Genomic DNA, 115,343 nt, shown 5'->3' on the forward strand with positions numbered 1-115,343 from the left:
ATGAAATTGATGCAAGCTGGTGCGCGTCGATTTGTTATTATGGGGCTGCCTCATATAGGTGATACTCCCCGTATGGTACAAACCACAGATCGAGAAGTTTTGAATAACGCTATCGATATGCACAATGAGCGACTTCGAAATCGCATGGAAGAATGGGCAAAAATTTATCCTGATGCAAACTTCCTCTATATCGACATGGGAGATTATTTGTCACGCGCTTTAAAAAATCCAGAAACTTATGGATTCACCAACACTACTGACGCGTGTATTGATGTGAAGCTTCCTATGTATGATGCATTCCGTAGTTCACCTTTTGCTAATAACTTCGTACTACGTTATGCGCAAGTACTACAATATAGAGATGCAAGCTTCGCTGCAGGAGATAAAAACTACCAAGTATGTGATACTCCTGAAAGCTATTTATTCTGGGATGAAATTCATCCAAGTACACGTGCTCATGGGTTGTTGGCCTTTGAGGTATGCAAGGCCATGAAAGACCATGGATATGATGTAACGTGTCAAAATCCTATAGAGTAAGGGAGTCGTTAAGTATTTATTCTAGTGTGGCCTGGGTGAAGGCGCAGCCATTAACCCGGGTTTTCTTTTTGTAGAATTCCCGGATGCAACTGTGTCTTCCCTGAGGCAAGAATTTTTATCTTTAATCTAAAGAGGATAAATTTTGCAGCATCATCCTCTGGAGAGGTTTTTACTACACCGAACATGTTAGTGATTTATAAATGTTTATGGCATAATTGCCCTTTTTTTATTGATAAGTCGTTCATGTGCGGTTGTTGAAACGAGGAGCAGGTTATGTGTGGGATTATTGGAGCTGTATCTGAAAGGGACATCAGTAAAATTTTACTGGAAGGGTTACGGCGTTTAGAGTATCGAGGCTATGATTCTGCTGGTATCGCAGTAATTGATAATAATGGGCATTTAAATCGCGTACGCATCCAAGGTAAAGTGCAAAATTTAGCGGATGCCATGCAAGAAACAGCAGTCACTGGTAATACAGGTATTGCTCATACGCGATGGGCCACCCACGGTAAGCCTTCAGAACAAAATGCACATCCCCATTTATCCCATGGTGAAATTGCCTTAGTCCATAATGGGATTATTGAAAATCATGAACACTTACGTCGTGAATTAGCAGCGAGAGGGTATCAGTTTACTTCTGAAACAGATACAGAGGTGGCGGCCCATTTAATTCATTACTATTATCTACAAAGTGAAAATTTGCTCCAAGCAGTACAAACCGCCGCCGCAGAAATGGAAGGTGCATTCGCCTTAGGTGTTATACATCAACAAAAGCCTAGGGAACTTGTTGCCATTCGTAAAGGTAGTCCTTTAGTGGTCGGCATAGGAATTGGTGAAAATTTTATTGCCTCGGATGGGTTAGCATTAAAATCCTTTGCACAATCGGTAACTTATTTGGAAGAAGGCGACAGTGCATTGATTACCTCAAAAAGCATTGCAATCTATGACGCCTCTAAATCATTAGTCGAGCGCCCGCGCCATCCTTTAACCAGTGATGCTGAGACTGTAAGTAAAGGCCCTTATCGACATTTTATGCTCAAGGAGATCTTTGAACAATCTAAGGTGCTAACAGATACTTTGGAAGGTCGTGTAAATAGTCTGGAAGTACTCAGATCCAGTTTTGGAGAGCGGGCCTCCCATATATTTCCTATGGTGAAGCAGATTCATATTGTTGCTTGCGGTACCAGTTACCATGCCGGAATGGTTGCCAAATACTGGTTAGAGTCATTGGCTGGGCTTCCCACCCAAGTGGAAATTGCCAGTGAGTATCGATATCGTGACGTGGTAGTTCCTAAAGACACTTTATTTATTACTGTTTCCCAGTCAGGCGAAACAGCAGATACTCTGGCGGCGTTACAAAAAGCAAAAGAAATGGGATATTTGGCTAGTTTGGCAATTTGTAATGTTGCAACAAGTACCTTGGTCCGAGAAGCTGATTGTGTGTTCCTAACACGTGCCGGAGTTGAGATTGGTGTGGCATCTACTAAGGCCTTTACAACGCAGTTGGCTGCTTTTCTAATGTTAGCAGCAGCGCTTTGTCATGATAATCGAGCGAACGAAGTATTGAAGCAATTGCAAGAGCTGCCTGCATGTTGTGAACGTGCAATAAAGATGAGTGAAGAAATTGAAGGCCTCGCCTCACTGTTTGTCCATAAAGCACATGCTTTATTTTTAGGACGGGGTGTGCAATACCCAGTAGCTTTGGAGGGTGCATTGAAATTAAAAGAAATTTCTTATATTCATGCTGAGGCATACCCCTCCGGAGAGTTAAAACATGGTCCTTTGGCTTTAGTTGATGAAAACATGCCAGTTGTTGCTGTAGCTCCTAATGATGAGTTATTGGATAAATTAAAATCCAATTTACATGAGGTGAGTGCCCGGGGTGGTCAGTTGTTTGTTTTTGTTGATGACTCCCAGAGTTGGCGAGCAAATGGGGCTCGCTTGATTAAGGTTCCTAGCTGTGGTTTATGGGTGGCTCCAATTATTTATACGATTCCTTTGCAATTGTTGGCTTATCATGTTGCTGTTGTTAAAGGGACTGATGTGGATCAGCCACGTAACCTTGCCAAATCTGTGACTGTTGAGTAATAATGTGGCGAATTTTTAACTCGTCACCCTTGATCTCCTTCTCTAGACATAGAGAGAGCTTAAGAAAGTTGATAGTAGGTAAATGGAGCACGTAACCCAAGAATCGAATTGCCGAACTTTGGGTACGTTCGCGAAGCGTAATCCAGGTTACTAACTCCTTAATGTCTAAGGTGAAGTAATCTATTGTTATATTTTTTATGTTTTACGGGGATGTAAATGACTCAAGAGATGTTGAGATTAGCTGCGATTATTGCGCAAGAACTCAAAGTTAAACCAGCGCAGGCAGAAGCAGCCATTCGTCTGCTCAATGAAGGGGCTACCGTTCCTTTCATTGCTCGTTATCGTAAGGAAGCTACCGAAGGACTAGATGATGTGCAATTACGCTATATAGATGAGCGCGTACTTTATCTGCGTGAATTAGATGAACGTCGTGCCGTAGTTTTACAGTCTATCCGCGAACAAGAGAAACTAACTCCGGAACTAGAACAAAGTATTTTGGCAGCAGATACTAAAACTCGTCTTGAAGATTTATATTTGCCATTCAGACCAAAGCGTCGTACAAAAGCACAGATAGCCATTGAAGCAGGTTTAGAGCCGCTTGCGCAGGCACTTTGGAAAAATCCTACTTTGGATCCCGAAACAGAAGCTACTCAATTTATCAATCCTGAGGCAGGAGTTGAGGATGCAAAAGCAGCATTAGAGGGTGCTCGTCATATATTAATGGAACATTTTGCTGAAGATGCTGATTTGATTAATGAATTACGTGAATATTTGTGGCAACACTGTATTGTCAAATCGGTAGGTAGCTCTAAGAAAAAAGAAACAATCAATAAGTTTTCAGATTATTTTGACTATTCCGAAGCGATTAAAAAAATTCCGTCACATCGTGCATTAGCATTATTCCGTGGACGTCGAGAAAGTGTTTTGCAAGTCGCTCTTACTTTACCTGAACACGATTTAGCATATGGTGAAAATAAATTAGCAACGCATTTCAACATTGTTGATCAACAGAGAAAAGCAGACCAGTGGTTACTTGAAACAGTGCGTCTGACTTGGAAGGTAAAATTATTTACCAAGTTAGAGTTGGAATTGCTGACTCGCTTACGAGAAATTGCAGATGAAGAAGCAATAAAAGTATTTTCCAGAAATTTACGTGACTTATTACTGGCCGCACCGGCAGGTCCACAAATTACAATTGGACTTGATCCTGGAATCCGAACAGGCGTTAAAGTGGTTGTGGTCGATTCAACGGGTAAGTTACTGGACTACACCGTTATTTTCCCATTCGCACCACAAAATGAATGGCATCCGGCAATTACTGATTTAGCTAAGTTGGCAGCAAAATACCAGGTTAATCTTATAAGTATTGGTAATGGCACAGGTTCTCGTGAAACAGAACGCTTAGTTTCTGATTTAATAAAAATGTATCCTGATTTAAAACTAACTAAAGTTATTGTCAGTGAGGCTGGCGCGTCTGTTTACTCAGCTTCAGAAATTGCTTCTGAAGAATTCCCTGATTTGGATGTTACATTAAGAGGAGCTGTTTCAATTGCGCGACGTCTCCAAGATCCGCTTGCAGAATTGGTGAAAATCGAAGCCAAATCGATTGGAGTAGGACAGTACCAACATGATGTGAACCAAACTCGCCTAGCTCGCAGTCTTGATGGTGTTGTAGAAGATTGCGTGAATGCCGTAGGCGTTGATGTAAATACTGCCTCGGCTGCTCTGTTATCTCATATTTCAGGTCTTAATGAAGCTCTTGCTAAAAACATTGTACTTTATCGTGATGAACACGGAGCATTTAAAAATCGAGCTGAATTAAAAAATGTACATCGTATGGGTGAAAAAGCATTTCAACAAGCGGCTGGCTTCTTACGTATTATGAATGGAGATAACCCGCTGGATGCTTCTTGTGTCCATCCAGAAGCTTATCCTTTAGTAGAAAAAATAATTGAAAATAAGAACATTGATATTAAGAAGCTGATCGGCAATAAAGAAATATTACACAGCGTTAATGCGGAACAATTTGTTGATGAACAATATGGCTTGCCTACTATAAGAGATGTGTTGCGTGAACTGGAAAAGCCAGGTCGTGATCCACGTCCAGAGTTTAAAACCGCGCAATTCAAGGAAGGTGTTGAAGACATCGAACATTTGCATGAAGGGATGATTCTGGAAGGTGTGGTGAGTAATGTGACTAATTTTGGGGCCTTTGTGGATATTGGAGTACACCAAGATGGGTTGGTGCATATTTCTGCGATGACCAATAAATTTATTTCTGATCCACGTACTATAGTGAAAGCCGGTGATATCGTCACGGTCAAGGTTATTGAGGTGGATAAAGAACGGAAAAGAATTGGTCTGAGTATGAAATTGGAAGACGAGCCTGCAAGTCCTTCGGTTAAAAAAATTGCCAAGGCTTCGGAAGTGAAAAGACCCCCCCAAGTTAAAAGAACGGAGCACAAGAAAAAACCAGAGGCTAAAAAAATTGAGCCTGCTAAAAAAACGGTATTTAATACAGCAATGGCGGATGCCTTAGCAAAATTAAAACGTAATTAAACACTTGATGCGTTGGTCGGGGTGAATGCGAAATGGAACTGATTTTCCGTTTAAAAAATGCGTAATCCTGGGGTTTGTCGACCAACGCTATATAGAGGCCGCATCTTGCATAACATAGGTGAATCATGACCAACATCCCCAAGGGAGAGCTTGCTATCCAGACTTTGGCAATGCCAGCAGATACTAATGCTAATGGCGATATCTTTGGTGGTTGGATTGTGTCCCAAATGGATTTAGCTGCCGGAATATTGGCAAAAAGATTAGCATTGGGACGTGTTGCGACTGTTTCCATTCATTCCATGAATTTTTTAAAACCAGTTCATGTCGGTGATCTTGTGAGTTGTTACGTCAGTCTAATAAAACAAGGTAATACTTCTATGACGTTGCGGGTTGAAGTATGGGCGCATCCTGCCACCCAAAATGAAGCCTATCAAGTCACCGAAGGAGTTTTTGTTTTTGTTGCCATAGATGAAAAAGGTAAAGCGAGACAGGTACCTAAAAAATATGACCAGTAATTCCCCAGAGCTGTATCATTTACTTACTGAAATGGCAACCCTAATTGCACAAAACGCGGAGCCAGATCCTCAATTATATATTTTATTCTTCCAACAACCCGAACTCGCTTTTAAATTGGTGGATATTATTAATAATTTGGAAGAAAAATTGGATGAAGGACTTTCAGTTTATTCAGCCTGCGTTTTTGCTTTGGATATTTGTGTCGCCCAATTACAAGGCGCAGCGGAGTCCAATAATAAGATCACTGCAAAAATCTTAATCCAGTTAATGGATCACTTAGCCGAAATGATCAATTCTCGCAAACATACATTGAGTTTTTGGTTGCCGGTCTTAAATTCTTTTTATGAATCACACGTCGAGTTGACCGAGGATTTAAAAAATGCCTACTACGAACTTGCTAGTGATGAGGAAGAAGTGATCCAAGAAGGTGAACCTATATCCCATCTAGAGGCAATTCGAGATTTAATTCACGAATTAGCAGATCTTAATGTTTTTGAAATCGCTGAAAATTTTTTCGCTCAAAGTTATGCAATGCCGGCTGATTTTTTTATCGATCTCATGGTGGATTTATATAATATTGAAGAAGGTGGGGATATTGCCTTACTTATTTTATTACATCCTAAAGCTGAGGTTCGCGAAGTTGCTTTGAACACGCTGAGTCAAATTATAGGCATGGTTACTTTTTCATCGATATCCCTTTCGCGTTTACAGACAATCAAATATTGGTATCCAGAGCGGTATCATGCCCTCTTCGACTCTTGGATTAAAATTCAACGCAAGCAAGGGGTGGTTTTCGCACCAGAACCTGAAGTAGCCAATGTGAATATCCGAGCAACTGAAATCGATGGTTCCGGTTCACAGGGCGTTTTTCTACATGTTCGTAAAAAAAGGAAAAATAGACTGTGTGGTTTGTTATTAAAGTATGAATTAGGTCTTAAAGATGCGTGGATAACACCTTCGCTGTCCTCGAAAGATGTGAAAGATTATTACAATCAGGCATTTGATGAAAATGTAACTTTGCGTGAGGTGGATTTAGTTTATTTCACAATGATGGTTGAGCATTTCTTAGCGATAACCATCGACAAAGGTGAAATTCCAAACGTGCAATTTTTAGAAATTCAAGAAGAACTGGGGATACGCTTACGTCCTAGAAAGTTGGATTTAGAGTATCTTTTCGAGCAATTAAGCATACAAATTACTCCTTTTACTCAAGAGGTGATTTCCGGTTCCTTACGACGTTCAAAATCCTGGCTAAAAACTAAATCGTTTACTGAATCTTGGTATTTAGAAAGTCATTTGGTTGATAAAATCGTTAATCATAACAGCACTTTTGTTGATGGGATTAGAGTGTGCCGGATGGAAGAAGCTATAGAAGCTGTCTTTGCTGAGGAGATGGAACTGCATCGCGATAAATGGCAATTTCACTTTTTATGGATAGCCTTATGGATGAAGTCCAAAGAAAAGCGAAATGAAAAAATATGGCGAGATAGTTTTTTGATTGCCTATACCATCCATGAAGGTAAGCCTCTGAAAGAAATCCCGGTGATGCAAGAAATTTGCCGTCAGACAGTGATTAATAGTGCAGAAACAATGCAAGAACGACGAACACATTTGAGTCAGGAATGAGATAAATCTATGTTTACCGGAATTATTGAAAGCAAAGGTATCGTAATTAGCAATACTGGGCATGATGGCGCAAACCGATTATGTATTTCGTCTGGTTTGAAGCAATTACAAACAGGTGAAAGCATCGCTGTAAATGGCGTTTGTTTAACATTATTGCCTATGGGAGACGCCGACTTAAGTTTTGATGTTTCTCCCGAAACATTGCAGCGAACTACCTTAGGACGGCTTAAAATAGGTAATGAAGTCAACTTAGAACGGGCAATGCTCGCCTCAACTCGTTTTGGGGGACATTACGTAAGCGGACATGTAGATGCGCTTGCTCATATTCATTCCATTAAGCACCTTAATGAATTTGTTGAAGTAGAGTTAAGTGGGTTTGATGCAAATGCAATGTTGTTTTTAGTACCTAAAGGTAGTATTACTGTTGAAGGGGTAAGTTTAACAATTAACTCGGTGTCGAACCAAGGCGTTAAATTGATGCTTGTCCCGCACACATTACTGAATACAACCCTTAGCTTTTTAGAAAAAGGCCAAGAGGTTAATATTGAATTTGACTACCTGGCACGTATTGTTGCTCATCAATTGCAGGTTGCAGGAGCGTTAAGCGATCAGATCCCGTTATGAATTAAGGAGTAGTTCATGACTAAACATTTAACATCCCGATGGCATCATCTTTTTTTCGCCACAATTGTTATCGGGGTTGTTTCAGGTTTGGGTGGGATGTTTCTAGCCTTATTATTACATTTTATCCAACACTTAGCCTATCAGCACACGGTCTTTCCTATTATTGAAAATGAGCGTTTTCTCGATGTGGTTACTGGTTCAACAGCGTCGAGAAGGGTGATTGCTCTGCTATTGTGTGGTCTCATTGCTGGATGGGGTTGGTGGGCTGTTTTTCGTTATGGTCGACCTTTAGTGAGTATTGCAAATGCAATTAAATCACCTAGACCCTATATGCCTATAAAGACGACTATCGTACATGTGTTACTGCAGATAATTACGGTTGCTTTGGGGTCACCTATGGGACGAGAAGTGGCTCCGCGAGAACTAGGGGCCACGTTTGCCTGTTGGTTGACCAATAAAATGAAGCTACATCCTAAAGAAAGTCAAGTACTGGTGGCCTGCGCTGCAGGCGCAGGACTGGCTGCTGTCTATAATGTTCCTTTTGGTGGCGCGCTCTTTACTTTAGAGGTACTCATCGGTACTTTTCATTGGTTCGCAGTGATACCTGCCATTACTACCTCTGCGATTGCAGTGGTTATAGCCTGGATAGGTTTGGGTAATCAGGCGATGTATCAAATACCAGTTTTAATACTGGATTCTTCAATAGTTGTTTGGGCTATTGTTGCGGGTCCTCTTTTTGGTTTTGCTGCTTATTGGTTTAAACAGATAACAAACAGAGCCCAAAGTCGAGCGCCACGAAATTGGAAAATCATTATATTCTGCCTATTTAATTTTTTTATTATCGGACTCTTGGCGATTTATTTTCCGGAAATATTAGGGAATGGTCGATCTGCTGCTCAATTAGGGTTTGATGGAGATATGTTGGGACTTAGTCTTGCGACAGTCATATTAATACTTAGATTATTAATTGTTTGTACTAGCATACAAGCGGGTGCTTCCGGTGGAATATTAACACCTTCTCTTGCAAATGGCGCGTTAATGGCCGTCATTTTGGGTATTCTTTGGAGCCACTTGTGGCCAGGTATTTCAATATCTGCATTTGCGGTTATCGGCAGCGCAGCATTTCTTGCTGCGGCTCAAAAAATGCCGATAACTGCAATTGTCCTAGTCATCGAATTTACAGGAATCAATTTTAGTTTTTTTATTCCTATGCTTTTATCAGTTGCAGGGGCAATTAGCATGTTTAATTATTGTGCTACCAGGCGTTTGGTTGTTGCGACAAACTGACGAGAGCAAAGAAGTAGTACTGTAAATTCTAAAATAGATTAACTAACTGTCTTTATCACAATTTGGATCTCGAGTTAAGTATGTTAGAGGTCGCATCATATAAATTAATCACCTTGGGAAAAACTTCATTCATACTGAAGGCGCTAATTTTATCAAACATATTGGCACGAAATGTATTATATTCTTCATTTGAAAACATTTTGTACGATTCAAAAAATATCTGATCATAATTCATGCTATCATTGGGATCCGGAATATCAAAAAGTTTGCTGAACTCGCTGGCTAATTCATATGATTTTAAGTTGGTAAGCAGTGGAATGGCCCCACAAGAAGCCCCTTCTAGAATTGAGCTTGATAATTGATCTGTTTCTGGTACTGAAATTGAAAAATCTGCTGCAGATAAATAATGTGACATTTCTTGTTGCGATAAAAAGCCTTTTATCAAATGGATAGAGTTATTGTTTGCACAATTTTGTTCCACTTTCTCGAGATAACCTGGTTCAGAATCTCCTTCAAGAAGTATGAGAAAACCACGATTCATCTTCTCCCTAAAACGAGAAAAAGCATCAATTAATTCAAGAGTATGATATTGGCTACGAATGCGCCGATTAACAATCCATATTGGTGAACTTACTAATCTTAATTCTTTCCTAATCTTATCGCGCTTTTCTTGTGAAAAACAAAATGAATCCGCAACCCCTAGACTGAATTCATGAATTTTTGACCGCTCGATACCGAAATAATTAACCAAATAATCAGTCATGCTTGGGGAGGCAGAAGAAATGCTTACAGCCTTTTTTAATATCTTGCCGAGAAGTATAGAATAAACTTTACTTCTACTCGATGCGCTAAAAATTTCGGTTCCATAGGTAGTAAGAATATAAGGTTTACCAGATAAAAAGGCGATCAAACCATAACCCGATGTATTGTGTGCATGAAAGAATGTATCTTGGTTTTTAGAAAGAGTTAATCTAAGCAATAATCCAGATATTAAATATTTAATTGGCATAGGAATGCGATGAAACAATGATGGTAAGATTTTTTTGACAGGTGAGTTTACAATCATTGTTTGATTCAAATGATGCACAGTGTGGATACAGGCTTGGTATTCACCAGAATTTAACAGCTCCTCCCAATGTCGAACATGAGGACTATGAGGGTTAGCCAAAAAGTTAATACATCTTCGCTTCATAGGAAATACCATAAAAATAACGTCTATTCTTGTACCAATACAAAATCTGCAAGATTAAGTAACCTAGTAAAACACCGATAACAGAACCGAGAACTGAGTTTTGATATTGCCAGTTCACAATAACTACAATGAGTGCCCACAGGACACTACCAGCGAGCAAAAATAGGAACTGACTGCGAGCTACCAGGAACTGATTTTGAATTGCTCCCACCGCAGCTACTACTCCTGCCACCTGCCAAAGAATCACTATTAAAATTGATTGATAGGAACTTTTTATGCCATAAAGATTAAATAAAAAGGGTAAAAATAAGCCGATGGCTATCGTCCAAAATAAACCAATAGCAAGGTAAAAGGCACTCAGTCGAGTTATCATTTGCTGTTGGGTATTATTGACCGCCTGACTTAATCGAGGAACGAAAACGCCTCCAAGTATTCCAGGAATAAATATCATGATATTAAATAGTTGATATCCTAAAAAAAATGCTGTTTTATCAACTTCATTAGAATTAAACTCAACCTGTTGGCCTAATATGAAAAAAATTACAAGGAAGGGTAAACCGAATGCCCCGCTATGGAATGATTTGTAAATTATACTGAATACATTACTATTAAGAATGATTTGTTTATTAAACTGAAAATGACCATCCTTCATTACTTTTAACCAAGAACAAAAACCTGTAAGTAACCACCCGCTAGAGAGCAAGATCAAAAAGAGATTGTAATCCTTTAAAAGAATAGGAATACTTACTAAAGCCACTACGACAAGGTTAACTAAAATCCATAAATAACCCGCGCTTTCATGAGAACCTGAACGGTTTAACACTGCTGCGGCCAATGATAAGAAAAAATAGCCAATGCAATAGATTAAAACACTTATAAAGAATACCAAGGAATATTGATCAGGGTTAAATAAAATACCCATATAACCTAATACACCAACAATTAGGAATGAGAAAACAAGAGTCATGGCGCCACTGTACTGCAATACGATTGCATTTTCTTTTGCATCCAGAGGTAGCGATAAAATACGAGGCAAAACCCCCATTAATGAAAAATTACTAAGTGTATTGGCTGCAGTCAGGAATAATACAAACAATCCATAACTATCTGATCCCAGCCTATTTGCCAGAATGGCTCCTAAGGCAATTTGGGTGAATCGGGCACATCCCACTCCAACCACGTAAATCGATTCGCGTATCAACTGACACTCCATTCTGCGACCATTTTTTTATGCTGATGTAACTCTTCTTTAGAGAATCGTTGCTTTATCACTTTGGCAGGAATTCCTGCCACGATGGAATAATCTGGTATTGATTTGGTCACAATGCTCCCAGCTGCAATAACTACTCCTTCACCAACGGTGACTCCTTTGAGAATCGTTGCATTGGCTCCAATCCAAACATCATCTTTAATAATGACTTTGCCGGATCGCGTAGATTGTTTATCCTTATTCATAAAATACATAGGTTTCCCAATTTGATTCATTTCATGATCACCACAGTAAATGGAAACATTTGGCCCTAGCATCACATAGGAGCCAATTTCGATGGGATACTCCTTGGATGAGGACATTGTCGCTCCATGACCAATAAAAACAAAACTACCGATTTCGATACTGTCATAAGATAGCGTGGATGTTAGTGGGTCAAAAATAACTTGGGCACCACAACGGCGAAATCTTGTTTTGAATAAATGCATGACGAATCTCGAGAAGGCTAGTTGGCCTTTTTGGATGCATAATGTAATAAATTTGATAATTTCTTTCATTTATTGTGTCCTGACCATAATCCTCTTGTATCAACAACGATGGTATCTTTTTTAATTAAATTCTCTGCAGCTGCAAATGATTTATGGTCGACTAATAGTAATACGATATCAGCTTCGAGTAATGCACTCTCTATACTCTGCAATTCTACTTTTCCATTTAACCCATTAGGAAGAGTATCAATATAAGGTTCAACAACAACTATATATCCAGCATGAAATTCTGCAATATTTTTCACAATAGCAAGGGCAGGGCTTTCTCTCAAATCATCAATATCCGCTTTGAATGTGAGGCCAAAACAAGCAATAACCACGTCTTTAACTGTCTTATTAGGATGTGCTTGTAAATAATTAGAGATGGCAAGTTTTACCTTTTCCAAAACCCATGATGGTTTACTATCGTTAACTTCTCTTGCGGCTCTGATAAGAGTAGCTTCTTTCGGAGCACTACTCACTATGAACCAGGGATCAACTGCTATGCAATGTCCTCCAACTCCAGGTCCTGGTTGCAGAATATTGACTCGAGGATGACGATTTGCCAAGGAAATAAGTTCCCATACATCAATATTTAATTTATCACAAATAATGGATAATTCATTGGCAAAGGCAATGTTAACATCACGGAAACTGTTTTCAGTTAACTTACATAACTCTGCGGTGCGTACATCGGTAATTATACACTCGCCTTCGACAAAAGTTTGATAAAACTTTTGTGCTTTAGCCGAACAAGCCTCAGTCATGCCGCCAATGACTCGATCATTTTGCACAAGTTCACGTAGGATATGTCCTGGTAATACGCGTTCAGGACAATGAGCAATTTTAATGTCTGCTTCCTCACCATATTGTTGGGGAAAGGTTAAATCGGTTCGAATACAAGCTAACCACTCGGCCATTTGTTCTGTAGTACCTACAGGAGATGTGGACTCTAAAATAATTAAATCTCCTTGCTTTAATACGGGTGCAATCAATGTTGCTGCTGACTTTATATAGCTCAAGTCGGGTTGATTTCCTTCCATAAAAGGCGTGGGAACAGCAATTAAAAATGCAGAAGCAGGTTGGGCCACTGTTGTAGCGTGTAGATAACCCTCAATAATACATGCATGAACCAAAATATCTAAGTCCGGTTCAACAATATGACTCATCCCCTTGTTAATAGTTTCAACGGTAGATGCATTAATATCTACACCTATTACGTGAATCTTTCTTGATGCAATAACTGCAGCAGTGGGTAGTCCGATATAACCCAAGCCAATAACTGAAACTGTTTCAAAGTCCTGGTGAACAGTATGATTTATCATAATTTATTCCTAGTTTTAAGCCCAACGTTCTAACCACATTACAAAATTTTTTGATAATAAGTCCCTATCGAATTGTGATTTGGCAAGCATCAGCGCCGATTCACCCATTTGAGAAAGTTGTTGTCGATTTTTTGCTAGATTAATAAGCGCATCACAAAATGCTTCAGCGTTGTCGGGTTCCACTACCACCCCACAACCTGTATTGGAAATTTTCTCAGCTAACCAGCCGGGATAATTGATCAATACCGGTAGCCCAGCAGCAATATAATCAAAAAATTTGTTCGGAGATGTGCCATCATAAAAAGCGGGCACATTTGCTAAAATTTGCATGCCTATATCTGCACACGCCAGTAGTTGTGATAGTTGATCTTTATCCACTGGGTCAAGAAAAATGATATTGTCTAATCCTAACTCATTTGCCTGTTGAATTAATCGATCTTTCAATTTTCCTTGACCAATGAGTACAAATCGAACATCGTCGCATTGTCTTTCTTTTAATATTTTAGCGGAATTAATAATGGATTGAAGGCCATTTGCTATGCCATGAGTCCCGGCAAAAATAGCCATTAAGTGATGCTCCTCAACACCTTTAGGTCGTACTGATTTATGTGAGCCTGCAAATAAATCGATATCGCTACCATTTGGAATTATCGTGACTCGTTTTTCGTCTTTTTGAAATCTTAAAATACCCTTTTGAATACCTGGGGATAATGCAATTAACGCATCAGCACTTTTATAGGCCATCCACTCCACTAAACCCATTAATTTTAAAATGATGGGATTAGTAATGACACCCATTTCACGAGGCAACTCCGGCCATAAGTCTCTGACTTCAAAAATAAATGGTTTTCTACGACACCATTTACCTACTAAACCGGGTAACGCTATGGTAAGTGGGGTTGATGTTGCGAAAATTAGATCATACTTTGCGCTTAACGCATACTTCATACTTAAATAAGCGAACCGTAAGAAAATTGCAGTTCGTTTTAAAAAAGAATCTTGATTTGCATAAGCTAAATTAAATTCCACAACATGGATCCCATCAACGTTGCCTTCACGAACATTATTTTTAAAAGAATGGACTAATCCAGTATTTGCTCCTTTATAGCTACCACAAACTACGGTCACCGTATGTCCATACTCAATCAGCTTTTTGGCCATTTTGTAGGATCGAATCCCTGTTGATCCAGCTGGCGTAGAAAAATGTTGATGAAAATATAGAACATGCATATCAATTCACCTCTAAATCAATGGTAAAGCTTTGAATTTCTAAAGTTTGCAATATCTTTAGTATTCTTATTCACTAACAATCCTTTTGTCCCTAGGTTAAATAACCAAACTTAGAGCATCTTTAAATACATTATTATTTTTTTTAATATTAGAATACGCGGGCCTCTCTGTAAAAAGGAATGAAGGATAGTTTTAATCATTGAAAGAAAGATACAAATTACTAATTTCTGTGTACGGAGATGATTCAATTCTAAAATCCTTTTACAATATCAAATCTTTTGCATCAAGAAGGGGGATTTCCCATCAAGTATGACAAAAAAGGTTCGTTATACATTGAACGTGATTAAGCTTACATATATTGAACATAACTTTCAATACCAGTTATATTCCATTTCTACAACCCCTGGTTGATCTACTTCGATCTCCAAAACGGGAAGTTTAGCTTTTTGTTGATAGTAACGAGATTCCCAACCTTCAACTAATTCAAAACGCTTTATGGGGATGGAGGTATTTATTTTGATAAAATGAGTTTGGTTTGATAATGAGTGATCTTGAAGCTTCCAATCTCCAGGTATTAATCGCCAGCGTATTACTGCGGATTTTTTAAATCCGTTAATGGTATCATTTACTTTTAAATAATTATTATAGAGTTCCACGGCACGTTGATGGGTTACCCCAAAACTGTCGCAATAACTGACTTTAAAGGTACTGCACAGCTCGGTTTCTGTTATTTGAGTGAAGGAGCTTGTTTTTAACCAATTACCAAATAAAAAGCGACTTAGTCGAGGCATCTGATCACGCTGATCAAATTGAATGGTATTATGACTTGCTGTTCCAGGAAAATAATTAAGCCATTTATCACTAGTATTGTAGCTATAAGTCCCCGCATCACGAAGTAAATTGACACTGTTGACCCATAAATCTATATGCAAGGCATCCGCGTGACTTGGACGAAAACGAAATCGGGGATAACGCATTAAAAGAAATACAGAACGGCGTTTAAGTATCGCAAAGCCTCCATCATTAAATAGTTTACTTTTTAAGGGTTCTGCTTTGTTATCGGGAATTGCAATTTGCAACCATTGAAGGGGATAATTCCAATTTCCATCCTTCGTATAGGCTTGTTGATGATTAAACAAGATCATGGCCAATTGCACAGAGGGCCTGTAATCTCGATAGTCACTATCTGTTAATTGTAATAACCTTGCCCCATCATTTGCGCCAATATTTGGTGCATCTCCGGTTTGGTCATCTACCATATGAAACAACCAATATGTAGCTGCCGAGCATTTCCTCCTCCATTCGTCAGAAAAGGCCGATAAGGAGAGTTTTCGTCGCCACACCTCAACCATGCAAAGGGTGTCTATAAGTACTCGATGGTAATTAACAGAATATTGACTGAAGCTTCCATCTTCTTCTATTAAATATGATATCCGATTTTCTAACCATTTCCGGCCTAATCGGCTCCATTTCTTACCCTTGCTAATACCCAGCATCTCAAGCCAACTACCTCCTATAAAAAGAGCTGCGGCCTCGGAGGTGCCATGATTATTGTCCTGTGCTATTGCATATTTCAAGGTTGATGCAATCCGCTGAAGGTGCAGATGGATTAGGGCTATTAATGATTTGGAAGCCTGTTGGATTTGATCAACAATCAAGGTGGCAATTGCCAAATGCATTACTCGAATTGCAGCTTCTTGACCACATTTCCAGTTAACACCGAAAAAGGGTGGGTTATTGAGACACCAATTATTTAACCATTCATTTAATTTCTTTAATGAGTTTCTGTCGCCTAATTTTGCTTGTTGTGAGAATGACAATACCCAATCAAAACGCGAAGCCTCCCAGATTACTTTAATATCACCACAGTGTGTTGCAAAATCTGAGATTTTCCACCATGGTTTTGTTTCATCCATACGGGCACCAGTAAAAGGGTTTAAATGCCAATCTGGTGCATTATCTGAAATCGGAACCAATTGATTACCAAAATAGGCAGCCTCTTGTAGCCAATTTTTATTAGGAACAAGCGGGCTCTCGGAAGCACGAACTTCGAAGAAAAATGTACCACTAGGTACTTTAATTTGTGGGTTGTGACGACTAAATTTTTTTAGAAGTCGGTAATGCACCACCCGTAACAAATTGGTAGCGCCTAACGCATAAAGTGTTTTCGCTTTGGTTTCTATCGTTCTCATTTTTTAGATAGCAAATCGGCGATGTTGATAGTTATTCGTGACACTTCAAAAATTTCCTCTATGGGTAAAGGTGTTGGAAGACCTTTTTCTACGGCCGTTAGAAATGCTTGGGCGCATTGTGTTTGTCCTTTATCTTGTCTCCAAAGGTTTTGTTTTTTAAAGTTTGGCCACCCATAGCCTGTCAATTTGCGAAAATTATCTAATTGCAAAATTTTTCCTGCCGTGAAAACTTCTATCCTCTCTTTGGGAAAACTGGGAGATCCATTAGCTAAATAATGAATTGTACCAAAAGATCCATCAGCAAAGCCCAATATAATTGCTGCCTTGTCTTCTGTGATTTTCACAGAGGGGTTCTCTCCCATGCATCGAGCTTGTACGGAAGTAATTTCACAATCCGCTAAAAATCGCATTAAATCAACTAAATGACAGGCTTCACCGAGAATACGACCCCCACCAATTTTTTTATCTTGTGTCCAATGTTCAGCAGGAATAGTGCCGGCATTCATAGTCATGATAAAAGTTTTTGGTTCCTTTATGGGATGCAACAATGTTTTAATTTTTTGTATCTGGGGTGCGAAACGTCGATTAAATCCCACCATTAAATGTGGTTTTTTACCCGATAAATGTGCTGTATGATAGCTTGCTTCAATTTCAGCAAGTTCAGATAAATTAAGTGCTAATGGTTTTTCAACAAAAACATGCTTGCCAGCGGCTAAGCCCTTGGTTACCAATTCTGCATGGGTATCATGGCGAGTGGCAATAACCACCGTATTGATTTCCTCATTATGAAATACATTTTCTATCTCACTAGAGGCATAAGAAAAGCCGGCTTTTTCACCGTGAATTGCACTATTTACTCCTCCTGCTGTAACCAATGTATGTAGTTGGGCCTCTGCCGATTTAAAAGCCGGAATTAACACTCGAGACGCATAATTCCCTGCGCCAATAAAACCTACTATGGGTTTACTGGAGTGGAAAACAGGATTTGCTTTTAATTGAACTTGTTTTTCAATTGGCTGATTATTATCTGATGGATAGTGCATTAGGATACCTAATGCTGATTTATTCTCTGTTAAAACTTGATACGCTTGTAATGCCTCTTCAAAGGTATATCGGTGGGTAATTAAAGGCTTAACATTTAATTGACTGCTCGCCATCATATCAAGGACTGCTTGAAAATTACGTTGCTCTGTCCAACGTACAAAACCAATTGGATAATCAACCCCCTTTTCTTCATATAGAGGATCATATCGACCAGGTCCATAAGAACATGAAACTTGAAAACTTAATTCTTTTTCATAAAAATCTGCTCTATTTAACTCCAGACCAACCACACCAACTAAAACAATACGTCCCCGCTTCCTACTCATGTGTGCAGCTTGTTGGAGTGGATCATTTGATTTGGTAGAAGCGGTAATAATCACTCCGTCAACACCATACCCCCGGCTGAAAGTCATTCCTGCATTAACTACGTTCTCACCTTTATTCGGATTACAAATTTCGGCACCAAATTTTTGGGCAAGAAGCAATTTTTCTTCGTCAAAATCGACTGCTAATACACGGCAACCATGAGCTTTAAGTAATTGAATCGTTAGCATGCCAATAAGCCCAGCACCGATAACTACAAATGCTTCGCCCAATGTCGGTTGTGCTAAACGTATGCCTTGGAGACCGATACTTGCCAAAACTGTAAAAGCAGCCGTCTCATCATCAACATTATCCGGAATTTTTGCACATAAATTTGAAGGTACTTTGACTAAATCTGCATGAGAGCCATTAGAAGCTACACGGTCACCAACATTAAATCCTTTGCAGTTTTTACCTACTTCTATAATGACACCTACATTACAATAACCGGGTAATATAGGCTGTGACAGTTTAGAGCGCACAGCATCTAAAGTTGTAAGAATACCCTCTGATTTTGCTTTATCCAAAACCATTTTTACTTTTTCAGGCTGTTGACGTGCTTTACCAAAATAGGATGCTTTACCAAAATCAAGAAGCATGCGTTCTGTTCCGGCAGAAATTAATGTGGTTGATGTGGAAATTAATATACTATTATCATCCATCATGGGGGCAGGTGCCTCTATTATGGATGACTTACCATGACTCATATCCTGGATTAACTGTTTCATGTTGATACCTCAATTAAATTATGCTGTGAGCGACTTTTCTTTACAAAGCAATATAAGCCATAAGCAAAAAAGACTGGCATCACTGAATAAAAAAATGATTTGGAAAAAGAAGCCAGATCACTTCGTAAAAAGAAGAAAAACCAAGGCACCATAATCGCATAGACTATTACTTGCACGACATTTGATTTTTCTATCGCTTGATTTTCAAGATACTTAATTAACATTCCAACAAAGAAAAACTCTAAAAATACGCCTACAGCGCCAAAATTTAAATAGCCTTCTGCAACGGGGAAGAACCCCATATTACCACCAATTGCGATATATTCGGGGGAAAAGAACTCGTGAGTGTATTTTACACTAAGGCTTTCGCTAAATTTTCCTAGGGATGAGGGAAGTAAATTGACAAGCGCATCAAGGTAACTGCTACCCCATAAAAAACTGTTAGAAAACCATGGGTTGACATCGAGCATTGATCTGAATGGCGCCCCCAATTCGCTGGCTGAAAGGTCTAACCATGCCAGATTAAAATTCTCTAAAACATACGATAAAGCTGATGAAGCTCCATGATCAGATAAAACTTGTCTGAAACTGGCAAATATTCCAAATAAAAAAGCACAAAAAAGGGATGTTAGTATTACAAGCATAGGTACTTTACCTTTGACTTTTAGAAAATAAATAAATAGAAAGGAAATCACCATGAAGAAACTGGGTCTTCGAATACCTAAAAAACTAACATAAGCAACGAAACATAATAAAAAGGATAACAAAAAAAAGCCTACTATTAGCCTTTTTCTGGAAGGCTGATAAAGCCAGCTATGAACCATAAACAGATAACCAATAATTGAATAATATAAGCCTAACTCCAGGGGCCCTGCTTCGCGTTTTAAAAGAGCTCTACCCGCATAACCAGCATTAAAATAGGCAGAAAATCCTACTGTACCCGCAATTGCAGCAATCAAAATTATTATGCCCAGAAGGAGTATTGAGAAGCCAAAAAATGATTCCCGGTTACCATTATTCATTAGTTTAAAGCGTGGTTTTCCAATAGCATAATAGCCAAAAATTTGGCCTAAAAGACCCACTACACACATGGTTGTGACGAAGGTAACACCGTTCTCATTGTAATCATTATAAAAATAATGATGTATAGGAACCGCCATTGAATAAAAGAAGAAAGCAAGAATACAAACAACTGAAGCAGAGAAGAAACCACAACCCGACAGATGACTTGTTAGGAAGGTAGCTATAATAAAACACCAAAACGAAGATAGTATGAGCTCTGAATTTAGCTCGAAACTATATGAGATAAAAACAGAGGAAATGCCTACTAACAGAAAGATCCATAAAATAAATTCTAAATATTTCGCAGAATAGTCAACATTGTATTTCATCATAATCACCAGGTACCTGATTTAAGAGCAACCTAATAAAGATTCTGTTCATTACAATGAACAGAATCTCGTATTGGCTAGGATGCTAGTTTCATGTTATTGCTTCTGGTAATTGCATCCTGGAAAAGTACAATTATGCATGACAATAAGAATCCCATCATTAATCCTAGAGCAATGATTAATCCTTTTTTAGGCTTAATCGGTTTTGAATCAACAAGAGGCTGCCCATCCATAGCATATAGATTTACGCCACTGACATCGAAATTTAAGGAATTTAGATGTTTAAGTTCCGCTTGGAGCTTTTCGATTGTATTGGTGTAGGGTGTGTCATCTTTTCGTTCCCGTAATGCAGTGATCGTCGCGTTATTTTTTAGAATGTCGATTTTTTCTTGGAGAATAGAAAGTTTTTTCTCATATTTTAAGGTGTGTGTATTTTCTTTCAGATGAGCGATTTCCTTTTTAAGGTAGGTAGTTCCTTTTAAATAAAGATCTTTACGATTGGAACCGACATCAACCACCACATTTGGATTTTTAATTTCCTGAAATTGGTTGGGGTAGGTAATACCAAGAAGTTGAGCAGTTTGTAGGGCTTGATTTAACTCTTGTAAGCGAATTTGCCTATCGCGTTGGTCACGTTTGGTAAGTGCATTAATATTGTTGTTCAATTGTGCAATGGATAAATTCTGCTGCTCGATGAGTCTTTTTATCTCATTATTTCGACTTGCTGTCACATTGCCAATACGTGTATGTATAGTTTCAGTTAATTTGATTACCTTACTTTGAATGATTTCTTTTTGGGTAGAAATGATATTTTCCAACACTTTTTGGTTAGTGTAGGCCAGATACGCTTTATTATCCCTTGCCTGTAAATCCAGCTTGCGAGAAAGGGTGACCAACTCAGCCTCCTGGCTGTTATCTTTAAAATTATCTTTTAAATCTCCTTTGAAATGATTAATGACAAAGACTTTATAATTTTCCGCAGCTTTGTTTAACAAATGAACACGTTTTTCTTTAGATATCTGGGTCTCTTGGTCTTTAGGGATTACTAAATTATTTTCTTTTAAAAAAGAAATTATATTGCTTTTTTTGGATAAACGTTTGACAAATTTTTTAAATAATAAACGTCCTGGAATATCCAAATCTGTATTTATTATTAGTTTCTGAAATTGATACGGATAAGGCTCAACTATATTAGATTTAACTTCATAGGTTTTGGGAAGCAAAAAAGCAGCCAAAATAGCACATAAAGTACATAGAGCAGTAACACCAGCTATAAAGACTCTTTTTTTGATTAAAGCGGATAATAAACTAAAGAAATCAATATAAGACCTGTCATCCGTTTGTTGATGCATTAGCAAGTATTGTTGATTAAAGGGCTGAAGTTTATTAGTGTTTTCATCCAGCATAATTTATTTCCTTACTATTTAAATATGGGTTTGTGGAATTATCGTAAATTTGAGTAATAATATCGACGATTCGGGTAGAAGCATTTCCATCCCCATATGGGTTTTGCGCCTGGCTCATCTGTTTATACAGCGCTTCATCTAAAAGAAGTTGTTCTACACCATTAATAATTTCATTTACATCCGAGCCTACTAGTTTAACTGTCCCAGCAGTAAGCGCTTCCGGTCGTTCAGTAGTTTTTCTCATGACCAGTACCGGTTTCCCGAGAGACGGTGCTTCTTCCTGGATCCCGCCTGAGTCTGTTAGGATTAAATAGGCATTACGCATCAAATAAACAAAGGGTAAATAATCTACAGGGGGTATTAAATAAATGTTTTCAATTCCTGTTAATAATGAATTTACTGGTGTTTGTACATGGGGGTTTAAGTGAACTGGATAAACAATATCAACATCCGGAAATCGTTTCGCTATTGCTACCAAGGCCTGACAAATACTTTTAAAACCTGAGCCAAAATTTTCTCGCCTATGGCCAGTGACAAGTATGATTCTTCTCGAAGGGTCCAAAAATGGATATTCTTCTTTAAGTAGTAAACTGAGAACGGGCTCTGCGTCTAATTGATTTGTAATTTGATAAAGAGCATCAATTACTGTATTTCCTGTAACAAAAATATTTTCGTCAGGAACTCCCTCATCTAAAAGGTTCTTACGGGAGAGTTTTGTTGGGGCAAAATGCAAATGAGTTAGGCAACTTGCTAATTTTCTATTGGCCTCTTCTGGCCATGGTGAATAAATATTCTTGGTTCGCAATCCTGCTTCGACATGGGCTACCGGAATACGTTGATAATAGGCTGCTAATGAGGCAGCCAACGCTGAAGTAGTGTCGCCATGAACAATGACTAGCTGCGGTTGATATTCTTTGAACACATCACTAAGACCAGTTAGTATTCTGGATGTTAGATTACTCAAATCCTGATTCGCAGTCATAACATGCAAATCAAAATCTGGCTTTAGACGAAATAGGGCTAACAAAGGATCCAAAAGCTGACGATGTTGTCCCGTGATGCATATTTTATTTTGAATAACTTTTGATGCTTCTAATTTTTGAACTAAAGGGGCCATTTTTATGGCTTCAGGGCGAGTTCCAAAAACACAAAGAGTATTTACAGTCATGAAAAATCCATTTAAATATTATCCAAAGCACTACTGGCAGAGCACGCATTTTGAGCGCATGTAATTGGGTAGCTGTCTGCTCATTAGATTCGTTAAGGTAACATACTCCATTGAATTTGAATAGTAATTTTTTATCGAAAACATATACTGGAGCACGCTGAAAAACTTGCTGCTATTGAAGTATATTGTTCTTGAACGGGCTCGATATTAAGCAAAAAAAAGGCATCTTCCCAGAGCTATTTTATGGTTTCTAATTACTAAATACTAATAGACAATATCACTTAAGTCTGATGACTAAGGTATGTTTGATTCTTAAAGTTCTTTACATAAATGAGGCTAATCATTAATAATTGCTTTTTTCTAATGTTCAGTAAAGAAATAAAGGTATGTTTTAGTATGGTTCCACTAAAAATTTGCTATGTGCTCTCGACCACGGAAGGAGGAACATGGGCTTTTGAACAATTACGAGAGCTTCGGAATACTTATCAGTATGAAGTATCTGTAATATTAAGCGGGAATTCAGGTACCTTAGTCGATCGTTTTAAATCGGAAAATATTCCTGTGTATACCGCAGATTTTGATTTTATGCGTCCTACCGATATTTTCTTTTTACCTGGAAAGATCTTAAGTTTAGTTAGATTATTGAGACAAAAGCGGTTTGATGTAATTCAAACTCATCTTTTTCCTTCCATGATTATTGGTCGTATTGCGAGTTGGATAGCAGATGTACCGATTCGACTTTCAATGATTGCGGGTCCATTTCACCTTGAAGCAGATACCCCTCGATGGATTGATAAAACAACCTCCTGGATGGATGTGGCAATAATTCCTTCATGTAATTATTCAAAACAACTTTATCTAAAAATGAATGTTCCGGAAGATCGACTTCATGTCATTTATTACAGTCCTGATGAACGACGTTTTGATGCAGAAAATACCCTCCCTGCAGGCTTGAGAGAAGAATTTGGCTGGCCAGCAGATACGCCTTTGATCGGAATGATTGCTTATTTTTATCCAAAATTAGGAAAAAATCGATGGACTCCACCTTTTTTACATGGGAAAGCAATTAAAGGCCATGAGGATGTGATTCGCGCAGCTCCAATGATTCTTAAGGAGTTTCCAAATGCAAAATTGCTTTTGATTGGAAGTGGCTGGGGTGAAGCAGGAAAGGAAGTCATGCAATCCATGCAAACATTAGTTACAGAACTGGGATTGCAAGATAGCGTGATTTTTACAGGACATCGTCAGGATATTCCTCGTATATATCGGGATTTAGATGTGTCCATACAAGCTTCATTAAATGAGAACCTGGGTGGAACCATAGAAGCTTTATTGATGGAGTGTCCTACAGTGGTCACCCGAGTAGGTGGGTTGGTCGATACCGTGATTGATGGAAAAACAGGTGTCCAGGTCCATGTAGCCGATCCTGTTGATCTGGCAAAAGGGGTTTTAAGCTTATTGCGTGATCCTAAAACAGCAAAGAAATTTGGAGAAGCAGGGCGAGCTTATATGCTTGAGAAGTTTACACTTAACTCTACAGTGAGTGATTTAAATAATCTTTATCAATACTATAGAGAGAGAAGACCAACGGGTTATCAGTTCCATAAAACCATTTATCGTTTCCTCTTGCTAAGCATTTTAGGTTCTTTTGTTTCCTTACGTTTTTTTATTCTAGATATCTGGCTTCTTCCTCGCTGGGATCTTGGATGGCGCCCTTGGAAACAAGTAATTGTTCGGGCAAAGATGTTGCTCTATCGAGTTTATGCAATGGTGGGTCGAGCCAGCAAGAAGTTTAAAGATAAAACCTCTAGTGAGTAAATATAGATTGTAACCTTGGTGAGCGCCGAAGCTTCTGTTTTCAGGCGCCCAACCCAGGCTACACGTCTTGTTACAAAAAAATGCCAAGCGTATTAAGCCGGTTGCACTTTCCCTTCATAAACATCCATCACTGAATTGACGTCGCCAAACATTTTTACACTTCCATGTTCTAGCCACAGTACGCAATTGCAAAATTGTTTGATGATTTCATTTGAATGAGATGCAAGCACCATTATATTGGATTGATTAACATATTCATTCATGCGATTTTTGGCTTTTTCAATAAAACTTGCATCGCCCACTCCAATTACTTCATCTACTAGAAGAATATCGGGTACTAAAGCAGTTGATAAACCAAATGCTAAGCGGATCATCATGCCGCTGGAGTAGGTTTTAACTGGCATTGAAAGAAAATCACCAAGTTCTGTAAATTCTTCAACGTTTTTGATAATGCTTTTTATCTGATCGTTAGATAACCCAAGAATTAATCCCCGCATACGGATGTTTTCATACCCCGTAAGAGTAGGTTGCATGCCTACGCTGATATTGATTAACGAAACGATATTTCCCTTAATGTGTATCGTTCCTTGAAGTGGTTCATAAACACCGGAGAGAACTCGAAGTAACGTGGATTTTCCTGCCCCATTATGGCCTATTAATCCTAGACGGTCTCCTTTTTTTAAATGCAGCGAAATATTATTTAAAGCCTGTACTTGGAGTTTGCCACTTGTCCCATTACTTAAAAGACCACCGGTTGCAATATTGGCGATTCCTCTTTTCAAAGAACGTGCATCAATATCATAAACAGGATAGGTAAGTGAAAGATTTTTACAGACAATGAAAGACACAACGTACTCCGTAATTAAATCCAAAAAGGAATATTTCTTCTGAATCGAGCAAACAGAACAAATGAGATGCAGGATAAAATAATAGTTATTAAAAGACAGGTATTCCATGTCACCCAATTCGGAGCTTGCCCTAGCAAAGGCATTCTAATTAAATCAATAAAATAATTTAATGGATTGAATACGATAATGGCGGAGTTTGGAAGTAAGTTTGCATTCCAAGAAATAGGAGTAATAAAAAACATTACTTGAATCAAGCTATTAATAATAGGAGGAATATCCCGATATTTTGTACCTAATATAGATAAGATTAAACCTGCAGAAATTAAATTTAAAATAATTAGAAATAAACCTGGAATCACATACAGGATCGCCCAATTGACGGGTATTTGAAAATAAAGTGCAACAACACAATAGACTAAGGCATTATGAAAAAATATGATGACATGACGCCAAGTTAACCTTAATACATATAAAATGTAGGGTAACTTGATTTCATTAATCAGCAGAGATGCCTCAACAAAGGTATTACAACTTTCCGCGAGTCCTGCTGAAATTAAAACCCATACTAGATATCCGGTTGTAAAAAAAGGAACATACTCTGCTATTGATTGATGAAACAGCTGACTGTATACCACAGAAAAAGCGACAATAATAACCAGCATACTGGCGGTGATCCAAAATGGACCTAATACTGACCCCCGATAACGGATTTTTATGTCATTCCAGCCTAAATAGGTCCATAGCTTCCACTTTTTTAAGGCATCGAATAAGTCAATAACAGCAAGCTTAAATTGGCTGTTTCTTATTTCATGAGTGGGAATATTAATATCAATGGTTTCAGTTAATTCTTTCATACACCTTACACCTGGGTTGCTTGTTCCATCACTTCTATAAGAACTTGGCAGGTTTTATCAATCTCTGATTTTAATAGACTTGGATGAACTAAAAACATCAAACTGGTTTCACCTAACTTGGATGCTACAGGGAGCCTATTATGCGGACGCCACCCTGTATTATCAAATGCTTTTTCTAAATAAACTTCGGAACAGGAGCCTTGATAACAGGGAACCCCGCGTTCATTAATCTCTTTTAAAATGCGGTTACGATCCCAGCCTACAGCTAATTGGCTTTCTTCTATAAACACATAACATTTGTAAGCTGCATGTACAATTTCATCAGGAATCCGGGGAACTCTTAGACCTTTTAAAGTGGAAGCTACTTCTTGGATTTGTTTTAAATTTCCCAGGCGTTGTTGATGCCAGGTGGGCATTTTTTTAAGTTGTAAGCGCCCGATCACCGCTTGAATTTCAATCATTCGTCCATTTATACCAAAGCTTCGATGAACCCAACGAAAACCAGGCTCAATAGGTTCCTTGTATATGGCATCCCAAGATTTTCCGTGATCTTTATAAGACCACATGGAAGACCATAGTTGTTCATCATTGGTTGTGACCATGCCCCCCTCGCCTCCAGTAGTCATAATTTTATCTTGGCAAAATGACCAGGCTCCGATGTGGCCTATTGAACCAACCGCACGACCTTTATATCGAGCTCCATGAGCTTGGGCACAATCTTCAATGACATATAAATTTAATTCTTCTGCTAACTCAAGAATCGGGTCCATATCACAAGGCCAACCCGCAAGATGAACGCAGATTATTGCTTTAGTCTTTGGAGTTACTACCGCACGAATGGTCTCAACGGTAATATTTTGACTGTTTTCATCGACATCGGCAAATACCGGAGTGCCTCCGCAAGTCACTATAGAGGAAGCCGAGGCGAGAAAGGTTCGAGAAGTCACAATGACTTCGTCACCTTCACCTATTCCTATTGCTTTTAAGGCTACATCAAGTGCGATAGTTCCATTTGCCAGTGCAACAGCATATTTAGTACCTGCCCAGGCTGCAAATTCTTTTTCAAATTCTCTGCATTCGTTGCCAGTCCAATAATTTACCTTATTTGATAGAAGCACTTGATGTATTCGTTCTGCCTCTTCTTCAGAGTAACTAGGCCAGGGTGAAAATGCTGTATTTAACATATTTTATCCTATGAATTTTTTTTATAAATTTTTGCGGGTACGCCAAATGCGGTACAATAGTCTGGTAGATCTTGAACAACCACCGAGCCTGCTCCAACCATCACTTCTGAGCCAATTTTAATACCTTGGCGGACACAAGAGCCGATACCAATCCAACTTAAATTACCCACACTCACATTTCCAGCTAAACTGACGCCTGGCGAAATATGCACTGCCTGCCCCAAGGTACAGTCATGTTCAATAATTGCACCTGTGTTAATAATCGTGCCCGCCCCAATGGTGCAATCAGGGTTTAATACGGCTCTGGCAAAAACTACGGATCCTTCGGCTATCTTGGCAGAAGGACTTATTATTGCTGAAGGATGAATGATGCTGACTAATGGGATTCCTTCATTTAAAAAATGGGTTATTTTTTCCATGCGAATGGAATTATTCCCAATTGCAACAATGAGTCCATCAAATTCAGAAGCTTGTGATAGAAAGGATTGGGTATTTCCATTAACTACCCATGCCCCTACGCGATCGGTGCTCGGCCATCGGTCATCAAAAAAAACAATATTCTGCCAACCTGCACAGAGTGCTGCATCAGCAACAACTTTAGCATGTCCACCAGCACCAAGAACAGCAAGAGATTTCATGGGTTATTACCTGTAAATTTTTCGTTGGTGACACTCCCTTGACCTGTAATTCCTTCTCGCATCAATACTTTTTTAATGGTTAACATTAAAATTTTAATATCCAAATAAAAAGACTGATGATCAACATACCATAAGTCTAATGCAAACTTCCCTTCCCAATTCAGGGCATTTCTGCCATTAACTTGAGCTAAGCCAGTAATCCCAGGTTTGACATCATGGCGCCTTTTTTGCTCGCTATTATAAAGGGAGAGGTATTCGATTAATAGAGGTCTAGGACCTACAAAGCTCATTTCGCCTTTAAAAACATTCCATAATTGGGGTAATTCATCCAAACTGCACGCTCTTAAAACATGGCCAAGGCGAGTGACGCGATCTTTGTCGGGTAATAATTCACCTTGTTTATTAAATGAATCCTTCATTGTTCTGAATTTGATCAGACGGAAGGTTTTTCCATGTAATCCTGGACGATTCTGATAAAAAAAGATTGGTGAGCCTAAATGATAACGGATTAATAATGCAACAATAACCAATATCGGCATGAACATTATTAATAATGCACCTGATAAGATAATATCAAAAATACGCTTAAGCACAATAATCTCTCCAGTAGTCCCATTACTTAGAAGGTCAATAGATCATAAATTTTTGAACTAGTTCTTACAAGGCTTAAGGAGTAAAAGATTTTTTGTTGAAATTCAGTCGGAGATCTTATAGTTGGCCTGAAGGGATTTGTTTGACAAAAGAAAAGGTGCCCGCTAAAGTAGCGCTTTTTTAAAGTCTAATTAGTCAATAATGCAAGCACTCAATATAAGTAAAATAAAAAAAGTAATGTTTTTGATCACTCAAGCCATGATATTGAACCTTGTTGTCATTAAAGGGGCCTATGCTTATTTTGATTATGGAACCGGAAGTCTATTGATTCAGTCACTTATTGCATTTTTTGGTATGGTTGCAATGTTTTTTCATCGAATTAAAGAATTGGTTTTATCGTTTTTTCGCAAATTATTCTCAAAAAAACAACCAGCCCCTAAAAAGGAAATTGAAAACCCTTAATTTTTGGATGTAAATCAATGGAAATGCCACAAACAGCCACACAGCTTCCTTCTTCATTTCGAGATCCCAGTGGTTTTGTGTTATTTAATAACGAATTAAAAAAAATCCAGCGAATTATTTTTCCTGCCTATTTTCGACAATACTCACACTTAATGGAAAGTGGTTTATATGCTGAGCTTTGTGAAAGTAATAAGCTCATCAGCCATCAACTCGTAGAAAACTCAGAACAGCGGATTATTATTAATCCTCAAGAAATACCGTTTATTACGTATTCTTATGAGTGGCCATTTCATTTATTAAAAGATGCTGCTTTGTTAACTTTGGATATTGCAAAACGTGCTTTAGCGTATGACATGTGCTTAAAGGATGCTTCCATTTTTAACATTCAATTATTGAATGGAAAACCTATTTTTATTGATACGTTGTCTTTTGAGTTTTATAAAGAAAATCAACCTTGGGGAGCATATGGCCAATTCTGTCGTCATTTCTTAGGCCCCTTACTCTTAATGAAATATAAATCGCTTAATTTTTCTAAGGCATTAAGCAGTTACATCGATGGATTTCCTTTGGATTTGGTGAGTGGCATGCTTCCTATAAGTACTCATTTCTCACCATTTATTAAATTAAATGTTCATTTGCATGCTAAAAATCTTAAGCGCTTTAATAATACCTCCGCAGCATCGGAACCAGTTAGATCCTTGAGCAAATCCAGGCTAATGGGTTTGTTAAACTACATGGAGCGCTTTATTAAGTCTCTAACTTATTTAGAAAAAAAGACTGAATGGAGCAATTATTATCAAATCACTAATTATTCTGAAGATGCATTTAAAGAAAAAAATGAAATTATATCTCAATGGATATCACTTATTGAGGCGAAAACAATCTGGGATGTAGGAGGAAATAATGGTCATTTTTCAAGGTTGATTGCTGAAGGAAAGGATTTAGTTATTAGTACCGATATTGATCCTATCGCTGTAGATCAAAATTATTTAATCAATAGGGCAACGGATGTCGCTTCTATAATTCCTTTAGTGATTGATATTACTAATCCCACTCCGAGTATTGGCTTTGATAATCAAGAGCGAGATTCTTTTTCCAGTCGCATCATCAATAAAAAGATTAATTGCATTATGGCATTGGCATTGATTCATCATTTATGCATATCGAATAATTGTACGTTCTCAATGGTGTTAAATTATTTCAAGAAAATGTCTAATTATTTAATTATTGAATTTATTGCTCCTGAGGATTCCTGGGTGAAGCAGTTATTGGCTCGGAAAAGAGGCTTTGAACATTTATTTGCATTTTATAATCAACACGCTTTTGAAGAAGAATGTGCGAAACATTTTGATATTTTAAATAAAGTTCAGATCAAAAATTCGTACAGAACGCTGTATCTACTCAAACCAGTGAACTCCTAAGATCATGAGTAATTTTTTGAAAAAAACCTCGAACTTATATGCATTAATGTTCCTTGTGCTTCTGTACCCTTTGTTGTTCTATGCATCAAATAATTTTAATAGTTTTTCTCTATTTGAGATATTTATCTCATTTTTAATTTTATTATGTGTAAATGGAAGTGGACTATTATTCTCAAAGTTTTTTTTAACAAAGGTCTTAAGAATTAATGAGTCCCTGAGCCTGAAAATTACCTATGGTATCTTACTGGTATTGTTCTTAATAATGATGAGACATTCTGTCTTTAATAATCCAGAATTACCTTATTTGGTTTATTTGCAAAATAATTCGGTTTATTCAAAATGGTTGCTTTTTACTTTTTTTGGCGCAGCATTTTTCTGCCTGGGCTTTTTTCTATTCGAAAAGCAAAGCAAAATGTTTGTTTTGATTTTTTTAGTGCTTAATCTTTTTAATTTGGGGAAAACCATTACTCCGAAATTAAATTTCGATGCTCCTCAAATACCAAATAAACATCAGCCACAAATTGTCTTAAAAAATAAAAAAAACGTATATTTTATCCTCGCAGACAGCTTAACTAATATTAATGGCTTAAATCGGTTGGGCATACAAAATGATCATCATCAATTTCTTAATGAATTAGAACAAAAGGGGTTTGTTAATTACCCGGATTTTTATACTTCCTTACAAGCAACGCAATATGCGTTATTTACTTATTTTAACTTAAGTTATAAATACCAGGATTTAAATGCGTATCAAGTGGATCCTATTTTACGATTAAGACACATATTAAATGAGGGAAAACTGTACGATATTTTTAGAGATAATGGTTATAAGATAAATATCATGCATGAACTGGATGTATTTTTATTAGATAATTGTTCAGCAGATCTTTGCTATTTTAACGTGACCAATAAATTAAGACCTTCTCTTAACAGCATAAAAGAAAAAGTCTTATCCATTCTTAGTTTCTTATCTCCCGTAAACGTGAGTGTTTTATTCAAAGAAGAAAAAAAGGTTTTATTTTTTGATCCAAACGAACTTGCCCATAATGATAGGAATGCGTTTATTACTGAAACCCTCCAAAAATTAAAGAAATTGAATTTAGACCATCCTAATTTTACTTATATCCATGCATTTACTTTCCCTGCTCATTCAGACACCAATTCCAAGACAATTAATCACTGTAATGAAGCAGAGGAAATACAAAAATACAGCCAACGAATAAATTCTACGTCGCAATTTGTAGTGTCAATGGTGGATACGATTCGAGCAAGGGATAAAAATTCGATCATTATTATTGCCGGCGATCATGGTCCGTATATTTTTAAACATTGTACTCGGGAAGGGATCCGAAATCCTGAAGAGGTTATCGAACGACAAGGGGCTTTTTTATCGATTCTGTGGGGTGACGAATACGATGGAAAATACAACAGCCGCATAAAATCGTCGCATAATCTGTTTCGTTATGTTTTATCTTATCTCGCTGAAAATGAAGCATTACTCAATAACATGGATAAGGACCATGCGTTTACTTTATATAGTAATCAACAAATTGGTCAGACCATTACCGATGGTAGGATTAATAAAAAAATAGTTCTAGTGGCAAACCAAGATAAAGCTGCATAACCAAAAAGGAATTATTCCCCTCTAAAGTATATCCGTTTTGAATGGCGGATTTAGCTGTACCTTAGAACAATTTAATACGTTCCATCGAGCCTCTTTTAACTGTAAAATCGAATCATTACTTTAAAAGGAAATTGGTTCACTCATGGAAAACAGTAAAAAGATCTTAGTCACTGGGGGTAGCGGGTTTATTGGTTCGGCGCTCATCAGACACCTCATCCATCATACGGAACACTTCGTCACGAATATTGATGCCTTGACCTATGCTGCGAATCCCGCCTCTCTTTATTCAGTAAAGAATCACCCTCGTTACCGATTTGAACAAGAAAATATATGTGATGAAGTCGCAATAAGTCGAGTTTTAACTCAATTTAAACCAGACATCATCCTGCATTTAGCTGCTGAATCGCATGTGGATCGGTCTATAAAAACTCCAATTCAGTTTATCCAAACCAATATAGTGGGTACTTATAATTTACTGGAACAAGCCAGGCAATATTGGGACACTTTGACGGCAGATAAAAAAAATAGTTTTCGTTTTCATCATGTTTCTACGGATGAAGTTTATGGGGATTTGCCTCATCCCGAGGATCAAAACGATCCCAATATAGAGTTACCTTTATTTCACGAGAATTCAAAATATGCACCCAGTTCCCCTTACTCTGCTAGTAAAGCGAGTTCTGATCATCTGGTTCGTGCCTGGCATAAAACTTATGGTTTACCTGTTCTGGTTACGAATTGTTCGAATAACTACGGTCCGTTTCAGCATCCAGAAAAACTAATCCCCCAAACTATTCAAAATGCGCTTATGGGGAAACCTATCCCTGTCTATGGAAAAGGAACTCAAATACGAGATTGGTTGTATGTTGAGGATCATGTTAAAGCGTTATTAGAAGTGGCCCTGCATGGGATAGTAGGAGAGACTTACAATATTGGTGGATATAATGAATTGCAAAATATTCAGGTTGTACATGCTATTTGCGATACGTTAGAAGAATTGAAAGCATCTAATAATTCTCGATTAAAAGATCTGATAATCTTTACAGGAGATAGGCCTGGTCACGACAAGCGCTATGCAATTGACGCAACCAAGATAAGCAGACAATTGAACTGGAAACCCCAAGAATCATTCGAAACAGGGATAAGAAAAACCGTACAATGGTATCTGGAACACTTAAAACTTAATTGCTTATAGCATTGCTAAGATGTTCAACAATCATTTCCTGTTGTGCGGATGTTAAGCCAACCCACAAGGGTAATCTAAGTATTCTTTCTGAAAGTGACTCAGTCAGAGCTAAACTACCATGGCTTGTACCGAAACGCTGACCTGCTTCTGAGGAATGCAATGGCACATAATGAGAGGTCGCAAAGATACCTTTTTCTTTGAGTTTGCTGAGAATAACATGGCGATTTATTTCTGGAGCGAGCAGCACATAGTAGATATGAGCATTGTGATTACAGTGAGCGGGTACTATGGGACGACGAAGAACCCCTTTAGTTTCTAAAGATTCAAGAAGTTGGTGATAATAGTTCCAGATCAATAAACGTTGTTGGGTAATGTTTTCGGCATCTTCAAGTTGAGCCCAAAGAAATGCAGCAATCATGTCACTTGGTAGAAAAGATGAGCCCACATCTTGCCAAGTGTATTTATCCACTTCTCCCCGGAGAAATCTACTGCGATTAGTTCCTTTTTCTCGGATTATTTCTGCTCGCATCACCATATCAGGGTTATTTACTAAAAGTGCACCGCCTTCTCCAGAGATGATATTTTTAGTCTCATGAAAACTATAGGCACCCAGATCACCAATACCTCCTAAAGTATTACCTTTGTAGCTTGCCATGACTCCTTGAGCAGCATCCTCGACTACCCTCAAATCATGCCGCTTCGCTATATCCATAATCGCATCCATTTCACAGGCAACCCCAGCATAATGTACAGGGACTATAGCTTTAGTTTTTGATGTAATGGCAGCTTCAATGAGTTGCTCATTAAGGTTCAGGGTATCCTCACGTATATCAACAAAAACGGGTTTACCCCCTTGAAGCACAAATGCATTGGCAGTAGATACAAAAGTATACGAGGGCATAATGATTTCATCCCCCGGATTTATATCCAGTAATATAGCAGCCATCTCTAAGGCTGCGGTACAGGAGTGGGTTAACAGCGCTTTCTGGCTCTTTGTTTGCTCTTGAAGCCAGGCATGGCAACGTTTGGTAAATCGGCCGTCGCCAGAAAGTTGATTATTAAGATGAGAGTCTGCAATATAATGCAGCTCTTTACCTGTTTTGTAGGGTCGATTAAATAATATAATGTCCATGTTACCTCTGTAGCTGAATATGCGGTCCAAAAATTTCACTTTGCAGAAAATACTAAATCGCCAACAAGTAATTTGCACTGCTTAATAATTTTCTAAACAACTGTTCCTATTTTGTTTTTAATACATCGTTGTTGTCTTAACTTAATGCCCCCGTACGAGGATGATTTAATTTCTTCTAATTTCCCAGAAAAATGTTCATTACAATAAATTGAAAGAATTTTTAAGTAACTATTAGGAGCTAATATGGCAATCCCATCTTTTTGGAATAGCTCTCCTATGAGGCCATTACCTTCTTTTTGTTTTGCATAAGCCAGAGTGAATGGTGCTAAGGTTGAAGTACCTAAACCGTAATGTTTATATAACATTGCGGATGGAGGTACTCCTATGACTGGATAAATTAATTCGTATGGGAAAGCTGCTCCCCATACTATCATGGGGCCATCAGGGAAGTGCACATAAGCCGCACGAGTTTTTGCTGCAACTATTTGTTGCAATTTAGCTTCCGAGAAAACCTTACTCGTATTAAAAAGAGCGGCAAAAAGCAATAATGCGATACTTAAATAATTTCGCCATTGAGGCACAGTTCCATTCAGAAAAGGCACAATTAAAAGCAATGAAACTACAGGTACATATACATGTAAAACCCCGGGACGACCTAAAAGACCAAGAGTAAATATTGCTGCGACACAGAGTCCCCAACTAACAGCTATTTTCCAGCTCGGATGCAATAATCCCAATAATAACGCCGTTATTAGAGTGATTAACAGTGGACGACTCCACAATGCTTTTACACCGAGCCATGCCTTATCCAAGGCTCTTTCTTGACGAGGTAAGGGACCTAATTGTTTCAGCATAATTTTAAGTGTTTTAGGATTTGCAATATGTGGATCAACAAAAAACCAGTTGCTGATTAAATCAATATCATTATTAGTATAACCATGCTGTGCTAATATCTCTTTATGTTGTTTCAAGTATGTACCTGCACCATAATCTGTAAAAGAGGCACGTGCTGGATTAAGGGTATTATAAGCGTTCCAATCCTCACTTTGATAGGCTTGATAATTTATAGTAGCAGAAACAAGAATTGCTAACGCTAGAATAAAGAAAGCAATTTTGACCGTTCGAAGAAATAATATTCGCCAGGGTAAAATAGGTAAGGAGATAATTAGAACTAACCAAAATTCTTGACTACGAATTAGATAGCTGAAATACGCAAGTAAACAACCTCCCACTAACACTAGTAAATTTCTTTGTTTTGCATAAAGACACCAGCAAATAATAGCACTAATTTGGAGTAAGCCCGCATTAATAGTAAATTGTGGCCAAAGAATAGCAGGGACGACTATCAACAATAGAATTGAAAAAGCGACTCCATACCCGGCCAACTGAGATAGCCCGTAAAATATGATTACTCCAACAATTGTAAGGACGCATAAAGTCATAATAGAGTACCCTAATACTCCATTAATCGAGGGAGTAATTCCCACCAAATATCCCCACAATACATTTGAGAAAAGAATATTTGGGGAAGCTAATTTAGCTATACCATAACCATGAGCGATCATCGACATTCCGACGTCATCATTAGTTCTCCAATGGAGCTCAAAAAAATGACAGATGAGGAACATGAGGGATACTAATAAAATGAAAGAGTAAAAAAGTAATGTGGCTCTAGATGTTTGAGGTTTCCTAACTATAGTCGAAAGTATATGTTGCACAATTTCATCCTTTTTAGTATTACTTTTAATTAAGATACAGACTCAAAATCTTGAGGCCTCACATTTTGTATAATGTGCGTGCGGAAAAACAAAATATCGAAACATAAGAAACAATGCACAAGCAACTACAAAAATAGCTATTGCTTGGATTGCTTGATGCGGAAAGTTAAATTTATCTACAAGAACGAACAACATGATAAAGTTAATCCCATACCCTATAAAATGGGCGATCCCATATCTTAGTAGGGCGAGATGTGTTCCTTGATAGGAAAATGAATATTTGAAATGGTTAAAGTAACCTATCAACGCGCCAATTGGATAAAAAAGAGTAATCGCTACTTTGGGTTCAAGCCAAAAAAAAGTGACGAGCAAGTAAATAATGTAACCAATAAAATTATTAATCACTCCCACTACACTGTAACGAATGAATTGAAATAGGCCCGGAAATTTTTGTATTAATTCATTCATTATTAGTCTGCACATTGTAAAAGGAGTTGTTGTCGATCTACTTTTCCATTTGGATTCTTAGGTAATTCTTTTCTTACAATAATGCGACTTGGGATCATATAGGTTGGCAATACTTCACCTAAATTTCCTAAAAGGGTTTGTTCATCGACCTCGTCAGAACTAGCCACAAAACCGATAAGTTTTCCATAGGCTACATTGGTTCGATGATAAACAACTGCTGCTTGATTTATTTGCGTAAATTTTACCAAAGCATGTTCTATTTCTTCTAATTCAATACGATACCCCATGTGTTTTACCTGGTTGTCTTTTCGTCCAACAAAATGTAATTCTTCATCTATTTCTTGAACTAGATCTCCAGTCCGATACATACGTTTCATAAAACGTTTTGGTTCCGTAAGAGTTATAAACGATTTTGCACTGCGTTCTAATTCGTTAAAATAACCTGCCGCAACATTCGGCCCTAGAAGACAGAGCTCACCCTCGGGAGCTTCTTGGTCATGTTCATCAAGAATAAGATAATCAAAATTAGGGTTGAGTTTCCCTAAGGGCGGAAGCCCACTTAGCTGTTGGAAATCATCATCATTTAACTCATAAGCGCTACAAATACATGTACATTCAGTAGGTCCATAAACATTAGTCAATGTTGCTTGTTTGGAAAACAACTCATAAAGTTTTTTTAGTTCCGCCTTGGGATAACCTTCACCACCAAAAATAATATGGCGTAACTTTGAGAGTACTTTGATTTCCATTGCTTTCAGGGTGACTAAATAGATTAATAAGGAGGGTACTGAAAACCAAATAGTACATTGCATCTTGCCTACATGAGCGACAAGTTCATAGGGTTTAGTCAACAACTCGCGCGGTACAGGACTCAATGAGGCTCCAGAAAATAATCCTACATAAAAATCAAAGACCGAATTATCAAAGTACAAAGGGCTCAAATGAGCAAAATTGTCCTGTTTTTTTATTTTAAAATACTGATTACCCCAAGAGATAAAATGCAGTACATTTTGATGGGTTACCGCAACGCCCTTGGGCGTTCCTGTAGAGCCTGAAGTGAACATGACATAGGCAATCGTAGAGCCATCTATTTGTTGCATTAACTGCGTTTGCCGTTTCCGATCACCTGCTGTGATCGACGGAAAGGTATCCGGTGTAAGTTCAATCGCTTGGATTTTACTTGCATTGGCTAAATCGTGGATTTGTTTGCTGTACGCTGGATCATCATAAAATAAAAATACCGCTTGGCTCACTTGCATAATGGGTAAATTGCGGGCCAAGGGGGCGGCGACATCCATATTGACATAGGCGATACCTAACCGAATGGACGCAATCATGAGGGCATAGGTCAAAAATTGTTTACTACTTCCAATTGCAATCACATCACCAGGCTTCATTCCTTTGGCAAGTAAAAAAGCACCTAATCGTTGGGACCAATCCATCAATTCTTCATAGGTACGGGATTGTTCAGGATAACGAAGAGCAGGTTGGATTGCATTTTCTAATGCAACATCATCGAATAGTAAACCTAAGTTATGGAAATATTTATTCATATGTTCTCTTCAAAAGTTTTGTAGAATATTATTGAGCATTGTTCAATTTTTACTACCTTATTTATTGATAGTGAAAAAAAGATAAGGATCATTCATTGCCTTAAAACCTACTGACTTACAGAGCATCATGGAACCGGAATTATTAGTGAAACAATCCCACCATGGAGTTAATCCTATTTCAAGGCAGTGATGAATAAAACAAAGAACAGCCTTATTCGCTAGTCCCAAATTTCTATAATTAGGTAGGGTCAGCACATCAATCTCTGTACAGTGATTCGCTTCGGCTGCGGCATAACAGATGGAGGCTAATTTTCCGTCATATAAAACCACAATAGCATTAGACTTCTGGATAAAATCAGACTCATTTCGCCAAAATCTTGAAACTAAATGAAAGTGGCTCTCGATTAGATCAATATTTGTTTGATTCACTCCTGAGAAATTTATTTTTCCTGATTGTTTCAAGAGGGTTGGCGTATCCATTTGATATTCAGAGTCAAGCACGAAGCGTTGCCTATAGGATCTCAGCGGCTCATATTGAGGTTTTAGTATAAATTCGGGAGCATAAGCAGCATACAGACGAACTTTATCGGAATGAAAATTTTTATCGAGGAGTAAATAGTCTTCTAGTTCGAGCTCAAAGCGAGAGTCCATATTGCCGAATATTTGTGCAAATCCAAAGGCATGTTCCACATAAATTTGGGAGGGGGTGTTTTGATCATTAATATAGACAACCCCATCTTGCTCATCGAGTAGTACCGCTGCGATTAATGGGAAAAAAAATGGGCAACTTAAATAGAGCCGATATATTTGTTCATACCCTTTTTTTTCTAATCGTATCATTTTAAATGGTCAATCCGCCGTTAACATCCAGTACCACACCATTCATAAAATCATTGATGATCAGGGAAGCTACTGCAAGAGCTACATTATTTGCCTCGCCAAGTCTCCGAAGGGGTGTATTGGTTTGAATGTGTTTGATTATGGATTCATTAAGTGCATGCCGAGTGGAATCAGTGTCTATAAAGCCTGGTGCTACTGCATTACACCGAATACCCAACCTCCCAAGTTCTTTAGATAAAGTGACTGTCATTGCATTAACTCCCGCTTTTGCTGCAGAGTAAGCAATTTGTCCTTCATTACCGCGGGCACTAATTGAACTAATGTTTACGATGGCCCCTTTAATTCTTTTCATTACCATGTGCTCGACCACGGCTGCGGTCATTATGAATACAGAATCCATGTTCTTAGTAATACATTGGCGAAAGCTTTCATAATCATGCATGATATCGGGAGCATTCATGATGTTCACTAGAGGTTTGCTAAAGATGACCCCCGCATTATTCACTAAAATGTCAATGCGGCCGTGGCAAGTGATGATCTCCTGGATAACATTTTTTACTTCATTGGGCTGGGTCACATCAAGAACATAACCTTCCAAACCTTGGGGTAAGTCATCCAGAGCTCGAGCATCCAAATCTACGATTAGAACCTTGGTACCCTGCTCATATAAATAAGTAGCAATTGCCAAGCCTAGTCCTTTCGCGCCCCCAGTAACCAGGGCAATCGCACCTCTAAGCTCCAAGATCAACTCCTTTATTTGCGAGAACGTCAATGATTTGTCCAACTGAATCCATTCGAATAATATCAGGTATTTCTAACGCAATATTGAACTCTCGCTCGAGCGATATTACTAAGTCCATCTGTTTAAGGGAGTCCCAACTTCCCAAATTCGCTTTAGTCAATTCAACTTTTATTTCATCCGTTCGTAAACCAAACACATTCGCTAAAACCGAAACTAAACGCTGATTCATGTTTTTAAACTCCAAAAAATTTCACATATTCTTGTGATGAGTAGCGGAGTTCCTCACCAGAACGTGCTAAATGAACACTTGAGGGTTTTGTATTTTTGGTTATTAAAGCCCCAGCACCAATAATGCAGTACTCATCAACTACTACTTCATTAACAATTGTTGCGTTCACTCCGATGAATGTGTTGCGCTTCACTTGGGCTTGTCCAGAAACCACCGCGCCGGACGCAACCCAGCAATGCTCATCTATGCTGGAATGATGCGCCAAAGTTACATTAGCCCAGATCATAGTATTCGCACCTACAGTGACATGGGGTTCAATAACTGCTGAAGGTAAAACAACACAACCTTCACCAAGAGGTTGTCGGGTATAAACTTTAGCATCAGGATGAATATATGACTCAATTAGATAACCCATTGCTTTAAGGCGATGAAACATTGACTCACGACTCCGATTAATGTCGTGATATCCCATAGCCATAATTATCGAATGATCATGGGGGTTATAATCAGAAACCAGATTCGATAAAGGAATAGAGGGAGCACCAGGAGCCCCATTTGTGTCAATGAAGTCATCATCGACTGTAAGCCCTACTACTTTATAACGTGGGTCTTGTGCTAGATAATCAAGCAGAATATTGGCTGTAATTGCATTGCCCGCTAAAATAATTTTTTTCATTGAAGATCCTCCAGTACCGCCAGGCCAAACCCGGTTCTTCCATAATCATTGCCATTATAAAGCATATAGAGTTGATCTTGATGTTCAAAAATATAGGGGTAACAAATCATTTCGCTATCCCAGCCTTCAGAGGATACATCAATACCTGCCAAGTTATCATTACGATCCCAGTTTAATCCGTCAGAAGATGAAGCAAAGCCGATCCGATAAGTCGCAATCTCTTTTGTGGCGCGATGAGCAAACCACATGTAGTAGATTCCCTCGTTATAATAGACGCTCGGACGACCAAAAGCATACTCATATTCATCTGCAAATGGAATACACATTCCAGGGTCGCAAACCCAATCGATACCATTGTGTGATTGCGCGTGATGGATACCATAATGATGGTGCCAACCATGCTCCAGTTTCTCCCATTTTATGCCTGAGTTATACCAGGTATGCCAAATATCATCTTTGATATGGAATGCAGTTGCTGCTGCAAAAAGTGGGTTATTTTTATCTCGGCCTAGAACAGGTCCTAGGAATTCTTTCTCTAAGGTGAGATTTTCACCATTTAGAATTGCTCTGCCTGTATCACAGATCCATAACTCTTCCGGAAGATTTTGCCATCCTACATAATATAAATAATGTTGATTCTTATTAGTTACAAAACAAACACTGATTACCCCGTCGCAGTCAAAGTAACCAGGAGCTCCAGGAGTGAGTGCCAATTTAGGAGTCCCGATAAGTGACATATGTCCCTCAAACACAGTGGCATAAGATAAGAAAATATGTGAACGGCTTTTTGAATCACGGCATGTAAATGCAACGATAAAAATGTCATCTTGGTAATGGATTGCACAAGGATGTGAGCCATAACTAAAACCAGGAATATTCGGTTCGAACACTAATCCTCGTTTTTTCCAATTAAAAGGTATTGCATGTTTGAGGCGATCCTTCATTTTATCTCCAAAATCAATTACAACTCACAACCCGTTTTTAGCAATCGCTCTAAGTATTCAACTCTGCTCATACCAAGTTTTTCTGCCACTGCATACACCTTATCTCTCAAAGCGGGATCCACTCCTTCAAGCTGTCCAAGATAACGTGAACGGATGCTTCCGCCTCGTTTACCCCTATGAGGGATATCAATATTAATGGGGAGTGCTGTATCTGCCACCGTAAATTCTATGACATAAAAACAATGACTAAGTTCCCAGGATAACTTTGCCGCTCTAGCATTGGCGGGAATGAGAGACAACGGAGCTTCATAAGCGTACAGTGGGTTATTTTTAATAAGCATCTTCCCAAGCTCAGTTTCCTTAAGCCAGGGAGCTATTCCTTCATCACAGATGAGCACTTGTCCACCCGGTTTAACAACGCGATCCATTTCCGATATACCTTTCTGAATATCAGAGAATAAATTAAGTCCCCCAAAGTGATAAGCAGCATCAAAAAAATTATCTTCAAAGGGGAGATTTGTCGCATCACTTGCTGAGAAAAATACCTCTACACCAAATTCTGTAAGACTAGAGCTGTATTTTTCTATGCCTGCTATGAGCATTTGTTTGGATATATCTTGCGCATAAATAGTCCCTTTTCCACGTAAATTTTGGGCAAGAAAGGGGAGATCATTACCCGAACCAGCTCCTGTCACCAGAATGGTCTGACCTGGGGATAAATTTAAACGGGAAACTAAATTTTTTCTTAAAGTGGATTCATCGGTTCCAAAAGTTTGAAAAACCCATTGGAACGAATTGTCATGAATGGTCACTGCATCTTCTTGGGCGTAATCATTAGCATTATCTGCTTCACACGCAAAAATAGGAGCATTTGTGTTTTGAATAAAGGGGAAGAAATGTCCATTAGGACAATGCAACCCATCATTTTGACTGGACAAAATCGCACGTTCACATTTCAATTCAGGACAGCAATAACGGAAATCGTTTTTCATTTATTACCTCTTTTGACATACTACCCAAAATACGCGTTCAGTAATCCCATAATAATCATTATCAGCAGAGCCGAAAGAAAAATTTTTAAAGAGAGGCGAGAAATAGTCCTCAATGTCTTCTTTACTGGAAAAAGCTTGTAATCGATATCCATTACGATTGTTGTAGGGGTCTTTAGCGATAGTTAAAGTTCCATCTTTTAGTTCTTGTGCATTCTCAAAGATATAGGATGATTTATTAGCAACAGAGGCAATTAAATACCCATCTTTCTTTAATACCCTTGAGTATTCATTAAGATTATCGAGCAAGGTTTCATTTTCATCACAGTAATAACAACAGTGGCATGCTAAAATATAATCAAATTCAGCTTCGGCAAAAGGGATAATGGAGTTTCTGCCCACTCGCAAATCGGGGTTATATCCCATTTTTGTCAGTCTTTGCTGTGTTTGATCTACAATCCCTTGGGTTATTTCAATGCCACTCACATCCAATCCGAGATCACAAAGGAGAGTGGTGTTTCTTCCATCACCAAAACCAACGTCTAGAATTTTATTACCTGGTACTGGTTTTGAAAAGTTCAATCCTGGGTAATTCGCAAGCATTGTTCGTACAACAAACTCAGTTGGATAGACTTTCAAACTGCTTCTGCTCGCATAATGCCGTTCATATTTGGTATTAATATCCTCAATTACTTTTTCCATAAATATTCCTAATAATTACATAAGGGCGTTGTTTGGTCTCAGAAAATATCTTTGCCAAATAAATTCCTATTATTCCTATAAACGAAATGATCATACCACCCAATAACCAAATTGAAACCATTATGGACGTCCAACCATTTAGGGGAGTTGCCAGCAAAAATCGTTGAATAATTAGGAGTGTTGCATAACCAATAGCACCTAAAAAAACAAAAATTCCGCACAGGAAAATCATATGCAGCGGGGTGGCACTAAAAGAGGTAACTGCATTGATCATATGATTAATTTTTTTAAAAAAATTGTAAGTAGTGGTACTCTTTGTATGTTTTTTTACCGTGTAAGCACATTGCTTGAATCCAGTGATCACCCATAAACAGGAAATAACGGACTCGATTTCTTTATGACGTAACAAAGAGTCCACATATCGTCTGGTCATTAAGCGAGCGGTGGTTATATTTTTAGGATGATCAATATTTATTAACCAATTTAGGAATACATAATAAATTTCCCCACTCCACCGTTCAAACCAATTGCCTTTACGAGACTCCTGCACTCCATATACTACATCAGATTGTTCCTTTTCCATGTGTTCAGAAAAAGCGATTAGCCACTCAGGTTCTTCTTCTAAATCACTGTCAATCAAAAATATATAGTCACCCCGGGAGTATTCGAGTCCGGCTCTCATTGCTTTGTGATGGCCAAAATTACGTGAAAGGTCGACTACCACAACATGCTTGTCATGTTCAGTGAGGTGCACTGTGTGTTCAAGACTTTTATCAGGTGAGCCGTCGTTTACAAAAATAATTTCATAATCATCATTCGCGAATTTCTGCGCGATTAGCGTTATTCTTTGATAAAATTCTTGAATAAAAGCCTCAGATTTATAAAGGGTAGTTACAATTGAAAGTTTCATGTATTTAAATACTTCATGTAAGTTGATGAATTGTTCCCACAATTAAATAACAGGTCAAGAATCGAAACTTGGTGGATAAATTCTCCCCACAATTGAGGATATTCCTCATAACCAGTGTAGTCAAACCAAGTAAGTTTAATGTCGTGGGCAGTAAACACATCTTCTTCGATGTAATCCATAGCGGCGGGTCCTGAAATATACTCCGCAGCTTCAGCTTGGAGACATAAATTAGCTAATCGCTCTGTTTTTCCCTCTACTAAAATATAATCCCATGAATTTTTAATCGCCGTCTTTATCCCTAGATAATGACATATGGTTTTTATAAATTGGTGGTTTAATACGGAAAGATGCGTATAGGAGTTGTTTAGGTAAAGTGGCTCAAGCCAAGCAGCAATTTCGTCAAAATAAGGTGCGCGTCGATAATTTTGTGTTAATGTTTTCCAATGATTTTGCGCCCAATCCTCACCATCAATTTCAGTTTCCCGGATACTCTGAAAATATTTGCCTTTAACTTTCACCGGAACAGTTAACCACTGGAGCCCTTGGGATGTTTTAATTTGATTACGATTACGCCAATCACGTCGAGTAAATTGCATATCATCAAAAAGAATGAGCTCATCGACCGCAGCGATCATGTCAAAATAACCTTTCCAAGGAATATAATTAGATTGCAGAATGGCAATTTTTTTTGACAATCGTGCTTTCGTTTTTAAGTCTAGGTCATCCATAATATCAAGCTCAAAATAATGAAGTAAAAAAATCCGCATGAGCAAAACCAAAAATTAATTACAAAAAATCAACCATATAGATTTATTTTTGCATCATCTCATCTATTCTAAGGGTTTCTTAACAAAGAGAAGAGATATTCTCCATAACTATTTTTTGATAAAGCAAAAGCAGCTTTGGAGATTTCTTGATCATTTAACCAACCGTTCCTCCAGGCAATTTCTTCAAGACATGCAACTTTAAATCCTTGTCTTTTTTCAATTGTTTCTACAAATGAGGCTGCCTCCAGAAGACTATCATGGGTACCGGTATCAAGCCAGGCAAAACCACGTCCCAGTAGTTCAACATTTAGCATACCGCGTTCAAGGTAAGCTTGATTAATGCTGGTAATTTCTAATTCACCCCGAAGTGAAGGGCGTACATCATGAGCAACTTGGACCACATTATTATCATAAAAATACAATCCCGTTACAGCAAAATGTGATTTAGGAAATTCTGGTTTTTCTTCTATGGATAGTACTTTAAGGTCTTTATCAAACTCTACAACTCCAAAGCGGGTCGGATCATTAACCTGATATCCAAATACTGTTGCACCCATCGTTTGTGAGGCTACTTCTTTGAGTTTTGTAGTAAATCCTTGGCCCCAAAAAATATTGTCGCCTAAAATGAGGCAAACTCCATTATCGCCAATAAAATCCTCACCTATTATAAAAGCCTGAGCAATACCCTCGGGTTTGGGCTGAACCTCGTATTGCAAACGGATGCCAAAATCAGTTCCATCGCCTAAGAGATTCATATAATTTTGTAGGTCCTGGGGAGTAGAAATGATGAGAATTTCCCTGATCCCCGCAAGCATGAGGACAGATAAAGGATAATAAATCAAAGGTTTATCATAAACAGGCAACAAATGCTTGGATACACTTTTAGTTAAAGGGTATAAACGTGTTCCACTCCCGCCAGCTAAAACGATTCCTTTCATTTTCTTTCTACATCCTGTAATTGAAATTCAGTTGATTAGGCATTCGATATAGGATTAGCGATACCTGAGAAATATCTTGGATAAATATACAGATTCCAAATAATAACAAAAATGAATAATTTTGTTAAATACGGAATCAGTGCATTTTGTTGTTGTAATTTAACACGAGCCTATTTTATAGGCAATTGTCAACAAGCCCTACGCAGTTGTATTAAGTTTATGAACCCAAGGAAAAATAGTTTTTTCTTTGATATGAATCCATTATATGATACACAGGCAAGTGGGTAAGAGGAGACATTGTTAGGAGAACAAATGCAAAAAAATGTAAATATAGATTATTATTTGATCATCATTTTGGGACTATTTTTTTGCGCATTAATCATTTTTATCAGTTATTTTGTAGGACCTCTTAGTGATGAGAGTCTCCCAATTGCAACCTCACTTCGTTTTATTAAAGGCCAGCGTCCTTTCATTGATGATTACTCTGCATTTATTCCATTTGGATTATTATTATATCCTTTAATAAAGTTAAGTTTATGGTTACATAATGGAAATAATGAACTTATTTTATTTTTAAGACATAGTTACATAGTGTTTGTATTTCTCTTGAGTGCTTACACCTTTTTCCTAATAAGAAAAAAATTATCGCTTATTTTGTCATTTTTTATTTTTTTTGGGGTCAGTATTTTTCATCCTTTTGGTATCAATAATTTTCACTACGATACTTTGGCGACGTTACTATGGTCTAATATTCTTTTTCAATTTTTTAGTTTTCAATTTATAGAGCCAATAAGAAAAATCCATTTCATCATTTTTTCATTATTTAATCTCATCTTATGTTTAGCTTATCCAACGTTTCTTTTTTTCCTCATTCCCTTTTATCTTATTTTCTCCTTGTTTAGTCAGCACTCAAAGAAAATCTTCCTTTTTCATATGTTGATTGCTAGTTTTGCTGGTATATGTATAGCTTTTATTCTTTTTTATTACTTTAAGGTTTCAACCCAAGATCTTCATAATTTTTTAGATTTTCTACATCGTCTAAGCTTATCGTCTAATCAATCTTTATTTGACAAATGTATCGAGTTAGCTCATAGAATAATTTCTAAATATTCGTCTGTCCTCTTCGTTGCTTTAGGAAGTTTATTTATTGCGTATATTGGTAGAAGGCATTGGTATATATTATTAACGGGTTTCATCACCATCCTAGTTCTTCCTTTATTTAAGATAAATATTCAACATGCTATTCATACGGATATATTTTGGGTTTTAAATTACACTGGGTTTTTGAGTTTCCCTATTTTTCTTATTTTTCTAAGAACAGATGTAGATTCTAGGGCATTATTTTATTTTATTGGCCTCCCTTCTTTAGCAGCTGGGATTTTAACGAGTGTAACCGCACACATGCTGGATATGAATTGGATTATAGGTTTTTTTCCGGCATCGTTATTAACCTATATATTTACTTTTTTTATTTTTCAGAAATATCTAAGGTCCGAAAGCTTTTTACACTACTTCGCAACCAGAGCTGTTTTAATTTTTGGGCTAATAGAGCTTGCTTTCTTTCAATGGAATTTTATTTATGGGGCCAATTATACTGGTATCGCGCTCTATAAAAATTCGATAAAAGTTGATGTTGATGGCCCTTTTAGTGGTCTGCATGTAACTCCCACGTGTTATACAATTGTTACTGAATTACAAAAGGATCTGCAAATATTGGACGTTCCCTATATTAAAGGATTCGCTTATTTTGGATTATTTTCTGCGGGTTATTTATTTCTCACCCAGCTTAAGCCAGGAGAATACGTTTTATACTCGGCACCTGGGCAAAATCATTTTGGGGAAAAAATCAGGACTCCTAATTATGTATTTGATTTTTCCAAACTATGGCGATTTCCTCATGAGATTCGGGACGATTATTTAAAAGGGGTTCAATACCGGCAGATTGCAAGCAGGCAATTTTATGATATTTATGCTTCAGAACCTGTAAAAACTTTAGAACTTAATGATAAATCATTTTCCCGAGGTATAAAATTTTCGATTTAATAAATTGATATAAATTCGATCAACCCACTTTGCTGGACAAGTCGTTTAAATTTTGACTTCCGGTACAAAACATAGCCACTTTTAATTCGTATTCAATTGATTGCATGCACAGACTGACGTGTTCGGTGGATTCCAATGCGGCTTCCAATAGGGGCCTTGCATAACCAACAGTGGTGGCACCAAGTGCAAACAACTTGGCGGCATTTAAGCCGTTCATTACGCCGCCTGATCCCCAAATTTCGAACGAAGGTTTCAATGCTGCAGCGTGTTTAATCGAGGTTACGGTATCAATCCCCCAATTACGAAACGTAATTGCTGCCTGTTGGCGAATGGGGTCATGGATTGCTCTATGTCCTTCAATTCGTCCCCAGTGAGTCCCTCCCAAACCTCCCACATCAATTGCGGCAATTCCAATATCGTTTAAACGAGTCATAGTGGCCTTAGAAAATCCACAACCTGTTTCTTTCACGATAACGGGTAAAGGAAGTTTTTTAACTAAATCAGCTAAAGCCTGCCAACCTCCTTTATAGGTTGTTGTCCCTTCAGGTTGCATGCACTCTTGTAAGGGGTTGCAATGAATAATTAATCCATTTGCTTGTAAAGCATCTGTTAAACGTTGAATATCACTGAGGGGGGTGGTGATTAATTGAGCGATCCCTAGATTGCTGTACAAGTGGACTTCAGGAAAATCACGGCGTAAATCGTGCCATTCAAAAGCTGCTTTGGGATCCGTGAGCTCTCGTCTTTGTGAGCCTACTCCCATAGCCCAGCCATTCAACGAACAGGCTTCAACAAGGTTATGATTTATGTGCTTTGCGTGGCGATGCCCTGCAGTCATGGAGCTAATGAGAAAGGGTTTTTCTACTACTTGGCCAAATCGAAAACTTTTAATACTGATTTCATCGAAATTTAGGTCAGGAAGAGCATCATGGATTAGATTAATGCTTTCAAAAGTACTGAGTTCCGCGGTTTGATTTTCAGGCATTAAGGCTAATTTGATGTGATCTTGTTTACGTTGCTCAAACTCTTCATAATTATTCGTCATGGATTTATGCCTGTTTTGTTATCTGTAGTAAATACACCAAAAAAATGGGAGTCTCCGCAATGTACCTCTTTATGCCTGTCTTTTCCACTTATTTACTTTGTGAAGATTCTATTATGTGAAATAATTATACTATTTTTATGTCTGAGAACCTAATGGGATTCAATTACGAGGAACTATTTATGAGCACACCGCGAATAATCATTGGAATTACTGGTGCCTCAGGCATGATTTATGGAATACGTCTTTTAGAACTACTACGTTCTACGGACATTGAAACTCATTTGATAGTTAGTAAATCAGCCCAACTGACCCGTAAATATGAAACCAACTTATCACTTACCGACTTAAAAGCATTGGCCGATGTTTATCATTCCTGGAATGATATTGGTGCAAGTATTGCAAGTGGTTCTTTTCAGACCATGGGGATGATCATTGCTCCTTGTTCGATGAAAACTTTGGCAGAAATTGCGCATGGAACGGCTAATAACCTTATTGGTCGTGCAGCGGATGTGACTTTAAAGGAACGTAGGAGATTAGTCCTCATGCCTCGTGAATCCCCATTGCATTTGGGGCATTTACAAAATATGGTTTCGCTGACCCAACAGGGGGCGATTATGTGTCCTGCAACGCCTGCGTTTTATACCAAACCAGAGACTATAGATGACATCATTAATTACAGCGTAGGTCGAATACTAGATTTGTTTCATATTGATGTGGGAATAGTAACCCGTTGGCAGGGATAGCTCTCTGCCAACAATTTCGTTGTTTATCGGGTTTGTAATGTATTAATCTTGCGTATTTAATTCAACCCAATTGGCATAAGCTTCCATAAATTTGTGTAAGAATTTTTGGGTGTCTTCTTTGGTAATATTTCCTTGCGCATCAAACAAATCTCCCGCCATGCCAATATAGGTTTCTGGTTGTTGAAGAGTTGGAATATCTAAAAAGACAAATGATTGTCTTAAATGATTGTTGGCGCCAAATCCTCCAATCGCCCCTGGAGAAACACTGATCACTGCGCCAGGAAGTTTACTCCAAATACTTTTACCATAAGGTCGAGAACCCACATCTACTGCATTTTTAAGCACCCCAGGAACAGAGCGGTTGTATTCTGGTGTAACAAACAACACTCCCTGATAGGTTTTCATTTGCTCTCGGAATTTGACCCAAGCAGCGGGCGGTCTATTTTCGTCATCCAGATCCTGGTTGTATAGGGGCAAATCACCAATTTCCACAATTTGCAGGGTTAGAGATTTAGGTGCTAGAGCAATAAGTACTTTTGCCATTTTTTTATTGTAGGATTCTTTGCGCAAGCTTCCTACAATAACTGCGATTTTTTTACTCATATTTACGACTCCTTGTATTTTTTCGGCCTCTACATGATAGGCTATACCTGATTAAATATCTAAAACAATACCTACTTACTTTTACACGAAAAATTCTTTGGTCTTCTCAAGGAACTTAATCCTGCATAACTGGAGCGGGTGGGGCGAATGGGATAAAGAGGGCTGAATCGATAAATTCACAAAGTATAACTTGATTACCACGCTGAAGTGCAAATGCCAAGGCATTGGTGGATAGTAATGATTGATTATTTGGGTAGGGTTGTTTTAAGAAATGTTAATTTTTAAACAAAAAAACTCCCCATCCTCTAAAATACTCTCATATTAAAGTGAATAGGAAGTTTCAGGAAATGAATTAGACTACTTCAACTTCTTCAGCTTGAGGACCTTTTTGTCCGTTGCTTGGCTTGAACATTACTGTTGCACCTTCAGCAAGAGTTTTAAACCCGGTGCCTAGAATTGCACTGAAATGCACAAAATAATCTTTACCGCCACTTTCTAAAAAACCGAAACCTTTGGACTCATTAAACCACTTTACTGTACCACGAATTTTATCTGACATGTTAATTTCCTAAATTGTTACCAGGACATTGTAGCATTATTTTATTAATTGTGCTGTTTTTTTATTAAATATTTTTAATTTTTTTTACATTTAATGCAAAAACAGCAAATAATGCCACCGCATCATAGAGCATTTTGACTAAAAATTCTAATACTTTGCAATCTTTTAGCCTTGTGTTGTGAGCCAGTGGATTTACAGAATATGTAATAAATTAGTGTTCAGGGATTTCAATGAGCTCGAGTCCATCTTCCTTTTTTAGAAAAGTAAAAATAATTCCTGAGCAAAAAGTAAGAGCTCCTAGCATTAGGAACGTATCATGAAATATCTCGACCGAAAGGACACGTTCTCCAGAATACTTCGCAGTAAATATGCTAAGTAAGATTGCGGACACGGCAACCCCAAAGCTTTGAGCTAATTGTTGTATAGTACTCATAATACTGGTTGCGGCACTCATATCCTTTTCAGTAATGTTGGCATAAGCCAAAGAATTCATGCCTGTATACTGTAATGCAATAAAAAATCCATACATAAAAGTTAAAAAAGCAATGCCGTATATGGAAGTATGTTGGTTGATGGAAAAAAAGGACCAAAGAGAAATACTCACGAGGATAGTATTTAAAATTAATAAATTTTTATAACCAAACCACCGCAATATAGCGAAGGATAAAGGTTTTACTAAAAAAACGCCAACCGCTATTGGAGCGAGCAACAGACCTGATAAACGAGATGAATACCCAAGTCCAATTTGTAACAGTAAAGGCAATAAAAAAGGGATGCCCCCAAAACCTAAACGCGCCAATATGTTGCCTACGACTGAAATACAAAATGTACGAGTGCGTAAAAGTTCCACTTTAACGATAGGATGCTTTCTTTTATATGAATGCTTGGTATATCCACCCAATAAGAGCAATGCGATTATGAGGGCAGACAGAGGTTCTGTGACTGATGCATTAGACTCACTTATCATGGATAACCCAAAGGTTAAGGCCGCTAATCCACTGCCGAAAAGAATAAAGCCCAATTTATCCAGCGGAGGAACTGAACGAGGAGGCATAGCCGGTAATAATTTGCTTGATAAAATTACAGCAAGTACTCCGAATGGGATATTAACCCAAAAAATCCAGCGCCAAGAGAAGCGATAAGTAATAATGCCACCGAGTAAGGGACCAAGCATCATGCCTAAAGATGCAACCATCACTACGATACTCATTTTGGCAATTAATTCATGCCGCTCGCAAGTCCGTAAAATAATAAGCCGGCCGATTGGTATGGTCAGCGAACCGCCCAAGCCTTGAAGGATACGTGCACAGATCAATTGTCCTAAGTTATTAGTAAACCCGCACCAAATTGAACTTAAAGTGAAAACAACAATGGCTGCGATAAAAACAGTTTTCATCCCAAATTTATCGGCAATCCAACCACTGATAGGGATAAAGATTGCTAGACTCAAAAGGTAACTAATGAGCGCAAATTTCAAATCAATTGGATTAACATTTAAACTTTGTGCCATGACTGGGATTGCGGTATTAATAATGGTGGTATCTACCGCTTCCATAAACATAGCAAATGAAATAATAAACAAAATGATATTTTTTTTCATGAATTCAGTATAGCAATAGGGATGAGTCAATGGTAGCCAAGTGTTAACGAAAGTGAAACTTTATGGGCCTTTTGTCTGGATCCCGCGGACAATCCGCGGGGGCGGAACAGAGCTTGCGGGTTTTAAGTGATGTGTACGAGATTCAGAGAAAAAAAACCCAGACTCCATTTGTTCAAATTAGACCTGACCCAACAAATTTTTTAACCCAGCTAAATGAGATTTTGCCAAGTTTTTTGATTGTTCCTCCGAACGCTCCACATTTTTACCAAACCATTCCAAATGTTCTGCAGGCAATTCATCCAGGAATCGACTGGGCAAACAATCTTGTAATTCGCCCCCACGGCGTCTTTGCTTGGCTAAGGTAAAGCATAGCCCTTTTTGGGCCCGGGTAATGCCAACGTAAGCTAAGCGTCTTTCTTCCTCTATTTGGTCTTCATCAATACTCACCCGATGGGGCAATAATTCTTCTTCCATGCCGACCAGATAAACATAAGGAAACTCCAAACCCTTGGATGCGTGTAAGGTCATCAGTTGCAAGGAGTCGTTATCTTGCTCATCTGCTTGCTCAAGAATATCGATCAAAATTAATTTATTAATTACTTCTGCTAAGGTTTGTTCCGGATTTTTTGCTAATAAGCGCCCGACCCATTCTAATAATTCCCAAACATTGTCCATCTTCTTTTGTGCTTTTGCAGGAGTATCACATTGTTCATAGATATGGGCTTCATAACCGCTGTCTTCTACCATCTGTTTTAAATGCTCTATAATCGAACCCATGGTTAATCGTTTTTTTGTTTCTTCTATCCATGATTTAAAAGCCTGTAAGGCGGCCCGAGGTTTTTCGGCAATATGTTCGCTCAATGCAAGATGATCTGCGGAGGCATAAAGACTCATTCCCCGGCTTTGTGCATAATGCCCTAATGAATCAAGACTGGTTTCGCCAATGCCCCTTTTTGGGGTGTTAATTACTCTTAAAAAAGCCGCATCGTCCGCTTCGTTACACAGTAGCTTTAGGTAGGCAAACACGTCTTTAACTTCTGCTTTGGCAAACCAGGACTGCCCGCCACTAATCGTATAAGGAATACTATAATGGCGGAGTACTTTTTCAAATACCCGTGACTGATGATTGCCCCGATATAAAATTGCATAATCGCCATATTCTGTTCTGGAGCGTAGTTTGTGGCTGATTAAATCAGCAACTACTTGTTCTGCTTCATCATTTTCATCTTTGCAACGAATTACTCGCAAAAGTTCTCCGTGACCTAATTCACTCCATAATTTTTTTTCAAATAGATGCTGATTGTTCGCGATAAGGTGGTTGGCTGTGTTTAAAATAATATTAGTTGAGCGGTAATTTTGTTCTAACTTTATGATTTTTAATTGTGGATAATCATGCTGCAGTTGCTTCAAATTTTCAGGTTTAGCACCTCGCCATGCATAAATTGATTGGTCATCATCACCTACGACCGTAAAACGGGCTTGAATTCCAGTTAATTTTTTTACCAGGAGGTATTGACTCGTATTGGAGTCTTGGTATTCATCTACCAGCAAATGGCGGATTTTGTTTTGCCAATAATCTAATACAGAAGAATGTTCATTTAAAAGACTAACTGGAAGACGAATTAAGTCATCAAAATCAACGGCATTGTATGCCTTAAGCGCTTGCTGATAACGAGGGTACAGGAGCGCAGCTTCTTCGTAGAAAGGTGTATCCGGACTATGTTTTATAACTTGCTCTGGCGTGAGAAGGTCATTTTTCCAGCGAGAAATTTGTTGTTGGATTTGAAAAATAAATTCTCGTTCGGTTGCTTTATTGGCGGGTAAAAAACTGCGTAAGATCTGCAAACAATCTTCGCTGTCAAAAATAGAAAATCCCTTTTTCAGATCGCATAAAGCGTAATCACGCTTAAGAATGCTCAACCCTAGAGTATGGAAGGTAGCTATTTTTAAACCGCGACGATTCGCTGCAGGGAGAACGGCGGCCACGCGAGCACGCATTTCATTGGCTGTTTTGTTTGTAAAGGTTACGGCACAAACTGTATTGGCGGCATAACCGCATGTGTTAATTAAATAGCCTATTTTTTGCGTGATTACTCGTGTTTTACCGCTTCCAGCTCCAGCAAGAACTAATAAAGGTCCGTCTATATAACGTACCGCTGCCATTTGTTGGCTATTCAACATCTTAAAGGGACTCGCTCAAAAAGGAGCGATTATTGCCCGCTTAGGCATTGTGAATCAACTATTAATTGATAGATCGTTCGACGTCAAATTCTTCTTCAGTATCAATTTCAATGAATTCAGGTTTAGGTTCTGGTTCATTTGCTTCTTCGATACCAAAAACGACTTTGTCAATGGTTTTAAATAAGGGGGCAAGAATATTTTTATCTCTCATTATTAATCCTTTAATTTTTCAGAGGAGGTTTTAAAAGCATAGTTCAAAATCATTTTTTCTCCAGGAAAAATTACAAAAAAATTATGATATACTTTGCACCGTCACGAGATTTTATTTAGGGTCAATTGCACTCTCTATTTTGGCGTAGACCTCTATTTTTTTGTGCTCTCACACTCTCATTCGTGGATGTTTGCTATGCTTCGATGTTTAAAATAAAGAGGATGATTCAATCTAGAACATTGTATGCTGGACCTAGTTTTCCGTAATTTTATTTGAGTTTATTATGAAAGAATCCGACACGCTTCAACGCTTTATTTTTGAACATGCCAATATTCGTGGTGAAATTGTTCATATTGAAAATACGTATCAAAATATTATGGGCCAGCGGGATTATCCGCCCATGGTTAAAAATTTGTTAGGAGAGGCGATTGTCTCTTGTCTTCTTTTAGCCTCCAGTATTAAATTTCAGGGTAGCTTAAATCTACAATTCCAAGGAGATAAGCGTCTCCCTTTACTACTAGTTCAGTGTGACCATGAGTTCAATGTGAGAGCTTTTGCTCAATTTATGGAACATTTGGAAACCAAAGAATATGCCTCAGCTTTTCTAGAAGGGCAGATGGTAATTACGATTAATCAATACAATAAAACAAGTTCCTATCAAAGTATGGTTCCCATTCAATCAACTTCTATGAGTGAGAATTTAATGAATTATTTTGCTCAGTCCGAGCAAGTATCCACGCGGGTTTGGTTGGCCGTGAATGAGAATGCTGCAGCTGGAATGTTGCTGCAACTAATGCCAGGCCAAGATACCGTACAAAGAGAGCAATTCTGGGAATATGCGGTGCAATTAGGCCAAACGGTGAGTGAACATGAATTACTTACATTAGATAATGAAACATTACTTTATCGTCTTTATCATGAAACAGAGCTGAGAATATTTGATAGCCGTAAAACTCAATTTAAGTGTCGCTGCAGCCTGGAGAAAATGAAGCAGGTATTGGCTGTTTTAGGTGAAGACGATGCAAAAGCATTATTACAAGAAGAGGGTGAAGTAGCGATTCGCTGTGATTTTTGCAATAAAAAATATACATTTGATCCAATTGATGTTGCAATGTTATTCCACAAGGGATAATGATTGCTGTCTTGGATTAAAACAAGTCAGTACCCAGTGGCGTTTTGCTGCCCCAGGCTATGAATTGGGTTTTATTGTAGAGTAAATTTTATTGAAGATAACATTCCTTGATCTGATTGAATGAGCTCTACACACTCCCCACGCATGGCTTGCAGTACATGTTGCAATCTAAGAAATTGTTCGCTGAGTTGTATGTATAGATCGGTTGAGTGTTTTCCTTCTAACTCACCAATAGTCAAATAGGCCGCTTGTCCCATTTCAGAAAAATACTCGAGACTGACATGTCGTCTTTTTGCAATTCCAGGAAATAGACCGCAACAGAGTAAACTTTTATCCCCCACATCGCGAAGTAATTCCATTTGCATGGTTTTCGGTCTGTTTATGGACTCAAGAAAATCGAGTGCAACCACCGATTCGATGAGTTTAGGTCCTTGAGAAAAACGCATTAATAAAAATACCAAATAACTTTCGGTATTTTCAGTGAGCATAAGCTGGGTTGCAGCTTGCGCCTCATTAACCAGAGCATACCATTGGCTAATGTCAGTGGGATGTAAAATTAATTGTTTCATAATTACTCCCTATTTTTTACCCCTCTCTTTTATTTTAGCAGTTAAAAAAAAATTGGTAGGTTTTAAAGCAACTTATTGAGCTGCAAGAAGGATTCTTGATTTAAGCCATGCGGTCTCAGGCTACAAATTAATAGAGAGGAACTTTGAGTTTGCTATACTAAAATAACAAGAAGCTGATAGGTTTTAGCTGCTTATTGATGTATAATGTCAAAACTATGAACAAATATTCTGCTTTTTCCTTCAAAGGTTATTTATGATTGATCAGATTCGCAACATCGCCATTATCGCCCACGTTGACCATGGTAAAACTACGTTAGTAGATAAATTACTCCAACAAACCGGTACATTAAATGAGAGAGCTCCTAAAGTTGAGCGCGTTATGGACTCCAATGCTTTAGAAAAAGAACGCGGCATTACCATTCTTGCCAAAAATACTTGTGTGTATTGGAAAGATCATCAAATTAATATTGTTGATACCCCAGGACATGCTGATTTTGGTGGAGAAGTCGAGCGTATTTTATCGATGGTTGATAGTGTGTTGTTGCTGGTAGATGCAGTGGACGGCCCTATGCCACAAACACGTTTTGTGACTCAAAAAGCTTTTGCCCGCGGATTAAATCCTATTGTAGTGATTAATAAAATTGACCGTCCGGGAGCTAGGCCGCATTGGGTTATGGATCAAGTATTTGATCTTTTTGATAATTTGGGTGCGACCGATGCGCAATTGGATTTTCCGGTAGTTTATACTTCTGCCTTAAATGGTTACGCTAAGTTGAATTTGGAAGATGAAGCCACAGACATGAGTGCTTTATTACAAACGATTATCAATGAAGTTGAAGCACCTAAAGTGGATGCGAATGGTCCTTTCCAAATGCAAATTAGCTCTCTCGATTATTCATCTTATGTGGGTACTATTGGCATAGGTCGTATTACTCGAGGCCAAATTAAAGCTAAATCCCCAGTTAAAATTATTGATAAAGATGGCAATATTCGTGCGGGTCGATTGTTGCAACTACTCGGTTTTAAAGGCCTTGAGCGCATCGAAGTTGAAGAAGCGGGGGCGGGCAATATTATTGCCATTACTGGTATCGAAGGCATTAAGATTTCTGATACGATTTGTGATCCCAATCTGGTTGAGGCATTACCGGTACTTTCGGTGGACGAGCCAACAATTAGTATGACCTTCCAAGTTAACGATTCGCCGTTCGCAGGTCAGGAAGGAAAGTTTGTGACCTCGCGAAAAATTCGGGAACGCCTAGAAACAGAATTATTACACAACGTTGCTTTACGCGTTGAGGATTGTGACGACCCTGATAAATTCCGGGTTTCTGGTCGCGGTGAACTACATTTGTCCATTCTGATCGAGACAATGCGTCGTGAAGGCTATGAATTAGCGATTAGCAAACCAGAAGTCATTATTCGCGAAGTAGATGGCGAGCAACAAGAGCCTTATGAGCATTTAACTGTCGATGTAGAAGAAAATCACCAGGGTTCTATCATGGAAAAGTTAGGTGAGCGTCGTGGTGAACTGCAAAATATGGTTCCAGATGGTAAAGGCAGAGTACGTCTTGACTATATGATTCCTACCCGAGGCCTGATTGGTTTTCATAATGAGTTCTTGTCTTCCACCTCAGGTACAGGTTTAATGTATCATGTGTATGATCATTATGGTCCGGCAATTAAAGGACGAATAGGGAAGCGCGCAAATGGTGTACTGATTGCCAATTGTCAAGGAATGGCGCGAGCTTTTGCTTTGTTCAACTTGCAAGATCGTGGTAGGTTATTTGTTGAGCCACAAACAGTTTGTTACGAAGGAATGATTGTTGGAATCCATGCCCGTGATAATGATTTAGTGGTGAATGTGACTAAAGAAAAACAATTAACTAACATTCGTGCTTCAGGTTCTGACGAAAATATTATATTAACTCCTGCAGTCAAATTAACTTTGGAGCAGGCATTGGAATTTATTGATGATGATGAATTAGTGGAAGTAACTCCTGATTCCATCCGTATAAGAAAAAAATCATTGAAAGAACATGAACGAAAAAAAGCATCAAGAACAGCAAATATTGAAGAATAAAATTAAATTTGAACGGATCGTTTTGTATGCACGTCAGCACCGAGCCAATCAAGGGGTAAACGAAAGTTTAGGCCGTCTGATCGAGTTCCTGGAAAACCAAGACGTGCAAATTTACCAAGACATTGATACCGCTTCTAGCTTTGATGCGAAAATTCCCATATTGGCCAGGGAAGATATGGGTAAAAAAAATGATTTGATCATTGTTGTTGGCGGTGATGGGAGTTTGCTTTCAGCAGCCCGCATGGCGATTAAAGTGGATACCCCGGTCATCGGTATTAACCGCGGCCGCCTGGGGTTTCTTACCGATATTTTGCCCCATGAACTGGAAAAACAGATGGGTGCAGTTCTTAGAGGCGATTATGAAGAAGAAAAGCGTTTTCTTTTACATACTCGAATTTATGATGAACATCATACTTATTTTGAGGGTGATGCACTCAATGATGTCGTATTAGGCCGGGGTCAGGAAACGCATCTCATTGAATTCTCAGTACATGTAAATCAACAATTGGTGAGCCATTATCGATCTGACGGTATGATTCTCTCCACACCCACCGGTTCTACTGCCTACGCTTTATCTGCGGGCGGTCCAATTATGCATCCACAATTAAATGCCATCGTTCTTGTGCCTATGTTTTCTCATAGTTTGAGCTCACGTCCATTGGTTATCGATGGCGAGTCTAAAATTGAACTGCATATCAGCCAATTCAATGAAGCTGATTTGCGAGTGAGTTGTGATGGTCACGAATCAAGAATGGTCAAACCCGGACAAAAAGTGGCTATTCAAAAAAATAGCCATCAATTACGTCTACTGCACCCTCTTGATTATCATTATTATGATACATTACGATCAAAACTGGGTTGGGAATCTAAACATCAGGGATAGGATTGAACATGCTCACCACTTTGTGCATTGAACAGTTTGCGATTGTACAACACTTGGAGTTGGATTTTACTCAAGGAATGACTGCCTTCACTGGTGAAACAGGAGCCGGTAAGTCCATTATGATCGATGCTCTGATGCTGGCTTTAGGTGATAGAGCTGATGCTTCGGTTATTAGACCAGGCCAAGAAAAATGTGACATCACCGCTGGATTTTTTGTGGGCCAGGGCTCGGAACCTGCCCTATGGCTTGCAGAACACGATATTCCTTGTGATGATGGTGAACTCTATTTGCGACGGGTAATTTATGCCGAGGGTCGCTCCAAATCCTATATCAATGGCCAACCATTCCCATTACAAAAGGTAAAAGAACTCAGTGAAAAGCTGGTACATATTCACGGACAACATCAACATCAAACCTTGATGCATCATGCAACGCACCGCCAGCAGTTGGATCAATATGGCAAAAATCAGGTATTACTTGAGGAAGTTGCCCAACTTTACAAACAATGTCATAAAGTCAATCAAGAAATAGAAGCGTTGGAAGTCCAGCAACAACAAGCAGATAAAATTGCATTATTACAATTTCAAATTAATGAGTTATCTGCATTGAATTTGCACGAAAACGAAATTGAAACCTTATATCAAGAACACCAAATGTTGCATCATGCAAAAGATTATTTGCAAAAAAGTCAGCAAATTAATGGATTATTAAATTCTGAGGACGAACCCAACATTTGTACCAGTTTAAATCAGATTTTGCACTCCTTGAGTCAATTGCCACAAGAACAAGCTCAAATCAAAAATACTGTGGAGTTGATTAACGGCGCACTGATTCAGTGCGAGGAAGCGATAGATGAGATGCAACAATTCGCGGAGCGTGTCCACCTGGATCCAGAACGATTACATGAAATCGAAACCCGCATGAGTGCCATACATCAGCTTGCGCGTAAATATCATATTGATAGCAGCCAACTCCATGAACATGCTCAAAACTTACAAAAGGAATTAGATCTTTTGCAAGACAGCGAAAGCAGATTAGCAAAATTAAAAATACACCATTGCCAGTTAATAGCCAACTATGAAAAAGCTGCCTTTAAATTAAGAGAGATACGGAAAACACAGGCAAAAAAACTGGCGCAAGAAATCACAGCCAGCATCCAACAGCTTGGTATGCCTAAGGGATGGGTGGAAATTGAACTATCTCCTTTGGAAAAAATGCATCCGCATGGCATGGATAAAGTGGAATATAAAGTATGTACCAATCCGGGTATGGAGCTTGATTCATTAAGTAAAGTAGCATCTGGTGGTGAGCTTTCCCGAATTAGTTTATCCATCCAAATGATTACCGCCCAACAAGGTACAACCCCAACCTTATTGTTCGATGAGGTGGATGTCGGTATTGGGGGGGCTACTGCTGCTTTAGTGGGACAAATGCTTCGTAAATTAGGTGAGCGTTTGCAAGTATTTTGTGTGACACATCAACCTCAGGTGGCTGCTGCAGCCCATAACCATTTTATGGTTGAAAAGTTAAGCGATAATAAAGAGACGTTCACCCAAATTTCCTTACTGCAGTCAACTGAAAAAATTGATGAAATTGCCCGCATGTTGGGAGGGTTGAAAATAACAGAACAAACTCGCTCCCATGCCAAAGAATTATTGCTACAAAGCAACTAGGGGCTGTTGATTTTTCTAACTAGGGTTCTCACTTCCTAAGATATCGGCACTTTCGTAGCGTTATACCTCTCATTACGATTTTAATGCTTCACTAAGTGAAATAAAATGGTAGCCATGTTCTTCAAACATGCGCAGTAAATCATCTAAGAAGTAACCATTTAGCAAATTAGCATGGATGAGTAGGACTTGCTTTCCAGGGGTATTTTGTTCCGCAGTCAATGTACGTTGCCAAACGTATTCTAGATACCGTTTTTTCAAATCAGTTAAGGATGCCTGTGGATTTTGTTTCATTAGTTTTATTAATTGAGAATTAAATTCGAAATCCTTACTGTCAATGGTGACGGGAGCAATAATGTAATTATTTTTACTTAAGTAGTGGCGGACAATACTTTTTTTCCAAAATTTCCCTTCTGAGAGATAGGGGTAACGAAAATATTTTGGCTGGGACATAAAGGGTGCCAGCACTTTATCTGCTTGAATAAGATCGTCGATGTATTCTTCATAAGAAACCCGTTTTAATTTTAAATGAGAATAACTATGGTTTCCTAATTCCCAACCATTCTGTTTAAATACCTCAAATTGCTTTATCGTTTCGTTGTTCACTCTACTCCCAATCATAAAACCAATTGCCGGAACTTGATGACTCACAAGGCTGTTGACCATTTTTTCAAAAGCTTCATAAGGCGTTTTAATAAGAGGTAAATCGTCAATGGTAATTGCAACACTCCGTTGTTCTGCAAAGCAGATACCAGTTAATAGGAAAAATAAAGCAATAGCATGGTACAGAATTTTTTTCAAAATAGCACTCCAAACATGGTATTGGTAAATTAAATTGAACTAATTCGATATAGGCGACTATGTTTGCATAGAAATGTGATAGTTCCAATAGTTAAATATTAAGGGGGATGATCACCCCGTCTTAAGAGGATGGGGTGAAAAATGGATGGTGTTTATGACTAGACTACTTATTAGATTGCATTAACACGTTCTGGTAGTGCTTCAATGAATTCTTGAGTCGTAGTTTTTTCATCTTTTCGCAGAGCAAATAGCCGAGGTTGATTATAAATAGAATTATTTCTTGCTTCCTTAAGAACATCCTTTATTGAAGAATGACCAGAAAGAGTTTCACGAACTTTGCTTTTTAATTGTTTTAGTTGTTCTTTTTTATCTTCTGCCAGCGACGCATTAACCAATACAGTGTCCAAGTGTTTTCGCTCATATTTTTCAATGAGAGATAGCGTATGCTCAATGTTCCATTCCTTCGACGGATATTTCGCATCCTTCGCCAATGAAACATTAATTTCATCTGGAATTCCTAGTTGCTTATTCCATGCTTTAGAAAAACTGAGTGGTTTCGGTTGAGATTTTTGGACTGTATCACTTGAAATGGGATTCAATTGGCTAGCTAAGTAATCCCAACTGGCAGCAAGAAAATATAAGGGGGAGGCAATAAATTTAAGAACCTGTGTGGGGATGTCGGTACCATGTTCATTATCCGCTTCAGAACCCAGGCGTTCTTCCAGTAAAGTTTTGTGTTTGTGATTACCCGATCCCAAGAAATAGTGAGCATCTTCAAAACCCTCACTAATAATTGCTACGAGTGCAGAAACTATTTGAGGTACTCCAGGCATGCGATCTGAAGTGAGCGCCACGCTTACTAAATGACCAAAAAAAAGAAGAATACGTAATGGGGTAATCGTTAATTTTAATAAAATACGAAATGGGTTGAGCATTTGCAGCCAATTTTCTGTATCCCAAACATGGGTAAATCCAGCAGAAATTGCCTTGTAAGTGCGTTGAAATATATTCTCAGAGTTTTCCTCATCAGAGTTTTCCTCCGTCGCCTCATACACTATTTCCAGAGATTCGGCAGAATTTTGTATGTTAAAGAATATTGCGGATAAGCCAGTGATAATGGGATTAATAACCCCCATAACAAAACTGGGAATGTTTTTCATCCATTCAAATAAAGGGCGAGCACTGGTTGCTACAGTCCACCAAGTACCCGCGGTACAAACCGTAAGTGCAATGGCTAAGCTAACTAAAAAAATAGCTATGGCAGCCATAAACAAGTTACGAGGATTTAAGCTTTTGTTTAAATCGTTGCTTAGTTTGGTGTACCATTTTTTTATGGTGTCATTGTTGATAAGATCAGTAATCGTGTTATACGTCAACATACCATAAGCAGCCCCAGCGATTAGTGCCATAGGGACAACTAAGATTGGCCACAAAGCAAAAGGAATCGCAGCCATCAAAGGGATCACGCTGAAGGCTTCAACAATGAGGTAGGTGCTACCAAGCCCCATAAACGTAGCGGCAAGAAGGCTAAACCCTTTAACAAAATTAAAAGTGGACTGACGTTTATCTAAACGGTCTTGCCATTCACTTTGTCCATTTTTTTCAAGCCAGTCTCTTAGTTGTGCTGTATAAAATGATAAGTTCTGCGTTTTCTTTTTCTTCACTGAAAATAATTGCAAAGCGAACCATTTTTCCATGTCGGACAAAGTTTTTTCGATTTGCTTTTTGCGTTTTCTACTCTCTTTATCGAGTGGTTTATGGTTAAACTCACTAAGCAATTTGAGTTGGGCCTCATAATCTTTAAAAAACTGAGGACACTCTTTAGACGTTGTATCGGGAAAATGTTCTAGCAAATATTCTTTAGCTAAATGATTCTCAAGATAATCCTTTTTAAATAACTTTTTGAACGATCCTTTTAGGTTTTGTAGATAGACTTCACCTTCATAGGCCACTGAAAGACCAAAAGCAGCAAAGGCTAGAGATAAAGCGGGGTATAAAGCATACATCCCTCCAAAACTTAAAAAACCAAGAATTAAACTAGCACCTACAGTAAGGGATGCCAGAGCAAGGTAACGAGGAATTTTTTTGAATCTTTTTTTTGTTACTGCCATTTATTTGCTCAATTAATGGATTAGGGCTGAAACTGTATCCCAAATGAAAATGATTATCAATAGCGATAAGTTTAAAAAAAAGACATGTGGTTATTTTTTTATTGAAGAAAACTTAAATTAAACAGTGGATTCAACTGCCGAATTTAGGTAAAGTGAGTTTTCGCAGTGTAAACACATTTAAAATTTTAATTTTAACTTAGGAGTAGAAATGCGTTTGAATCAATGGATGACCTATATCGCAGTGGGCTCGGTGCTTGCGAGTACTAACGTTTTGGCCAATGCCCCTGTTCATGAACAGTTGCAAGTCCCTCAATGTCTTGCAGCCAAAATCACTGCTCCTTATGAGGTTTTGGCAGAAAATAAAGAATTTAAGATTATTGATCTCGCTGCGGCTGATGTAGATACCCTGACTCATTTAGCAGATGAAGCAAATTGTGGTCGTTTTGTGAATGTAAGCCATCATATAATTGGTTCCTTACTGCCCGCAAAAAAACAATCTGCGCAACGAGTTCTGCAGAAAAAAAACATTAAAACAGTACAACCACAAAATACAGTTTATGAGATTAAACATCAGAATGAAGTCAATGCAGCATTACATGAGGTAATTCCAGCAAATATTTGGAATACTTTGACAAAACTTACCTCCTTTCATAACCGTTCCGCTACCAAAGATACCGGCGTAGATGCAGCACGTTGGCTAAAAAAGACTTTTGAAGACATGGCTCAAGCAAATGGCCGCACTGATACTGCAACTTTTTTCGTGAAAACAGGAAGTTACTATAAGCAACCTTCATTAGTAACGGTTATAGGTAAAGATATTAATGAACCAGGTGTGGTAATTGGCGCCCATATGGATACACTGGATGGTCGTATGCCAGGGGCTGGAGATGATGGTAGTGGTTCTTCATCGATTATGGAAATGGCTCGGGTTTTGCTATCTTCTAAAACAGTTTTTAAGCGCCCAATCTATATTATTTGGTATGCAGCTGAGGAACGAGGTTTAGTCGGTTCTCAATATGTAGTTGAACATTTCATGGATCATTCGATTCCTGTAAAAGCAGCAATCCAGTTCGATATGACTGGATATCGAGTGGATTCCAAAGATCCAACTATGTGGGTATTTACTGATTATACCAATAGAAGTTTAAGTAATTTCGTAGCAGAATTAATCAACAATTATGTTCAAGTTCCAGTTGCTTATTCAGAGTGTGGCTATGGTTGCAGCGACCATGCTTCATGGGATGAAGTAGGTATTCCAGCCGCATTCCCATGTGAGTCTAATTTTGAAGATCACAATCCGTACATTCATAGTTCTGAAGACACTATGAATAGATTAAGTCTTGAGCATATGACTAATTTCTCTAAATTAGCATTGGCTTTCGCTATTGAAATGGCATCAGAATAATCCTACATGCCTTCACCTCTGCCTGTGTCCACGCGCACAATCCCACGAGCAAGTCGTGGGGTGCAGGGGTAATTGGGAGCTAAGCAGGTCTGTGCAAGAGATGTGTATAAGTTAAGTTGAATTCATAGAGGTGATTGTTGTTCTTTAATAATGTGAGATGTAATGATGAGTCGAGCAGTACGTAAAGTAGGGCTATTTCTGGGTATATTTTTAAGCAGTATAAGCTTCGCTGTAAATGCGGGGAAGCTTCTTCCTCCCTGGTACTTATTGAATAATCAGTTAAGTGCCACCTTAAATGCGGATCCTTGTGTACACGTGGGTGATTTAACCGGCGATGGGCTTGAAATGGAAATTAAAGTTACTGTTTGTAATGAGGATAAAGCACGTGCATTAGCCTCATTCATTAATCGTGTGCATACCTATGGAGATGAATTAGCAGTAACGGTAAAAATTTATTCTGATTCGGCTCCTGTCGAAGCGAACGCGCCCAGTACCCCAGATGAAGCGGTGGAGCTTATCAATCAAGCTCTTAAAGGAAACAAATATTTTTTAAGTGCAGGACTTGGCACAAGACAATATGATGGAACCGCCTATGCACTTTTTAAACCTATGATTGTGCAATATTATGCTGATGATACGAGTGACTGGTATTTTAATAAGAATGAAGTAGCAGCTAAAGCTTTTGGGACTGTTTTTAATCTAGACCCTTATCTTGATGGCGCTATTAAAATGTATGCTAGCACCGAAGTGATAGAATAAGATAAACAAAGTAAGCAAACATAAACTTCTTTTATATCCCAGGTCAAGGAGACCCTTTAACCTGGGTTTCACATACTAAGCATCCTCTTGAAGTGATTAAAAATTATACAATTCCTATAAATTTATCATAATTGTGATAGACTACAAAAAAGACATTTAGTCATTTTTTTGCCCACACAGGCAATGCCTCAATATATTTGGAAAGATGTTATGCCAAAATGTACCATTGGATTATTACTCAGTGCAGCACATATTGCTTACCGCATTGTGGGGAAGGACAATAATTTGCGAGAAGAGCCTCGTGAGGGGTACGTCTCTACAGCCCAATTAATGGCTGATATCTCTAATTCGGGATACCTCATTACGGAAAAAACCAATGCCGATGTAGCACTTTCCAATGGTTTAACTGCAGTTCGGCTTGAACCACTAGATAACGAATCGCCTATCATCATTTCTTTTAGAGGATCAGATTCTCTGAGAGATGTGTTTTCAGACCTAAATGTAATATTGACTGGCACAGTAGGAAGAAAACTACAAGAAGATGCTTTTTCTTTTTTTAAAGAAACTAAAAAAGCTTTTCCAAATAGAGAAATTATATTAGTGGGTCATTCTCTTGGAGGGCACTTAGCTCAACATGTAGGTGCGATAGCTTATGCCGAAGATCCAGACTTGATAAAATCAAGAAGTATCCATGTAAGAACTTTTAATACCGCACCTGTTGATTCACGTCATGGTAGATGGTTGAAGGATAAACACCCTTCTATTTTTACTCAATTTTGTAATTATAGACTGGATAGAGATGTAGTCAGTCAAACACCCGTTAAACAATATTATGGAAACACCTTTTCGTTTTGTACCGAAAAAGGTAGGTTTGCAGCTCATCCTCTGAGGGCAATGAGAGAAGTTATTCCTGACTCCGTACAAAACTTGGAAATAGGTGGAACTAATAAAGTTCAAAGAGACTTAAATACCTTAAAAGAAGCAGTTCTAGGTATAAAAGAAGCTTATGCTGCCCATATAAAGGGGCAATGGTTTTCTAAGTTTCGAATGGGTAGTAAAAATATGAAAATTATCGATGAGACCTTAGACTTGGTTACCAAGGAATTAAATGAAGATCCGCCTGATTTGGAAACGGCAAAAGTTCTACTAAAACTTGCTAGGCTGGGAACACATGGAGCTACATCGCATAAGTGCTTGAAATTTTTACTAGAGGATGTCGAGTATGTTCAAAAAGAATATAAGGAACTTCTTGCATCCTCGAGTGTGTCGAGCGAGAACGCCTATGAATTTCATCGTTAAACGGATGGATTATTCAACGGTGGACAATGATACTCTTCGGTGCTCTCATTTTCGGAATTGACTGCTTGCAATACAATGGGGAATTTCCACAAAGAATAGAGATGTTTCAGTACGTCTGCGGTGGTATTCCCTAAAGGTACTCTGTTTTGTTGCGTATACCTTAGAGTCATGGAGCGATCTCCTTGTACGTCAACAGAGAAAATTTGAATATCGGGTTCTAAATAACCTAAATTATACTGTCTCGATAATGCCTCTCTTATTCTTTGATATCCTGGCTCATTATGAATTGCATTAACATAAAGATCAGGACTGCGATCATCGTCAACAACATGAAATAATTTTAAATCACGAATCAATTTGGGTGATAGATATTGGGCAATAAAACTTTCATCCTTGAAATGGCGCATCGCATTATCCAGGCTACTTAACCAATCGGTATTAGCCAAATAAGGAAACCATGCTTTATCTTCTTCAGTAGGATTTTCACAAATCCGTTTGATGTCTTGCATCATATGATAACCCAAAGTATAAGGATTAATTCCACTATAATAGGGGCTATTATAAGGTGGTTGCATGATAACGTTGGTGTGACTTTGTAAGATTTCCAACATAAATTCATCTGTAACCAGCCCTTCATCGTACAGTGCGTGTAAAATGGTATAGTGCCAAAAGCAAGCCCATCCTTCATTCATCACCTTGGTTTGCCCTTGAGGATAAAAATACTGAGCCATCTTGCGTACAATACGGACAATTTCTCTTTGCCACGGCTCTAATAAGGGTGCATTTTTTTCAATAAAATACAAAATATTTTCTTGCGGTTCTTCTGGGAATCGTTTTTTCTTAGCTTCTTCGGTGACTTGTCGGCCTTGAGGTATGGTTCGCCATAATTCATTAACTTGCGATTGCAAGTAAATTTCGCGATTTTGTTGGCGGATTTTTTCTTCTTGGATGGACAAAGGTGCCGGGTGTTTGTAACGATCCACACCATAGTTCATCAAGGAATGACAGGCATCCAAAATTGATTCTACTTCATTGATGCCATAACGTTGTTCACATTCACTAATGTATTTTCTTGCAAACACCAAATAATCAATAATGGCATCAGCAGAAGTCCACATTTTAAATAAGTAATTGTTTTTAAAAAACGAGTTATGTCCATAACAAGCATGAGCAATTACCAAAGCTTGCATGGCCATGGTATTTTCTTCCATAAGATAGGAAATACAAGGATTTGAATTAATAACTAATTCATAAGCCAAACCCATTTGTCCTCTTTTGTAACTTTTTTCAACACTGACAAAATGTTTACCAAAAGACCAATGATGATAACCTATAGGCATTCCTACAGAAGCATAAGCATCCATCATTTGTTCTGCAGTAATAACTTCTATTTGATTGGGATAAGTGTCTAACTTAAAGTCTTTGGCAATGCGTGCAATTTCACGATCGTAGTCCTGTATTAATTCAAAGGTCCATTCTGCACCTGTAGATAATGGCTTCTTCTTTTTCATGCAGTCTTCCTTTTAAATAGCTCATGAAATACCGGGTAGATGTCTGCTACCGTATCAATATTCTCCATCGCAAAATTAGGATAGCGCTCTTTTACTAGTTGATAAACTTCCCATAAACTTTGATGATGGCGTGGCATGATTTCAATATAGGCAAAATATTGCAATAAAGGCATGATCTTATCTTGCAATAACTCCTGACAATAAGGGGAATCGGCGTTCCAATTATCTCCATCTGATGCTTGGGCGACGTAAATATTCCATGCTTCGGGAGGATATCGGGTATCGATAATGGTACTAAGAAGTTCTAAAGCGCTGGAAACTACAGTACCCCCCGTTTCTCGCGAATAAAAGAACTCTTCTTCATTTACCTCTTTGGCAGAGGTATGATGGCGGATAAATACGAGCTCAATTTTTTCATAATTTTTGGTAAGAAACATATAAAGAAGGATAAAAAAGCGTTTTGCAATATCTTTCTTCGCCTCATCCATTGAACCGGATACATCCATTACACAAAACATGACTGCTTGAGTTGAGGGTGAGGGTATACGAACGCGAAAGTTATAGCGTAAATCGATAGTATCAATAAAGGGGAACGTTTGTATTTTTTTCTTAAGATATTCAACTCTCTTTTGCAGATTGATTAAAGCCTCGGCATCTGGAACAGGTTGGGCCTGTAGTTGCTCGAGTTCTTCTTCAGCAGCGATTAATTGTTTTTTATAAGGAGAAGCTAAAGCAACGCGACGTCCCGTTGCTTGTTTCATCGAGCGAAGAACATTAATATTGTTGGGAATGCCACTGGTTGTTACTCCCGCCCTTACTGTTTTGAAGGTGCTAATACGCGCCAATTCTTTTTTAACTAAATCTGGCAATTCCAGATCTTCAAAGTACAGATCCAAAAATTCTTCCCGTGATAATTCAAAAACAAAATTATCCTCACCTTCACCACTGTCACTGGCTTCAGAACCATCCCCGCCACTCCCAGAACCACCAGTGGGCCTCCTTATTCGATCACCAGTAACAAAATTATCATTACCAGGTAATACCCGTTCTATGTGTCCACCTTGACCTCTATGAAACATAGGCTCAGAAATATCTTTGGCTGGAATGGTAATTTGTTCGCCTTGGTCAATTTCGGTAATACTTCGCTTGCCAACTGCATCAGAGACAGCACGTTTGATCTGATTTTTATAGCGGCGAAGAAAGCGTTGGCGATTAACCGTACTTTTTTTACCCGCATTTTGTCGTCTATCAATCAATTGCGACATAATTTAGCCCCACATAAAATATTCTGCACCTATTTGTACTTTGGCGAAGGCAAGAGCCTGGGCTCAAAGAAGCTTTACTATAGGTCCCGGGTTACAACTCGCGCTTAACCCAAACTACAAAATAGCTAGTCTTTAGCTTTCTCTCATAGGTGCGAGAGAACCCCATTATTATTGTGACTTACGTACTCGCAAATACCATTCGCAAAGCAAGCGTACTTGTTTGCGTGTATAACCTTTATCGATCATTCGAGAAATAAACTCCTCATGTTTTTTCTTATCATCTTCAGATGCTTTGGCATTGAAAGAAATAACAGGTAACAAATCTTCCGTATTGGTGAACATCTTTTTCTCAATCACCGATCTTAATTTTTCATAACTGTTCCACACAGGGTTTTTGCCACGATTATTAGCACGGGCGCGTAAAACAAAATTCACCACTTCATTACGAAAATCTTTTGGATTGGATATCCCTGCGGGTTTTTCAATTTTTTCCAGTTCTTGGTTTAATAAAGCGCGATCGAAAATTTCACCGGTATCTGGGTCGCGATAATCTTGGTCTTGGATCCAGAAATCTGCATAGGTTATGTAGCGGTCGAAGATATTTTGGCCATATTCAGAATATGATTCCAAGTAAGCAGTTTGAATTTCCTTGCCAATAAACTCAACATACTTAGGTGCCAAATATTCTTTAATAAAGGCCAAGTAAGATTCCTGTACTTCTTGCGGAAATTGTTCTTGTTCAATTTGACGCTCCAAGACATACATTAAATGTACTGGATTCGCGGCTACTTCACTATGATCGAAATTGAACACTTTAGATAAGATTTTGAAAGCAAAGCGAGTGGACACACCACTCATTCCTTCATCAACACCGGCGAAGTCACGGTATTCCTGATATGATTTAGCTTTCGGGTCGGTGTCCTTTAAACTCTCGCCGTTATAAACGCGCATTTTTGAGTAAATACTTGAATTTTGAGGCTCTTTTAAACGAGTTAACACTGAAAATTGCGCCAACATGTCCAAAGTCCCAGGGGCACATTGTGCATGAGTCAGCGAACTATTATCAATAAGCTTTTGATAAATTTTAATTTCTTCAGAAACACGCAGGCAATAAGGTACTTTGACTATATTAATACGGTCTATAAATGCTTCATTATTTTTGTTATTTCTAAATGATTGCCATTCGGACTCATTGGAGTGCGCTAAGATAATTCCTTCAAATGGAATAGAAGATAATCCTTCAGTTGCGTTGTAATTGCCTTCCTGAGTGGCCGTTAACAATGGATGTAGCACTTTGATGGGTGCTTTGAACATTTCAACAAATTCCAAAAGACCACGGTTTGCACGGCATAAGCCACCAGAATAACTGTATGCATCAGGATCATCCTGAGAAAACTCCTCGAGTTTACGAATATCCACTTTACCCACTAAGGACGAGATATCCTGGTTGTTTTCATCGCCTGGCTCTGTTTTGGCAACGGCAATCTGTTTTAAACGGGATGGTTTAACCTTAATCACTCTAAATTTACTGATGTCTCCATTATATTCATGTAATCGTTTAACTGCCCAGGGTGACATCAGATATCGTAAGTATCGGGGGGGAATTCCGAACCGTTCTTGGAGTAACTCAGCATCTTCTATTGGATTAAATAAAGAAAGAGGGGATTCAAATACTGGTGAACCTTTAATGGCATAAAAGGGGGTTTTTTCCATTAAATCTTTTAATTTTTCAGCGATAGAAGATTTACCTCCACCTACAGGTCCTAAGAGATAAAGAACTTGTTTGGTTTCTTCCAGTCCTTGAGCTGCATGTTTAAGGAAACCAACAATTTGTTCAATGGGTTCTTCCATGCCGTAAAAATCTTGAAATACAGTATAATGAGGGATGATTTTATTGGAAAAAATCCTTGATAAAACAGGATCATGACGTGTGTCAATCATTTCTGGCTCACCTATAGCCATTAATAAGCGTTCCGCTGGATTGGCATAGGCAGACGGGTCATTTTTACACAACTCTAGGTATTCTTCCAAACTCATCTCTTCTTCTTTGTTATCTACAAAGCGTTTGGTATAACCAGTTAAAAAGTCTTGAGTGTTCATATGCCATCCCCTTTTACCCTTCTATAAGGATATATTGTGTTTCTTTACATTTATTGCATTTTACTGGTAAATGCAATAATGGATTTTCAGCTAACTTCGTTCTATTTATAAAGATTGACCTAAGAAGTTACCCCTTTATAATCATTATAGGCTAAACTAGGAAAATTGTTATATAACTCAATAAACTTAATCGCATTTGCATAGGATGTAATGATCATGCCTAACACTACCGTTTATTTAAAAAACTACCAGCCCCCTTTTTTTACAGTAGAAACTGTAAATTTAAATTTTGACTTGTATGATGATCATGCTTTGGTACAAAGTGAACTGAAATTAATCCGTCAACATCAAGGTCCTTTGCATTTATATGGAGATGAGTTGGAATTGGTAAGCGTGCATCTGAATGGCCAAAAACTCGAGCCATCTGCTTACACCTTACATGAGGATGAGCTAATTATAGAAAATTGTCCCGATGAACTGGTATTAGATATTGTCACGCGGATTTATCCTCAAAATAACACCCAATTATCCGGCCTTTATCGCTCAAATCATTTATTTTGTACCCAGTGCGAGGCAGAAGGCTTTCGACGCATTACCTATTTTCCAGATCGCCCCGATGTTTTAGCTACTTATACAACGCGCATTTCGGCAGATAAAAAACAATACCCTATCTTGTTATCCAATGGAAATTTAATCGAATCAGGTAGCACTCCGGAGGGGCGTCATTGGGTAGTTTGGAATGATCCCTTTAAAAAACCATCGTATTTATTTGCTTTAGTTGCAGGAGATTTGGCTTGTGTGCAGGATCAATTTACTACGAGTTCTGGTCGCACTATTGATTTACGTATTTATGTGGAACCTGGAAATGAAGATAAATGTGCCCATGCGATGGACTCTTTAAAAAAATCCATGCGCTGGGATGAAGAAGTTTATGGACGTGAATACGATCTGGATATTTTTATGATCGTAGCGGTTAGCGACTTCAATATGGGAGCAATGGAGAACAAGGGATTAAATATTTTTAACTCCAAGTACATTCTTGCTCGTCCTGAAACCGCAACCGATCAAGATTTTGCAGATGTTGAAGGCGTGGTTGCCCATGAATATTTTCATAATTGGACTGGTAATCGAGTTACCTGTCGTGATTGGTTCCAGTTAAGTTTGAAAGAAGGACTCACTGTGTTTCGGGATCAGGAATTTTCTCGGGATATGAACTCACGTGACGTAAATCGGATTATGGATGTTAGGGTATTGCGAAGTGCGCAATTTCCCGAGGATGCCGGAGCCATGGCACATCCGGTACGACCCGAGTCTTATCAGGAAATAAATAATTTTTATACAGCTACGGTATATAACAAAGGTGCTGAAGTTATCCGTATGCAGCATACACTACTTGGTAAGGCAGGTTTCCGTAAGGGTATGGATTTATATTTTAAACGTCATGATGGTCAAGCGGTTACTATTGATGATTTTGTTGCTGCTATGGAAGACAGTAATCAGATTGATTTAACTCAATTTAAACGATGGTATAGCCAGGCAGGAACTCCAGAAGTAACCGTTACTAGTGAGTATGCACAAGGGCAGTTGATCTTAAAAATGAAACAAAGTTGTCCTTCAACTCCTGAATGCCATGAGAAGAAACCATTTCATATTCCTATTAAAATTGCCTTATTTGACTCTAATGGACATCAAATATCATTGGATCGAGAACTATTAGAGTTAAAGGAAATGGAACAGAGTTTCACTTTTACAAACTTAAATGAAAAACCGGTCATATCCTTATTACGTGAGTTTTCTGCCCCGATTAAGATGAATCATGATTTAAGTCAGGACGAGTTGTTGTTTTTATTGCGACACGAAGTAGATGGTTATGCTAAATGGGATGCAGCACAAAATCTTATTCTGAATTGCATCAAGGAATGTTTGAATAAACCATCAAGTAAATGGCAAATTCCATCTAATTTGATTTCAGCTTTGCAGCATGTATTGCTTGATGAGTCACTTGATGCGGATCTTCGCGCAGAATTATTAACACCTCCAGGATTTGAGGATATTGCTACACGATTAGAGAGTGTGGATGTGAGTGCTGTAGAAAGTGTACGTGATTTTTTTCACCAGCAATTAGGTTGGTATTTGTATGAAGCTGCTCATTCACTTTATCGGCAGTTATGGAATATTGAAGATCACCGTATGAATGGTCCTGCATACGGGCGGAGAAAATTACGCAATGTTTGTCTATGGCTTATGATGAAAGCAAAGGAAGTTTCAACTCTAGACCTGTGTCAACAACAATTTATGGCTGCACGGACTATGACCGATCAAATGGCTAGTTTTTCTTTATTAGTTAATTGCACGAATCAAGGTTTACGCGAACAAACAATTGATGATTTTTATAAACAATGGTCCAAAAATGATTTGGTTTTAGACAAGTGGTTTGCAATCCAAGCGACTTGTGAGTTACCGGAAACTTTAACTCATGTGAAAGTTTTATTAAAACACCCTGCATTCTGTATCAAGAATCCAAATAAAGTCCGCGCTTTGCTCGGCGCATTTTGTATGGGAAATCCGCGCAATTTTCATGCATTAGATGGAAGCGGTTATTCCTTTTTAGCGGAAATGCTGGTGACACTAGATAAGATTAATCCGCAAATCGCAGCCCGCTTGGCTAATCCGTTCACGCGTTGGAAGCGCTATGATAGCTCCAGACAAACTTTGATGCGAAATCAATTAGAACAGTTGGCTAAGTTAGAATTATCACGTGATTTGGCAGAAGTTGTTTCTAAAAGTTTAATGGTGAATTAGAGAAGCAATTTGGTAACCTGGGTTAGGCGACGCCATAACCCAGTTATGGTTTAACCTCATTTTAGAGTACGACTTTAGTGTTTTCAGCTGGAAGAGAATTCAAATCATTGCATAAATTGGAAGGTTTTAACGTGTAATACAGCCCTAATCCTACTTCAGATAAAAAAATACACAGGACAAGTGCACCAAACAATATACAAAAAATTTGTTTGTTCTTTTTCTTTTTTTCATGGATTTTATTGAGAATGGTTTCATTACTGTGAAACAAACGGTCGCTGATTATTTTAATGACTGAGGCGACAATTGCATCATGACACTCATGATTTTCCAAAGCATGTAATTTGCTGATTGACAGGTGTAACACCACAGTGGACTCCATTGCTATGACAGTTAGAGCACAGGTGCGGTTTTGAATCACCCTCATTTCATCAATTGTTTCTCCTGCGCTCAGGGTTCCAATCAATTCAGGGGCAGAATTTTCCCTTTCTTTTTTATAAAGCCCAACAGTCCCCGAAATAATAATGAAAAAATTATCATTTAATTCACCTTCTTTAAGCAAAATATTGCCTTTTCCAAAGGTAGTTCTTGATGAAATCTCCATAAATGTTTGATAATTTTCCTCGGATAAAGAACTTAAGAGAGGACTGTTTCTTAAAATATTTTTTTCATTTACGGAAAAGTCGCTCATTGAATTTTCCTTAACTCAATTGAGTTTTATTATGCTCTTTCGTCACGCAATCTGATTGAGATATTTGAGACAAACGAGCTCGGTTACTTTAATTATTTGTAGAGAGATGCATTTTTTTCAAGAAAAATTAAATTTTGAACAATTTTATTGGAATTATGAATAGCTCCTTGATAATTTGACAGGTGCACGTTTATCGATAAGCTTTTTACGGATAATAGGTAAAATTAAACAGAGTAGGAGCGGAAATGTCTCATCGTTTTGCAGTTATGGGTAATCCAATTGCGCATAGTTTATCCCCGATAATTCATCAGTATTTTGCTCAACAGGTGAATGTGCAATTGACTTATGAAAAAATTAAGGTGGATGAATCATCTTTCGAGCAACAAGTATCTGATTTTTTTACTCTCGGTGGCAAGGGTCTTAATATTACTTTACCCTTCAAACAAAGAGCTTTTGCGATGGCATTACACTGTAGTTCACGTTGTGCCCAAGCTGGAGCTGCAAATACGTTATGGATGGAAGCAAATCAATTACATGCAGACAATACGGATGGTGTGGGAATTATTCGTGATTTGCATCGCTATATCTCAGTCGAAAGCAAAAGGGTATTGATATTAGGAGCTGGAGGAGCCGCTCGTGGAATAGTTTATCCTCTACTGGAGCATCATCCTGCAGAGCTGATCATAGCCAATCGTACTTTAACCAAAGCGGAAGATTTCCAACGTGCTTTCCCGCAAATCAAATGTTTGAGTCTTAATGCGCTGGAAGGACAATTTGATTTGGTGATTAATGCTACTTCTGCCAGTTTGGCGGGGGAGTTTGTGGCCTTACCTGCACAATGTATGTCAGCAAAACCATTTTGTTATGATCTGTCTTATGAACACAATGAGATTACGGCTTTTGTTCAATATGCTAAGGACTTAGGTTGCGAAGCAGTGGATGGTTTAGGCATGTTGGTCGAACAAGCTGCTGAGTCATTCTTTATTTGGCATGGTGTGATGCCTCAAACAGAAGAAGTACTTTCCCTATTACGTACCCATGTCACCGGGGGAAAATCAAAATGAAACCCAGGTTATACGGAGGCTTCACATTGTAAGTGGCGCAACTACTCAAAAAAAGCCGTAACTTCCTTGGCATTATTGATGGTGTCTTGAAAACCAAGTTCAAGCAATTCCCGGGTGTAGTCTCGTTCAAAAAGCACAAAACTTAAAAGATCGCCAGAATGTTTTTTCTCACCTAGAATATTGAGGAGATAGCGGAGTAAAGTGGGAAGCGCTTTAAAATGGATTTGCGCTAAAGGTGCTAAATCTTTACTCGGACGTAAATGCAAAGTAGTGATGGGGCGCCATGGAGAGCGGCGCTTTTTCCACATTGAGAGCAACATCGCTATTTCATTCATTCGGTTGACCATTTCAATATCCCGGTCGAGATTGTCCAAAAAGAGCGCATTTAGCATGTTACCAAAAATATGCGAAAAAGGAATGTCATCATGATTTCGTAACGTTTCCTGTTCAACAAATGTAGGTAGAGCCCGGGTTCCTAAAATTAGAATTTTATCGACTTCAAAACGAATAGATCCTCGTAGTGGTGCAGCCAGACCCACGCTACCGTCACCATAATGAAAACCGTCAAGTAACACGGTTGGAAAAAATAGAGGTAAGGCACTGGATGCTAAAATATGTTCTGCCTGGACGCTAACACGCTTGCTGCCGTGGCGCGGGTAATTCCAATCCATAAATTCAGGATTATTATGTTCGTAAAACGAAATAGTCTGGCGAGTTTCATAACAATTGCTGATAATTTCTAGAGTATCGAGATAGCCACCACTTATATTTTGCGCAATTTTATTGAAATCAAGGCCATCCGTTATCATCTCTCTCAGAGGAGTGGTATCAAGTAAATGTGCCGCTTGCCGTTGCTTGATCATCATAGTGCTCATGTTACGCATAACGGATTTACTTAATGCAAAATTACTCGCTTTATAAACTTGCTGGCAATGAATTTCACTCCAAATCGTCTCGAGTTTATCAAGTGCTGTGGGAAAGTCATCGGCATTTTCCGCAAGCACTGCTGCGTTCATACTCCCCACGCTTACGCCGCTGACCATTTCAAAGGGTAATGTTTTAACTTGTAATATGTGGCCAATTGCTTTTAAGACACCAGCTTGATAAGCGCCTCGAGCACCACCACCTGCCAAATAAAGGGCTTTTTTAGACATAATGATTTTTTTTATCGCATTTATTTAGTCTCTATGAGGAAATATAGTTGAGTTTATACTGGATTAGCAAGCTCTAGCGTATATTGGAAAAAAAATTATCAAAATTTTGGCGAATAGTATATTATGTGTTTCTGAACAAAGTGGGTAATTGGTGAGCAAGGTGAGAGAATTTGAGATTTCTGATACTCTACTCGAGGCAGCTGAAGTCCTTGAAGAAATACAACGCCCCATCGACTGTGAAATTGAGCTCTTATTCTTTAAGAAAAATCCTGAAAAAGTCTTAAAGAAGGTATTACTTGCATCACAAATCATCAAAACTACCGGTAGTTCAGGCAAGGCAATAATGCAGATAAGTTCTTCTATAAGAACGTTTAATAATATTGCGCCTACTGAATCGCTGAAGCAAGGATTAGGTATCGGAGCAATTATATTTGCTGCATTGGATTTTCTTCTTATCCCGTTTATTTATCTTACCTGTTACTTATTAGGCGAAAAAATTCCTGCGGATCGGAGCAATAATTCCAAATGGCTTTTTTCTTCAATATTGTTAGCACTGACGATCACTTCCATAACAGTTCCTGCTGTAGCAATAGCGATTGCTCTAACCACAACATCAATCTCATTTCTTTTAAGCGTATTTTTATTAGGCAGAGCAATATATGAACGTAACCGTTTGGGTAATGATCGTAGAGCAATTAGAAAATTGATTGACAATACTACAGAGGAAATAAAATCCATTCAGACCGATGCAATTACGCTTAGAAATGCATTAAGAGAAGAGATCGATGAACAGGAGCTTATCTTTTTATGTGAGCAAATTTCAATGCTACACGAACGTTTTAAGGCAGAAAAAGATGAGCTAATAAAACTTAAGTTAAAAGAATTGGATTTGAATAACAAAATAAAGAACGCAGGATTTATGCAAGTCATGGACAAGGGAGTTGGTTTAAGTTTGTCTGCCTTAGGTTTAATTGGTTTAATTGTATCTTTATATTTCCCATTAGTAGGATTAGGGATATTAACCGCAGTATCCGTTATTTCACTTGCATACCTTGCAGCACGATTGATCGTGCCTTTAATCCAATTGGGAAAATGGATTGTTAACAAAATTTGTTCTTTGGTTGGCGGAAGTTCTGAGGATTTAACACAGGCGGATAAGCCTAATAAAGAATATTCAACCGATTTGATGTTAGGACGTTTTTCGGCTAATAAAAATGATATAAATGAGTCGTCGCAAAAAATAACTAAATACACTTCGGATATCTCATTATCCCGTACAATCCCATTATTTCAGCCTCTGAAAAGCTCAGTAGATAGAGTCGAAAAAGGAAAACCGATTCATTCTTTATTAACTCCACCTATTGAAAATACATTTCACTGATAAGATAAGCACCTATTGATAAATAGCTTTTTTCTGTTATTCCTCAATTTCGTAGCTTCTGCTTTTTTAGTCTAAACCTCATTGCAAAAAACGTAAAACTCCTTTAACTTAAAAATTTACCCCCAAAAGGAAAAAAACTCATGGTGAATATACTTCGCGAGCAACCCCGTGCATTTCACATGATTTTTATGTTGGAATTATGGGAGCGGTTTGGGTTTTATACTGTTCAAGGGATTTTAACTTTATTTTTTATTCGCTATTTGGGTTACAACGATACCGTTTCCTATTACACCTTTGGTGCCTATTCGGCTTTAGTATACGGGATGGTGGTTATTGGTGGGTATTTGGGGGATAGAGTATTAGGAACCAAACGTACCATTGTTTTGGGCCTTATTGTTTTGGCTGCAGGTTATTTTTCTTTGGCGCTTACTGATAAGGAACATGTATTTCTTGCCCTTGGGTTAATTTGTGTTGGAAATGGTTTGTTTAAAGCAAATCCATCAAATTTGCTTGCTAAATGCTATGAGGCAAATGATCCGCGTTTGCATGGTGGCTTTACCTTGTATTATATGGCAATCAATTTGGGAAGTATGATTGCATTATTTGCTGGACCAGCAATTTCTAGCCGCTATGGTTATTCTTATGCGTATATGATGAGCGCGATCGGTTTATTAATTGGCTTGGCAAATTATTGGCTTCAACATCAATTTGTGGCTCATATAAATACTGATGCGGACAAACGGAACATTTCGTTTTTCCAGTGGTTACTGATATTGGTCGGAATAGTCTGTCTCACTGAAGGATCTGCTTATTTATTGCAGCATGTAATGCTAACAAAAAATTTGTTTTGGTTGATTACCATTACGGTAATCGCTTATTACTTATTCATGATTCGCAAGGAAAGCAAAATTATCAAGATGCGTATGTTGGTTGCTTTGGCTTTGATGTTGGAAGCCATCATTTTCTTTACTTTATATCAGCAAATGCCTACCTCGTTGAATTTGTTTGCGGTCCATAATGTAGTCCCTGTTTTTTTGGGAATTACGATTGATGCACAAAGTTTCCAAGCGTTAAACCCGATTTGGATCGTATTAATGAGCCCAGTTTTGGCCTATTTTTATGACGTTCTTCATAGAAGAGGCATAGAGTTTTCTATTCCTTATAAATTCTCTTTAGGAATGACGATGTGTGGAATTAGTTTTTTAATGCTCTTTTTTGCACGTTATTTTTACACAGACCAAGGTATGGTTTCTTCCTGGTGGTTAATCATGAGCTATTTATTTCAAAGTGTGGGTGAATTATTAGTATCTGCACTAGGAGTGGCTATGGTTGCAGAATTGGTACCTCCCCAGATTGCTGGATTTGTGATGGGAATGTGGTTTTTAACCTCCGCAATTGCGGGATTTATTGGTGCTTCAGTCGCATCTTACACAGCACTTCCTGAGCAAATTAAACCTGGAGTAGGTTCATTAATGATTTATACTCATGTGTTTGCTTGTATTGGCATTGTCACCCTAATTATTGCTTTCCTAATGTGGTTATTGTCACCACGGTTAAGTCGTTATATTTCGGGGAAAAAAACAGACTTAGAGCAAGAGGCAAAAGAAGCAGAATACTCTGTATCTAAATGTTTTATGATTCAGTCTCGGTTTGAACAACATTCGGATCCGCTTAATTAAAATACGTTGAGAGATATTTTTAATAATTCGTATTGAAGATGAGTCAACCTAAAATCCGAGTGGAATTTAGATTGACTCAATTCGTTTATCTCCAATGACCTCGGCCACGATGCCAACCACCCCAGCCTCCTTTATGCCAACCGCCACCGTGCCAACCAGTTCTATGCCAACCGCCATGCCAGTTACTACCATGCCAACCTCTATAGAAGCCGCGCCCACCCCAATAGCCCAAGCCTAAACTACCCAATCCTAACCCGAGGCCAGAATAAGAGTAACCTGGGTAATACCCTGAATAATAAGAGTAGTTTGGATAATAGCCTGAATTATAATAGCCAGTATTGGGATTTGCAGTGACATAGCAACCGCTTAAAAGAAGTGTAGGAACAAACACTAATACTGCGATAATAATTTTTTTCATGATCGCTTCCTTACGCAATGTTCGCACATTAATTATACTCCATGAATATAATTTGATCAAAAAATAATTGATGTAGCAAATGAATGACAGTAAGTTGTTTTATTATTAAGGCATTTTTTAAGATAGCTTGGATAAACTATGTTCATTTCGAGGATTTCTATTGTACTATGCAGTGAATTATGGAGTTAATTGAAAGCAGGTAAGAAAAATGAGTATCCCAATCAATCTGCATTCTCAAAAATTAATAAAGAACTATTTATCAGAGGCCCAAGTCCATTCACGTGAGCTTAGTTCCATTACTACATCGGTTGATCTCCAGACCTTAATATTTTGGTTGAATAAAGAGCTAAAATACTCTAGGAAATCAAAAGGACAACAGCAAAAAATCGAGTTTATTCTTGTACTATTACGAACGTCTTTATTGCAGGATTTATTCCTTTCTATGAAAGGGGTTGACGCCAATTTACTCCAAGAAGAGAAACCTAATACTCCAATAGACAAGATAAAATTTATCTTGCTCACTATGGCAGGTATTTTGGTTGCAGCATGTCAGGGATTCGATAGCATTGTGACCATGCTAAATATTTTCAATCTATCTTCCTCAATGATTCTTGCTGCTGGATTTGTATTCTCCTTTCTTTCAGTGATTGTTTTTTGTGGATTTGACTTAGTCAAAGTCTCGAAGGCTTTGGGAGTTAAACTGAGTGATACTTATAAGTTATTAGATGCATATTTGTTGCAATTAAAAATAATTAAATCCATTAGAAAAAAAGTAAATGAATATTCTCTTTCAGATTTGTCACAAGAAGATTTAAAACAATTGGAATGCATTATTTCCATGCTGCAAAAACGCTTTACGTTGCTCACTGAAGCAAGTAAGCAATTTGAGTTGGCCCTCACAAGTGAGAATATGAATAGGGCTAAGTCGCTTATTTCCGGTGTGTCTGGAATCCTGTTCTTTGGCGGAGGGTTCTTCGCTGGTCAATCAGTAGCTCTTTTCATGTCTGGTCTTCTTATAAACCCATTAACATCAGCTTTTTGGCCTGTGATCCTGTTTAGTGCTCTCGTCGGATTCGCTGCATTTAGCATTTACTGGTATGTTGAGCGTCCTGGACTAGACAAATTAGTAAGCAGCTGGTTTGGCCTAAACGAAGAGAATATCCAGAAATTATGTGATAAGCATCTAATTAATAAAGAAATTCATAAATTAGAAAATCTACAACTAAAAGTAATAGGTGCTTCTCGATTAGTGAAAAAATTAACTCAAGCTGAACAGCGCATTGAGTTGGATAAAACACTGTTAATTGATGAATGTGTTGATGAGCGAATTTCGATCGATATACGAGCAAGTGGTAATTATTATTCTTTTCTTAAGCCTCAGCGACCTTGCGATGTACTCTTGAACATTACGTGTAAGCAGGAACAAGTAGACCCGTCTTGTTGTTTTATGTAAGGTCGGTATAGATAATATTTATCTTTCGATCTTAAAGTTAAATATTGAGAATATCTTTCACAAAAGGAATGGTTATTTTTCGCTGTGCAGCAAGAGATGCATCGTCTAAGCGGTTAAGCAAATTATGTAGGTCATGCATATTTCGGGAACATCTATTTAAAAGGAATTGACCCACACTTTCTGGTAAGTCGAACCCTCTTTTAAGCGCATGAAGTTTCAAAGTGTGAATTTTATCTTCGTCACTTAATTCCATTAGTTGAATTACCAAGCCCCAACTTAATCTTGAACGTAAATCAGCCAGTTGAATCGGAATTGTAGCGGGAGATTGATTTCCAGAAATAATTAGAATGCTTTGTTCCATATCTTTGATTTTATTGTATAAATGAAATAACGCTTCTTCCCATTCAGGATCTTTGGCTATAACATCTATGTCATCAATACAGATTAACTCTTGATCTTCAACTCCCTCTATAGCTTGCGGTCCCCATTCTTTAAGAAAAGTCAAAGGAAGATAGATTGCAGATTGAGCATCAATTGCTTGACAACATCCTTGTAATAAATGGGTTTTACCGCTACCTGAATCACCCCAAAGATAAAGTAACCGATCTTCTTTATGAGTGAGCATGTGATGTAATTGCTGGTGCAACAGTTTATTACTTCCCCAATTGAAATCAACAAGGGTAGCCTCATCGTTTAATTTTATTGCTAACGCCAACTGCTTATTCATTATGATGGTTCTTTTTTGGGATACGCTTTTTTGCCCCAGGTCCATATATAATCAATATAAGTAACCGCTGTTGTAAACGTCGTCAAAATGATTAGAACAGTGATCAAATAAGAAGGAAATTCAAAATAGGCTAATTCAAATAAACAGGAAGTAACCAGAATGAGTTGTAATGCAGTATTAATTTTACTGAGCAAAGTGGGTTGAAAATCCAACTTGCGGCGAACAAATTGATACCAAGCAACTACCCCCAAAGAAATTGTTAAATCCCTGAGGAACACTAAAACGACAAGCCACCAAGGCAATAAACCAATTAATGCTAAAGAGATGAAGCTGGAAGCAATTAATAATTTATCCGCAAGTGGATCCACAAAAGATCCAAAAAAGCTTTGCCAGTTAAAACTACGAGCTAAAAAGCCATCCAAGCCATCACTTAATCCCGCAAATATGAATAAATAAAAAGCGATTACATACTCATGGCGATATAAAAAAAATAGAAAAGGTGCGATTATTATGAGACGCAATAAAGTTAGAGCATTTGGTATGTATTTTAATATCATAGGCCATACGATAATGTAATTACCCTTATTTGCTCAGCCCCTTAAATATAGGGATGGCTTAAGAAAGAGTATATGTTTTTGCTGAACTGTTAAGTCTAGTGTATACAATACTCGTAGTTCTGTCACTTATGTTTCTCTTCATTTTTACGATACATAATTAATGTATTACCAATCATTTGTACGAGTTCGGCTTGTAGTTGTTGGCATAACTCATCTGCCATCATAATTCTGTCCTCCCTTTCTGCCCCATTAATTTTCACTTTTATGAGTTCATGCGAAAGCAATGCAATATCTGTTTCGGCAATAACGGCTTCAGTTAATCCTTTCGCACCAAGAAGCACGACAGGTTTTAAATGATGTGCTTGGGCTTTAAGTGATTTTTTGAGTGCAGTATCCACTGGTAATGTTCCTTAAATACACTCCAATAACATAGCTATTTGGAGACTGAATGATAAAATGGTAAATTATTGCACGTTTTGCTGGGAAAAGGTAGTGAAATTCAGTATCATAGGTCAAATTGATACTCTATATAAATTTATGAAGCGTACTAAAAGCAGTAAGCGGTGGTTACAAGAGCACTTTGATGATGTTTATGTAAAGAAAGCACAAGCAGAGGGTTATCGTAGTCGCGCTATATACAAGTTAAAAGAAGTAGACGACAAAGAGTCTTTGCTCAAACCAGGGATGACGGTAGTTGATCTAGGAGCAGCTCCTGGTGGATGGACACAGTATGTCACTGAACGGTTGCAAGGTCGCGGGCGTATAGTTGCCCTTGACATTTTGCCTATGGATGCATTGCCCGATGTGGATTTCATTCTTGGGGATTTTAGGGAAGATGAAGTACTGCAGAAGTTAAAAGATTTAATCCCTGAACACAGTGTTGACTTGTTATTATCAGATATGGCCCCAAATATGAGTGGTACAACTGCAATTGATATTCCACGTGCCATGTATTTGGTAGAATTGGCTTTTGATTTTGCAGAAAAAATGCTAAAACCAGGTGGTTCCATGCTAATTAAAATCTTTCATGGCGCTGGTTTTGATGATTTAGTAAAACAAGCAAGAGCTTCTTTTGAGAAAGTCGTGATTCGAAAGCCTTCCGCTTCTCGTTCTCGCTCAAAAGAAACCTATTTGCTGGCAAAGGGATACAATTTATAGTAACTTTATGATTTAAGAATCCGATCATAATATAAAAGCTGTACGTCACTAACGAGGTTAATACTTTGAACGACATGGTTAAGAATTTATTTTTATGGCTGATTATAGCGATCGTGCTTGTTTCAGTTTTCAGTAATTTCGGCCCTCGAAACACGGTTGCTGAGAAGCTTTCTTACAGCCAATTTTTGAAAGAAGTCGATCAAGGTATGGTTAATTCAGTCACCATTGAGGATGATAAAATCATCAAAGGAATGACTAAAAATAATAAACGTTTTGTAACGTACATGCCTATGCAAGATAATGCTTTATTAGGCGAGTTGCTAAAAAGTAAAGTCGACGTAAGCGGCCAAGAGAAACAACAAGAAAGTTTCCTTCTCCATTTATTTATCAATTGGTTCCCAATGCTGCTTTTAATCGGGGTTTGGATATTTTTTATGCGCCAAATGCAAGGAGGGGGTGGTCGAGGTGCCATGTCGTTTGGCCGATCACGTGCACGCTTGCTTGGTGAAGATCAAGTAAAAGTGACTTTTGCTGATGTTGCAGGAGTAGATGAAGCTAAAGAAGAGGTTAAAGAATTAGTGGATTTTCTTCGTGATCCTACCAAATTCCAAAATCTTGGGGGACGTATTCCTCGCGGTGTATTATTAGTGGGCTCTCCCGGAACAGGTAAAACCCTTTTGGCTCGAGCTGTTGCTGGTGAAGCGAAAGTTCCATTTTTCACCATTTCGGGTTCGGATTTTGTTGAAATGTTTGTCGGGGTGGGTGCATCTCGGGTCCGCGATATGTTTGAACAAGCGAAAAAACATGCTCCTTGTATTATTTTTATCGATGAAATTGATGCAGTAGGTCGTCATAGAGGCGCGGGTCTTGGAGGCGGTCATGACGAGCGCGAACAAACACTAAACCAATTGCTTGTGGAAATGGATGGTTTTGAAGGGAGTGAAGGAGTAATTGTTGTTGCAGCAACGAACCGCCCAGATGTTCTAGATCCTGCATTATTGCGCCCAGGTCGTTTTGATCGCCAGGTGGTAGTTCCATTACCTGACATTCGAGGTCGTGAACAAATTTTAAGAGTGCATTTGCAAAAAGTTCCCGTAGATAGCAATGTGGACATTATGGCAATTGCTCGAGGAACTCCGGGGTTTTCGGGAGCAGATCTCGCGAATCTGGTGAACGAAGCTGCTTTATTTGCTGCACGTGCAAATAAACGCAAGGTCAACATGGTGGAATTAGACAAAGCAAAAGACAAAATTATGATGGGAGCGGAACGACGTTCCATGGTTATGGATGATAACGAGAAAAAACTAACTGCTTATCATGAGGCGGGTCACGCAATTGTTGGTTTATCTGTACCCGAACATGATCCGGTGTACAAAGTTTCTATTATCCCACGGGGTCGTGCTCTTGGGGTGACTATGTTTCTACCAGAGCAAGATCGCTATAGTCATAGTAAACGCCGTTTAGAAAGCCAATTATGTAGTTTGTTTGGTGGCCGTATCGCCGAGGAACTCATTTTTGGTCCTGAAAGCGTGACTACTGGTGCCTCGAATGACATCATGCGTTCTACTGAAATAGCCCGTAAAATGGTTACAAGCTGGGGACTTTCATCTTTGGGCCCTCTTACTTTTGGTGAAGAAGAAGAGGAAGTATTCCTAGGGCGATCGATGAATAAACATAAAGAAATGTCAGACAGGACAGCGCAGCAAATTGATGATGAAGTCCGTACGATTATTGACCGAAACTATAAACGAGCTAAAGAAATTCTTGTCACCAATATGGATAAACTGCATTTAATGGCACAAAATTTGATTAAATACGAAACGATAGATTTCAATCAAATCCAAGAAATTATGTCGGGTAAAGAGCCTACACCACCGGAAGATTGGAATTCGTCAAAACCACTGGATGGCTCGGAAGTGAATAACCACTCATCAGAAAAACCAACAGAGCATGAGGTTAGTGTAAACCCTGCTGAAGAGCACTGAAATATTAGTGAGAAAAGCAGGTGAATCCAACGCAATTTTCAGGTTGGCTTGAACTACAAAGCCAACCTTCTTTAGGTAAATCAATCCAAAAACCTTTAATTATGGGAATATTAAATGTCACTCCAGATTCATTTTCTGATGGTGGCGAATTTTTATCCCTAGATAAGGCTTGCGAACACGCAGATTACTTAGTAAGTAAAGGTGCAGATTTAATCGATATTGGAGGGCAATCAACCCGACCCGGAGCGCACCATGTACCGCTCGATGTCGAATTAAATCGAGTCATACCTGTCATTAAACAAATTCGTACAAATTCAGATATATGTATTTCGATTGATACAAATAAACCAGAGGTTATGGAAGCTGCTATCAATGCAGGTGCTAACCTAATTAATGATATTTATGCTCTACGCACAAAAGGGACTCTGGAGATGGCGGCACAGCTGGCAGTTCCGGTATGCTTAATGCATATGCAAGGTGAGCCACACAATATGCAACGTAATCCATATTATGCAGACGGTGTGCTTAATGAAGTAACCCGTTTTTTTATGGAACGTATTAATGCATGTGATAAGGCAGGCATAAAAAGAAGTAATATAATTTTGGATCCGGGCTTTGGATTTGGAAAACAAGTACAAGATAATTTGCTCTTGGTAAAAAATCTTGATAGCTTTGCATCATTGGGGAGGCCTCTGCTTTTAGGGGTATCACGTAAAAGTACTATAGGGACGGTACTGGCTAGAGAGGTGGGTGAGCGTTTGATAGGAAGTATAGCGGCAGCGGTTTATGCAGCACTGAAAGGCGTGGGGATCATTAGAACGCACGATGTAGATGAAACAAACCAGGCGCTGCAGATGACTACCATGATTAGTCAGGCCGATGTAGATCAGCTCACGCGAGCTAAAATTTCTTAATAGAGGTGGTTAAGGATGAGTCAACGTAAATATTTTGGTACTGATGGCATCAGAGGGCATGTGGGTCTGTCAAATATTAATCCAGAATTCGTTTTGAAGTTGGGTTGGGCTGTTGGCCGAGTATTGGCTAATGGGCATCGCAAAAAAGTAGTGATTGGAAAAGACACACGAGTTTCAGGCTATATGCTGGAATCAGCTTTGGAGGCGGGGTTATCCGCTGCTGGTGTTGATGTCGCTTTGTTAGGTCCAATGCCTACTCCAGCCATTGCTTATTTGACTCAAACACTGAGAGCCAATGCCGGTATCGTGATTAGTGCATCGCACAATTTATTTGAAGATAATGGAATTAAGTTTTTTTCTTCAGAAGGGGGTAAATTACCCGACAGCGTTGAATTAGCAATTGAAGCGGAACTGGAAAAGGAAATGCAAACCGTCCCGTCACAAAATTTGGGGAAGGCGGCACGAATTGATGATGCAAGTGGGCGTTATATAGAATTTTGTAAATCAACAATTCCTTCATTAACACGATTATCCGGTTTAAAAATAGTTGTTGATTGCGCTAACGGTGCAACCTACCACATTGCTCCCAATGTATTTGTTGAGTTGGGTGCTCAAGTTATCGCTATCGGTAATCGCCCTGATGGCTTTAATATTAACGAGGATTGTGGTTCTACAGCTCCTGAATTATTAAGGCAAAAAGTTATTAGTACGGGTGCAGACATTGGTATTGGTCTAGATGGTGATGGAGATCGTGTGGTCTTAATCGATTCTGATGGTCGTTTACTTGATGGAGATCAAATTCTTTATATTATTGCGAAGGATAGGCATCAAAGAGGCGTATTGAATGGCGGGGTAGTGGGTACGCAGATGAGCAATTATGGATTGGAAATCGCAATAAAAAGTCTGGGTATCCCTTTTGTTCGAACACGCGTAGGAGATCGATACGTTTTAGAGGCTTTACGAGAAAAAGATTGGAAGATTGGTGGTGAAACCTCAGGACATATTGTTTGTCTGGATAAAACTACAACAGGCGATGGGATTGTTGCTGCATTGCAAGTCTTGTCAATTATGGTAAAGCAAGGGAAAACCTTACAGCAATTAATTGAAGGAATAAATTTATTACCACAAAGCTTGATGAATTTAAAAACTAATTATGCCACCTTACTTGCTGAACATACTCAAGTAATTGAAATTGTGCGAGCTTTAGAAACTAGTTTAAAAGGAGAGGGAAGAGTATTACTCAGACCGTCAGGCACTGAACCTTTATTACGTGTTATGGTGGAAGGTATGGATGAGAGTATTGTAAAACAGCATGCACAAAAGTTATGCGATGAGATTAGTCAAATTGAGAGGGGTTTGGGCGCTTAGTAATAAATTTAACCTCCTGGTTTTTGAGCTAAAGAACCTTTTAATAAAAAATACACGATAAGACTACACATCGGCATTGAGTTTGGGTATAGTCCGCAATTGGAACGAGGGGGTGTACTAATGAGGCACAAGATAGTTGCGGGCAACTGGAAAATGAATGGTCAGCTGCAGCAAGTGATTCAATTAAGTAATGAACTTAAACAATCACTGAATTCTATTAATGATGTCCAAGTTATAATCATACCTCCAGTAATTTATATTCCACAAGTCAGGGATATACTTGCTGAATGTAATATTGAAGTAGGTGCCCAGAATGTATATCCAAAGGACTTTGGAGCGTATACCGGAGAAATATCAGCGCCTATGTTAAAAGATTTTAACTGTCGCTATGTATTGGTGGGACACTCTGAGCGAAGACATTTTTTTCATGAAGATGAAAATTTTGTAGCGCAAAAATTCCACCATGTAAAAGAACATGATATGATACCGGTTCTTTGCGTCGGTGAAACGCTAGTTGAGCGTGAAAAAGGGCAAACAGAGCAGGTCATTGCTAAACAATTACTTGCAGTAAGTGAGCAAGACAAAAATTGTTTTCGTGATTGTGTTGTAGCTTACGAACCCGTTTGGGCAATAGGCACAGGAAAAACTGCTTCACCCGAACAAGCACAGGAAGTACATCAGTTTATTAGAAAGCTGGTTGCAGAGATAAATCATAGCGATGCTGGACGTTTACCCCTTTTATATGGGGGAAGTGTGAATGAAAACAATGCCAGAGCATTATTTGCCATGCCAGATGTAGATGGTGGCTTGGTAGGAGGCGCATCGTTGAACGCGAAACAGTTTGTGGAAATTGTGAAATGTATCAATTGATATTAATGATTCATGTAATCGTTGCTGTAGTCTTAATAGGCTTAGTGCTCATCCAACATGGTAAAGGCGCCGATATTGGTGCAGCTTTTGGATCAGGCGCTTCAAATACTTTATTTGGTAGCCAAGGGACAGGCGGATTTTTATTTAAATTAACTGGTGGTTTGGCAATAACCTTTTTTATCACCAGCTTATTGTTATCTTATTTGGTGTCTGTCCAATATCAAAAAGCAGATCAGCAAATAATTCCTCAGACTAGTGTACCTGCGAGTTCAATTCCTGTACCGGTTGATAACAATAAGAAATAAATAAGAATCTTCTCTTTGTACTTAAGTACTCAGAGGGATTAGAGAAGTAAATAATTATTAAAGAATATGCCGAAGTGGTGGAATTGGTAGACACGCCGTCTTGAGGGGGCGGTGGCGAAAGCCGTGCCGGTTCGAGTCCGGCCTTCGGCACCATTTTAATCCGTGCAAGGTGAAAAAATGCTATCTCAATATTTACCTGTTCTTATTTTTATAATTATCGGATTGGCATTGGGCGTAGCAATGATAGGGGCTGGTTCCCTTTTGTCAAAGCACAACCCTGATAGCTCTAAGAATTCTCCATATGAGTGTGGATTTGGTGCATTCGAGAGTTCTCATATTCCATTTGATGTTCGCTTTTATCTTGTAGCCATTTTATTTATTATTTTTGATTTGGAAACTGCGTTTTTCTTTCCATGGGCTTTAGCTTTACGTAAAATTGGCTGGTTTGGTTTTGCAGGAATGATGTTGTTTTTAGGATTATTAGTTATTGGTTTTATTTATGAATGGAAACGAGGCGCACTAGAGTGGGAATAATTTAAGGTGTGCAATAAGTCACTTCTGATTGTTACTTCCTAAGAAGAAACAATCAGAGGTGGTACTTTTTTTATTAATATTTAACTGCTTAGAGGCTAGCTATGGCGGTTGCAGAATTGCAAAAAAGTGGCTTTGTAACGACTTCAGTCGAGAAACTTCTCGGATGGGCACGTAGTGGTTCTATGTGGCCTATGACTTTTGGATTGGCATGTTGTGCTGTTGAAATGATGCACGTGGGTGCTGCACGTTATGATTTGGATCGGTTCGGAATTATTTTTCGTCCAAGTCCACGTCAATCAGACGTGATGATTGTTGCAGGGACCCTGTGTAATAAAATGGCTCCTGCTTTGCGTAAAGTTTATGATCAAATGCCTGAACCTCGTTGGGTTATCTCCATGGGCTCTTGTGCGAACGGCGGTGGGTATTATCATTACTCTTACTCCGTAGTTCGTGGATGTGATCGCATTGTCCCAGTAGATGTATATGTACCAGGTTGTCCTCCAACTGCTGAAGCACTGCTGTATGGAATTATTCAATTGCAGAACAAAATCAGGCATAAAAAAATCTTAGAAGCTTAAGATCATCAAAGGTGCAAACAGATGACAACAAAAAATGATTATTTGGTTGAACAACTCAAAAGCGAATTGGCGAGCCAATTTAATGAAATTAGTATTGCTTATAATGAAGTAACTATTGAGTGTGACTCAGCAAATTTAAAAGCAATTATGTTGGAACTACGTGATCTGGAAGCCTTTTGTTTTGATCAGCTGATTGACCTTTGCGCTGTGGATTATTTGCTTTACGGTGAGTATGATTGGGAAACAGATTCAGCAACTGAAAGTGGATTTTCTCGCGGTGTAGAACGTCAAGAAGCAAAAGTTTATGCTCTAAGTAAACCCCGTTTTGCTGTAGTTTATCATTTACTCTCAACAAAATTGAATCATCGATTACGTGTGAAGGTATTTCTTGATGAGGCTCATCTAATTGTTCCTTCTGTGCATCATTTGTGGAAAGGCGCGAATTGGTTTGAGCGCGAGGCTTATGATTTATATGGTATTTTATTTGAAGGCCATCCGGACTTAAGACGTATTTTGACAGATTATGGATTTATCGGACATCCATTCCGTAAAGATTTTCCTCTCAGTGGTCATGTTGAAATGCGTTATGACGCAAAATTAGAAAAGGTCATATACGCTCCAGTGGATATTGAACCCAGAATTTTAGTGCCCAAGGTTATTCGGAATGATAACCGGTATATTGATGATAAAAGGGGCGAAGAATGATTGAATTAAAGAATTATACTTTAAACTTTGGTCCACAACATCCTGCAGCTCATGGAGTATTACGTTTAGTTCTTGAGCTTGAAGGTGAAACCATTGTTCGCGCAGATCCACACATAGGATTACTGCATAGAGCCACAGAAAAATTAGCAGAAACAAAACCTTATATTCAAAGTATTGGTTATATGGATAGACTAGACTACGTGTCTATGATGTGTAACGAACATGCTTATGTACGTGCCATTGAGAAACTTTTAGATATCGATGCACCAATTCGAGCTCAATATATCCGTACGATGTTTGATGAAGTAACGCGTATTCTAAATCATTTGCTGTGGTTGGGTGCTATCGCACTGGATATCGGTGCGATGACCGTATTTTTATATTGTTTCAGAGAACGTGAAGATTTATTTGATTGTTATGAGGCAGTATCTGGGGCTCGAATGCACGCTACCTATTATCGACCTGGGGGTGTTGCACGAGACTTGCCCGACTCTATGCCTAAGTATAAAGCGTCAAGATGGCATAACGAACGAGAAGTGGATAAGCTCAATGAGGAGCGCAGCGGCAGTCTACTAGACTTCCTCTGGTCCTTTACCGAGCGGTTCCCCCGTTGTGTTGATGAATATGAAACCTTATTAACTGACAATAGAATTTGGAAACAACGAACAGTAGATATTGGTGTTGTTTCCCCTGAAGAAGCATTGCAATGGGGATTTACAGGTCCAATGCTTCGCGGCTCTGGTGTCGCGTGGGACTTGCGAAAAAAACAGAGCTATGCAGCCTATGATCGCGTGGATTTCGATATCCCAGTTGGTAAAACTGGAGATTGTTATGATCGTTATTTAGTCCGTGTTGAAGAACTAAGGCAATCAAATCGAATTATTAGACAATGTATCGAGTGGCTCAGAGCAAATCCTGGACCAGTGCGTATTGATGATCACAAAATCACACCACCACGCCGCGTAGAAATGAAAGAAGATATGGAGGCATTAATCCATCATTTCAAATTGTTTACTGAAGGTTTTTGTTTACCCCGTGGGGAAGTATATAGTGCCGTTGAGGCTCCTAAAGGTGAGTTTGGTATTTATATGGTATCTGATGGGGCGAATAAACCCTACAGATTAAAGATTCGTGCTCCTGGATTTGCTCACTTGTCGAGCTATGATGCAATGACTAGAGGACATATGATCGCTGATGGTGTGGCGATTTTAGCGAGTCAGGATATAGTATTTGGTGAAATAGATCGTTAATTTTGATCTGTCAGTTTACAATTATTTAAAATGACATTCCAAAAATAGCAATTTAAATTAATAAAGGTTTAGAAATGTCTGATAATTCAGCAAAAAAATTAAATCAATTGGTGTCAGCTCAAAGAATAAAGGACATCGATCATTGGATAGCTAAATATCCTAAAGATCAGAAGCAATCCGCTGTGATGAGTGCGCTACGAATCGTGCAAGAAGAGCATGGTCACCTGACTACAGAATTAATGGATGCTGTAGCTGATTATCTTGAGATGCCTCCTATTTCCGTATATGAGGTTGCGAGTTTCTATACTATGTACGAACACACACAAGTTGGAAGACACTCGATAAATGTATGTACCAATATTTCTTGTATGCTGCGTGATTCGGCTGCGGTTGTCGAACACTTGGAAAAAAAGTTGGGTATAAAATTAGGTGGGACCACAGATGATGGGCGCTTTACTTTAAGATCCGTTGAATGTTTAGGCGCTTGTGTTAATGCGCCGATGATGCAGGTGGACAAGGATTATCATGAGAATCTGACTCCTGAATCTATAGATAAAGTGTTGGAACAATACCAATAAAAGATAGAGGTGGTTGCCGTGGTTGAATTAAATCAAGTTTGTTATCGAACATTTCATCTACCAGAGCCTTGGACACTATCTGCTTATGAGAGTGTGGGTGGATATAGTGCATGGAGAAAAATATTAAAAGAGCAAACTTCTCCACAATTAATAATTGATGAGTTAAAAACCTCTGCCTTGCGTGGTCGAGGAGGAGCAGGATTCCCGACTGGATTGAAATGGAGTTTTATGAATCGTAATACTCCAGTACAAAAATATGTAGTTTGTAATTCAGACGAAGGTGAGCCAGGTACGTGTAAGGATCGCGAAATACTTACATTGAATCCACACCAGCTTATAGAGGGTATGGCTATTGCTGGATATACCATGGGTGCTACTGTTGGATATAATTACATCCGCGGTGAGTTTTGGTTGCCCTATGAGCGTACTGAAGCCGCACTAAAAGAAGCTTATGAAGCTGGTTTATTAGGTAAGAATATTTTAGGTACAGGTATTGACTTCGATTTATATAATCATTTAGGTGCTGGGGCCTACATTTGCGGTGAAGAGACCGCATTGCTCAATTCCCTTGAAGGAAAAAAAGGTCAGCCCAGATTTAAGCCTCCCTTTCCTGCTAACTATGGCTTATACGGGAAGCCTACAACGATAAATAATACTGAGACTTTTGCCTCTGTTCCGGTCATTATGGAAAAAGGTGGGGAGTGGTTTTTAAAAATAGGCAAGCCCAATAATGGCGGAGCCAAATGTTTTAGTGTGAGTGGTCACGTTAATAAACCTGGAAATTTCGAAATCCCTTTGGGGACCCCCTTTAAAACGCTACTTGAATTAGCAGGTGGGGTTTCAAAAGGTCGTAAAATTAAAGCAGTAATTCCCGGGGGTACTTCCATGCCTGTTTTACCTGGTGAGGTGATGATGGGTCTAGATATGGATTATGACAGTATCCAAAAAGCAGGATCAGGATTAGGTTCGGGTGCTGTGATTATTATGGATGAAACAACCTGTATGGTTGATGCACTCTATCGCATTTCCGAGTTTTACATGGATGAGTCTTGTGGCCAATGTACTCCATGCCGGGAGGGCACTGGTTGGCTAGTCCGTTTACTACATCGCATTAAGGATGGGCATGGTGAACCTGGAGATGTAGAGAAATTAGTCAATGTTGCGAACAATATCGAAGGACGCACTATTTGTGCATTAGGTGAGGCAGCAGCTTGGCCAGTACAAAGTTTTGTGAAGCATTTCCGCGATGAATTTGAATATTTCGTGAAGCATAAACGCTCAATCTTCGCAGCATAATTAAAAAGGTTTGACCCATGACAACTACTATTGAAATCGACGGTAAAACATTTGAAGCAGAAAACGGCAAAATGATAATCGAAGTTGCCGATGAAGCAGGTATTCATATCCCACGGTTTTGTTATCATAAAAAATTGTCCGTGGCTGCCAATTGTCGCATGTGTTTAGTTGAAGTGGAAAATGGCCGTAAGCCAGTTCCTGCTTGTGCGACTCCAATTACAAATGGCATGAAGGTATTTACCAAATCGAAGGAAGCGTTACATTCACAAAAAGTAGTTATGGAATTCCTTCTTATTAACCATCCGCTTGATTGCCCAATCTGTGATCAGGGCGGGGAATGTGAATTACAAGACATATCCATGGGCTACGGGGCAGATGAGTCCCAGTATACAGAAAACAAACGTTCAGTGGACGATGATAATTTGGGTACACTGATTTCAACTGAAATGACCCGTTGTATTCATTGTACTCGTTGTGTCCGTTTCGGTGAAGAAATTGCTGGGTTGAGAGAGTTAGGTGCGACTGGCCGAGGCGAGCACATGCAAATTGGTACTTATGTGCAACACAGCATGAAGTCAGAAGTTTCTGGTAATATTATTGATTTATGTCCCGTTGGGGCATTAACGTCAAAACCATTTCGTTTTACTGCTAGAGCATGGGAACTAACTCAACATGATGGTGTAGCGCCTCATGATTGCCTCGGTTCAAATATCTATCTTCATACTCGTCGAAATGAGTTAATGCGGGTTGTTCCTAAAGAAAATGAAACAATTAACGAAACTTGGTTGGCAGATAGAGATCGATTTAGCTATTTAGGATTAAAAAGTTCATCAAGAGCAAGCCAGCCACAGATTAAGCGTAATGGGCAGTGGGAAGTTGTGGATTGGGAGACGGCTTTAAAATATACCGCCGAAGGGCTGGCGCGAGTCATAAAACAAAATGGCGCTGAGCAAGTTGCGGCTTTTGCCTCAAGTTCTTCTACATTAGAAGAACTGTATTTATTACAAAAATTAATGCGTGAAATCGGTGTTCACAATCTGGATCACAGGTTGCAACAGGTAGACTTTAGAGATCAACAACACCAAGCAACTTCACCTCAAAGTTCCTTGCCCTATTCCGAAGTAGAACATCAAAATACCATAGTCCTAATTGGATGTAACATTGATCGTGAAGTACCTTTAGCTGGAGTGCGAGTTCGTAAGGCATTCCGTAATGGAGCAAAGATTTACGCAATAAATCCCGTAGATTTTGAATATCGTTTTGATCTCCAAGAGCGCTTTATTGTTTCACCTTTAGAAATGCCAATGCAACTCGCCAAGCTTGCTTTAGCATTGACTGGTGACATCAAAACTTTACCCGCAGAAGTGCAAAAATTATTAATAGGTCTTGAGTTGGATAAAGCAACTCAAAACGTGGCCAAAGCATTAAAAGAAGAAAAAGCATGCTTAATTACCGGTGCTCTTTGTGAAAATCACCCTGAAGCGGCGTTATTGCGTACCTTGATGTTTCATATTGAAAAATTAAGTGGAGCTAAAGTATTGCGCCTGACTCAGGGGGCAAATGCTGCTGGCGCTTGGATCGCAGGCATGGTTCCTCATCGCACCACTGCAGGAAAAGCCGATTCAGCCCCCGGGATGGATGTGCAAGCTGCATTAAATGCCAAATTGAAAGCCTATTTTTTAATGGGCGTAGAACCGGGTTTTGATTTTGCAAATCCTTACGGCGCAAGACAATCAATGCTCGGTGCAGAGTTTGTTGTATTAATGTCTGCTTACAATCATGAGTCAATGCTGGATTATGCGGATGTCATTTTACCAATTGCTCCCTATGCTGAAACTTCAGGAACATACATTAATGTTGATAATACTTGGCAAACAGTAAAAGGTGCGTTATCACCTCATGGTGAGGCTCGACCTGCCTGGAAAGTCTTGCGGGTTCTTGCTAATTTACTGCATTGCGAAGGTTTTGAATATTTATCAACTGAAGAGGTTTTGTCAGAAATTAAAAATAGTGTTGCAATCACAATGGAACAAGAATATAAGCCCTTTTATCCTGAGAGTTTGCCTCTAATTAATCAATCGTTGATTCGTGTGGGCGAATGGCCGCTTTATCGTAGCGATGCAATTGTTAGGAATGCTAAAGAGTTGCAATTTTGCGCTGCTGCTGAAGTAGCGTGTATACGCATAAATCCGACAACAGCGGATCGATTGAAATTAGAAGATGTTGCTACTGTATCTCAGGGAGATATTGAGATAACATTGCCGCTTAAACGTGATGAACGCATTGCGGCAGATGTTGTATGGGTAGCAAACGCGATGCCTGAAACGGTGGATTTAGGCCATTCATTTGCTGCAATAACTATTAAGCGCTAGGCAGGTAAAAAAATGCTGCAAGATATTAGCATATTAATTTGGGTCATCATTAAAATATTAGTAATCGTAGTTCCCTTACTATTATGTGTTGCATATTTAATCTATGCAGAGCGTAAAGTTATTGGGTATATACAAGCACGCATAGGACCCAACCGCGTGGGTATACGGGGGTTGCTCCAACCGATAGCGGATTTGATTAAACTAATTACTAAAGAAATTATTATCCCAACCCGCTCTAATAAATATCTTTTTGTGGCCGCCCCATTATTTGCTCTAGTTCCTGCTTTGGCAGGTTGGGCAGTCATTCCTTTTCAGGAAGGCATGGTTTTAGCAAATATTAATGCAGGTGTTCTTTATATTTTCGCAATGAGTTCTCTTGGAGTTTATGGAGTGCTTATCGCAGGATGGGCGTCTAACTCCAAATACGCAATGTTTGGTGCATTAAGAAGTACTGCGCAAACCGTATCCTATGAAATTGCAATGGGCTTTGCTTTAGTTGGAGTACTGTTGGCTGCTGGAAGTATGAATCTTACCGACATTGTAAACTCACAAAGAGGAGGAATTTTACATTGGTGGTTTATTCCTCTCTTGCCTCTATTTTTTGTTTTTTGGATAGCAGGAATTGCTGAAACCAACCGAGCACCATTCGACTTAGCCGAAGGTGAGTCTGAAATTGTTGCTGGATTCCACGTAGAGTATTCAGGGATAGGCTTCGCATTATTTTTCTTATCAGAATATGCGAGTATGATTCTTATTTCTATGCTGCTTAGTATTCTGTTTCTGGGTGGCTGGATGTCACCATTTGAAGGTATTCCATTTTTAGAAAATATATTTTTTATTGTACCCGGCTTTGTTTGGTTAATCGTGAAAGTCTGCTTTTTCCTATATGTATATTTATGGATAAGAGCAACTTTTCCTCGTTATCGTTATGACCAGCTTATGCGTTTAGGTTGGAAGGTACTTATTCCGGTCACCATTGTTTGGATTATTGTAACTGCGCTAATGGTTGTTACACATGTGAAACCTTGGTTTTAATGATTAATAGAGAAGCCGATGAAAAAAGCATATCAATTTATTAAATACTACGTACGCAGTTTTCTTTTTATAGAATTATTGCAGGGTCTAAAGTTAACTGGTAAATATTTTTTTAAGAAAAAAATAACGGTCCAGTTTCCTGAGGAACAAACTCCAATTTCACCTCGTTTTAGAGGCGCACTGGCTTTACGACGTTATCCAAATGGCGAAGAACGTTGTATTGCTTGCAAATTATGTGAAGCAGTTTGTCCTGCACTTGCTATAACTATTGAGTCAGAACCACGCGAAGATGGATCTCGTCGCACCACACGATATGATATTGATGTATTTAAATGCATTAACTGCGGATTATGCGAAGAGTCTTGCCCTGTGGATTCCATCGTAGTAACACCAGTGCATCATTATCATATTAGTGAGCGTGGCCAAAATATTATGACGAAAGAAAAGCTCCTAGCCCTTGGCGATTTGTTGGAGCCCAGACTTGCAGCAGATAGAGCTGCTGATGAAAAATACCGATAACGGGGTGCAGTATGCATGAATTATTAGTTCAAACTATTTTCTATATCTTTGCGGCCATAGCCGTAGGCGCTGCCTTTATGGTAATTATTCAAGATAATCCTGTACGCAGCGTTTTATTTCTTGTACTTACCTTCATTGCGAGTGCAGGATTATGGATCCTTGCAGAAGCAGAGTTTCTTGCCCTAATTTTGGTGCTTGTATATGTGGGTGCGGTAATGACATTGTTTCTGTTCGTCGTAATGATGCTTAATATTGATGTGGAAGTAATTAAAAACCATTACAGACGCTATTTACCCTTTGGTTTAATTCTGGTTGCTCTTTTAACTGGACTATTAATGGTATCTATTCCAGCAGGTACGTTTAAGTCGAATGTTGAGACGCAAAGCAATCCTATGATTAGTACCCAGTTAATGAATGCAACACAAAACAAACTTGAAGCACCCCGGTCAAATACGGAAGCCTTGGGCATGGTTTTATATACAGATTATTTACTGGCTTTTGAAATTGCAGCTGTGCTGTTATTAATCGCCATTATTTCAGCAATTACCCTAGTCCATAGAGGTCCCAGAAAATCGAAACGGCAGGATGTGAAACAACAGATCCTGACACGTAGAAGCGATCGGGTGGAATTAATTAATATGAAAACAGAAAAATAATGTTGGGGATTTCTAGATGATACCAGTAAATAATTACTTAATTCTGGGGGCCATTATATTCGGTTTTGGTCTTATTGGCATAATGATGAATCGTCGGAATATCATTTTATTGCTGGTATGTATCGAATTGATGTTACTTGCAGTGAATACTAATTTTGTCGCATTTTCCCACTACTATAACGAAATTAGCGGTCAAGTTTATGTCTTTTTTATTTTAACGGTTGCTGCCGCAGAAGCAGCAATAGGATTAGCCATAGTGATGTTGCTTTATAGAAATAGAGGTAACATTAACGTAGATAAGATGAATCATTTAAAAGGTTAACATTGTGAGTATCCAACAACTTTGTCTAATAATCGTTTTAACTCCCTTGGCTGGCTCTATAATTGCTGGTTTTTTCCGTAATCAAATTGGACGAGTCGGGGCACATTCAGCCACTATCCTAGGCGTTACAATATCTTTTATTGCATCCCTCTATGTGGCTTGGCAAATCTTTTCTGGCGCCATGCCGACTGAGAGCACTGTGCTTTATCACTGGGCGACTGGTGGCTTAATTCTTCCATTTGAATTTAACATTGGTTTTCTGATTGATCCTTTAAGTACTGTGATGCTAGTGACTGTTAATTTTGTCTCTTTGTTGGTGCATATTTACAGTATTGGATATATGGCCGATGACGATGGATACCAGCGTTTTTTCAGCTACATTTCATTGTTTACTTTTATGATGCTGATGTTAGTCAGTGCAAATAATTTCTTACAATTATTCTTTGGTTGGGAAGGTGTTGGTCTAGTTTCTTATTTGCTTATTGGTTTCTGGTATCAAAAAGAATCAGCTATTGAGGGTAGTCTTAAAGCTTTTCTCGTCAACCGCGTGGGTGACTTTGGTTTTCTCTTAGGGATTGCCCTGGTATTTGCCTACACGGGTAGTATTGATTACGAAACTGTTTTCAAGAGCGTTAACTATCTTACAAGTCAGAATATTGAACTGTTTCAAGGTCATCCTTGGTCTTTAGTCACGGTAATATGTTTAGCTTTATACGTAGGTGCTATGGGTAAATCTGCACAAGTACCGTTACATGTGTGGCTACCTGAATCAATGGAAGGTCCGACTCCTATCTCTGCATTGATTCACGCTGCGACAATGGTCACGGCTGGTGTATTTATGATTGCGCGTATTTCACCTCTAATCGAATTTTCTACAACCGCATTAAGCGTAGTTCTTGTGATAGGAGCAACAGGTGCACTCTTTACAGGAATTTTAGCACTCACAATGAATGACATTAAACGAGTAGTCGCCTATTCAACGCTGTCTCAATTAGGATATATGATGGTAGGAATGGGGGCATCAGCATACAGTGCAGGAATGTTTCACCTTCTTACTCATGCATGTTTTAAAGCCCTCTTATTCTTAGGTGCTGGTTCGGTAATTATCGGTATGCACCATGAACAAGATATGCGAAAAATGGGTGGTTTATGGAACAAGATGCCCATTACTTACATAACATATGTAATTGGTTCTCTAGCTCTTTGCGCGATACCCCCTCTGGCAGGGTTTTATTCCAAAGATACAATTATCGAAGCGGTACAATTGTCACAGATTCCTGGAAGTAGTTATTCCTATTTCTGTGTGGTTCTTGGTGCTGGCGTTACTGCCCTGTATACCTTTAGATCTTTGTTTATGACATTCCACGGCAAACCTCGTATGGATGAGCATACTTTAAGCCATGTTCATGAGTCGCCATGGGTGGTTTGGCTGCCGCTGGTTTTACTTGCTATTCCATCAATTATTCTAGGCTACATATTGTACATGCCTATGCTTTTTGATAATCCAACAATTTTAAGTTCTTCTTTATTTGTTCTCCCTCAACATAATGTGTTGGCAGAGCTTGCCCATGAAGTGACTTCACCTTTTGCAAGTATGGTGCATTCAGTATACTCGCTTACTTTTTGGATTACTTTGGCGGGGATTGCGATAGCTTGGCTCTGTTATATAGCGGTACCAACGATCCCAGGTTATTTGGCACGTCGTTTTTCACTCATTTATAAAATACTCCTCAATAAATATGGATTTGATGCGTTTAACAATCTAGTTTTTGTGAAAGGATCTAAGGGTATAGGAACTGTATTTTACAGTGTGGGTGATCAAAAATTGATCGATGGGATGGTTGTAAATGGCAGCAGTCGACTAGTTAGATGGTTATCAACTAAAGGTCGCGCTATACAAAGTGGTTATCTGTATCATTATGCTACGATAATGATTTTTGGATTGCTTGGATTTTTATGCTGGTTGATACTCGGCTGAATATAGGGTGAAGGTATGCATTATTTGCTCAATTTACTAATTTGGTTGCCAGTAATAGGCGGGGTTTTTGTTCTTCTCTCTGGAGACGATCGTAGCCCGAATATTTCACGTTATTTGGCATTATTTACCGTAATACTTTGTTTGCTACTGTGTATCCCGCTTGTTGCAGGCTTTGATCCTAAAGTGCTCGGAATGCAATATTTGGAGGAATTTTCATGGATGCCTTCACTAGGTATTAGCTATAGCTTAGGCATCGATGGAATGTCGTTACTCCTAATTGTGCTTAGCATTTTTACAAATTTAGTGGTGATCTTGGCAACTTGGGAAAGCATTACCAACAGAGTTTCTCAATATTTAGCTGCATTTTTGATTATGCAGGGGCTATTAGTTGGTGTTTTCTCTGCCTTAGATGCCATCTTATTTTATATTTTCTGGGAGGCGACCCTAATTCCTATGTACCTCATTATTGGTATTTGGGGATCAGATAATCGTGTTTATGCTGCGATTAAATTTTTCTTATATACCTTTTTAGGTTCAGTTCTCATGTTAGCTAGCTTTTTATACATGGGGTTCATCGCTGGCACATTTAGTATAGAAGCTTTTTATGCTATTAAATTAAGCATGACGGCTCAAACATTGATTTTCATTGCATTTTTCCTTGGTTTTGCAATAAAGATCCCGATGTTTCCAGTCCACACCTGGTTGCCTGATGCACATACCGAGGCTCCAGCTGGTGGCTCTGTTGTATTAGCTGCAATTTTATTAAAGCTTGGAGCGTACGGGTTTATCCGGTTCTCCTTACCCATAGTTCCAGATGCTTGTAGCCGTTATGCTGGGGTTATGATTGCCTTATCTTTAATTGCAATCGTTTATATTGCTTTAGTCGCAATTATTCAAAAGGATATGAAACGACTAATTGCCTATTCTTCAATTTCACACATGGGATTTGTAACTTTAGGTAGTTTTGCTATTTTTGCGATTGCAAAACAATCAGGACTAAGTGCAGCTGGCTTAATTTTAGAAGGTGCCATTGTCGTTATGATTTCGCATGCTTTTGTCTCAAGTGCACTTTTTGCCGGTGTAGGTTTTATCTACGATCGGATGCATACACGACGTTTAGCTGATTTTGGCGGGATAGTGAATACCATGCCAATTTTTGCATCATTTTTCATGCTTTTCTGTATGGCGAATGCCGGTTTGCCAGGAACCTCCGGTTTTGTTGGTGAATTTATGGTAATTCTTGGGTCACTAAAAGCTGGTTTTTGGGTGACATTTTGGGCGGCTACCACACTAATAACCGCAGCAGGTTATAATCTTTGGATGTATAAACGAGTAATTTTTGGACCTATAGCAAATGAAAAAGTTGCGGAACTAAAAGATCTTTCGGGCTATGAGTTAAGTGCTTATATTTTACTTGCTTTGATGGTAATCGCTATGGGTGTTTATCCTAAGCCATTCCTAGAGTACATTCATCAAACAGTAAGCCATACTCTAGCGTTAGCAAGTCAATCAAAATTGTAATCAAGGTTAACCAATATGACAGCATTACTTGAAAATATCCATGTAGCCATTCCGGAAATGATTGTGCTCGCCACCGCATGTATTGCATTGCTTGCGGATCTATTTTTACGGCATCGATATAAATCTATTTCCTTTTTTATCTCTTGTATCGGTTTAGTTTTAGCTGCTGTTGTTAGTTTTCTTTATATTGGTATGTATAAGGTGATTACCCTCAATGGCTTGTTCATTAGTGATGATATAGCGAATTTAATGAAATTCTTTATGTACATTACGGTTTTGCTGAGCTTTATCTATTCCAAAGAGTACATAGATGAGCGTCAAATGCCTTCAGGGGATTACTATATCTTAGGATTATTTTCTACTTTAGGGATGATGCTGCTTGTTTCAGCACATTCTCTCCTCACAATTTTCCTTGGTTTAGAATTATTGTCATTACCTTTATACGCGATGACTGCTATTCGCAGAACAGATAGTGATGCTTCTGAAGCAGCAATGAAATATTTTGTAATGGGGTCAATTGCTTCTGCCATGCTTTTATATGGTATTTCTTTAATTTATGGAGCAACCGGAAAACTTGATTTACTCGAAGTGGCAAATGTCATCGCTGCGAACTGGCAACAGCAAAGTACCTTACTGGCATTTGCTATAGTTTTCATTCTATGTGGCGTTGCTTTTAAATTAGCTGCTGTGCCATTCCATATGTGGGCTCCCGATGTATATCAGGGGGCACCAACTTCAGTTACCCTATTCATTAGCGCTGCACCTAAAGTTGCTGCTTTAGGTATGGCATTTAGATTACTTACAATTGGCCTAGTCGATGTGAGTTCGCAGTGGCAACATATTCTATTGGTAATGACTTTACTTTCCACAGGTCTGGGGAATTTGTTCGCAGTAGTGCAGACCAGTATAAAACGTTTATTAGCTTATTCGGCTATCTCTCATATTGGATATGCTTTATTTGGAATCTTAGCGGCAACTGCTTCAGGATATTCTGCGGCACTCTATTATATTTTGGTTTATTCAATAACCTCAGCTGCCGGCTTTGGTTTAATTGTGTTAATGTCTAACCGCGGGATGGAAATAGATAGCATTGAGGATCTAAAAGGGCTTAACAAAAGAAATCCCTGGTTGGCATTTATGATGCTAATCGTTATGTTCTCTCTTGCCGGTGTGCCTCCAACTGTGGGCTTCTTTACTAAACTGCTTGTGCTTAAAGCGTTAGTGGACGCTCAAATGATGTGGGTGGCTGTACTGGGATTATTATTTACGGTGATTGGTGCTTATTATTATTTAAGAATTGTTAAAATAATGTATTTTGATGCACCGGCACATGTTGACCCAGTAGTTATGAATAAGGGGAATACTTTAGTCCTTTCCCTTAATTGTCTATCGTTACTGTATTTAGGTATATTTCCAGGCGCCTTAATTGTAGCGTGTATGAATGCATTTGGTTCCTAAGATACCTTCATCTTTGTTCTGGATTAGAAAATAAACTGTTTTCCAGTCCAGAATACATATTTATTTAGATTCTTCAAAGAAAGTACTTGCTAAGCGTACTGACTCTCAGTATACTTGCCATCAGTTGACGCGGGGTGGAGCAGCCTGGTAGCTCGTCGGGCTCATAACCCGAAGGTCGTAGGTTCAAATCCTGCCCCCGCTACCACTTATTAAGAACCCCATTTATGGGGTTTTTTATTATGTATAATTTGTAACTGCACTAAAAGTTTGTAGTAGCCAGTGAAGCAAAGATCGCGCTCGGAATTAATTGTTTTATAGAAATCACGTTCAGAGTTAAGCTCTTGCCCGAACTTAGGTTACTATACCGTATTTGTATTAGGCATCCGTGCCCTTTTTAGTTTGTTAATACTATGATACAAGATGAATTGGAAGATTTATTAGCTCCTACAATTAATGACATGGGCTATGAGCTTTGGGGATGTGAATATCTTTCACAAGGTAAGCATTCTTTATTGCGCATATACATTGATAAGATTGATGGAATAGGGATTGAAGACTGCGAAGCAGTGAGTCATCAAGTCAGCGCATTGCTTGATGTTGAAGATCCTATTTCTGGAAATTATAGCTTGGAAGTATCATCACCAGGTATACCACGGCCATTATTTAAAAATTGGCAATATCAGCGTTATATAGGCCATGAAGTACAAGTAAAAACTTTTAAGCCAATTGAGGGTAAGCGTAAATTATTAGGGACTATTGTCTCAGTATCTGAGAACACTTTAGTAATTAAAATAAATAATGAAGATCAAGAATTACTTTTTTCAAATATTGTGAAAGCAAGTTTGACAGTATAGAGAGGCGAACAATGAGCAAAGAATTGTTACTGGTTGCAGAGGCGTTATCAAATGAAAGAGGTGTAAGTAAGGAAGTTATTATACTTGCCATTCAGGCTGCATTGGAATCCGCAACTCGCAAGATCTTTGGTTTAGATATAGGGGTACGAATCAAATTAGATCCCCGCACAGGTGACTATGAAACCTATAGATATTGGGATGTAGTCAATGAAGATGAACTAGAACATCCAGATCGCCAATTAACTGTTGAACAAGCAAAAGAACGCAACCCCGCTGCAAAAATTAACGATCGTATAGAAGAATCAATTCCTTCAATCGAATTTGGAAGAATTGAGGCGCAAGCTGCTCGGCAAGTTATTATGCAAAAAGTTAGAGAGGCAGAGCGCGAGCTCGTAATTGATCAATTCAGAAGCAAGTTAGGTCAATTGATTTATGGAACCGTTAAAAAAGTAACCCGAGATAATATTATTATTGACTTAGGTGGGAAAGCAGAAGCATTCTTGCCGCGTACAGAAATGCTTCCGCATGAAATGTTTCGTCCGAATGATAGGGTTCGTGCTTATTTATATGAAATTACGCCTCAAGCGCGTGGTCCTCAACTATTTGTCAGTCGTACCCGTAATGAAATGCTTATTGAACTGTTCCGTATTGAAGTACCTGAAATTGGTGAGAACGTGATTGAAGTGAAAGCTGCAGCACGAGATCCAGGCAATCGAGCTAAGATTGCAGTTAAAACCAATGATGGACGCATTGACCCTGTTGGGGCTTGTGTTGGTATGCGCGGCGCTCGAGTTCAGGCTGTTTCTAGCGAGCTTGGCGGGGAACGTGTAGATATTATTTTATGGGATGATAATCCTCCGCAATTAGTTATTAATGCCATGGCTCCTGCAGAAATCTCTTCTATTGTTGTGGATGAAGACACCCATACTATGGATTTAGCAGTTGAAAAAGATCAATTGTCCCAAGCTATCGGGCGCAATGGTCAAAACGTTCGCTTGGCAAGTCAATTAACGGGCTGGACGTTGAATGTTATGACTACAGATGAATTCGAAAATAAGAATTTGGAAGAATCAAGTAAAATTGTTAAATTATTTACTTCTGCACTAGAAATTGATGAAGAAATTGCTACATTACTCGTAGCACATGGTTTTTCTTCTCTAGAAGAAATTGCTTATGTCCCTAAAGAAGAATTACTGGCCATCGAAGAGTTTGACGAAGAAATTGTTGAGGAACTGAGAAATAGGGCAAATGATAAATTACTTACAATGGCTCTTTCTTCAGGTAAAGAGCTATCTGGTTCACCTGATGAATCATTACTCTCAATGGAAGGTATGTCCGAAGAGTTAGCTAACAAATTAGCATCAAAAGGAATTACTTCTATGGAAGATTTAGCTGAGCAATCTGTTGATGAGCTGTTAGAAATTGAAGGAATGACTGAAGAAAAGGCCGGAGCTTTAATAATGAAGGCCAGAGAACCATGGTTTTTATAAGACTATGGATTTATTATAAATTAATGTAGTGCAAATATGCAGTTATTTTCAGATAAAGTATATAACTGCTGAAAGGGGATTAAAATATGGCGGATGTGACGGTTAAACAATTAGCTCAAGTCGTTGGTATTCCGGTTGAACGCTTATTGAACCAGTTACAGGAAGCAGGGTTGTCTTTTAGTGATGACCAACAGACTGTGAATGAAGAGCAAAAGCGGATCCTACTCAATCATTTGAAGAGAACTTCTCTACGTGATGTGAATGTTTCGCCTGAGCGAATTACTTTAAGACGAAAAAGCTTATCGCAAGTCACCGTTGGCCATGATGCTCATAGCGGCAAAACTGTAAGTGTTGAGGTACGTAAGAAAAAAGTATTTGTAAAACGTACCCCCATAGCAGAGTTGCCTGAAGCTGAAGAACCAACTCTATCTGAAGAAAATCAGACGATACCTGAAGAGCATACTGCTGAAGTGGCTTCTGAGATGCCACCGGTATCTGAAACACCTATAGAATCAGTAGAGCAAATCACCGAACCTGCTGAAACTACAGTGGAAGAAAACCAAGCACATGAGGTAGAAGAAAATTCTCAACATAATGAAGAAATTCCTACAGACTTACCAACAGAAGTGGTTGTAAGTACAAGTCCGAAAGAAGTTATGGAAGATATCTCCATAAAAGAAGAGCAAAAATTGGAAAAACCATCTAAAAAGAAACATGTTGAGCAGCCAATTGAGTCTGAGGCCGGAGATTTCAGGAAAGTTAAGAAAAAACCTAAATATCAAACATCTTATGATCGCGATGAAGAAGATCAAGAGGGTCATAGACGAGGCGGTCGTAGCAAATTTAAAAAGCGTAAGGGTGTAGAGAAATCAGATAAACTTAAAGAGGCTGAAGAGTCTTTAACTCATGGTTTTGCTTTGCCCACCGCCCCCGTAGTAAAAGAGGTTTTAATCCCTGAAACAATTACGGTTGCAGAATTAGCAAAAAGAATGTCTGTTAAAGCCGCTGAAGTAATTAAAATAATGATGTCCCTTGGGGCGATGGCAACCATTAACCAGGTTATTGACCAAGAAACAGCGGTTATTGTTGTTGAAGAAATGGGCCATAAGGCACGTATTATTAAAGAAGACGCAATTGAAGTGGGATTAGGTGAGTCGATTAACATAGGTAGTCGAACTGAATCAAGAGCACCTGTCGTTACAATTATGGGACACGTAGATCATGGTAAGACCTCGTTACTTGACTATATTCGCCGAACCAAAGTTGCAATTGGCGAGGCAGGTGGTATTACACAACATATTGGTGCATACCATGTAAGTACTCCTAAAGGTGATGTTACATTCCTAGATACTCCAGGTCATGCTGCTTTTACCGCAATGAGAGCTCGTGGTGCAAAGGTCACTGATATTGTTGTGTTAATCGTTGCTGCAGATGATGGAGTTAAGCCACAAACGATAGAAGCAATTCAACATGCCAAAGCAGCGAAAGTGCCAATTATTGTTGCAATTAATAAGATGGATAAACCCGATGCAGATCCTGATCGTGTCATGAATGAATTAACGACATATGAAGTAATCCCAGAAGCTTGGGGTGGAGATACTATGTTTATCAATATCTCGGCTAAATCCGGTATGGGTATTGATGAGCTACTTGATGCCATCTTATTGCAATCTGAAGTTCTAGAATTAACCGCTGTAACAGACGGTGCTGCTAAAGGAGTTGTAATTGAGTCACGTTTAGACAAAGGTAGAGGTCCTGTAGCAACTGTGTTAGTACAAAGCGGAACACTACATAAAGGCGATATCCTACTTGCGGGATTTCAATACGGCCGTGTACGAGCTTTGGTTGGTGATAATGGGGATCTAGTTGATTCTGCGGGCCCATCAATTCCGGTCGAGGTATTGGGCTTATCTGCTATTCCTCATGCCGGGGATGAAGCTGTCGTTGTTCCTGATGAGAAAAAAGCAAGAGAGGTTGCCTTATTCCGTCAAGGTAAATTCCGAGATGTAAAACTTGCCAGACGCCAGAAATCAACCCTCGAAGGCATTATGGAAAATATGGCGGCAGGAGAATCTAAGGTACTTAATGTGGTACTTAAAGCTGATGTTCAAGGTTCACTTGAAGCAATTTCAGATGCGTTAGTGAAATTATCTACTGAGGAAGTTAAAGTTGAAGTTATTTCAAGCGGTGTAGGTGGTATTACTGAATCTGATGTTCATTTAGCCATAGCATCCAATGCCATTTTGGTTGGCTTTAACGTGAGAGCCGATAGTAGTGCTAAGAAATTGGCCGAGCATGAATCTGTGCAGCTGCACTATTATAGTGTCATTTACGACATTGTAGACCAGATTAAAGGCGCTTTAACCGGTATGCTTGCTCCGCAATTTAGAGAGGAAATTATTGGTACTGCTGAAGTTCGCGATGTATTTAAATCACCCAAAATTGGTGCGATTGCAGGTTGTATGGTTATTGAAGGAGTTATAAAGCGAAATAACCCTATTCGTGTCCTGCGTGCCAATGTGGTTATCTATGAGGGTACTTTGGAATCATTGCGAAGATTCAAAGATGATGTGGTTGAGGTTCGCCAAGGCTTTGAATGTGGTATTGGGGTCAAAAATTACAATGATGTTAAGCCAGGTGACCTAATTGAAGTATATGAAACAGTTGAAATTAAGCGTGATTTATAAAGATGGCTCAAAATTTTAAACGTACAGATAGAATCGCTGAAATGATTCAGCGTAAATTAGCACAGATAATACCCATGGAAGTAAAAGATCCCCGCTTAACCGGGTTCGTCACTATATCCGCTGTAAAAGTTGCGGCTGATTTGAGTCATGCCAAAGTATATTTTACTGTGCTGAATGATAATAAAGAAACTGCAGCGGCTATTTTAAATGCCGCTGCAAGTTATTTGCGCAGCGCTTTGGCACGAAGTATTACTTTGCGCACAGTCCCCCAGCTTCATTTCATATATGATGAATCAATAGAATATGGTGAACGTTTAAGTCGTCTCATCGATAAAGTGAATCCACCTGATTCTGATGATAATGAAAGTAATTAATCCTTCAGCATTAGATGGAATTTTATTGCTAAACAAATCTGAAGGAATGACCTCGAACACGGCGTTGCAAAAAGCAAAAAGATTGTTAGGGGCAAAGAAAGCTGGCCATACTGGAAGTTTAGATCCGCTTGCTACAGGTATGTTGCCTCTTTGCTTTGGCGAAGCCACTAAGGTATGTCAATTTTTGCTTGATGCAGATAAGTGCTATCAGACTACCGGCTTATTAGGAATTAAAACAAACACTGCTGACGCAACTGGTGAAATAATCGCTCGTGTTGAGGCATTTGCAGTTTCAGAGTTAAATTTACTTGCTGTATTAAAAGAACATACAGGTCATATAAAGCAGATTCCTTCCATGTTTTCCGCTTTAAAGCATAATGGAACCCCTCTTTATCGTTTGGCGAGAGAAGGGATTCACATTGAGAGAGAGGCTCGCGAGATCCTGATTAGTAATTTGGAACTTAATGCATTTGACGGTAGTCAATTTTCATTAACTGTAACGTGCAGCAAGGGAACCTATATTCGTAATTTGGTTGAAGACATTGGTGATGCATTAGGTGTAGGGGCTCATGTTACGCGCCTACATCGGGTTTATACCTCTGGTTTAGAGAGTATGCCTATGTATTCTCTAGATGAATTAGAGGCAATGTCTAGCTCCGAACGAACAGCTTGCTTGATTCCCATGGATAGAGCTGTTAGTCATTTTGAGAAAGTGATCCTGTCGGATGATAAAATTGTTATGATTCGTCAAGGTAGAGTAGTAACAAATAAAATAGGTGGAGAAAAAGCAGATTGTGTTCGTCTTTATGATGAGAAAGCACAATTTATTGGGTTAGGAGAACGAAATATCCAAGGTGATATTAAAGCGAAACGCTTACTTTCTTTTTGATCATTGGTAGTAAAATAAGTGATTAAAGCTAAATATGAAATTTTTTGCACAAAAATAATTATCAGTACTTGTTTCGTTGGACGTGCCTTGGTAGAATGTTCGCCTTTAAATGAATACTTAGTAGTTCCGGGAGTGTATAATGTCGCTAAGCAGCGCAGATAAAGCAGCAATTGTTAAAGAATACAAGCGTTCCGATCAAGATACTGGTTCGCCTGAAGTTCAGGTTTCTATTATTACTGGCCGTATTAAATATTTAACTGAGCACTTTAAAGAACACAAAAAAGATTTTCATTCTCGACGTGGACTGCAACAACTTGTTAATAAACGTCGTAAGCTTTTGAAATATTTAAAGCATAACGATGAAGCTCGTTATCAAACTTTGATCCAAAGTCTGGAACTGAGAGATTCTTATTGATTTCTGAGCAAATACATTTCGTTACGAATGTACTTTACAAAAAAATACTTTAAATAAAGGCGCAATTTTCTGCGCCTTTTTTTCGTTATAATTACTAAGAGGAAGAATACGTGGCTAAGTTTACAAAAGAAATAGCATTCGGTGACCACACGCTTATATTGGAAACAGGTGAAATTGCGCGACAAGCGGATGGAGCAGTATTAGCCAATATGAATGGCACTCAGGTATTAGCTACAGTAGTTGGCAAAAAGGAATGTGGCGAAGGAGCTGGATTTTTTCCATTGACGGTAAATTATCAAGAAAAATTTTACGCAGTAGGTAAAATACCGGGTGGGTTTAATAAACGAGAAGGCAGACCTTCAGATAATGAAACATTAACTTCTCGATTGATTGATCGTCCTATTCGTCCTTTATTTCCTGATGGTTTTTGCAACGAAGTACAAGTTATTGTTACGGTTCTTTCTCTAAATCCAGAAGTTTCAGCGGATATTGTTGCAATGATTGCATCCTCTGCAGCATTAGCTCTTTCAGGTGTTCCTTTTAATGGTCCCATTGGCGCTGCCCGTGTAGGCTATAAAGACGGTATTTACTTATTGAACCCAAGCCGCAAAGAACTCGAGCAATCCAAACTTGATTTAGTGGTAGCCGGAACTAAAGATGCAATTTTGATGGTCGAGTCAGAAGCCAAAGAGTTAAGTGAAGACATTATGCGCGGCGCCATTATGTTTGGTCATGAAATGATGAAAAGTGTGATCAAAGGAATCGAAGAGCTCGCAGCACAGGGTGGGAAAACTCGTTGGGAATGGACCGCTCCTGAAGTAGATACTTCCTTGCAAGAACGAATTTCTGATATGGTGAAACATGACGTTGAAGCAGCCTATCTGATTAAGGATAAGCAAGAAAGATATCAACGTTTGGATGAGTTAAAAGAACAAGCAATTTCTGCTCTGCAAGCAGAGAATGATGAGTTAAAAGCGGATGTGATTGGCAATATGTTTGTTGAAATAGAGCGCGCTACCGTACGTAATCGAATTCTTGATGGTGAGCCACGAATTGATGGCCGTGACCACAAAACAGTTCGTCCCATTGCAATTCGCACAAAACTTTTAGAAAGAACACACGGTTCTGTACTGTTCACCCGCGGTGAAACCCAGGCTATTGTGGTTGCTACTTTGGGTAATGAGCGTGATGCACAAATCCTCGATAACATCACCGGTGAATCAAAAGATCGATTTATGCTGCATTATAACTTCCCTCCCTATTCAGTTGGGGAAACAGGTATGGTTGGTAGCCCCAAACGTAGAGAAATTGGACATGGCCGCTTAGCAAAACGTGCTATTATCGCTGTATTGCCTGAGGCAAACGAATTTCCCTATACTTTAAGAGTTGTTTCGGAAATCACTGAATCAAATGGTTCAAGCTCGATGGCCACCGTATGTGGTACTAGCCTTGCACTGATGGATGCGGGTGTTCCCCTGAAAGCACCTGTGGCTGGAGTTGCGATGGGCCTGATTAAAGAGGGCGATCGTTATGCAGTGTTAACCGATATATTAGGTGATGAAGACCATTTAGGCGATATGGATTTCAAGGTAGCAGGTACTGAAAATGGAATCACCGCCTTACAAATGGATATTAAAATCCATGGGATTACCAGTGAAATCATGGAGCAAGCTTTAGACCAAGCATTGGCGGGTCGCTTACATATCCTCGGTGTAATGAATAATGCATTATCAGAGCATCGAGAAGAATTATCTCAACATGCTCCACGAATTACGACTATGAAAGTTGCTGAAGACAAAATCCGCACTATTATCGGTAAAGGTGGCGCAACGATTAAAGGGTTAATTGAAAGCACAGGTGTTTCTATTGATATAGATGATACAGGAGTTGTTCAATTATTTTCTCCAGATATGAATGCTTTGGAAGAGGCACAAAAACAAATTAAGGCATTAATTGCAGAAATCGAGGTAGGCCAAACCTATCAAGGTAAAGTAAGTAAAATCGTTGATTTTGGAGCCTTTATAAATCTTTTACCTGGTAAAGATGGATTACTACACATTTCTCAAATCTGTAATGACCGATCCCAAAAAGTCGAATCAGTACTGCAAGAAGGCCAAGATATTGAAGTTTTTGTTGCGGGTATTGATAAGCAAGGTCGTGTGAAGCTTGAATGGAAAGATAGACCTCAAGCAGCGGCTGCTCCAGCTGAAGAAACTACTTATCCTGAAGAAGAACATAAAGAAGTAGCGCAGGGTGGTGATAAAGACGGCGAAGAAGAGTAAAGAATTATCGTTCTTCCCCTGCAAAGGTGGAAGAACGATTTGCGTGTAATCCGGGGAGAATGGATCCATTTGAAGAATTTCCCGGGTTACGCTTTGCTTCACCCAGGCTACACTTCTAAAAAATAAAAGACAGGGAAAGATGGACTACTTGTTTTGAGTTAAGGTTAAAAATTCAGCTCGGCTTGTTGGGTTATTCCGCATATCACCAAGCAT

General features: G+C 38.6%; 100 protein-coding genes, 2 tRNA genes and 2 pseudogenes (2 of these 104 only partly in view). 56 read left to right on the forward strand and 48 right to left on the reverse strand.

Features of this window, described 5'->3' with window-relative positions; translation table 11 throughout:
- The 7 genes from plaC to ACWTE2_RS08175 form a co-directional block, all read left to right on the forward strand.
- A protein-coding gene (gene plaC, locus ACWTE2_RS08145) for a lysophospholipase/glycerophospholipid:cholesterol acyltransferase PlaC (RefSeq protein ID WP_454784938.1) crosses the window boundary here: on the forward strand, nt 1-537 show its 3' end. Its footprint begins 762 nt before the window's first position; the window shows 537 of its 1,299 coding nt (coding positions 763-1,299); its start codon lies off the left edge, out of view; its stop codon occupies nt 535-537.
- 273 nt (nt 538-810) lie between these two features.
- A complete protein-coding gene (gene glmS, locus ACWTE2_RS08150; RefSeq protein WP_454784939.1) occupies nt 811-2,625 on the forward strand; it encodes a glutamine--fructose-6-phosphate transaminase (isomerizing) in 1,815 nt (604 codons plus the stop codon).
- 216 nt (nt 2,626-2,841) lie between these two features.
- Complete coding sequence (locus ACWTE2_RS08155; protein WP_182392261.1) at nt 2,842-5,184, forward strand: Tex family protein; 2,343 nt, start codon at nt 2,842-2,844, stop codon at nt 5,182-5,184.
- 125 nt (nt 5,185-5,309) lie between these two features.
- A complete protein-coding gene (gene yciA, locus ACWTE2_RS08160) occupies nt 5,310-5,699 on the forward strand; it encodes an acyl-CoA thioester hydrolase YciA (protein WP_454784940.1) in 390 nt (129 codons plus the stop codon).
- Nucleotides 5,689-7,326 carry a hypothetical protein gene (locus ACWTE2_RS08165; protein WP_454784941.1) on the forward strand — a complete coding sequence of 546 codons (1,638 nt, stop codon included), beginning with the start codon at nt 5,689-5,691 and terminating at the stop codon, nt 7,324-7,326. The genes yciA and ACWTE2_RS08165 overlap by 11 nt, the downstream gene beginning before the upstream one ends.
- 9 nt (nt 7,327-7,335) lie before the next feature.
- Nucleotides 7,336-7,950 carry a riboflavin synthase gene (locus ACWTE2_RS08170; protein ID WP_454784942.1) on the forward strand — a complete coding sequence of 205 codons (615 nt, stop codon included), beginning with the start codon at nt 7,336-7,338 and terminating at the stop codon, nt 7,948-7,950.
- 15 nt (nt 7,951-7,965) lie between these two features.
- Nucleotides 7,966-9,237 carry a chloride channel protein gene (locus ACWTE2_RS08175; RefSeq protein WP_182392265.1) on the forward strand — a complete coding sequence of 424 codons (1,272 nt, stop codon included), beginning with the start codon at nt 7,966-7,968 and terminating at the stop codon, nt 9,235-9,237.
- A 55-nt stretch (nt 9,238-9,292) separates the two neighbouring features.
- On the opposite strand, the gene ACWTE2_RS08180 is transcribed toward ACWTE2_RS08175, so the two are convergent.
- From ACWTE2_RS08180 to wecB, 10 genes are all read right to left on the reverse strand, one after another.
- On the reverse strand, nt 9,293-10,429 hold the full coding sequence (locus ACWTE2_RS08180; RefSeq protein WP_454784943.1) for a glycosyltransferase: 1,137 nt from the start codon (nt 10,427-10,429) through the stop codon (nt 9,293-9,295).
- The gene (locus ACWTE2_RS08185) at nt 10,410-11,630 is read right to left on the reverse strand and encodes a polysaccharide biosynthesis protein (protein ID WP_454784944.1); all 1,221 of its coding nucleotides are present in this window, start codon (nt 11,628-11,630) and stop codon (nt 10,410-10,412) included. Before ACWTE2_RS08185 ends, ACWTE2_RS08180 begins: the two co-directional genes overlap by 20 nt.
- Nucleotides 11,627-12,196: an acyltransferase gene (locus tag ACWTE2_RS08190; protein ID WP_454784945.1), complete on the reverse strand. Its 570-nt coding sequence runs from the start codon at nt 12,194-12,196 to the stop codon at nt 11,627-11,629. Before ACWTE2_RS08190 ends, ACWTE2_RS08185 begins: the two co-directional genes overlap by 4 nt.
- Nucleotides 12,193-13,491 carry a UDP-N-acetyl-D-mannosamine dehydrogenase gene (wecC, locus tag ACWTE2_RS08195; RefSeq protein ID WP_454784946.1) on the reverse strand — a complete coding sequence of 433 codons (1,299 nt, stop codon included), beginning with the start codon at nt 13,489-13,491 and terminating at the stop codon, nt 12,193-12,195. The genes ACWTE2_RS08190 and wecC overlap by 4 nt, the downstream gene beginning before the upstream one ends.
- Nucleotides 13,492-13,506: 15 nt before the next feature.
- A complete protein-coding gene (locus tag ACWTE2_RS08200) occupies nt 13,507-14,721 on the reverse strand; it encodes a glycosyltransferase family 4 protein (protein ID WP_454784947.1) in 1,215 nt (404 codons plus the stop codon).
- A gap of 371 nt (nt 14,722-15,092) precedes the next feature.
- Nucleotides 15,093-16,913 (reverse strand): heparinase II/III family protein, encoded by a 1,821-nt coding sequence (locus ACWTE2_RS08205; protein ID WP_454784948.1) that lies wholly within the window; start codon nt 16,911-16,913, stop codon nt 15,093-15,095.
- Nucleotides 16,910-19,048 (reverse strand): bi-domain-containing oxidoreductase, encoded by a 2,139-nt coding sequence (locus ACWTE2_RS08210; RefSeq protein WP_454784949.1) that lies wholly within the window; start codon nt 19,046-19,048, stop codon nt 16,910-16,912. Before ACWTE2_RS08210 ends, ACWTE2_RS08205 begins: the two co-directional genes overlap by 4 nt.
- Nucleotides 19,045-20,442: an O-antigen polymerase gene (locus ACWTE2_RS08215; RefSeq protein ID WP_454784950.1), complete on the reverse strand. Its 1,398-nt coding sequence runs from the start codon at nt 20,440-20,442 to the stop codon at nt 19,045-19,047. Before ACWTE2_RS08215 ends, ACWTE2_RS08210 begins: the two co-directional genes overlap by 4 nt.
- A gap of 74 nt (nt 20,443-20,516) precedes the next feature.
- On the reverse strand, nt 20,517-21,845 hold the full coding sequence (locus tag ACWTE2_RS08220; protein WP_454784951.1) for a Wzz/FepE/Etk N-terminal domain-containing protein: 1,329 nt from the start codon (nt 21,843-21,845) through the stop codon (nt 20,517-20,519).
- Nucleotides 21,835-23,013, reverse strand: a complete 1,179-nt coding sequence (gene wecB, locus ACWTE2_RS08225) for a non-hydrolyzing UDP-N-acetylglucosamine 2-epimerase (RefSeq protein WP_454784952.1) — start codon at nt 23,011-23,013, stop codon at nt 21,835-21,837. Before wecB ends, ACWTE2_RS08220 begins: the two co-directional genes overlap by 11 nt.
- 396 nt (nt 23,014-23,409) lie before the next feature.
- On the opposite strand from wecB, the gene ACWTE2_RS08230 reads away from it, so the two are divergent.
- A complete protein-coding gene (locus ACWTE2_RS08230; RefSeq protein ID WP_454784953.1) occupies nt 23,410-24,831 on the forward strand; it encodes a glycosyltransferase family 4 protein in 1,422 nt (473 codons plus the stop codon).
- A 92-nt stretch (nt 24,832-24,923) separates the two neighbouring features.
- On the opposite strand, the gene ACWTE2_RS08235 is transcribed toward ACWTE2_RS08230, so the two are convergent.
- From ACWTE2_RS08235 to ACWTE2_RS08255, 5 genes are read right to left on the reverse strand one after another with little or no spacing between them, the layout of a single operon-like run.
- Complete coding sequence (locus ACWTE2_RS08235; protein WP_182392277.1) at nt 24,924-25,679, reverse strand: ABC transporter ATP-binding protein; 756 nt, start codon at nt 25,677-25,679, stop codon at nt 24,924-24,926.
- Between the two features lie 14 nt (nt 25,680-25,693).
- Nucleotides 25,694-26,533 carry an ABC transporter permease gene (locus ACWTE2_RS08240; RefSeq protein WP_454784954.1) on the reverse strand — a complete coding sequence of 280 codons (840 nt, stop codon included), beginning with the start codon at nt 26,531-26,533 and terminating at the stop codon, nt 25,694-25,696.
- A gap of 5 nt (nt 26,534-26,538) precedes the next feature.
- Nucleotides 26,539-27,717: a DegT/DnrJ/EryC1/StrS family aminotransferase gene (locus tag ACWTE2_RS08245; protein WP_182392279.1), complete on the reverse strand. Its 1,179-nt coding sequence runs from the start codon at nt 27,715-27,717 to the stop codon at nt 26,539-26,541.
- A gap of 8 nt (nt 27,718-27,725) precedes the next feature.
- Nucleotides 27,726-28,355 (reverse strand): acetyltransferase, encoded by a 630-nt coding sequence (locus ACWTE2_RS08250; RefSeq protein WP_454784955.1) that lies wholly within the window; start codon nt 28,353-28,355, stop codon nt 27,726-27,728.
- Complete coding sequence (locus tag ACWTE2_RS08255) at nt 28,352-28,948, reverse strand: sugar transferase (RefSeq protein WP_454784956.1); 597 nt, start codon at nt 28,946-28,948, stop codon at nt 28,352-28,354. The genes ACWTE2_RS08250 and ACWTE2_RS08255 overlap by 4 nt, the downstream gene beginning before the upstream one ends.
- 199 nt (nt 28,949-29,147) lie before the next feature.
- Between ACWTE2_RS08255 and ACWTE2_RS08260 the strand changes: the two genes are divergently transcribed.
- The 4 genes from ACWTE2_RS08260 (at nt 29,148) to rfbB (ending at nt 33,645) form a co-directional block, all read left to right on the forward strand.
- On the forward strand, nt 29,148-29,408 hold the full coding sequence (locus ACWTE2_RS08260) for a hypothetical protein (protein ID WP_182392281.1): 261 nt from the start codon (nt 29,148-29,150) through the stop codon (nt 29,406-29,408).
- Nucleotides 29,409-29,425: 17 nt separating this feature from the next.
- Entirely contained in the window at nt 29,426-30,829 is a 1,404-nt protein-coding gene (locus ACWTE2_RS08265) for a class I SAM-dependent methyltransferase (RefSeq protein ID WP_454784957.1), read from the forward strand.
- A 262-nt stretch (nt 30,830-31,091) separates the two neighbouring features.
- A complete protein-coding gene (locus tag ACWTE2_RS08270) occupies nt 31,092-32,453 on the forward strand; it encodes a sulfatase-like hydrolase/transferase (RefSeq protein WP_454784958.1) in 1,362 nt (453 codons plus the stop codon).
- Between the two features lie 142 nt (nt 32,454-32,595).
- Nucleotides 32,596-33,645 (forward strand): dTDP-glucose 4,6-dehydratase, encoded by a 1,050-nt coding sequence (gene rfbB / locus ACWTE2_RS08275; protein ID WP_454784959.1) that lies wholly within the window; start codon nt 32,596-32,598, stop codon nt 33,643-33,645.
- Here the strand turns inward: rfbB and rffA are convergent.
- The 14 genes from rffA to rfbA all read right to left on the reverse strand — a co-directional run bounded on the left by rffA (nt 33,632) and on the right by rfbA (nt 46,244).
- Complete coding sequence (gene rffA, locus ACWTE2_RS08280) at nt 33,632-34,768, reverse strand: dTDP-4-amino-4,6-dideoxygalactose transaminase (protein ID WP_454784960.1); 1,137 nt, start codon at nt 34,766-34,768, stop codon at nt 33,632-33,634. The genes rfbB and rffA overlap by 14 nt on opposite strands.
- Before the next feature lie 92 nt (nt 34,769-34,860).
- The gene (locus ACWTE2_RS08285; RefSeq protein WP_454784961.1) at nt 34,861-36,486 is read right to left on the reverse strand and encodes a hypothetical protein; all 1,626 of its coding nucleotides are present in this window, start codon (nt 36,484-36,486) and stop codon (nt 34,861-34,863) included.
- A gap of 42 nt (nt 36,487-36,528) precedes the next feature.
- Nucleotides 36,529-36,954: a GtrA family protein gene (locus tag ACWTE2_RS08290; protein WP_454784962.1), complete on the reverse strand. Its 426-nt coding sequence runs from the start codon at nt 36,952-36,954 to the stop codon at nt 36,529-36,531.
- A gap of 2 nt (nt 36,955-36,956) precedes the next feature.
- Complete coding sequence (locus ACWTE2_RS08295) at nt 36,957-38,507, reverse strand: amino acid adenylation domain-containing protein (RefSeq protein ID WP_454784963.1); 1,551 nt, start codon at nt 38,505-38,507, stop codon at nt 36,957-36,959.
- Between the two features lie 57 nt (nt 38,508-38,564).
- Nucleotides 38,565-39,347, reverse strand: coding sequence for a GNAT family N-acetyltransferase (locus tag ACWTE2_RS08300; protein ID WP_454784964.1), 783 nt, complete (start codon nt 39,345-39,347; stop codon nt 38,565-38,567).
- Between the two features lies 1 nt (nt 39,348).
- Nucleotides 39,349-40,089 (reverse strand): SDR family NAD(P)-dependent oxidoreductase, encoded by a 741-nt coding sequence (locus ACWTE2_RS08305; protein ID WP_454784965.1) that lies wholly within the window; start codon nt 40,087-40,089, stop codon nt 39,349-39,351.
- Nucleotides 40,079-40,318 (reverse strand): acyl carrier protein, encoded by a 240-nt coding sequence (locus ACWTE2_RS08310; RefSeq protein WP_454784966.1) that lies wholly within the window; start codon nt 40,316-40,318, stop codon nt 40,079-40,081. Before ACWTE2_RS08310 ends, ACWTE2_RS08305 begins: the two co-directional genes overlap by 11 nt.
- Nucleotides 40,319-40,322: 4 nt before the next feature.
- Nucleotides 40,323-40,994 (reverse strand): acetyltransferase, encoded by a 672-nt coding sequence (locus ACWTE2_RS08315; RefSeq protein ID WP_454784967.1) that lies wholly within the window; start codon nt 40,992-40,994, stop codon nt 40,323-40,325.
- Entirely contained in the window at nt 40,991-41,938 is a 948-nt protein-coding gene (locus ACWTE2_RS08320) for a glycoside hydrolase family protein (protein WP_182392294.1), read from the reverse strand. Before ACWTE2_RS08320 ends, ACWTE2_RS08315 begins: the two co-directional genes overlap by 4 nt.
- Nucleotides 41,939-41,955: 17 nt before the next feature.
- The gene (locus tag ACWTE2_RS08325) at nt 41,956-42,930 is read right to left on the reverse strand and encodes a class I SAM-dependent methyltransferase (protein WP_454784968.1); all 975 of its coding nucleotides are present in this window, start codon (nt 42,928-42,930) and stop codon (nt 41,956-41,958) included.
- 3 nt (nt 42,931-42,933) lie between these two features.
- Entirely contained in the window at nt 42,934-43,629 is a 696-nt protein-coding gene (locus ACWTE2_RS08330; protein ID WP_454784969.1) for a class I SAM-dependent methyltransferase, read from the reverse strand.
- The gene (locus tag ACWTE2_RS08335; RefSeq protein WP_454784970.1) at nt 43,613-44,539 is read right to left on the reverse strand and encodes a glycosyltransferase family 2 protein; all 927 of its coding nucleotides are present in this window, start codon (nt 44,537-44,539) and stop codon (nt 43,613-43,615) included. Before ACWTE2_RS08335 ends, ACWTE2_RS08330 begins: the two co-directional genes overlap by 17 nt.
- Nucleotides 44,536-45,306, reverse strand: a complete 771-nt coding sequence (locus ACWTE2_RS08340; protein WP_454784971.1) for a WbqC family protein — start codon at nt 45,304-45,306, stop codon at nt 44,536-44,538. The genes ACWTE2_RS08335 and ACWTE2_RS08340 overlap by 4 nt, the downstream gene beginning before the upstream one ends.
- Nucleotides 45,307-45,374: 68 nt before the next feature.
- Nucleotides 45,375-46,244: a glucose-1-phosphate thymidylyltransferase RfbA gene (gene rfbA, locus ACWTE2_RS08345; protein ID WP_182392298.1), complete on the reverse strand. Its 870-nt coding sequence runs from the start codon at nt 46,242-46,244 to the stop codon at nt 45,375-45,377.
- Nucleotides 46,245-46,556: 312 nt separating this feature from the next.
- Between rfbA and ACWTE2_RS08350 the strand changes: the two genes are divergently transcribed.
- Nucleotides 46,557-48,287, forward strand: coding sequence for a hypothetical protein (locus tag ACWTE2_RS08350; RefSeq protein WP_454784972.1), 1,731 nt, complete (start codon nt 46,557-46,559; stop codon nt 48,285-48,287).
- A 19-nt stretch (nt 48,288-48,306) separates the two neighbouring features.
- Here the strand turns inward: ACWTE2_RS08350 and fni are convergent, their stop codons facing one another.
- A complete protein-coding gene (gene fni, locus ACWTE2_RS08355) occupies nt 48,307-49,332 on the reverse strand; it encodes a type 2 isopentenyl-diphosphate Delta-isomerase (protein WP_182392300.1) in 1,026 nt (341 codons plus the stop codon).
- 179 nt (nt 49,333-49,511) lie between these two features.
- Here fni and ACWTE2_RS08360 point away from each other — a divergent pair, with 179 nt between their 5' ends.
- Nucleotides 49,512-50,075, forward strand: coding sequence for a UbiX family flavin prenyltransferase (locus ACWTE2_RS08360; protein WP_454784973.1), 564 nt, complete (start codon nt 49,512-49,514; stop codon nt 50,073-50,075).
- A 42-nt stretch (nt 50,076-50,117) separates the two neighbouring features.
- On the opposite strand, the gene ACWTE2_RS08365 is transcribed toward ACWTE2_RS08360, so the two are convergent.
- The 5 genes from ACWTE2_RS08365 to ACWTE2_RS08385 all read right to left on the reverse strand — a co-directional run bounded on the left by ACWTE2_RS08365 (nt 50,118) and on the right by ACWTE2_RS08385 (nt 55,229).
- Nucleotides 50,118-50,678 (reverse strand): NADPH-dependent FMN reductase, encoded by a 561-nt coding sequence (locus ACWTE2_RS08365; RefSeq protein ID WP_182392302.1) that lies wholly within the window; start codon nt 50,676-50,678, stop codon nt 50,118-50,120.
- 352 nt (nt 50,679-51,030) lie between these two features.
- Complete coding sequence (locus ACWTE2_RS08370) at nt 51,031-51,237, reverse strand: cold-shock protein (RefSeq protein WP_010652353.1); 207 nt, start codon at nt 51,235-51,237, stop codon at nt 51,031-51,033.
- A gap of 211 nt (nt 51,238-51,448) precedes the next feature.
- Nucleotides 51,449-52,837, reverse strand: a complete 1,389-nt coding sequence (locus tag ACWTE2_RS08375) for a DHA2 family efflux MFS transporter permease subunit (RefSeq protein WP_454784974.1) — start codon at nt 52,835-52,837, stop codon at nt 51,449-51,451.
- A 177-nt stretch (nt 52,838-53,014) separates the two neighbouring features.
- On the reverse strand, nt 53,015-55,018 hold the full coding sequence (locus ACWTE2_RS08380) for a UvrD-helicase domain-containing protein (RefSeq protein ID WP_454784975.1): 2,004 nt from the start codon (nt 55,016-55,018) through the stop codon (nt 53,015-53,017).
- Nucleotides 55,019-55,079: 61 nt separating this feature from the next.
- The gene (locus tag ACWTE2_RS08385) at nt 55,080-55,229 is read right to left on the reverse strand and encodes a hypothetical protein (RefSeq protein ID WP_182392305.1); all 150 of its coding nucleotides are present in this window, start codon (nt 55,227-55,229) and stop codon (nt 55,080-55,082) included.
- 283 nt (nt 55,230-55,512) lie between these two features.
- Between ACWTE2_RS08385 and hslO the strand changes: the two genes are divergently transcribed.
- Nucleotides 55,513-56,361 carry an Hsp33 family molecular chaperone HslO gene (gene hslO / locus ACWTE2_RS08390; protein ID WP_454784976.1) on the forward strand — a complete coding sequence of 283 codons (849 nt, stop codon included), beginning with the start codon at nt 55,513-55,515 and terminating at the stop codon, nt 56,359-56,361.
- A 71-nt stretch (nt 56,362-56,432) separates the two neighbouring features.
- Here the strand turns inward: hslO and ACWTE2_RS08395 are convergent, their stop codons facing one another.
- A complete protein-coding gene (locus ACWTE2_RS08395; protein WP_454784977.1) occupies nt 56,433-56,930 on the reverse strand; it encodes a hypothetical protein in 498 nt (165 codons plus the stop codon).
- Between the two features lie 253 nt (nt 56,931-57,183).
- Between ACWTE2_RS08395 and typA the strand changes: the two genes are divergently transcribed.
- From typA to recN, 3 genes are read left to right on the forward strand one after another with little or no spacing between them, the layout of a single operon-like run.
- On the forward strand, nt 57,184-59,010 hold the full coding sequence (typA, locus tag ACWTE2_RS08400; protein ID WP_454784978.1) for a translational GTPase TypA: 1,827 nt from the start codon (nt 57,184-57,186) through the stop codon (nt 59,008-59,010).
- A complete protein-coding gene (locus ACWTE2_RS08405; protein ID WP_454784979.1) occupies nt 58,967-59,893 on the forward strand; it encodes an NAD(+) kinase in 927 nt (308 codons plus the stop codon). The genes typA and ACWTE2_RS08405 overlap by 44 nt, the downstream gene beginning before the upstream one ends.
- Nucleotides 59,894-59,901: 8 nt before the next feature.
- Nucleotides 59,902-61,566 carry a DNA repair protein RecN gene (gene recN / locus ACWTE2_RS08410; protein WP_454784980.1) on the forward strand — a complete coding sequence of 555 codons (1,665 nt, stop codon included), beginning with the start codon at nt 59,902-59,904 and terminating at the stop codon, nt 61,564-61,566.
- A gap of 72 nt (nt 61,567-61,638) precedes the next feature.
- Here recN and ACWTE2_RS08415 read toward each other — a convergent pair whose 3' ends face one another.
- Both ACWTE2_RS08415 and ACWTE2_RS08420 read right to left on the reverse strand, forming a co-directional pair.
- Nucleotides 61,639-62,364, reverse strand: a complete 726-nt coding sequence (locus ACWTE2_RS08415; protein WP_182392311.1) for a polysaccharide deacetylase family protein — start codon at nt 62,362-62,364, stop codon at nt 61,639-61,641.
- 170 nt (nt 62,365-62,534) lie between these two features.
- A complete protein-coding gene (locus ACWTE2_RS08420) occupies nt 62,535-64,475 on the reverse strand; it encodes a hypothetical protein (protein WP_454784981.1) in 1,941 nt (646 codons plus the stop codon).
- A gap of 208 nt (nt 64,476-64,683) precedes the next feature.
- Between ACWTE2_RS08420 and lapA the strand changes: the two genes are divergently transcribed.
- From lapA to ACWTE2_RS08435, 3 genes are all read left to right on the forward strand, one after another.
- Nucleotides 64,684-65,880, forward strand: coding sequence for an aminopeptidase LapA (gene lapA / locus ACWTE2_RS08425; protein ID WP_454784982.1), 1,197 nt, complete (start codon nt 64,684-64,686; stop codon nt 65,878-65,880).
- 162 nt (nt 65,881-66,042) lie between these two features.
- On the forward strand, nt 66,043-66,639 hold the full coding sequence (locus ACWTE2_RS08430) for a group-specific protein (protein WP_454784983.1): 597 nt from the start codon (nt 66,043-66,045) through the stop codon (nt 66,637-66,639).
- A gap of 210 nt (nt 66,640-66,849) precedes the next feature.
- Nucleotides 66,850-67,938 carry a lipase family protein gene (locus ACWTE2_RS08435; RefSeq protein ID WP_454784984.1) on the forward strand — a complete coding sequence of 363 codons (1,089 nt, stop codon included), beginning with the start codon at nt 66,850-66,852 and terminating at the stop codon, nt 67,936-67,938.
- Here the strand turns inward: ACWTE2_RS08435 and ACWTE2_RS08440 are convergent.
- The 3 genes from ACWTE2_RS08440 to ACWTE2_RS08450 form a co-directional block, all read right to left on the reverse strand.
- Nucleotides 67,935-69,449 (reverse strand): SpoVR family protein, encoded by a 1,515-nt coding sequence (locus ACWTE2_RS08440; protein ID WP_454784985.1) that lies wholly within the window; start codon nt 69,447-69,449, stop codon nt 67,935-67,937. The genes ACWTE2_RS08435 and ACWTE2_RS08440 overlap by 4 nt on opposite strands.
- Nucleotides 69,446-70,714 (reverse strand): YeaH/YhbH family protein, encoded by a 1,269-nt coding sequence (locus ACWTE2_RS08445; protein WP_454784986.1) that lies wholly within the window; start codon nt 70,712-70,714, stop codon nt 69,446-69,448. Before ACWTE2_RS08445 ends, ACWTE2_RS08440 begins: the two co-directional genes overlap by 4 nt.
- Before the next feature lie 168 nt (nt 70,715-70,882).
- Nucleotides 70,883-72,814 carry a PrkA family serine protein kinase gene (locus tag ACWTE2_RS08450; protein ID WP_454784987.1) on the reverse strand — a complete coding sequence of 644 codons (1,932 nt, stop codon included), beginning with the start codon at nt 72,812-72,814 and terminating at the stop codon, nt 70,883-70,885.
- 216 nt (nt 72,815-73,030) lie between these two features.
- On the opposite strand from ACWTE2_RS08450, the gene pepN reads away from it, so the two are divergent.
- Nucleotides 73,031-75,616, forward strand: a complete 2,586-nt coding sequence (pepN, locus tag ACWTE2_RS08455) for an aminopeptidase N (protein WP_454784988.1) — start codon at nt 73,031-73,033, stop codon at nt 75,614-75,616.
- Nucleotides 75,617-75,677: 61 nt separating this feature from the next.
- On the opposite strand, the gene ACWTE2_RS08460 is transcribed toward pepN, so the two are convergent.
- Entirely contained in the window at nt 75,678-76,304 is a 627-nt protein-coding gene (locus tag ACWTE2_RS08460; RefSeq protein WP_454784989.1) for a Crp/Fnr family transcriptional regulator, read from the reverse strand.
- Nucleotides 76,305-76,549: 245 nt separating this feature from the next.
- Here ACWTE2_RS08460 and aroE point away from each other — a divergent pair, with 245 nt between their 5' ends.
- Complete coding sequence (aroE, locus tag ACWTE2_RS08465) at nt 76,550-77,368, forward strand: shikimate dehydrogenase (protein WP_454784990.1); 819 nt, start codon at nt 76,550-76,552, stop codon at nt 77,366-77,368.
- 41 nt (nt 77,369-77,409) lie between these two features.
- Here the strand turns inward: aroE and ACWTE2_RS08470 are convergent, their stop codons facing one another.
- Complete coding sequence (locus ACWTE2_RS08470) at nt 77,410-78,522, reverse strand: patatin-like phospholipase family protein (RefSeq protein ID WP_182392322.1); 1,113 nt, start codon at nt 78,520-78,522, stop codon at nt 77,410-77,412.
- A 160-nt stretch (nt 78,523-78,682) separates the two neighbouring features.
- On the opposite strand from ACWTE2_RS08470, the gene ACWTE2_RS08475 reads away from it, so the two are divergent.
- Both ACWTE2_RS08475 and ACWTE2_RS08480 read left to right on the forward strand, forming a co-directional pair.
- Nucleotides 78,683-79,903 (forward strand): hypothetical protein, encoded by a 1,221-nt coding sequence (locus ACWTE2_RS08475; protein ID WP_454784991.1) that lies wholly within the window; start codon nt 78,683-78,685, stop codon nt 79,901-79,903.
- 140 nt (nt 79,904-80,043) lie between these two features.
- Nucleotides 80,044-81,582 carry an oligopeptide:H+ symporter gene (locus ACWTE2_RS08480; protein ID WP_454784992.1) on the forward strand — a complete coding sequence of 513 codons (1,539 nt, stop codon included), beginning with the start codon at nt 80,044-80,046 and terminating at the stop codon, nt 81,580-81,582.
- A gap of 85 nt (nt 81,583-81,667) precedes the next feature.
- Here ACWTE2_RS08480 and ACWTE2_RS08485 read toward each other — a convergent pair whose 3' ends face one another.
- Entirely contained in the window at nt 81,668-82,000 is a 333-nt protein-coding gene (locus tag ACWTE2_RS08485; protein ID WP_454784993.1) for a hypothetical protein, read from the reverse strand.
- A 208-nt stretch (nt 82,001-82,208) separates the two neighbouring features.
- On the opposite strand from ACWTE2_RS08485, the gene ACWTE2_RS08490 reads away from it, so the two are divergent.
- Nucleotides 82,209-83,453, forward strand: a complete 1,245-nt coding sequence (locus ACWTE2_RS08490) for a hypothetical protein (protein ID WP_454784994.1) — start codon at nt 82,209-82,211, stop codon at nt 83,451-83,453.
- Between the two features lie 37 nt (nt 83,454-83,490).
- Here ACWTE2_RS08490 and hda read toward each other — a convergent pair whose 3' ends face one another.
- The 3 genes from hda to yhbY form a co-directional block, all read right to left on the reverse strand.
- On the reverse strand, nt 83,491-84,180 hold the full coding sequence (gene hda, locus ACWTE2_RS08495) for a DnaA regulatory inactivator Hda (RefSeq protein WP_454784995.1): 690 nt from the start codon (nt 84,178-84,180) through the stop codon (nt 83,491-83,493).
- Nucleotides 84,180-84,737, reverse strand: coding sequence for a CDP-alcohol phosphatidyltransferase family protein (locus ACWTE2_RS08500; RefSeq protein ID WP_182392328.1), 558 nt, complete (start codon nt 84,735-84,737; stop codon nt 84,180-84,182). The genes hda and ACWTE2_RS08500 overlap by 1 nt, the downstream gene beginning before the upstream one ends.
- 122 nt (nt 84,738-84,859) lie before the next feature.
- Complete coding sequence (gene yhbY / locus ACWTE2_RS08505; protein ID WP_182392329.1) at nt 84,860-85,135, reverse strand: ribosome assembly RNA-binding protein YhbY; 276 nt, start codon at nt 85,133-85,135, stop codon at nt 84,860-84,862.
- A gap of 139 nt (nt 85,136-85,274) precedes the next feature.
- On the opposite strand from yhbY, the gene rlmE reads away from it, so the two are divergent.
- The 30 genes and pseudogenes from rlmE to pnp all read left to right on the forward strand — a co-directional run bounded on the left by rlmE (nt 85,275) and on the right by pnp (nt 115,130).
- On the forward strand, nt 85,275-85,895 hold the full coding sequence (gene rlmE, locus ACWTE2_RS08510) for a 23S rRNA (uridine(2552)-2'-O)-methyltransferase RlmE (protein ID WP_182393575.1): 621 nt from the start codon (nt 85,275-85,277) through the stop codon (nt 85,893-85,895).
- A 74-nt stretch (nt 85,896-85,969) separates the two neighbouring features.
- On the forward strand, nt 85,970-87,880 hold the full coding sequence (ftsH, locus tag ACWTE2_RS08515; RefSeq protein WP_454785030.1) for an ATP-dependent zinc metalloprotease FtsH: 1,911 nt from the start codon (nt 85,970-85,972) through the stop codon (nt 87,878-87,880).
- A gap of 20 nt (nt 87,881-87,900) precedes the next feature.
- The gene (gene folP / locus ACWTE2_RS08520) at nt 87,901-88,794 is read left to right on the forward strand and encodes a dihydropteroate synthase (protein WP_454784996.1); all 894 of its coding nucleotides are present in this window, start codon (nt 87,901-87,903) and stop codon (nt 88,792-88,794) included.
- A 15-nt stretch (nt 88,795-88,809) separates the two neighbouring features.
- Nucleotides 88,810-90,162 carry a phosphoglucosamine mutase gene (glmM, locus tag ACWTE2_RS08525; RefSeq protein WP_454784997.1) on the forward strand — a complete coding sequence of 451 codons (1,353 nt, stop codon included), beginning with the start codon at nt 88,810-88,812 and terminating at the stop codon, nt 90,160-90,162.
- 120 nt (nt 90,163-90,282) lie between these two features.
- A complete protein-coding gene (tpiA, locus tag ACWTE2_RS08530; RefSeq protein WP_454784998.1) occupies nt 90,283-91,032 on the forward strand; it encodes a triose-phosphate isomerase in 750 nt (249 codons plus the stop codon).
- Complete coding sequence (gene secG / locus ACWTE2_RS08535; RefSeq protein ID WP_454784999.1) at nt 91,020-91,337, forward strand: preprotein translocase subunit SecG; 318 nt, start codon at nt 91,020-91,022, stop codon at nt 91,335-91,337. The genes tpiA and secG overlap by 13 nt, the downstream gene beginning before the upstream one ends.
- Nucleotides 91,338-91,405: 68 nt before the next feature.
- Nucleotides 91,406-91,490, forward strand: a tRNA-Leu gene (locus ACWTE2_RS08540).
- Nucleotides 91,491-91,514: 24 nt separating this feature from the next.
- Complete coding sequence (locus ACWTE2_RS08545; RefSeq protein WP_182392334.1) at nt 91,515-91,871, forward strand: NADH-quinone oxidoreductase subunit A; 357 nt, start codon at nt 91,515-91,517, stop codon at nt 91,869-91,871.
- A 101-nt stretch (nt 91,872-91,972) separates the two neighbouring features.
- Nucleotides 91,973-92,449, forward strand: coding sequence for a NuoB/complex I 20 kDa subunit family protein (locus ACWTE2_RS08550; protein ID WP_019232910.1), 477 nt, complete (start codon nt 91,973-91,975; stop codon nt 92,447-92,449).
- A 21-nt stretch (nt 92,450-92,470) separates the two neighbouring features.
- Complete coding sequence (locus ACWTE2_RS08555) at nt 92,471-93,154, forward strand: NADH-quinone oxidoreductase subunit C (RefSeq protein ID WP_454785000.1); 684 nt, start codon at nt 92,471-92,473, stop codon at nt 93,152-93,154.
- Nucleotides 93,151-94,404 carry an NADH-quinone oxidoreductase subunit D gene (locus ACWTE2_RS08560; RefSeq protein ID WP_182392336.1) on the forward strand — a complete coding sequence of 418 codons (1,254 nt, stop codon included), beginning with the start codon at nt 93,151-93,153 and terminating at the stop codon, nt 94,402-94,404. The genes ACWTE2_RS08555 and ACWTE2_RS08560 overlap by 4 nt, the downstream gene beginning before the upstream one ends.
- Before the next feature lie 74 nt (nt 94,405-94,478).
- The gene (gene nuoE, locus ACWTE2_RS08565) at nt 94,479-94,982 is read left to right on the forward strand and encodes an NADH-quinone oxidoreductase subunit NuoE (RefSeq protein ID WP_182392337.1); all 504 of its coding nucleotides are present in this window, start codon (nt 94,479-94,481) and stop codon (nt 94,980-94,982) included.
- 18 nt (nt 94,983-95,000) lie between these two features.
- On the forward strand, nt 95,001-96,278 hold the full coding sequence (gene nuoF, locus ACWTE2_RS08570; RefSeq protein WP_454785001.1) for an NADH-quinone oxidoreductase subunit NuoF: 1,278 nt from the start codon (nt 95,001-95,003) through the stop codon (nt 96,276-96,278).
- 17 nt (nt 96,279-96,295) lie between these two features.
- On the forward strand, nt 96,296-98,650 hold the full coding sequence (gene nuoG, locus ACWTE2_RS08575; protein ID WP_454785002.1) for an NADH-quinone oxidoreductase subunit NuoG: 2,355 nt from the start codon (nt 96,296-96,298) through the stop codon (nt 98,648-98,650).
- Nucleotides 98,651-98,662: 12 nt separating this feature from the next.
- The gene (gene nuoH / locus ACWTE2_RS08580; RefSeq protein WP_182392340.1) at nt 98,663-99,685 is read left to right on the forward strand and encodes an NADH-quinone oxidoreductase subunit NuoH; all 1,023 of its coding nucleotides are present in this window, start codon (nt 98,663-98,665) and stop codon (nt 99,683-99,685) included.
- An 18-nt stretch (nt 99,686-99,703) separates the two neighbouring features.
- A complete protein-coding gene (gene nuoI / locus ACWTE2_RS08585) occupies nt 99,704-100,204 on the forward strand; it encodes an NADH-quinone oxidoreductase subunit NuoI (protein WP_182392341.1) in 501 nt (166 codons plus the stop codon).
- 11 nt (nt 100,205-100,215) lie between these two features.
- Complete coding sequence (locus ACWTE2_RS08590; RefSeq protein ID WP_454785003.1) at nt 100,216-100,860, forward strand: NADH-quinone oxidoreductase subunit J; 645 nt, start codon at nt 100,216-100,218, stop codon at nt 100,858-100,860.
- Between the two features lie 16 nt (nt 100,861-100,876).
- Complete coding sequence (nuoK, locus tag ACWTE2_RS08595) at nt 100,877-101,182, forward strand: NADH-quinone oxidoreductase subunit NuoK (RefSeq protein WP_182392343.1); 306 nt, start codon at nt 100,877-100,879, stop codon at nt 101,180-101,182.
- Nucleotides 101,183-101,186: 4 nt separating this feature from the next.
- Entirely contained in the window at nt 101,187-103,160 is a 1,974-nt protein-coding gene (gene nuoL / locus ACWTE2_RS08600) for an NADH-quinone oxidoreductase subunit L (RefSeq protein WP_454785004.1), read from the forward strand.
- A gap of 15 nt (nt 103,161-103,175) precedes the next feature.
- A complete protein-coding gene (locus ACWTE2_RS08605; RefSeq protein WP_182392345.1) occupies nt 103,176-104,681 on the forward strand; it encodes a complex I subunit 4 family protein in 1,506 nt (501 codons plus the stop codon).
- Nucleotides 104,682-104,696: 15 nt separating this feature from the next.
- A complete protein-coding gene (gene nuoN / locus ACWTE2_RS08610; RefSeq protein ID WP_454785005.1) occupies nt 104,697-106,139 on the forward strand; it encodes an NADH-quinone oxidoreductase subunit NuoN in 1,443 nt (480 codons plus the stop codon).
- 128 nt (nt 106,140-106,267) lie between these two features.
- Nucleotides 106,268-106,344 (forward strand) — tRNA-Met (locus ACWTE2_RS08615).
- Nucleotides 106,345-106,549: 205 nt separating this feature from the next.
- Nucleotides 106,550-106,993, forward strand: a complete 444-nt coding sequence (gene rimP / locus ACWTE2_RS08620; protein ID WP_454785006.1) for a ribosome maturation factor RimP — start codon at nt 106,550-106,552, stop codon at nt 106,991-106,993.
- A gap of 11 nt (nt 106,994-107,004) precedes the next feature.
- Entirely contained in the window at nt 107,005-108,483 is a 1,479-nt protein-coding gene (gene nusA, locus ACWTE2_RS08625) for a transcription termination factor NusA (protein ID WP_454785007.1), read from the forward strand.
- An 86-nt stretch (nt 108,484-108,569) separates the two neighbouring features.
- A pseudogene (locus ACWTE2_RS08630) lies at nt 108,570-108,902 on the forward strand (translation initiation factor IF-2 associated domain-containing protein); the annotation flags it as partial.
- A 249-nt stretch (nt 108,903-109,151) separates the two neighbouring features.
- A pseudogene (infB, locus tag ACWTE2_RS08635) lies at nt 109,152-111,170 on the forward strand (translation initiation factor IF-2); the annotation flags it as partial.
- Between the two features lie 2 nt (nt 111,171-111,172).
- Complete coding sequence (rbfA, locus tag ACWTE2_RS08640; protein ID WP_182392350.1) at nt 111,173-111,544, forward strand: 30S ribosome-binding factor RbfA; 372 nt, start codon at nt 111,173-111,175, stop codon at nt 111,542-111,544.
- Nucleotides 111,531-112,433, forward strand: coding sequence for a tRNA pseudouridine(55) synthase TruB (gene truB / locus ACWTE2_RS08645; protein ID WP_182392351.1), 903 nt, complete (start codon nt 111,531-111,533; stop codon nt 112,431-112,433). Before rbfA ends, truB begins: the two co-directional genes overlap by 14 nt.
- 139 nt (nt 112,434-112,572) lie before the next feature.
- On the forward strand, nt 112,573-112,848 hold the full coding sequence (gene rpsO, locus ACWTE2_RS08650; RefSeq protein WP_182392352.1) for a 30S ribosomal protein S15: 276 nt from the start codon (nt 112,573-112,575) through the stop codon (nt 112,846-112,848).
- A gap of 110 nt (nt 112,849-112,958) precedes the next feature.
- Complete coding sequence (gene pnp / locus ACWTE2_RS08655) at nt 112,959-115,130, forward strand: polyribonucleotide nucleotidyltransferase (protein WP_454785008.1); 2,172 nt, start codon at nt 112,959-112,961, stop codon at nt 115,128-115,130.
- Nucleotides 115,131-115,274: 144 nt separating this feature from the next.
- On the opposite strand, the gene folE is transcribed toward pnp, so the two are convergent.
- Nucleotides 115,275-115,343 carry the end of a GTP cyclohydrolase I FolE gene (gene folE / locus ACWTE2_RS08660; protein WP_454785009.1) on the reverse strand. The gene runs 477 nt beyond the window's last position, so 69 of the gene's 546 nt are visible here — the last part of the coding sequence; the start codon falls outside the window, past its right edge; the stop codon is at nt 115,275-115,277.

Source organism: Legionella nigrisilvae (assembly GCF_977063395.2).

What these genes read in the sequence shown, in the direction of transcription:
- ACWTE2_RS08245 (WP_182392279.1), bottom strand. Translation starts at nt 27,717, where the DNA reads ATGTTAAATACAGCATTTTCACCCTGGCCTAGTTACTCTGAAGAAGAG.
- ACWTE2_RS08335 (WP_454784970.1), bottom strand. Translation starts at nt 44,539, where the DNA reads ATGAAACTTTCAATTGTAACTACCCTTTATAAATCTGAGGCTTTTATT.
- ftsH (WP_454785030.1), top strand. Translation starts at nt 85,970, where the DNA reads ATGGTTAAGAATTTATTTTTATGGCTGATTATAGCGATCGTGCTTGTT.
- fni (WP_182392300.1), bottom strand. Translation starts at nt 49,332, where the DNA reads ATGACGAATAATTATGAAGAGTTTGAGCAACGTAAACAAGATCACATC.
- tpiA (WP_454784998.1), top strand. Translation starts at nt 90,283, where the DNA reads ATGAGGCACAAGATAGTTGCGGGCAACTGGAAAATGAATGGTCAGCTG.
- ACWTE2_RS08605 (WP_182392345.1), top strand. Translation starts at nt 103,176, where the DNA reads ATGCATTATTTGCTCAATTTACTAATTTGGTTGCCAGTAATAGGCGGG.
- hda (WP_454784995.1), bottom strand. Translation starts at nt 84,180, where the DNA reads ATGAATAAGCAGTTGGCGTTAGCAATAAAATTAAACGATGAGGCTACC.
- nuoH (WP_182392340.1), top strand. Translation starts at nt 98,663, where the DNA reads ATGCTGCAAGATATTAGCATATTAATTTGGGTCATCATTAAAATATTA.
- ACWTE2_RS08550 (WP_019232910.1), top strand. Translation starts at nt 91,973, where the DNA reads ATGGCGGTTGCAGAATTGCAAAAAAGTGGCTTTGTAACGACTTCAGTC.
- glmS (WP_454784939.1), top strand. Translation starts at nt 811, where the DNA reads ATGTGTGGGATTATTGGAGCTGTATCTGAAAGGGACATCAGTAAAATT.
- ACWTE2_RS08545 (WP_182392334.1), top strand. Translation starts at nt 91,515, where the DNA reads ATGCTATCTCAATATTTACCTGTTCTTATTTTTATAATTATCGGATTG.
- ACWTE2_RS08320 (WP_182392294.1), bottom strand. Translation starts at nt 41,938, where the DNA reads ATGAAGGATCGCCTCAAACATGCAATACCTTTTAATTGGAAAAAACGA.
- ACWTE2_RS08240 (WP_454784954.1), bottom strand. Translation starts at nt 26,533, where the DNA reads ATGAAAGAATTAACTGAAACCATTGATATTAATATTCCCACTCATGAA.
- ACWTE2_RS08215 (WP_454784950.1), bottom strand. Translation starts at nt 20,442, where the DNA reads ATGATGAAATACAATGTTGACTATTCTGCGAAATATTTAGAATTTATT.
- ACWTE2_RS08290 (WP_454784962.1), bottom strand. Translation starts at nt 36,954, where the DNA reads ATGAATGAATTAATACAAAAATTTCCGGGCCTATTTCAATTCATTCGT.
- nuoK (WP_182392343.1), top strand. Translation starts at nt 100,877, where the DNA reads ATGATACCAGTAAATAATTACTTAATTCTGGGGGCCATTATATTCGGT.
- ACWTE2_RS08200 (WP_454784947.1), bottom strand. Translation starts at nt 14,721, where the DNA reads ATGCATGTTCTATATTTTCATCAACATTTTTCTACGCCAGCTGGATCA.
- ACWTE2_RS08485 (WP_454784993.1), bottom strand. Translation starts at nt 82,000, where the DNA reads ATGAAAAAAATTATTATCGCAGTATTAGTGTTTGTTCCTACACTTCTT.
- ACWTE2_RS08315 (WP_454784967.1), bottom strand. Translation starts at nt 40,994, where the DNA reads ATGAAAAAAATTATTTTAGCGGGCAATGCAATTACAGCCAATATTCTG.
- ACWTE2_RS08365 (WP_182392302.1), bottom strand. Translation starts at nt 50,678, where the DNA reads ATGAGTAAAAAAATCGCAGTTATTGTAGGAAGCTTGCGCAAAGAATCC.
- aroE (WP_454784990.1), top strand. Translation starts at nt 76,550, where the DNA reads ATGTCTCATCGTTTTGCAGTTATGGGTAATCCAATTGCGCATAGTTTA.
- nuoN (WP_454785005.1), top strand. Translation starts at nt 104,697, where the DNA reads ATGACAGCATTACTTGAAAATATCCATGTAGCCATTCCGGAAATGATT.
- ACWTE2_RS08190 (WP_454784945.1), bottom strand. Translation starts at nt 12,196, where the DNA reads ATGAAAGAAATTATCAAATTTATTACATTATGCATCCAAAAAGGCCAA.
- ACWTE2_RS08180 (WP_454784943.1), bottom strand. Translation starts at nt 10,429, where the DNA reads ATGAAGCGAAGATGTATTAACTTTTTGGCTAACCCTCATAGTCCTCAT.
- ACWTE2_RS08560 (WP_182392336.1), top strand. Translation starts at nt 93,151, where the DNA reads ATGATTGAATTAAAGAATTATACTTTAAACTTTGGTCCACAACATCCT.
- yciA (WP_454784940.1), top strand. Translation starts at nt 5,310, where the DNA reads ATGACCAACATCCCCAAGGGAGAGCTTGCTATCCAGACTTTGGCAATG.
- lapA (WP_454784982.1), top strand. Translation starts at nt 64,684, where the DNA reads ATGCGTTTGAATCAATGGATGACCTATATCGCAGTGGGCTCGGTGCTT.
- rbfA (WP_182392350.1), top strand. Translation starts at nt 111,173, where the DNA reads ATGGCTCAAAATTTTAAACGTACAGATAGAATCGCTGAAATGATTCAG.
- ACWTE2_RS08460 (WP_454784989.1), bottom strand. Translation starts at nt 76,304, where the DNA reads ATGAGCGACTTTTCCGTAAATGAAAAAAATATTTTAAGAAACAGTCCT.
- ACWTE2_RS08450 (WP_454784987.1), bottom strand. Translation starts at nt 72,814, where the DNA reads ATGAACACTCAAGACTTTTTAACTGGTTATACCAAACGCTTTGTAGAT.
- pepN (WP_454784988.1), top strand. Translation starts at nt 73,031, where the DNA reads ATGCCTAACACTACCGTTTATTTAAAAAACTACCAGCCCCCTTTTTTT.
- ACWTE2_RS08430 (WP_454784983.1), top strand. Translation starts at nt 66,043, where the DNA reads ATGATGAGTCGAGCAGTACGTAAAGTAGGGCTATTTCTGGGTATATTT.
- ACWTE2_RS08265 (WP_454784957.1), top strand. Translation starts at nt 29,426, where the DNA reads ATGGAAATGCCACAAACAGCCACACAGCTTCCTTCTTCATTTCGAGAT.
- ACWTE2_RS08300 (WP_454784964.1), bottom strand. Translation starts at nt 39,347, where the DNA reads ATGATACGATTAGAAAAAAAAGGGTATGAACAAATATATCGGCTCTAT.
- rffA (WP_454784960.1), bottom strand. Translation starts at nt 34,768, where the DNA reads ATGGACATTATATTATTTAATCGACCCTACAAAACAGGTAAAGAGCTG.
- ACWTE2_RS08370 (WP_010652353.1), bottom strand. Translation starts at nt 51,237, where the DNA reads ATGTCAGATAAAATTCGTGGTACAGTAAAGTGGTTTAATGAGTCCAAA.
- ACWTE2_RS08490 (WP_454784994.1), top strand. Translation starts at nt 82,209, where the DNA reads ATGAGTATCCCAATCAATCTGCATTCTCAAAAATTAATAAAGAACTAT.
- ACWTE2_RS08250 (WP_454784955.1), bottom strand. Translation starts at nt 28,355, where the DNA reads ATGAAATCTCTTGCTGTTCTTGGTGCTGGTGGACATGCTAAAGTTGTT.
- ACWTE2_RS08470 (WP_182392322.1), bottom strand. Translation starts at nt 78,522, where the DNA reads ATGTCTAAAAAAGCCCTTTATTTGGCAGGTGGTGGTGCTCGAGGCGCT.
- recN (WP_454784980.1), top strand. Translation starts at nt 59,902, where the DNA reads ATGCTCACCACTTTGTGCATTGAACAGTTTGCGATTGTACAACACTTG.
- ACWTE2_RS08175 (WP_182392265.1), top strand. Translation starts at nt 7,966, where the DNA reads ATGACTAAACATTTAACATCCCGATGGCATCATCTTTTTTTCGCCACA.
- ACWTE2_RS08310 (WP_454784966.1), bottom strand. Translation starts at nt 40,318, where the DNA reads ATGAATCAGCGTTTAGTTTCGGTTTTAGCGAATGTGTTTGGTTTACGA.
- truB (WP_182392351.1), top strand. Translation starts at nt 111,531, where the DNA reads ATGAAAGTAATTAATCCTTCAGCATTAGATGGAATTTTATTGCTAAAC.
- ACWTE2_RS08360 (WP_454784973.1), top strand. Translation starts at nt 49,512, where the DNA reads ATGAGCACACCGCGAATAATCATTGGAATTACTGGTGCCTCAGGCATG.
- ACWTE2_RS08395 (WP_454784977.1), bottom strand. Translation starts at nt 56,930, where the DNA reads ATGAAACAATTAATTTTACATCCCACTGACATTAGCCAATGGTATGCT.
- ACWTE2_RS08270 (WP_454784958.1), top strand. Translation starts at nt 31,092, where the DNA reads ATGATGAGACATTCTGTCTTTAATAATCCAGAATTACCTTATTTGGTT.
- ACWTE2_RS08555 (WP_454785000.1), top strand. Translation starts at nt 92,471, where the DNA reads ATGACAACAAAAAATGATTATTTGGTTGAACAACTCAAAAGCGAATTG.
- nusA (WP_454785007.1), top strand. Translation starts at nt 107,005, where the DNA reads ATGAGCAAAGAATTGTTACTGGTTGCAGAGGCGTTATCAAATGAAAGA.
- ACWTE2_RS08325 (WP_454784968.1), bottom strand. Translation starts at nt 42,930, where the DNA reads ATGAAAAACGATTTCCGTTATTGCTGTCCTGAATTGAAATGTGAACGT.
- ACWTE2_RS08435 (WP_454784984.1), top strand. Translation starts at nt 66,850, where the DNA reads ATGCCAAAATGTACCATTGGATTATTACTCAGTGCAGCACATATTGCT.
- ACWTE2_RS08445 (WP_454784986.1), bottom strand. Translation starts at nt 70,714, where the DNA reads ATGTCGCAATTGATTGATAGACGACAAAATGCGGGTAAAAAAAGTACG.
- ACWTE2_RS08500 (WP_182392328.1), bottom strand. Translation starts at nt 84,737, where the DNA reads ATGATATTAAAATACATACCAAATGCTCTAACTTTATTGCGTCTCATA.
- ACWTE2_RS08375 (WP_454784974.1), bottom strand. Translation starts at nt 52,837, where the DNA reads ATGAAAAAAAATATCATTTTGTTTATTATTTCATTTGCTATGTTTATG.
- ACWTE2_RS08340 (WP_454784971.1), bottom strand. Translation starts at nt 45,306, where the DNA reads ATGCGGATTTTTTTACTTCATTATTTTGAGCTTGATATTATGGATGAC.
- wecC (WP_454784946.1), bottom strand. Translation starts at nt 13,491, where the DNA reads ATGATAAATCATACTGTTCACCAGGACTTTGAAACAGTTTCAGTTATT.
- ACWTE2_RS08260 (WP_182392281.1), top strand. Translation starts at nt 29,148, where the DNA reads ATGCAAGCACTCAATATAAGTAAAATAAAAAAAGTAATGTTTTTGATC.
- ACWTE2_RS08330 (WP_454784969.1), bottom strand. Translation starts at nt 43,629, where the DNA reads ATGGAAAAAGTAATTGAGGATATTAATACCAAATATGAACGGCATTAT.
- ACWTE2_RS08220 (WP_454784951.1), bottom strand. Translation starts at nt 21,845, where the DNA reads ATGCTGGATGAAAACACTAATAAACTTCAGCCCTTTAATCAACAATAC.
- typA (WP_454784978.1), top strand. Translation starts at nt 57,184, where the DNA reads ATGATTGATCAGATTCGCAACATCGCCATTATCGCCCACGTTGACCAT.
- ACWTE2_RS08385 (WP_182392305.1), bottom strand. Translation starts at nt 55,229, where the DNA reads ATGAGAGATAAAAATATTCTTGCCCCCTTATTTAAAACCATTGACAAA.
- ACWTE2_RS08380 (WP_454784975.1), bottom strand. Translation starts at nt 55,018, where the DNA reads ATGTTGAATAGCCAACAAATGGCAGCGGTACGTTATATAGACGGACCT.
- ACWTE2_RS08165 (WP_454784941.1), top strand. Translation starts at nt 5,689, where the DNA reads ATGACCAGTAATTCCCCAGAGCTGTATCATTTACTTACTGAAATGGCA.
- hslO (WP_454784976.1), top strand. Translation starts at nt 55,513, where the DNA reads ATGAAAGAATCCGACACGCTTCAACGCTTTATTTTTGAACATGCCAAT.
- ACWTE2_RS08420 (WP_454784981.1), bottom strand. Translation starts at nt 64,475, where the DNA reads ATGGCAGTAACAAAAAAAAGATTCAAAAAAATTCCTCGTTACCTTGCT.
- rfbA (WP_182392298.1), bottom strand. Translation starts at nt 46,244, where the DNA reads ATGAAAGGAATCGTTTTAGCTGGCGGGAGTGGAACACGTTTATACCCT.
- ACWTE2_RS08590 (WP_454785003.1), top strand. Translation starts at nt 100,216, where the DNA reads ATGCATGAATTATTAGTTCAAACTATTTTCTATATCTTTGCGGCCATA.
- secG (WP_454784999.1), top strand. Translation starts at nt 91,020, where the DNA reads ATGTATCAATTGATATTAATGATTCATGTAATCGTTGCTGTAGTCTTA.
- rlmE (WP_182393575.1), top strand. Translation starts at nt 85,275, where the DNA reads ATGAAGCGTACTAAAAGCAGTAAGCGGTGGTTACAAGAGCACTTTGAT.
- ACWTE2_RS08230 (WP_454784953.1), top strand. Translation starts at nt 23,410, where the DNA reads ATGGTTCCACTAAAAATTTGCTATGTGCTCTCGACCACGGAAGGAGGA.
- ACWTE2_RS08295 (WP_454784963.1), bottom strand. Translation starts at nt 38,507, where the DNA reads ATGAATAAATATTTCCATAACTTAGGTTTACTATTCGATGATGTTGCA.
- rfbB (WP_454784959.1), top strand. Translation starts at nt 32,596, where the DNA reads ATGGAAAACAGTAAAAAGATCTTAGTCACTGGGGGTAGCGGGTTTATT.
- ACWTE2_RS08170 (WP_454784942.1), top strand. Translation starts at nt 7,336, where the DNA reads ATGTTTACCGGAATTATTGAAAGCAAAGGTATCGTAATTAGCAATACT.
- ACWTE2_RS08350 (WP_454784972.1), top strand. Translation starts at nt 46,557, where the DNA reads ATGCAAAAAAATGTAAATATAGATTATTATTTGATCATCATTTTGGGA.
- nuoI (WP_182392341.1), top strand. Translation starts at nt 99,704, where the DNA reads ATGAAAAAAGCATATCAATTTATTAAATACTACGTACGCAGTTTTCTT.
- nuoG (WP_454785002.1), top strand. Translation starts at nt 96,296, where the DNA reads ATGACAACTACTATTGAAATCGACGGTAAAACATTTGAAGCAGAAAAC.
- rimP (WP_454785006.1), top strand. Translation starts at nt 106,550, where the DNA reads ATGATACAAGATGAATTGGAAGATTTATTAGCTCCTACAATTAATGAC.
- ACWTE2_RS08205 (WP_454784948.1), bottom strand. Translation starts at nt 16,913, where the DNA reads ATGAGAACGATAGAAACCAAAGCGAAAACACTTTATGCGTTAGGCGCT.
- wecB (WP_454784952.1), bottom strand. Translation starts at nt 23,013, where the DNA reads ATGACTGTAAATACTCTTTGTGTTTTTGGAACTCGCCCTGAAGCCATA.
- rpsO (WP_182392352.1), top strand. Translation starts at nt 112,573, where the DNA reads ATGTCGCTAAGCAGCGCAGATAAAGCAGCAATTGTTAAAGAATACAAG.
- ACWTE2_RS08405 (WP_454784979.1), top strand. Translation starts at nt 58,967, where the DNA reads ATGAACGAAAAAAAGCATCAAGAACAGCAAATATTGAAGAATAAAATT.
- ACWTE2_RS08210 (WP_454784949.1), bottom strand. Translation starts at nt 19,048, where the DNA reads ATGAAACAGTTAATCCAGGATATGAGTCATGGTAAGTCATCCATAATA.
- ACWTE2_RS08440 (WP_454784985.1), bottom strand. Translation starts at nt 69,449, where the DNA reads ATGAAAAAGAAGAAGCCATTATCTACAGGTGCAGAATGGACCTTTGAA.
- ACWTE2_RS08480 (WP_454784992.1), top strand. Translation starts at nt 80,044, where the DNA reads ATGGTGAATATACTTCGCGAGCAACCCCGTGCATTTCACATGATTTTT.
- glmM (WP_454784997.1), top strand. Translation starts at nt 88,810, where the DNA reads ATGAGTCAACGTAAATATTTTGGTACTGATGGCATCAGAGGGCATGTG.
- ACWTE2_RS08155 (WP_182392261.1), top strand. Translation starts at nt 2,842, where the DNA reads ATGACTCAAGAGATGTTGAGATTAGCTGCGATTATTGCGCAAGAACTC.
- nuoE (WP_182392337.1), top strand. Translation starts at nt 94,479, where the DNA reads ATGTCTGATAATTCAGCAAAAAAATTAAATCAATTGGTGTCAGCTCAA.